Here is a 115,343-nt window from a genome sequence, read left to right on the forward strand (position 1 = left end):
TCTTCGCCTTCTGCTTGTTGTTGCGCAGCAGCCGGTCGGAGGAGAGCTCCACCGCGGCCGTGTACCCCAGCGGCGCGCCCGGCACGGAACGCTCCCGCTGGTCGTGCGCCACCGGCGAGGGCCACCCCGGCCCGGCGCCCGGGCCGCCCGCACCCGGGCCGGGACCGCTGCCCGGGCCGCTGCCGGTCCCGGAGCCCGACCCCGTACCGCATCCGCCGGGACCCGACCCCGTGCCCGAGCCCATGCCCTCGCCGGGGCCGATCACCTGAGCCGGGGGCCCGGCGCGACTACATTCCGCCCGCCACCCGCATGACCGTCCCCGTGGCGTACGAGGCGTCCGGGGACAGCAGCCACGAGACTGCTCCGGCGATCTCCTCGGGCCGTCCGGCCCGGCCCATCGGGATGGTGTCGGCGAGCTTCGCGGGGCGCTGCGGGTCCTCGTGGAACTCGGTCCAGATGATGCCCGGCGCCACGCAGTTGACGCGGATGCCGTCGGTCGCGACCTCCTTGGCGAGGCCCACGGTCATGGCGTCGACGGCCGCCTTCGTCGCCGCGTAGTGCACATACTGCCCGGGGCTGCCGAGGGTGGCGGCGGCCGAGGAGATGTTGACGATGGCCCCGGCCCCACGCCCGGCCATGTCGCGTATGGCGCGGCGGGCGCACAGCAGATAGCCGAGCACATTGACGTCGATGGCGCGGCGCATGCCCTGCGCGTCGGCGTCCGCGAGACGGCCGTTGGGGCCGCTGACCCCCGCGTTGTTGACGAGGCCGGTGACCGGGCCGAGTTCGGCGGCGGCGTCGAAGAGCCGGTCGACCGAGTCCTCGTCGGCCGTGTCGACGCGTACGACCAGAGCACGCCGGCCCGTCGCGCGGATCTGTTCGGCGACCTCTGCGGCGGCGGTGGCGTCGGTGCGGTAGCCGATGACGACGTCGTGGCCGTCGGCGGCCAGGCGGGCGCAGACCGCGGCGCCGATGCCTCGGCTGCCGCCGGTGACGACGGTGACGAACTGCTGGTCCAGCTGGTTCAAGGGAAACCTCCGGCGCCGGGCGGGTGATCGCTCCAAGACGATCGCTCCGAACGGAAGCGATCTTCCGTCATCCTAGGATTCGGCACCGCCAGCCCGTGGGGCACCCCGGAACCTCACGCCCTTTGGCGAGAACCCGTTGGATGCTGGCACTCTCGCCACTTTCTCCACTTCGCACGGACGGCATAGCGTTCGGCCGGGGCCCCCGGCCGGCGGCCTTCCACCCGTACGAAAGCGCGCGACCCGTGACGAAGTTCCTGCTCACCGTCCATATCCTGTTCGCGATCCTGGCCATCGGGCCGGTCGCGGTGGCCGCCAGCATGTTCCCGCCGACCGCCCGCCGCGCGCTGGCCGATCCCACGGACGCCCAGGCACTGGCGCCGGTGCGGCTGCTGCACCGGATCTGCCGGGTCTACGCGGCCGTGGGCGTCGCCGTGCCGGTGTTCGGGTTCGCCACGGCGAAGAACATGGGCATCCTCGGCGACACCTGGATCATCGTCTCGATCGTCCTGACCACGGTCGCGGCGGGCGCGCTGATAGCCCTCGTACTGCCGCGCCAGGACGCGATCCTGACGGAGCTGGAGGCGACGGCCACGGGCGGTCCGGAAACGGCCACCGATGTACGCCGGACCGTCCAACTGGCCATGTTCACCGGCGTGTTCAACCTCCTGTGGGCCGTGGTCACCGTCCTCATGATCCTCCGGCCGGGCTCCACCACGGGTGGGTGACGCCCGCGTTCCCGTACGGCAGGCTGGGAGCCGACTCACCCCCGGCAAGGAGGAAACAGTGGCTCTGATACCCGGCGACGGCGACGACGCGGAGGTCAGCCCCCACAACTGGGGCGCCGAACAGGCCCGGTTGTACGCGGAGTCCGGCGGGACGGAGGGCACCACCTTCGAGGGCGCGCCCTGTCTGCTCATGGACTACGTCGGCCGGCGCTCCGGCACCGTACTCCGCACCGTGCTGATCTACGGGCGCGACGGCGACGACTATCTGGTCGTGGGATCCAAGGGCGGATCTCCGACACATCCGCTCTGGTACCTCAACATCGTGGCCGAGCCGGACGTCAGGGTCCGGGTCGGCACCCAGCGGTTCGCGGCCCGCGCCGAGACGCTCTCCCCCGAGGAGAAGGCCCGGGTGTGGCCGCGGCTGGTGGCGTTGTACGCGCCCTACGAGGAGTACGACCGGCGGATCGAGCGCGACATTCCCGTGGTACGGCTGCGGCGCACCGACAACTGAGCGCCGTGCCCGGCGGTACGGCGCCGCGCCGTACCGCCGGAGCACTCACTCCCCGAGCGCGATGGCCTGCACCGGGCAGGCGCGGGCCGCCTCGCGGACCATGGGGTCGCCCCCGCCGTCCGCGCGGCCGGGCAGCAACTCGCTGAATCCGTCGTCGTCCTGGGTGAACACCTTCGGTGCCGTCAGGGCGCACTGGCCCGAACCGATGCAGACGTCCTTGTTGATGCTGATGTCCATCGAATCACTCTCCCACTCGGCTACCAGGAGACCGGGAGTTCCACCATTCCCTGGAGCGTGTCGCCGGGTTTGAACGGGATGCGGTCGGCGGGCGCCGCGAGGCGCAGATCCGGCAGCCGGGCGAAGAGGGTGCCCAGCGCGATCTCCATCTCGGCCCGCGCCAGGTTCTGCCCGAGGCACTGGTGGATACCGAACCCGAACCCCACGTGGTGGCGGGCCGAGCGGTGCCAGTCCAGGGTGTCAGGCTCCGGGTAGACCGAGGCGTCCCGGTTGATCACGGAGGTGGCGAGGATGACGCCCTCACCGGCCCGGATGGTCGTACCGGCCACCTCGATGTCCGCCCCGGCCACCCGGAGTATCCCGTCGGCGATGGAGAGGAACCGCATCAGCTCCTCGACCGCCGTCGGCATCAGCGACGGATCGGCCCGCAACTCCGCCAGCCGCTTGGGGTGTTCGAGGAGCGTGAAGGTGCCGAGCGAGAGCATGTTCGCGGTGGTCTCATGGCCCGCGACCAGCAGCAGGACGGCCATCCTGACCAGTTCCTCGCGGTCCATGCCGCCCGTGTTCAGCTGATCGTCGATGAGCTCGTCGAGCAGCCCGTCGCCGCGCTCGCGGACCTTTCGGTCGATCAACTCGCCCAGATACGCGTCCAGTCGCTCCCGGGCGTCGTCCGTGTCGGCCGCTTCCGGCCCGCGCAGCAGCCGCCGGGACTGCACCTCGAAGAAGTCGTGGTCGTCGTAGGGCACACCGAGCAGCGCGCAGATCACCATCGACGGCACCGGCAGCGCGAACGCGGTGACCAGGTCGGCGGGCGGGCCCTTGGCCACCATCGTGTCCAGCAGGTCGTCGACGGTCTGCTGGATCATCGGCCGCAGCGCCGCCGTACGTTTGAGGGTGAAGCCGGGGATGACCTTGCGGCGCTGGGTGTTGTGTTCGGGATCGTCGACCCCGAGGAGTTCGGTCCGGCGTCGGCGCAGCGCCGTGAACCGCTCCATGGGCAGCGGGAAGCCGGGGTCGAGGCGGTCGGAGGAGAGCCGGGGGTCGACGAGCAGCGCGCGTGCCTCGGCGTGGCCGGTCACGAACCACACCGACCGGCCGTCGAAGAGCGTCACGCGCCCGACCGGGCCCTCCTGGCGCGCCGGTTCGTACCCGGCGGGCGGGTGATAGGGGCAGGTGCGGTCCTGGGGGAAGGAGACAGATTCGGTCATGGGTGAACCTCGCAAGCGAAGAGTCCGTCTTGCCGATCTCCACTACATGCCCAAGGCAGCTAAGTAGTCTACGCAGAGTTCGGCCGAATCACCCGTGCGGGACGACAGGGTGGAAATCCACCCCATTCGGCTGCTTCGGAGCACATCGCGGTGAGAGGCTGGGGGCGACCATCGCGAGCGCGACCGGAACAAAGGGGGCCCCGAATGGCAGACACGACCCGGGAACTGGTGGAGAGCGTCACGGCGGAGCTCGCGCCGGACAAGGACGCCAACCGGCTGGTCCCGCTGATCGCCTCGGGCACGGCCACGCCGACCGCACTGGCCGCACTCGCCCTTGAGCAGCGCCACATCATCGCCTCCGACCTGCGCGCCTTCTCCTTCCTCGCCGACCGCGCGGCGGGCGCCGGGAACTCGGCGTGCGCGGAGTTCTTCGGCGCGCTGGCGACCGGCGAGACGCTGGCGCTCGACCGGCTCGGCGCATACGAGAGCGCCTGCGGGATCGACGCGGACGCCGTCGAGCGGTACGAGCCACTGCCCGGCTGCCAGGCCTACCCCGCGTACGTGGCATGGCTGGCACTGAACGCCGAGCCGCCGCTCGTGGCGCTCGCGCTCACCGCCAACTTCGCGGCGTGGGGCGGCTATTGCGCCACCGTGGCCGAGTCGCTGCGCTCCCGGTACGGCTTCTCGGACGAGGCGTGCGGCTTCTTCGACTTCTTCGCACAGCCCGCCCCCGACCTCGAACGCCAGGCACTCGCGGCCGTCGCCTCGGGGGTCCACAGCGAGGCCGACGTCGAGCTGGCCCGACGGTACGGCAGGCTGCTCCAGACGTACGAGTCGATGTTCTGGAACACGCTCGCCGAGCGCTGAACACCTGTCCGGTGGTACTAGTGCCACCCCCGATTCGGGTGCCTGCGGGATCGATCGCGCCCCCTCCCCCGCAGGAGGATCGATACGTTCGATCGACCCGACGGGGGAGTACACATGAGCAAGTTCAGGAACGCGGCGCGGTGGTCGCTGGCCGCCACGGCCGGGCTCCTCGTGGCGGCGACACTGCCGCTCGCCACGGCCAACGCCTCGACCGCGCGCACGTCCGGCACCGCCGCGCAGGTGCCCGACCGCTATCTGAAGCAGAAGCTGGACTGGACGTCCTGCGTGTCCGGCGCGCTGGAGTGCGCGGCCATGTCCGTGCCGCGCGACTGGCACCACGCGGACACCTCACCGGCGATCACCGTCGAGGTGTCCCGCCACCGCGCGACCGGCACCGGCGCGCGCAAGGGCGTCCTGATGATGGCCGCGGGCGGCCCGGGCGCCTCCGGCCTGAAGCGGCCCGCCGGCCTCGCCAGGGACGAGCCGACGCTGGCGGCCGCGTACGACATCGTCGGCTTCGACCAGCGCGGGGTCGGCGGCAACGGCAGCACACCGGTCGTCTGCTCGGACCAGGCCACGGTGGACTCGTTCTTCACCAGCGGCGACCTGCGCGACCGCTCGGACCAGGCGATCCGTCAGACCTTCGAGCGGGCCCGCGCGTTCGTACGGGACTGCCGGCGCACCTCGGGCGATCTGCTGCCGTACATCACCACCGACCAGGCCACCCGCGACATGGATCTCTACCGCGCGCTGCTGGGCGTCGACAAGATCTCGTACTACGGCCCGTCCTACGCCACCTTCCTCGGCGCGTACTACGCGACCGAGTTCCCCGGCCGGGTCGAGCGGATGGTCCTGGACAGCAACATCGACTTCAGCGGCGACTGGCAGTCGTTCCTCAAGGGGCAGCCGCTCAGCTTCCAGCGCCGCTACGAACAGGACTTCCTGCCGTGGCTGGCGAAGAACGACGCCACCTACCACCAGGGCCGCACCCCGGCCGAGGCCAAGGCGAGCTACGAGCGGCTGCGCAAGGCGCTGCACGACCACCCGCTCGACCTCGAAGGCACCCTGGTCACCCCCAACCACCTGGACGTGGCCACGACCGGCGCGATGTACAACGCCAAGGACAACTTCGCGGACTTCGCCACCGCGCTCGAAGTCCTGGAGCACCCCGACGCCGCGCCTGCGGCCGCCCGCAAGGCGATCGCGGAGCAGCTCCAGCACCCCATGAACGCCGGCTTCTTCGCCGACTTCTTCTCGGTGACCTGCGGCGACACCCCGTGGGACCGCAGCAGCCGCGACTGGATCCGCGACAGCGCCAAGGCCACGCGCGACTATCCGCTGGCGGGCGCCCGCGAGTTGACGTTCACCTCGATCTGCGCCGCCTGGCCGCACTCGCCGGCGCCGCACATCAAGGTCACGGGCAAGAACCTGCCGCCCGTCCTGATGCTCAACTCCACGCACGACCCGGCCACGTACTACGAGGCCGCGGTGCGGGCCCACCGCGCCCTGCCCACGTCCCGGCTGGTGACGGTCGTCGGGGGCGGTGACCACGGCCAGTACCGGAACCACAACGCGTGCGTGGACACGTTCGTCAACGACTACTTCCTCGACGACAAGATCCCAGCGACGGACACGACCTGCGCGGCCAACCCACTGCCGGTGCCGGGCAACTGACGGGGCGCACTCCTTCGGGAGCCTGGTGACCCGCTGGTACGTGAAGTTCGGCGGCGGCACCGCGACCGTCGCCCACTGGGCCTCGCTCGCGGGCCCCAACCATGGCACGCCGACCGCGTGGGCCTGCGCGCTGTGGTCCCAGGCCTGCCGCGACATGACACCGGGCTCGTACGTACAGAGGCGGCTGGCCGACGGCGACGAGACGCCGGGCTCCGTCCGGTACGCGACCTGGTGGTCGAACTGCGACGAGGTGATCAACCCGGAGAGAGGGCGTCTCACAGGGCGTACGCGACTTCCTCGCCCAGTAGCTCCCGGGCGTCGGCGGTGATCTCCGTCTCGCCTGCTCACCTGCCGGAATGCGCACCCGGTCCGGCATGGTTGTCCCCTAGCGGCCCGACGGGACGAGCCCGGCGGGCCGGTCGCGGAGGACGGGAACCACCCATGGGCGAGTTGATCCTGATACGGCACGGCGAGACGGCCTGGACCCTGACCGGGCAGCACACCAGCCACACCGACCTGCCCCTCACCGAGCACGGCGAGGCCCAGGCCCGGGCGGTGGCGCCACTGCTCACCGGGCGCCGGATCGGGCTCGTCCTGGTCAGCCCGGCGGCCCGGGCCCGGCGCACCGCCGAGCTCGCCGGGCTCACGGACCTGCGGGTGCGGCCCGATCTGAGCGAGTGGGACTACGGCGGCTACGAAGGCGTCACCACCCCGGAGATCCAGCGCACCCACCCCGACTGGAACCTCTGGACGGACGGCGTCGCCGCCGGGCCCGCCGCCCACCCGGGCGAACGGGCCGAGGAGGTCGGCGAGCGGGCCGACCGCGTCCTCGCCGAGGCACGGGCCGCGCTCACCTCCTGCGACGACGACGTCGTACTGGTCGCCCACTCCCACTTCCTGCGCGTGCTCACCGCCCGCTACCTGGGGCTGCCCGCCTCGGCCGGATCGCTGTTCCTGCTCGGCACCGGCGCCGTGTCCCGGCTGGGGACGGAGCACGACCGGCCGGTGATCACGGCCTGGAACACGACGCTTCCGGCGGATGTGCCCGTACGCGTCGGCTGAGCTCGGCTACTTCTTCCCCGCCCGCAGCGCGAGTTCCGCCAAGGCTTCGGGGGCACCCAATTGCCCTCGTACGCCCGGAAAGGCGTTGATGTCCACGATCAGCGGAGCGCCCTCGCCCGCGTCGATGATGTCCACGCCGTAGACGTCGAGGGCGAAGACCTCGCCGACCCGCAACGCCAGCTCCGCCCAGCCGGGCGGCAGCTCGGCGAGCGGCAGCGAGCGGGTCGGGCCGCGTCCGTCGGGCGAGAGTTCCGAGCGCCGCAGGGCCGCGAAGACCTGCTCGCCGATCACCCACAGCTTGTGGTCCCAGCCGCTGTTGGGCGTGAACTCCTGGACCACGACCGGTTCGTCCGCCCACTCGACGGCCAGCGCCTTCAGCTGTACGCGGTCGTCGGCGCGGGCCACCAGGTCATGGCGGCGGCTGTGGTGGCTCTTGACCACCACCGGACCCGCCACGTCCGGATCGTCGGCCAGCGCGGCCACCGAGGCGTACGCGCGGGTCGAGGCGAACGGCAGCCCGGCCCGCCCGGCCAGCTCCGCCATCGCGAGGCGGTCCTGGCACAGGGCGGTCGCGGCCGGGGAGTTGAGCACAGCCGCACCGCGCCCCGCCAGATCGCGGGCAAGCGCCAGCGCGCGGGGCGTGCGCGACTTGAGCAGGTACACATCCGCGAGCGGCCCGGGCACCTCGTCCACGGCCGCCGGGTCCACCGCCTCCACCTCGTGGTCGCGGCGGAGCAGCGCGGTGGCCGCCGCGAGCAGCGGATGACCGGGCTCGGGCGTGATCAGACCGATCCTCATCCGGCCGCTCCGGGCAGCTGCGAGGCCCTCATACCGACGCTCCCGGCTGCTCCGAGATCAGGGCGGACATCGGTGTGCCCGGTCCGCTCTGGCGGCCGTGGCGGGCCAGTTCCAGCACGGCGCGCGCGACCCGCGCCGCCGCGTCCGGGACCTGACGGAAGCTCGGGAAGTCGTTCACGTCGACCACCACCGGCCCGTCGGGACCGAGCAGCACATCGACGCCGTACAGATCCAGGCCGTACACCGCACCGACCTGCGAGACGGTCGCGGCCACTTCGGCGGGGAGCGCGACCTGCCGCTCGCGCACCGAGTGGTCGGGGTGGAGCGGCGAGCAGCGCTCGGTGGCGTAGAGCTCGCCGCCGACGCAGTACACCTTGAGATCCACGCCCGAGTTGGGCACATACGGCTGGGCCACGAGCATGCCCTGGTCGGCCAGTTCCGGCAGCATCGCCACCAGATGGTCCGGCGTCGGCACCAGGCACACCCCGCGTCCGGCACTCCCGTCGGCGGGCTTGACCACCAGCGGGTACTCCGACTCGGGTATCTCGGTGAGCAGTTCGGGGACGGCCGCCGCGTAGGTCGCCGGCATCGGCAGCCCCCGGGCGCGCCCGATCGCGGCCGCGAGGGCCTTGTCCCGTACGCCACGGATGGAGCGCGCGTCGTTGACGGTGGTCAGCCCGACCGAGGCGGCGGCCTCAAGCAGGGTGAGACCGGGACCGCCGGACACCGTCTTGAGCACCCAGGCGTCGTGGCTGCCCGCGTTCACCACCTCGGACATGCACAGCAGGGATCCGCCGGGACGCAGCACGTCCACGCGGTGACCCCAGGCGTCGAGTTGGCGGATCACCTCCACCGGCATGCCGTCGTGGCGGTAGTGCTCCTCCACCAGAAAGCAGAGCCTCATCGACCTTCCCCTGTAGCCCCCCGGACGTCCGCCAGTCTTTCTGTCCGGCGAGCTGTGACGACACAGGATGTCATGAACGCGAGCGAACCTCGTTCCCCGCCCCGAACGGGCCCCTGCGCAGCTCAGCGTGGCTGCCCGCCGAGAAGATCGCGGCCGGGGCTTGCCCCTCACACTAATGTGAGGGTTTCACCATGGCCGTATGACGACCGCACCACCGGCGCCCACCGCCGCGCCGCTCTCCGTCCGACCCGCCAAGTCGCCTCTGCCCGGGCTGCTCACGCTCTCCGCGACGGCGTTCACCGCCGTGCTGACCGAGCTGCTGCCCGCCGGTCTGCTGCCGCGCATGGGCGGCGGTCTGGGCGTCTCGGAGGGCCGGGTCGGCTTCCTGGTCACCTTGTACGCGGCCGCCTCGTTCCTGTCCGCGATACCGCTCACCGCCCTGCTGCGCGGACTGCCCCGCCGTACCGTCCTGGTCGGCGCGCTCACCGGCCTCGCGCTCGCCGACGCCGTCACCGCCGTCTCCTCCTCGTATGTCCTCACGTGCGCGGCCCGGCTGCTCGCCGGGGCCATGGGCGGCACGCTCTGGGCGATGCTCGCGGGGTACGGGGCCCGGCTGGTCCCCGCCGAACGCCGAGGGCGTGCCATCGCGATCGTGCTCGCGGGCATCACGGTCGCGCTCTCGCTGGGCGTTCCGGCAGGTACGGCGCTCGCGGGTGCGGTGGGGTGGCGCGCGAGCTTCGGGGGGCTCGCGGGCCTCGCCGTGCTCCTGACGGTCTGCGCGCTGCGATACGTGCCCGACTTCCCCGGGGAGCCGAGCGGCGGGCGGGTTCCGCTGCGCCGTATCGCCGCCCTGCCGGGCATCCGGACCGTCCTCTCAGTGACTCTGCTCCTGCTCCTGGGCCATCAGGCGATGTACACGTTCCTCGTCCCGTTCGCCGAGAACTGCGGCTTCGGACAGGCGAGTCTGGTCCTGTTCGTCTTCGGCGCGGCCACCGTCGCGGGCATCTGGCTGGCCGGTCTGCTGGTCGACCGCAGGCTGCGCACGACGCTGCTCGGGGCCCTGGCGCTGATCGCCGCCGTCATGGCCGCGCTCGGCACATTGGGGCATGTGCCAGGGGTTTTGCCGGTCGCGGCCGCCCTGTGGGGCGCGGCCTTCGGGGGTGCGCCGACCCTCATCCAGACGGCACTGGTCGATGTCTCGGGCCCCGAGCACGCGGACGTGGCCACCTCGCTCCAGGCGACCGTGTACAACGTCGGTATCGCCGCCGGTTCGCTGACCGGAGGGGTGGTCCTGGAGAACGCGGGGGCGGGCGCACTGCCCTGGACCGCGCTGCCTCTCGTCACCGGTGCCGCATGGGTGGTTTGGATCGCGCGCGGGCATGGTTTCCCTGTTCGGCGGCGGGTGCGCTGATCCCGCATGGTCGGCCTCCGGTATATGCCAGAAGCACCACCGTATCGAGTGTTGCCAAATCCCTTACGAGGCATCGCTCGCTGTGCAACAGTCGTTACCGGTCCATCCATTCAGACCTGGCACAGCCGCGCCTGTATCGGAGTACGTCATGCCGTCCCATCTGTTCGCGGACCGACCCAGCCCGCAACCTCCCGAGCGGGACACGGTCGACGCGCTGATCACGCAGACCCGTCGGCTGCGCGGCGGAGTCGACGCGGTGCGCCGGGACGCGCTCGTGGACGACGACGCCCACGGCCGGTGGCAGCGGGCGCTCTGCGATCTGGCGGTCCATCACCTCGACGACCTCGGCACCCACCTGGACCAGCTCAAGGAGGGGCTGCCCGAGGCCGGACCGGACGACGAGGACCAGGAAGAGGACGAGCAGCCCGGGTTCGAGGCCGACGCGCTCCTCCCCGGATCGCTGCTCAGCAGGGTCGGCAGCGCCGAGTGGAACCTCCTGACCGACGAAGTGAACTGGTCCGAGGAGCTCTTCCAGATATTCGGACGGACACCCGAGAGCGGAGCCATGTCCCTCGACGAACTCCCGTCGATGGTCTTCGCGGAGGACCAGGGGCTGCTCACCGCGATGGTGACGGACTGCCTGGTGGACGGGAAGCCGATCGACGGCGAGTTCCGCATCGTCCGGACCGACGGACGGGTGCGGACGCTGCACATGATGGGCGAGCCCGTGCTCGACACCGACGGCTGCACCGCGTCGATGTGGGCCGTCCTGCGCGATGTCAGCGAACTGCGCCGCAGCCAGCGCGCCGTACGGGAGTCGCGCGACTCGCTCCAGCGCCAGCGGCACATCGCGCAGACCGAGCACCGGCTCGCGGTCGAGCTCCAGGAGGCCGTGCTGCCGCCGTGGCGCGGCTCGTTGCGGCTCCCGCAGGGCAACCCGGCGGCGCTCGACATCGCCGCGCACTATCTGCCGGCCGCCACCAGCGCGCTGATCGGCGGCGACTGGTACGACGCGCTCGAACTGCCCGACGGCAGGTCGTTACTGACCGTCGGCGATCTCACGGGCCACGGCGTGACCGCGACCGGCGCCATGGCAATGCTGCTCGGCGCGCTGCGCGGCATGGCCGTCGCGGGCATCCGCCCCGGCGACCTGATGAGCCACCTCAACCAGCTGCTCGACCACTCCGTCCAGCCGGCGCTCGGCAGCGCGGTCTGCTGCCAGTACGACCCGGCCACCCGCGTCCTGTCCTGGGCGCAGGCAGGACACCCCGCCCCTGTGCTCTTCCGAGACGGGACGGGGCGCGCCCTGACGCCGCCTGATGGGGTGTTGCTCGGCGCGACGTCAGGTGCCGGGTACGGACAGGCCGAGGTGCAGCTCCGTCCCGGCGATCTGCTGGTCCTGCACACCGACGGACTGACCCGTCGGGGCACCTCGGACGAGTCGGGGTGCCGCAGGCTGTTGGAACTCGCCGGTCGCCTCGAAACCGTCCGCACCGCCCAGGACGGCGTACGGATGGTGGTCGAGGAGTTCGGCGAGACGGACCGCGAGGACGACGCGTGCGTGCTAGTGGCACGGATCGGTTCGTGAACGCCCGGCGGTCTTAGCGGATACAAGTCGCCCGTAGATGCAGCCAGTTGAACTGCCGTACTGGCGGTGTCTACGGAAAAAGGCGGATCGGAATCGACGGCGCGGGGCTCAGACCCCCATGGTCCTGCCCCGCCGGACCGGGCCCTTCGGCAGGGCCAGCTGGATCTCCTCGCGCAGGTCCTGGATCTTCTGGTACCCGGCGTACTGCCCGGTCAGCCGGTACATCTCGCGCAACCGGTCCCAGGTGCGGTGGGACGAGGTCTCCCCCATCGACACCAGGGCCAGCCGGGCGTAGCGGTCCGCCTGCTCCGGGTCGTCGGCGATGAAGCAGGCCGACGCGAGCGAGATGTAGTCGAAGATCTTGGAGCGCTGACGGCCGTTGACCCTCAGCTCCAGCGCCTGCTTGGCGTGGCGGGCGGCGATGCCGGCCACGCTGGGGTCGTGGTCGGCGAGCGTACGGAACGCCAGGGCCTGCATGCCGTGGAGGTCCGCCTCGTCGAACATCTGCATCCAACTGGGCGGTGGCACATCGCCCCTGTCCGAGACGAAGAGCTCCTCGGCCTCGCCGAGGGTGCGCCGCATCTGCTGGCCCTGCCCCATCGACGCCTGCGCCCAGGCCTCGATGGTGTGCAGCATCGCGTGCGTACGCGGCAGGGTCTCCTCGCCGGAACCGGACTTGGCGAGCTTCATCAGGTCCAACGCGTCGTCGGGACGGCCCAGATGGACCATCTGACGCGCCGCGCGGGAGAGCGCTTCGCCGGCGCGCGGGCGGTCGCCGCCCTCGCGGGCCGCGTGCGCGGCGATGACGAAGTACTTCTGGGCAGTGGGTTCGAGGCCGATGTCGTGGGACATCCAGCCGGCCAGTACGGCGAGGTTGGCGGCGACGCCCCACAGGCGCCGCTGGAGATGATCGGGGTGTCGGTAGGCGAGCATGCCGCCCACCTCGTTGAGCTGGCCGACCACCGCCTTGCGCTGGAGTCCGCCGCCCCGGGACGCGTCCCAGGCGCGGAAGACCTCGACCGAGCGCTCCAGCGCCGCGATCTCCTGCGATCCGATCGGGGCGGCCTCATAGCGGTCGTACCCGGCGGGATCGGCGTGCAGGGGATCGTCGAAGATGGGGGCGTCGGCCGAGAGTACGGGGTCGGTGTGCAGCCAGTCGTGCATGGCGCTGCTGAGTGCGGAGCCTGCGGCGAGCGCGGCGCCCGCGCCCACCAGACCGCGTCGGTTGAGCATGAGGTCCATTCCCGTGAATTCGGTGAGGACCGCCGCCGTCCGTTCGGGCGCCCACGGAAGGCCGTCGGGGTTCTGCTTGGGTCCGACGTCCCGCCGCTTTCCGGCGCGCCCTTGCCGGTCGAAACCGAGGTCCTCGATGGTCACGACACGGCCGAGTCGCTCGGTGAACAGAGCCGCCAGCACCCGCGGCACCGGATCGCGCGGGGACTCCCCCATGTCGATCCAACGCCGCACCCGCGAGGTGTCGGTGGCCAGTTGGGGGTGACCCATCGCGGCCGCCTGCCGGTTCACCAGTCTCGCGAGTTCGCCCTTGGACCAGCCGGCGAGGCCGAAGAGGTCGTTCAGGCGAGTGTTGGGTTGTCCGTTCACGTCAAGCCCCCAGGTTCTCGGCTGAGTTGACAGTAACCCCCTGTCAGATGCGGTGGGACTATTCGCCACGGTTCGCCAGGGCACGCCAGATGGTGTGCCACCCGCAGTCGGGTGTCAGGTAAGAAGGCGCCACCCCGCCCCGGCAGGCGGACCCCATTCCCCAGGGTGGGATCAGGGCCACCGGGCCGGGCTGGTGGCAGGCAACTTGTCGGCGCACGAAGGGATCTGTTCGCCCATGTACACAGCATCGTCCTCCGTGTCAGCCCCGCCCCGGCCGCACCGTCACCTGGTGGCGGGTGGCGGACCGTACCTCGACCCCTCCCACGCCGCACCGGCCGCGCTCGGCGCCGGCCGGGGCGTGCGCCGCCCCGGGGCGGGCGTCCAGCCGCCCAGCGGGAGGATCGACCTCTCCGGTCCCCAGGGCGCGCAGCTGCGGATGGCGATCGCCTCGGTGCACCGGATCTGCCCGGAGTTCAATCCGGTGCAGGTGCTGCGGCGCAGCGGCCGGTCCGTCCTGCTCGTCGGATCCACCGGGCGCGCCACGGCGGTCGCCAAGTGTCTGCTGGACCACTCGCCCGGCTGGGCGGAGCGGTTCAGGCACGAAATAGCGGCATACCGCGCGTTCGTCCGGCACCGCCCACCAGTGCGGGTGCCTCGTCTGATCGCCGCGGACCCGGACAACTGCACGCTGGTGATCGAGCGGATGCCAGGCCGTGCGGCGGCCCTCACCCGGCACCCGGTCGAGGCTCCGCCCCGTGCCGACGTGAGGGCCGCCCTCGGCGCCATCGGGCGGGTCAACGCCTGGCGGCCGCCGGTGGAGATGTTCACCCAGCCGCTGGAGTACGCCTCGCGTATCGCCCGCTACCACGAGCTCGGTCTCTTCACCGACCGTGATCTGAGCGATCTGCAGAAGCTGGTGCACGGTCTGGCCCACTCGGGCCGGCCGGTCGCCTGGCAGTTCTCGCACGGCGAGGCGCTGCTGACGAACGTCCTGCTCTCGCCGGCGGGTCCGGTGCTCGTCGACTGGGAGCACGCCGGCTGGTATCTGCCGGGGTACGACCTGGCGACGCTGTGGGCGGTGCTCGGGGACGCGCCGGTGGCCCGGCGGCAGATCAGCCAGGCGGCCCAGGCGTCCGGCCCGGCGGCGCGGGACGCGTTCCTGGTGAACCTGATGCTCGTACTGACGCGGGAAATCCGGACGTACGAGACGGCCGTGCAGCGCACCATGCGCGAGTCGGCGCCCTCGGGCGCGATGGCTCAGCAGCCCGGTGTGCCCTCGGCCGGGGAGCAGCAGCGGCTGCTGCTGCGCAGGCTGCACGACGACTGCGCCCTCGCGCGTCGGGCCGTGCGTGCGGCGGTCGGGACCCGCTGACCGCTGCTGTACGGGGGCCCGTCCCGTCACCTGCTCAGCGGGACGGGCCCCGGGGAAAAGGAGCGCGCTGCGCGCACGGTGCCGACACACCGTGGGCGCAGCGCGCTGCCGCGTCCGCGCTCAGCGCACCCGCACGACGTCCACGTCGTCGGCCTTCACCACGCCGATCCGGTGCCCGATCTGCACGGTCACATACTTGCTCCCGCCCGCGAAGTACGTGTGGTCGTACGGCAGGGACGAGTCGATGGTCGGCGCGTAGTAGTAGCCGGTGGGCGCCTCGCCGCCGCCCGGGTAGGACTGGCCCGCCTTGATCGTGTACGGGAGCGGGGTGCCGAGGTGCGGGGCGGTGAAGTCCGCCGGGTAGTCGGCCTTGTCGGGGTAGGCGACGCCATACACGGCGACCTCGGCCCGGCCCGCCTTCGGCCGCACGACATAGCCGGCGGTCGGGGTGGTCACCCGGGCGTGCTCGGGCGTCTCGAACCAGGCCTTCTGGCCGTACCACCAGATCGCGGTCCAGCCCGGTCTGCGCTCGGCGACGACCGCCTGCTGGGTGGCGCTGACCTTGCTGCCCCAGTCGTTGGCGCAGTTGGTGCCGGGCTGGCCGGGCGCGTGCAGGCCGGGGTCGGCGAACAGCGGGGCGGTGGCGGAGGGTTCGGTGTGCAGCGGGACGGCGCTGCTGCCCTGCACCGGCAGGTCGACGTTCTTCTCGCAGTCGCGGAACGCCTGTTGGTTGGCACTGAACTTCGGGCTGATGGTGACCAGTTGGCTGCTCGGCCGGGCCGTCGGATGGGTGGGCTCGCCGAGGACGGCCATGAAACGGTTCCAGTCCCAGTACGGGCCCGGGTCCCAGTGCATGTTCTTGGTGCCGGCGGCGGTGGTCGGCGGGACGTTCTCATGGCCGAGGATGTGCTGGCGGTCGAGCGGGATGTCGTACTTGGCGGCCAGATAGCGCACCAGGGCGGCCGTGGAGCGGTACATCGCGGGCGTGTACCACTTGGCGCCCTCCAGGGCGACGCCCTCCTGCTCGATGCCGATGGAGTGCGTGTTGACGTACCAGTTCCCGGCCTGCCAGGCGACGTCCTTGGTCTTCACCATCTGCGCCACGTGTCCGTCGGAGGAGCGCACGACGTAGTGGGCGGAGACGGATCTCTTGGGATCCTGGAAGATACGGATCGTTCCGGCGTAGTCCTCTTCCGTATCGTGCAGCACGATGTACTTGACGGCGTTGGTGGACGGCCGGTCGGCGATGTCGTAGTTCCCGTACGCCTGTTTGTTGGCCGGATCGCCGTTCTGCTGATAGGCGGCCGGGATCCAGTCGCACTTCAGGACGCGGGGGCACTCGGTCGTCGCCCGCTGCTGGGCGCCGGCCGGGGAGGCGGGGGCGAGCAGGGCGAGGCCGAAGGCCCCGGTGGCGGTCAGTGCGAGCGCGAGCCGGGGCCTCTGATGGAACGTCATGACAACCCTTCCTGCCGGGGGTTCACCTCTGGTGCGGTGCGCGCACACTGTGTGACCCCAGGTGAGGGCGCGTCAAGAGTACGCCCACACGGGTGGGTTGTGTCAGTGGATCAGACCAGTGGAGGGGCCGCCGACCTGCGGGTTCGGCCCTGCTGGAAGAGTCCTGCGGGGAGCGGCTTCAGCCCTGCTGGAAGAGCTCGGCGGGCAGCGGCTTCAAAAGCGCGTAGAGGTCGTCGGTGATCGGCCGGTCCCAGCTGGCGATGGTGACGAGCACATTGTCGCTGCGGTCGAACTGCACACAGGAGATACGGCTCTCGGAGAGCTTGAGGCGGCGCACGATCAGCAGGTTGTCGCCCTGCATCACCGGCATGTCCTCGGAACCGACGACCTCGATGGGCTCGTCGTTCTCCAGCGCCACCAGGAGCTGGGAGACCTCGAACGGCACCTGGCCGTCCTCCAGGTCCCGCGCCGGGGAGCCCTCCGGCAGGTTGCCGATGACCATGGAGGGACCGCGGCCGCCGAACAGGTCGTAGCGCAGGAAGACGCCCTGGCAGCTTCCGTCGGGGGCGGGCAGCAGCCCGGCACCGAGATTTCCGGGCCAGTCGCCCGGGTCCATGGCCAGGACATCGAAGTCCGGGCCCGCGGGAGTGGCGGAGCTGCGGCGGCGGAGGAACGACATGCCGCCAATGGTACGTGGCCGGGGCGCCGTGCCGGGCCCCGGCCCACGTGCGGCGGTTCAGTTGGCCGCCGCCCCCGGTTCCGGCCGGTTCTCGGTGTGCCGCAGGAGATCCGGCAACCCGGCGAGGTCCGTGCCGATCTTGCGGAAGACGCCGGAGAGCAGCAGCTCCACGGCCCGCTCCCGGATGCCCAGCTCCTCGGCGATCCGGCTGTTCGCCCAGCCCCGGGCCGCCCGGTCGGCGGCCGTCTTCTCCTGCGCGGTGAGCGAGTCCGTACCGACGGCGCGCAGCCTCAGTGGCCGCAGGCCCGACGCGGCCAGCTCGTCGCGCGCCCGGCCCGCCAAGCCGTCGGCACCGCAGAGCACCGCGCTCTCCATGCCCCGTACCAGCAGGTCGGCGGCGTCCTGGTGGAGACCCGCACGGGTGAGCGCCGTGCCGTGGTCGACCAGCGCGCAGGCCAGCTCGTACGCGGAGGGCGAGCGCTCCAGGTGGTGCACGGCCTCCGCGAGCAGCGACAGGCTCTGTGCGCCCGTGGTGACCTTGGCCGCGGAGTGCAGGGCCCGGCCGATGGCGCCCGCCGTGCCGAACCGGCGGGCTAGCTCCACTCCCTCCTCGGCCACCGCGAGCGCCTCCACCGGGTCCGTCTGCGCCAGTGACTCGGCGAGCAGCGGCCGCCAGGGGCACCAGGCGGGATTGCGCATGCTGCGTCGGTCCAGGCGGCGCCCGACCGCGCGCAGTCGCCGTTCGGCGTCACTGCGCAGGCCGCGGGCGAGCAGCAGCTCGGCGTAGACGGTCTCGGAGTCGGGGTAGACCACGGCGTTGGGCACGACCTGGCCGTAGTTGTACCGGTCGGAGAGCTCCTGCGCCTCGTCGATCCGGCCCCGGGCCAGCAGGATCTCGATGAGGATGCCGAGGGCGAACCACTGGGCCGGGATGCGCTGGCCCACCCGGTCGGCGATCCGCAGCCCGCCGTGTACCAGGTCCTCGGCCTCGGCGAGCCGCCCGCGCCGGAACCGGATGTACCCCAGCAGGGTGAGCCCGAACGAGAGGTGGGCGCCGCGCCAGCCCCGGCTCTCGCACTCCGCGATGCCCTTGGTGAACAGCTCGTCGGCGCGGCCGGGCTGGTCGCAGTACATGAAGGTGAGCGCGACCAGGACGGGGACCTCGAAGCCCCAGTTCTCGTCGGTCCAGGAAAGGCCCTCGCCCAGCGCCTCCTCCGCGTACGGCAGCGCGACGGCGGCGGGCTCGCCCCGGACCATCGCGTCCCAGGCCCGCAGCCCCAGGATGTAGCGCTCGGCCATGCCGCGGGTGGTGATGTGGTCGGCGAGCCGGGCCAGCCGCCGCGAGCGGGCGGCCGACTCCTCCTCGTCGGCCCGGAACGCGTTCCACATGAACCCCTCGGCCTGCATCCGCAGCCGGGTGCGGGCGCTGGTGGAGTTCCTGGCCTCATTGGCGACCACTTCGGCCGCCTCGCCCAACCGGTCGGTGTGCGCGAGCGCCTGGGCGAGCCGATAGGTGATCGCCTCGCGCAGGGCGGGGGCGAGCTCCGGTTCCTCAAGCGCCGCCTGGAGGTGGTTGACCGTGGTGGCGGGCTCGCTGAGCAGCGCCGAGCAGCCGAGCTCGAAGAGCACCTCGGCCCGGTCCTCCAGACCGGGCGGTTCCCGCAGGGCGCGGGCCAGACAGCGCTTGGCCGCCTCGGGTGCACCGGCGCGCATGCACTCGCGCGCGGCCGCCCGCAGCTGCTGCACGGCCCAGCGGTCGTTGTCCGGATGCATCTCCAGGAGATGCCGGGCGGCGACCGTGGGGCCGAGGCCCGCCTCGGTGACGGAGACGGCGGCCTGTCCGTGCATCGCCACCCGCATCGCGGGCGGAATGGCGCGGTAGACGGCGGTGCCGACCAGCGGGTGGAAGAAGTCCAGCCGGTCGGGATCGCCCTGGCGGGCGGCGAGGATACGGGTCTGGCGCAGCTTCTCGATCGCGTCGACCGACTCCTCGACGCCGAGGCCTGCGACGCTGCTCGCCATGTGCGGGTCGACCGAGGTGCCCAGGATGGCGACGGCCCAGGCCAGTCTGACCGGCGAGGGGCCGAGCCGCTCCAGGCGTTCGACGAGTCCGCTGCCGCGTGCCGAGGAGGCGAGTTCGCGCAGCTCGGCGGCGTTGGCGTAGTGCGGTTTGATGTCCCGCTCGCGGATCTTGGCGATCAGTTCGACCGCCTCGAACGGGTTGCCTCCGGTGAGCGCCCAGCACTCCCGGGAGAACAGGTCGTCGGCGCCGTTCTGCAGCACCTCGTGGACGAGGCGACTCACCCCGTGCGGGGAGAGCGGTGCCAGGTTGAGCGGCCGCGAGCCGTGCCGCTCGGCCAGCCTGCGGAACTCGCCCGCCTGCGCGGGCAGTTCCTCGGGCCGGTAGGCGACCACGATCAGGATCGGCAGATCGCCGGCCCGCAGCGCGAACGAGCTCAGCCAGGACAGCGACTCGTCGTCCGCCCAGTGCGCGTCGTCGACGATGAGCACGATGGGCGCGTGCTGGACGGCGAACCGGGTCACCAGCCAGTCGAGGCCGTCCCGGACGCCCTGCGGGTCGGGCGAGCCGCCGCTGCGGTCGGCGACCAGGCCGACGGCGGGCGCCACGATGTCGTACCAGGTGCCGAGTATCCGCCGGTGTTCCTCCTCCCCGGCGGCCGCGAGCACGGGCTGGACGAGCTGGCGCACGACGTGGAAGGCCACGCCCTGCTCCTGCTCGCCGCCCCGGGCCGTCAGCAAGGTGCAGCCCCGCACGGCGGCGTCTCTGCGCAACTCGGCGACCAGGGTGGTCTTGCCGAGACCCGCCGCCCCGGAGATCGCCAGCAGGCCGCCGGATGGAGCGGCCGCCTCCACGTCACCCCGCGTCCCGCACAAGTCGTCCAACATGCCGTGAATCAACAGGAGTTCATTGTCCCGCTCAAACAGTCGCCTGCGCGTACCACTGGTCCGCCGGCCTCTGGTGTCCGCCACAACCGTCCCCTTTTGGCAGTAGGGCCGAGCCTACGCTTTCGGACACGCACCGTGACACCGATGTGACCGTCTTGCAAAGTCGGCTTGACTAACTTTCTTGGATCTGCTCGGTGTTGACGCGCCCGCAGGGGGCGCACGGCAACGGTCCGCACGCGGCTTGTGGAGTGCCGGTCAGCGGCGCACTATGTGGTTTCCGGACAGCAGCTCCGCCCAAGGCTGCTCACACATCGGAGCGCAGGAGGCGGAGCGATGATGTCCCCAGGAACCCCGCGTCGGCCCGAGTCGCGCACCGGGCTGGTCGACATCCCCTTCCCCGCGCGATGCCATCCGCGCCACGCGGTGGCGCGTCAGCACACGCTCGACTGGCTTCACCAGTTCGGGATGCTTTCCGGCCAGCATGCGACGGACGAGTACGACGCGATGGGGCTCGAACGTCTGATGGCGTACTTCTATCCGGACGCCACGGATTCCGATCTCGCGCTGGCGACCGATCTCAATGCCTGGTTCTTCGTCTTCGACGACCAGTTCGACGGCCCGATCGGGCGGCAGCCCGACGCCGTCGCCCGGCAGATCGACACCATGCTGCGCACGATGACCGACCAGGGGCCGGCCCCGGGCGACCCCAGCAACCATCTCGCCGACACGCTCGCCCAGTTGTGGCGCCGCCTGAGCGAGGGCACCCCGCTGCTGTGGCAGGCGCGCTTCCGCGACCACTGGCGCGACTATCTGACGGCGTACCACTGGGAGGCCCTCAACCGCACCCGTACGGGACTGCCGTCGCTGCCCGGATTCCTGCGCGGGCGCCGCGACTCCATCGGCGTACAGCCCTGTCTGGACCTCGTCGAGCGCTGCGGCCGCTACACGCTGCCCGTGGAGCTGCACAGCGGCAGCCCGCTCGCCGAGATGCGGTGGATCACCGCCGATGTGGTGATCTTCGTGAACGACATCGTGTCCGTGGACAAGGAGCTGGCCGCCGGGGACGTCAACAACAGCGTCATCATCCTGCACAAGGGCTCCGGCCTCTCCGTGGAGCGCGCCGCCCGCGAGGTCGCCCGGCTCGCCAACTCCCGTGTGGCGCACTTCCAGACGCTGGCAGCCGAGCTGACGGCCGCGCTCGCGGGGTCGGGCGTCTCCGACCGGCTGCGCGCGCATGTCGACGACTACGTGCAGGGCATGCGGGCGCTGATGAGCGGCAATCTGGCCTGGTCGCGTACGACGGCGCGCTACAACGAGGCGGGCATCGAGGCCGCGACGCGGGGCCAGCGGCCGTGGGCCCATCTCTTCGAGGAGGCGGACGCGCTGGACGCCTGATCGGTCACGGGCGCTACGCCGGCACCCGGTGGCGCTGCTGGTGGCGGGCGACGCGGGCGCGGTTGCCGCAGGACGGCTTGCACCACTCCTGGCGCGGATGCTCCTTGAGGAAGTACCGCACACAGCGCGGGCCGTGGCAGGCCCGCAGCTTCTCGCGATCGGGCCCGGCCAGGAACTCGACGGCGGCCCGGGCGAGCCCGGCACACAGCACCGTGACCGCGTCCGGCACCGCGTCGGCGCGGCGCTCCAGGTACGGGTCGGCGCCCTCGGGCCACTCCAGCCGGGGCACGGTGGGCACGGCCGCGGCGGCGCGGTTCACCAGATCGAGGGCCGCCTCGACGGGCGGCAGCCGGTCGGCGTCGGCGGAGCTGGGCGGTCCGGGCCGTACCGCGTGGGCGAGCAGGGCGCGCACGGCGGCCCGCAGCGCGCGCACCGAGGCCAGGGCCGCGTCGTCCGCGACGAAGCCCTCGGCGCCGGGCGCGGCCGCGTGCTCGCGCGCCCAGCGGGTCAGCCCCTCGGCTCCGTCGAGGTCGTCGGCGACGCCCCCGTGTCCGTCGTGCCGGATCGTGAGGGCGAGGTCGAGGACGAGGGAGTGGTCGGCCATGTGTCTCATGGTAACCAGGACCACGATCGTCGGACACGGGCACACCGGGCACGGGGCATGGGCATGCCGGGCCGCACCCACGGATACGGGTGCGCCCGGCTTCTCCTGTCGCCGCCCGCCGCTCAGGTCAGGTCGAACTCGCCGTCCCGCGCGTTCAGTACGAAGGCGCGCCACTCGGCCGGGCTGAAGATCAGCGACGGACTGGTGGGGCTGCCGCCGTTGCGCATCGCGATGAACCCCTCGACGAAGGCGATCTGGACGTCTCCCATCCCCTGACTGCTCGACCTCCAGTCGGCGTTGCTGAGATCGAGCTCCGGCTTGTCCCAACCCACAAGGGTCTGCTGGGTGGTGCTCTCGGCCACGTCCCTGCTCCTCCCGGTTCCCTGTCGTCCGGGGCCAGACTAGCGATCGTGTCCGGTGACGGACAGGCCACGGAAGGAGTACCGCGCCGCGTCCACGTCGACGGCCGAACAGGGCCCCTGAGCCCGGCTAGCGATCCGGCCGCTCCGCCCCGACCAGCCACATGGCGAAGAACTGCGAACCGCCGCCATAAGCGTGTCCCAGCGCCTTGCGCGCCCCCTCGACCTGATGCTCCCCCGCCCGCCCCCGCACCTGGAGGGCCGCCTCGGCGAAGCGGATCATGCCGGAGGCCCCGATGGGGTTGGTGGAGAGGACCCCGCCGGAGGGGTTGACGGGCAGATCGCCGTCGAGCTCGGTGACCCCGGACTCGGTGAGCTTCCAGCCCTCCCCCTCCGCCGCGAACCCCAGGTTCTCCAGCCACATCGGCTCGTACCAGGAGAACGGCACATACATCTCGACGGCGTCGATCTCCCTTCGCGGGTCGGCGATCTGGGCCTGACGGTAGACATCGGCGGCGCAGTCCTTGCCCGCGCGCGGCGAGACGAAGTCCTTGCCGGCGAACATGGTCGGCTCGCTGCGCATCGCCCCGCCGTGCACCCAGGCGGGCGCATGCGGCGAACGGGCCGCACCCGTACGGTCGGTGAGGACCATCGCGCACGCCCCGTCCGACGACGGGCAGGTCTCCGAATACCGGATCGGGTCCCAGAGCATCGGCGATGCCTGGACCTTCTCCAGGGTGATGTCGTGCTCGTGCAGATGCGCGTACGGGTTCAGAAGCGCGTTGCGCCGGTCCTTGTAGGCGACAAGCGAGCCGACCGTGTCGGGCGCGCCGGTGCGCCGCATGTACGCACGGACGTGCGGCGCGAAGAAGCCGCCCGCCCCGGCGAGCAGCGGCTGCTGGAAGGGGACCGGCAGCGACAGGCCCCACATGGCGTTGGACTCGGACTGCTTCTCGAAGGCCAGGGTCAGGACCGTGCGGTGGACCCGCGCGGCCACCAGATTGGCGGCGACCAGCGCGGTGGAGCCGCCGACCGAGCCCGCGGTGTGCACCCGCAGCATCGGTTTGCCGACCGCACCGAGCGCGTCGGCGAGGTACAGCTCGGGCATCATCAGCCCCTCGAAGAAGTCGGGGGCCTTGCCGATGACGACGGCGTCGATGTCGCTCCACGTCAACTCGGCCTCTTCCAGGGCGCGTTGGGCGGCCTCCCGGACCAACCCAGCAATGGAGACGTCCCGGCGGGCGGCGACGTGCTTGGTCTGGCCGATCCCGACGACGGCCACGGGCTCCTTACCAACGACGCTCATGACGGTTCCCCCTCCAGGACGGCGACGAGGTTCTGCTGGAGGCACGGCCCGGAGGTGGCATGGGCCAGTGCCCGGTCGGACTCGCCCCGGTGGATCCGGGCGGCCGCCTCACCGATCCGTACGAGACCCGCGGCCATCACCGGGTTCGCCGCGAGCGCTCCCCCGGACGGGTTGACGCGTACGTCGGCGCCGAGCCGCAGCGCCTTGCGCAGCACGACTTCCTGGGAAGTGAAGGGTGCATGCAACTCAGCGGTGTCCACCGGCCGTTCGAAAGCTCCGGCGCGCTCGGCCGCGAGCCGGGTGGACGGCGAGTCGGTGAGGTCGCGCACCCCCAGGGAGTGCGCCTCGATGCGGTGGTCCATGCCCCGGATCCAGGCGGGCCGCGCGCACAGACCGCGTGCCACGTCCCCGGCGGCGAGGATCACGGCGGCGGCCCCGTCACCGACCGGCGGACAGTCGCCGGTACGCAGCGGATGCACGAGGTAGTCCCCCTGCGGACGCGAACCACGCACCTGGGCATGGGAGTTGGCGCCGGCGTCGGAGCGGCTACGGGCCGCGATCCCGGCCAAGGCGACCTCGTCCGTATCGCCCGCGTCGATCAGAGCTTGCGCCTGGAGGGCGGCGAGCGCGACCGAGTCGGGCCACAGGGGTGCGAGGTAGTACGGGTCGAGCTGCCGGGTCAGTACGTCGCGGACCTCGCCGGGCGAGGACTTCCCGTACGCGTAGACGAGCGCGGTGTCCGCCTCGCCGGTGAGGATCTTCACCCAGGCCTCGTAGAGCGCCCAGGCGCCGTCCATCTCGACATGCGACTCGGCGATCGGCGGCCAGGCGCCGACCCCGTCGAGCGCCATCGTGAACGAGAAGGCCCGGCCCGCGAGATAGTCCGAGGAGCCCGAGCAGGTGAACCCGATGTCGCTGGTCTTCAGGCCGGTCGCGTCCAGGACCTGGTGCAGCACCGGCATCAGCATCTCGACCTCGGAGAGCTCGTCCGTGCGGCGCCGGTGGTCGGTCTGCGCGAAGGCGACGACGGCGACGTCCCTGGCCGGATCCATCAGATCAGCTCCTTGTACGTGTCGTAGTCGGCGTCCGGCTCGCCCGTGGGCCGGTAGTGGTCGGGGTAGCGCCCGCCCTCGCTCCACACCGGCTCGACGCGCAGCCCCATCCGCACCTGGTCGTACGGGATGCCGCCGATCCGGCCGTGCAGCGCGAGGTCGGCGCCGTCGAGCGCGATGTGCGCGTACACGTACGGCACTTCAATGTCGAGATTCTTCGCCTTGATGTTGACGATGCAGTACGTGGTGACCGTGCCGGCCGGTCCCACCTCGACCCGCTCTTCGGTGGCGACGCCGCAGGTGGGGCAGGCGCCCCGGGGCGGCACGTACACCTTGCGGCACACGGGACACCGCTCACCGACCGCCCGCCGCTCGGCGAGCGCGTTGATGTACCCGGTCTGGGCGCGGCCGGGGCTGTAGGTGTAGTCGAGCCGGGCGGGGGCGACGATCTGGGTGACGGGATCGGTGAACTCACCGCTGTGCGGCGAGGGTTGGTCCACGGGTTCACTCTCGTACGGCACGAAGCAGGCGATGTCGGTGATCGCGCCACTGCGTTCCGGCGCCCAGCGCACCTTGACCCGCATCCCGCTCCGCACGGCGTCGGGTCCGGGCGCGTCCAGAACGTGCAGCAGCGCGGTGTCGGCCCCGTCGAGCCGGACCAGGACCCAGGCGAAGGGGGTGCCAAGGGGCTGGTCGCGGCGCGGCGACGGGTTCCAGGCCCAGGTGGAGACGGTCCCGGTATCGGCGACCTCGACGAGCTCGCGGATCTCCTCGGCGGTGACGGGGTCGTACTCGACGGGCGGGACGAGGGTCCGACCGTCACTGGTCTTCACTCCGAGAAGAACGCGCTCGCGCAGCCCGGTCAGAAAGGCGCTCTGAACCGGCCCGAGAGAGCGGGTAAAGGGAAACTCGACGACGAGCGGTGCTTTGAGGACTTCAGGCATCGAGGGCGTGCCTCCTTCGGAGGTCGGGCTTGCAAGGGCGGGGGGCACCTGACTGGCATCGACCCGGTGCACCCCCTAAGGGGCGCGGGGAACTGCGCGACAAGCCCCCACCGGCCCGCAGGTTCCAACCAGCCCATGCCGCGCGGCGGCAGCTACACGCGCCGATACACCGGCGCACGCTTCTCGGCGAAGGCGCGAGCGCCTTCCTTGGCATCCGCCGTGTCGAACACCGGCCAGCCGCGTTTCAGCTCGGCGGCGAGCCCATCCGTCTCGGTCATCTCCGCGCTCTCGTACACCGACGCCTTGACCGCCTCGACGGCGAGCGGGCCGCAGGCGTTGATCTGCTCGGCGATCTCCAGCGCCGTATCGAGCGCGCTGCCGTCGGGCACCACGCGGCCGACGAGCCCGATGTCCCGCGCCTCGGCCGCGCTGTACGGGCGCCCGGTGAGCAGCATCTCCAGCGCGTGTGTACGCGGAATCTGACGCTGGAGCCGTACGGTCGAGCCGCCGATCGGGAACAGGCCGCGTCGGACCTCAAAGAGCCCGAAGACCGCGCTCTCCCCGGCGACCCGGATGTCGGTTCCCTGAAGGATCTCCGTACCGCCCGCCACACAAGCACCCTCGACCGCCGCGATCACGGGTTTGCGCGGACGGTGATGGCGCAGCATCGCCTTCCAGTGCAGGTCGGGGTCGGCCTTGAGCCGGTCGCGGTACTGCTCGCCCTCCATCCCCCGCCCCGCGAGCGCCTTGAGGTCCATGCCCGCGCAGAACGCGCCGCCCGCGCCGGTGAGGACGATGGAGCGGACCGCGTCGTCGGCGTCGGCCTCCAGCCATCCGTCGTAGAGGCCGACCAGCATGGCGAGCGAGAGCGCGTTCTTGGCCTGCGGCCGGTTGAGGGTGAGTACGAGTGTGGCGCCTTCGCGGCGCACGGCGAGGTGTTCGGTGCCACCCATGGGCGTGCCTCCCGTCATCGGACTGGAACAGGTTGCAGGAGCCGGGGGCCCAGTACAAGAGTTTTCTGACAGTCAGTCAGATTCTTTCGCCGGGGACCCTTCCCAGTTGCGGTCGGCTCTGCTCTGATGACGGCCACACGGGATGACGCCGGGGTCAGGAGGAGCGGTGGAGTACAACCTTGCCGACCTGTTCGAGTCGGTCGTCGACGTGGTCCCCGACCGCGAGGCCCTGCTGTACGTCGACCACCCCGGCACGGGCGCGGAGCGCCGTGTGACCTATGCGCAGCTCGACGCGGCGGCCAACCGGATCGCCCACCATCTGCTCGACAGCGACATCCGCCCGGGCGAACATCTGGGGCTGCACCTCTACAACGGCGTCGAATACCTCCAGACGGTCCTCGGCTGCCTCAAGGCCCGAGTGGTGCCGGTCAACGTCAACTATCGCTATGTCGAAGAGGAGTTGGTCTACCTCTACCGCGACGCGGACCTGGCGGCACTGGTCTTCGACGCCGAGTTCACCGAGCGGGTCGCGGGCGCGCTGCCGCACACCGAGAAGCTGCGCCATCTCATACGGGTCGGACAGCCGCCCGAGGAAGCGCCCGCGCTCGACGCCGTACCGTTCGCCGAGGCCGAGGCCGCCGGTTCCGCCGAGCGCGGCTTCGCACCCAGATCGGCCGACGACCTCTTCATCATCTACACCGGCGGCACCACCGGCATGCCCAAGGGCGTGATGTGGCGCCAGGAGGATCTGTTCTTCTCCGGGTTGGGCGGCGGCGCCCCGACCGGCGAGCCCGTCGGGCGGCCGGAGGAGCTGGCGGAGCGGGTCGCGGCCGGCGGCGAGGGCATCACCTTCTTCCCCACTCCCCCGCTGATGCACGGCACCTCCACCCTCACCGCCTTCATCGGCTTCAACTTCGGTCAACGCGTGGTCATCCACCGTAAGTTCGTGCCCGAGGAAGTTCTGCGTACGATCGAAAAAGAGCGGGTCACCAGTGTCTCGCTGGTCGGCGACGCGATGCTGCGGCCGCTGATCGACGCGCTGAGCGGCCCCATGAAGGGCACCGACTGCTCGTCCGTGTTCAGCGTCTCCTCCTCCGGCGCGATCATGTCGGAGACGGTCCGCGCCCAGTTCAGCGCACTGGTCCCGAACGCGATGCTGCTCAACAACTTCGGCTCGTCCGAGTCCGGCTTCAACGGTACGGCGACCGACGACTCCGGCCCCGACAAGGGCTTCAGGCTGCGCGTCAACTCCCGTACGGCGGTGGTCGACCCGGCCACGTACGAGCCGGTGAAGCCCGGCGAGCCGGGCCGTATCGCCCAGCGCGGTCACGTACCGCTCGGCTACTACAACGACCCCGCCAAGACCGCCGACACGTTCTTCCAGAAGGACGGCGAGCGCTGGGTGCTGCTCGGCGACATGGCCACGGTCGACGAAGAGGGCATCGTCACGGTTCTCGGCCGGGGCTCGCAGTGCATCAACACGGGCGGCGAGAAGGTGTATCCGGAGGAGGTCGAGCAGGCGCTCAAGTCCCATCCGGATGTGTACGACGCGCTGGTCGCCGGGGTGCCGGACGCGAAGTGGGGCAACCATGTGGCGGCGGTGGTGCAGCTGCGCGAGGGCGCCGGGACGCCGTCCCTCGACGACATCCAGAGCCACTGCCGGACCCGGCTCGCGGGTTACAAGGTGCCGCGCCAGCTGGTGATCGCGCCCAGCATCCAGCGCTCGCCCAGCGGCAAGGCCGACTACCGCTGGGCCCGGGCGGTGGCGGCGGAGTCGGCGACGGGGTGACGGACGGCGGTGCCGGGTTGTCAGATGCCGAACTCCCGTATCTCCGCGAGGAATTCGTCCGGCCGCTCGGCGTGGACCGAGTGGCCAGCGTCGATCGTGACGAGCCGGGCACCGGGGATGCGGGCGGCCATCTCGGCTATCACCTTCTGGTCGATGTGACTGTCCGGGCCGCCCGCGACGAGCAGGGTCGGGGTGGTCAGGGTCGCGTAGCCCTCGTACCAGGCGGGATCGGGGTCGTTCAGCTGGGCGTTGATGTCGGCGATGATCGCCCAGTCGAAGGAGAGCTCTCCTTCCGGCCGCGCCACGAACCCGCGCCTCGGCACGATGGGGATCAGCGGCGGGCACTCCTCCAGGACCAGCCGCCCGATCAGCCCGGGCGCGTTCTCGGCGAGCAGCACGCAGGCGGCGGCCCCCATGGAGTGGCCCACCACATCGGCACCGGCCAGCCCCAGGGCTTCGATGAAGCCGCGCAGATCGTCGCGGAACCCCTCGAACGAGTAGCTGCCGGGCCAGTCGCTGAGGCCGTGGCCGCGCAGGTCGAGGGCGTACACGCGACGCGTCGCCGCGAGTGCTTCGGCGGTCCGGGTCCAGTCGGCGCCGGTGCCGCCACGGCCGTGCACGAGGACGACGGGCGGCGCGGACTCCTCGCCCCAGACGCGGTACGCGAGCCGGATCCCCGACGCGGTCCGCACGCTGCGGACGCCGTCGACGAGCTCGGTCCCGTCATCCGAAATCTCGTCCTGCGCGGTCTCGTCATGCGTCGTGAACTCAGGCATACCGAAGATCCTCACAGCCCGTGGTGATCTCGCCAAGGGATTTCGCCGAGAGCGCGCACGGCGACGCGCGAAGCGGGTTGTCCACAGGTCTTGACGGTCCGGCCGGATGGCTGGATTACTGATTCCGAGAGGATCGACCGAATGATCGGTCGTCCGATTCGTACGGAGTGATGACGGGAGCGGTCCATGGCGGCACCTCTGCTGGACGCGGCGGAACGGCTGAGCAGGCCGGAGCTCGAAGCCCTGCAGCTCGACCGGCTGCGGGCCTCGCTGCGCCATGCGTACGAGCATGTGGGCTTCTACCGGGAGGCGTTCGACAAGGCGGGGATACGGCCCGAGGACTGCCGCTCGCTCGCCGATCTGGCCCGCTTCCCCTTCACCGCCAAGGCGGATCTGCGCGACCACTACCCCTTCGGGATGTTCGCCGTCCCCGAGGAGCAGATCCGGCGCGTGCATGCCTCCAGCGGGACGACCGGCCGCCCGACCGTCGTCGGCTACACCGAGCGGGATCTGGACACCTGGGCCGACGTGGTGGCCCGCTCGATCCGCGCGGCGGGCGGCAGGCCGGGCCACAAGGTCCATATCGCGTACGGATACGGGCTGTTCACGGGCGGCCTGGGGGCGCATTACGGTGCCGAGCGGCTCGGCTGCACGGTGATCCCGGCGTCCGGCGGCATGACGGCCCGCCAGGTCCAGCTGATCCAGGACTTCCGCCCCGAGATCATCATGGTGACCCCGTCGTACATGCTGACGCTCCTCGACGAGTTCGAGCGCCAGGGCGTCGATCCCCGGACGACCTCGCTGAAGATCGGCACCTTCGGGGCCGAGCCGTGGACGGAGGAGATGCGCCGCGAGATCGAGGAGCGGTTCGCCATCGACGCGGTCGACATCTACGGCCTGTCCGAGGTCATCGGGCCCGGTGTGGCGCAGGAGTGCGTGGAGACCAAGGACGGGCTGCACATCTGGGAGGACCACTTCTACCCGGAGATCGTCGACCCGCTCACCGGCGAGGTGCTGCCCGAGGGCGAGCGGGGCGAGCTGGTCTTCACCTCGCTCACCAAGGAGGCCATGCCCGTGATCCGGTACCGGACGCGGGACCTGACCCGGCTGCTGCCCGGTACGGCGCGGGTGTTCCGGCGGATGGAGAAGGTGACCGGCCGCAGCGACGACCTGGTGATCCTGCGCGGGGTCAACCTCTTCCCCACCCAGATCGAGGAGATCGTGCTGCGCACACCCGGCGTCGCCCCGCACTTCCAGCTGCGGCTCACCCGGGAGGGCAGGCTCGACGCGCTCACCGTACGGGTGGAGGCGCGCGCGGACACGGCGCCCGAGCAGCGAGAGGCGGCCGCCGCCTCGATCGCCTCGGCGGTCAAGGACGGCATCGGAGTCTCGGTCGGGGTCGAGGTCGTCGACCCGGAGACGATCGAGCGGTCGGTGGGCAAGTTCAAGCGGATCGTGGATCTGCGGAACGGTCCGGCTACTCACGGCTGACGATCTTCCCCTGGGGCGGGCGGTGGTGCCGGTCGGCCTGTTGACAGGTGTGCGCCCGGGCTGAATGAGTGGCTGCGGTACGACGTATGTCATGAGCAACCACCAGTGTCACCCGCCCATTTGGGAGGAACGTTGGCTCTCCGCACGCGCACAGGAACACGTACACGTACACGCACACGTACGACGGCCCGGGTCAGACGGCTCGCGCTCGCCGGGATCGCCCTGTTCACCGTCGCCGCCTCGCTCTCCCCGGCGGCCGCCGCCGAGAACCGGGGCCGCGATCACCACCCCTCGGGCGGCGGCCTGTCCGCCGTCATCCGCTACACCGAGTACGGCATCCCGCACATCGTCGCCAAGGACTACGCGGACCTCGGCTTCGGCACCGGCTACGCCCAGGCGGCCGACCAGGTGTGCACCCTCGCGGACGGGTTCGTCACGGTCCGCGGGGAGCGGTCGCGGTGGTTCGGCGCGGACGGCGTGACCGACGGCTCGCTCTCCTCGGCCAGCAAGAACCTCTCAAGCGACCTGTATTTCAAGGGCGTCAGGGACTCACACGTCGTCGAGAAGCTGCTCGCGACCCGCGCGCCCGCCGGGCCGAGCGCGCAGTCGAAGGAGCTGATGCGCGGCTGGGCGGCGGGCTACAACGCCTGGCTGAAGCAGAACCGGATCACCGACCCGGCCTGCAAGGGTGCGCGCTGGGTCCGTCCGGTGACGATCACCGACGTGGCCGCGCACGGCTTCGCGATTTCTGTGCTCGGCGGGCAGGGGCGCGGCGTCGACGGCATCACGGCCGCGCAGCCACCGACCGCCGCCACGCCGACCACCGCCCCGGACCCGGCCGGCAGCGCCAAGGCGGCCAGTGAGCTGTTCGCCCAGGACCAGGCCGACATGGGCTCCAACGCGGTCGCGTTCAGCGGCGCCGCCACGGCGAACGGACGCGGGCTGCTCCTCGGCAACCCGCACTACCCCTGGCACGGCGGGCGCCGCTTCTGGCAGATGCAGCAGACCATCCCGGGCGAGCTGAACGTCTCGGGCGGGGCCCTGCTCGGCACCGCGACGGTGAGCATCGGCTTCAACGACAAGGTGGCCTGGAGCCACACCGTCGCGACCGGCGTCACGCTCAACCTCCACCAGCTGAGCCTCGACCCGGCGGACCCGACCGCGTATCTCGTCGACGGCAAGCCCGAGCACATGACCCGGCGTACGGTGACCGTTCCGGTGAAGGACGGCGCGACCGTCACGCGTACGCAGTGGTGGACCCGGTACGGCCCGATCGTCAGCAACCTCGGCCCCTCGCTGCCGCTTCCGTGGACCAGGACCACGGCGTTCGCGCTCAACGACCCCAACGCGCTGAATCTGCGCGCCGACACAGCTCTCGGCTTCGCGAAGGCGCGCAGCACCGCCGACATGTCCAAGGCGCTCGGCCGCACCCAGGACCTGCCGTGGGTGAACACGATCGCCGCCGACGCCTCGGGGCACTCCCTGTTCACCCAGTCCCAGGTCCTCCCGCGCATCACCGACAAGCTGGCCGCGCGCTGCTCGACCCCACTCGGCAAGGCGCTCTACCCGGCGTCGGGCGTCGCGGTCCTGGACGGCTCGCGCGGTGACTGCGCGCTCGGCTCAGACCCGGACGCCGTGCAGCCCGGGGTGTTCGGGCCCGCCAAGATGCCGGTGCTCAAGGACGCCGCGTACGCCGAGAACTCCAACGACAGCGCCTGGCTGACCAACACCGACCACCCGCTGACCGGCTACGAGCGCGTCTTCGGCACCATCGGCACGCCTCGCTCGCTGCGTACGCGCGGCGCCGTCGAGGACGTGTCGGCGATGGCGGCGAAGGGCGAGCTGACGGTCGCCGATCTCCAGCGGCAGGAGTTCGCCGACCGGGCGCCCGCCGGAAACCTGACGGCGGCCGACACGGCGAAGGCCTGCACGGCCCTGCCCGGCGGTACTGCAACGAACAGCAGCGGCACGGCAGTTGATGTCTCGTCGGCGTGCGCGGTGCTGGCCAAGTGGGACCGTACGGTCGACTCCACGAGCCGGGGAGCGCTGCTCTTCGACCGCTACTGGCGCAAGCTGACCGCGACCGTACCGGCGGCCGAGCTGTGGAAGGTACCGTTCTCCGCCGCCGATCCGGTCCGCACGCCCAACACGCTCAACACCGCATCACCGGGCGTCGCGCGCGCCCTGGCCGACGCCGTCACCGAGCTGCGCACGGCGGGCATCCCGCTGGACTCGGCCCTGGGCGAGCACCAGTACGTCGTACGGAACGGGAAGCGCATCCCGCTGTCCGGCGGCACGGAAGGGCTCGGCATCTGGAACAAGGTCGAAGGCATCTGGGACCCGACGGCCGGCTACACCGAGGTGGCCACCGGCTCCAGCCACATCCAGGCGGTCGGCTGGAACGGCAGCAGCTGCCCCATGGCCCGCACGCTCCTCACCTACTCCCAGTCCGAGAACCCCAACTCCCCGCACTACAGCGACCAGACGAAGCTCTACTCGGCCAAGCGCTGGGTGACGTCCCGCTTCTGCGAACGCGACATCCTCGCCTCGCCCGCACTGCGGGTGGTACGCGTGCACGAGCACCACTGACGAGAGGCGCGGCCCGCCGCCACACGGCGGGCCGCATCGCCCCGTCACACGGCTACATGCCCGAGCTTGTCGGGGTTGAGCACCGAGTAGATCCCGTGGATGCGGCCCTCGCGGACGTCGAGGGAGGTGAGCTGGGAGCGGTCGTCGAGGGTGGTGTACAGCGCGGGGGCGCCGTTGATGTGCAGGATGCGGGTCGCTTCGACCCCGTACTTCTTGAGCAGACCGGTGAGGAACGCGAGGACCTTGGCGCGGCCGAGGACCGGGCGCAGGGCGGCGCGGACCTTGCCGCCGCCGTCGTTCCAGGCGACGACGTCCTCGCTCAGCAGCTCGGTGAGCCCGGCGAGATCGCCGTTCTGGGCCGCCGCCAGGAAGCGGGTGAACAGCTTCTCGTGGTCCTCGTCGGCGGGCTTGAAGCGCTCGCGCCCGGCGGCCAGATGCTGTCCGGCCCGGCGGAACATCTGACGGCAGTTGGCGACGGTCACGCCGAGGATGTCGGCGATCTCCTCGTACGGCAGCTCGAACGCCTCGCGCAGCACGAACACGGCCCGCTCAGGCGGTGTCAGACGCTCCATCAGATGCACGGTGGCGAACGCGACCGTGTCGCGCAGCTCGGCCGTGTCCATCGGCCCGAGCGCGTCGGTGGCGACCGGCTCGGGCAGCCAGGGGCCGGTATACGCCTCACGGGTCACACGCGCCGAGCGCAGCTGGTCGAGGGCGAGCCGCGAGACCACTTTGATCAGGAACGCGCGCGGCTCCCGGATCTCCTCGTGATCGACGCCCCGCCAGCGCAGATAGGCGTCCTGGACGACGTCCTCCGCGTCCCACATGGAGCCGAGAAAACGATAGGCGAGCCCGAGCAGCAGCGGCCGGTACCGCTCGAACTCCGCGGCGGGATCCCCTGGCCGTTCCGGTGCCGCGTTCTCCTGGTGCGCGGGTCCTGCCATCGTGCGTGTCCTCTCCCCTGTACCGGCCACCGGCATCAGATCGCCGCGGCCGCCGGGCCATTCAACTCGACGGCGAAGCCGCTGCGCCAGGAGGTGTGACGCGGCCGCCAGTCCAGGCTGAGCTGGGCACGGGCGTTGTCGGCGCCGCGCAGCCGGGTCATGTACGACACGCCCCAGCTTCCGGCGACCAGCCGCGCGACGAAGGTGGGCAGGCGCTTGGGCGCGGGAGCGCCGAGCAGCCGGGCGACCTCGGGCACCCAGGTGCTCATCGGGGCCGGGTCGTCGTCGACGACGTTGAGGGCACCGGTCACGCTCCGGTCCAGGGCCGCGACCACAGCCGTGGCGGCGTCATGCGCGTGCGTGAAGGAGAAGACGGCCGGACCGCCGCCGACCAGCGGGAACCTGCCGTCCTTGATCTGACGCGTGAACTGCCCGTCGGTGTCGAACGCCGAACCCGGCCCGTAGAGGTGCCCGAAGCGCAGCACCAGACCGCCCGCGTCCCGGGTGCGCAGCTCCAACTCGCGCAGCGCGTCCAGCGAGCGCCGGAACTGCTTGGGCGGCGCCTGCCACAGCGGAGTGTCCTCGTTGGCGAGCCCGTCGCCGTCCGGGTCGTACGCGAAGGCGACGCTCTGCGAGACGATCCGCCGCACGCCCGCGTGCCGGGCCGCCTCGACGAGATTGCGGGTGCCCTCGGTGCGCAGCCGGTCGGTGAGGGCGAACTCCTTCGGCATCTTACGGGGGTTGAGCTCGGCCGGGATGGCCGTGAGGAGATGGACGACGGCGTCCGGGGCGGCTTCGCGCACCGCCCGGTCGAGGGCCGCGGCGTCGAGGGCGTCGGCGACGACCGCCTTCGCCCCCGCCCGCTCCAGGGCCGCGGCCCGCCCGGTCGAGCGGGACAGGCCGATGACGTCGTGGCCGACCGAGGAGAGCAGCGGCACGAGGGCACGCCCGATGACTCCGGTGGCTCCGGCGACGAGAACACGCATGGGGTTCCTCCTGATGTCCGTCCCCCGGGAACGGATTCGCTGCCCCGGGGGTGTGTCGGCATCAGGACGGGCGAGGCCCACCGCGCGTGACAGTCGCGCGATGTGACCTGGGCCACAGGCCGGAATGGCCCGTCACATCGCCCGCTCGTGCCCCTCCCAGTACGGCTCGCGCAGCCGTCGTTTGTAGAGCTTGCCGTTGGGGTCGCGCGGCATCGCGGCGATGAAGTCGACCGACCTCGGCCGCTTGAAGCCCGCGAGCCGCTGTTCGCAGTGGGCGAGTATCGCGGCGGCGAGCGCAGGGCCGGGCTCGTGGCCGGGGGCGGGTTCGACGACCGCCTTGACCTCCTCGCCCCAGTCCGGATGCGGGATGCCGAACACGGCGGCGTCGGCGACGGCCGGGTGCGTGAGGAGCTCGGCCTCGATCTCGGCAGGATAGACATTCACCCCGCCCGAGATGATCATGTCGATCTTGCGGTCGCGCAGGAAGAGATAGCCGTCCTCGTCGAGGTACCCCAGATCTCCCACGGTGAAGAAGTCGCCGATACGGTTCTTCCGCGTCTTGCTCTCGTCCTTGTGGTAGCTGAAGCCGCCGGTCGACATCTTCATATAGACGGTGCCGAGTTGACCTGCGGGCAGCCGCTCACCGTCGTCGTCGAAGACCGCCAACTCGCTGATGGGCCACGCCTTGCCCACCGTGCCCGGCTTCTTCAGCCAGTCCTCGGCCGTGGCGAAGGCACCACCGCCCTCGCTCGCCGCGTAGTACTCCTCCACGCAGCTCCCCCACCACTCGATCATCGCCCGCTTGACGTGATCGGGGCAGGGAGCCGCGCCATGGATGGCGTGCCGCAGCGAGCCCACGTCGTACCGCGCACGCACCTCGGCGGGCAGCGAAAGCAGCCGATGGAACTGGGTCGGCACCATATGGGTGTGCGTACAGCCGTACGTGTCGATCAGGCGCAGCATCTCCTCCGGCGTCCACTTGTCCATCAGGACGAGCGGATGGCCGACGTGCAGCGACGCGCCCGCGAACTGCAGAACGGCCGTGTGGTAGAGCGGCGAGCAGACCAGATGGACATTGCCGTCGAACGGCTTGATGCCGAAGATGCCCAGGAAGCCGCCGAGATACGACTCCTCGGGGAGCTTGCCGGAGAGCGGGCGCCGGATGCCGCGCGGGCGGCCGGTGGTGCCCGAGGTGTAGTTCATCACCCAGCCGAGCGTGCGGCCGTCGGGCACCGACGCGGGCTGTCCGTCCAGGAGTTGGGCGTACGGACGGAACCCGGCCACCTCGCCCACCGCATAGCGGTGGCTGCCCGGCAACTTCGCCTCGTCGGCCGCCGCGGTCGCCGCGTCCGCGAACCGCTCGTGCGCGATCAGCACCTTGGCGCCGGAGTCCGCGACGATCCACGCGATCTCGGGCCCGACCAGATGGTGGTTGACGGGGACGAGATAGAAACCGGCCTGGGACGCAGCCAGATACGCGGTGAAGAACTCGACCCCGTTGGGCAGCACGACGGCGAACGCGTCACCCTGTTCGAGCCCGGCCGCGCGCAGCCCGTGGACCAACTGATTGACGGCGGCGTGCAGTCGGCCCGCCGTCCAGCCGACCCCGTCCGGGGCCGTCAGCACGACACGGTCCGGGTCGGCGGCGGCCTGCGCCCAGAACCCGTTGGGCGGCTGCTGGTCGGCGGTCATGCCCCACCCCTTCCGGCGATGCGGTTGATACGGTCCACGGCCTGCTCGAAGCCCCGCGTCAGCTCGTCGAAGACCTCCTGGACACTGCGCTCGGAGTTCATCCGGCCAACAATCTGGCCGACCGGCGTGCCGAGCAGCGGTCCGACCTCGTACTTCTGGATACGGGACAGCGCCTCCGCGACCAGCAGTCCCTGCAACGGCATCGGCAGCGTGCCGGGTCCGCTCGGGTCGTCCCAGGCGTCGGTCCACTCGGTGCGCAGCTGGCGCGCGGGCTTGCCGGTCAGCGCGCGCGAGCGGACGGTGTCGCCGGAGCCCGCCGCGAGCAGCTTCTGAGTGAGCGCGCGAGAGTGCAGATCGGCCTCGGTGGTGGTGAGCCAGAGCGAGCCGAGCCAGACGCCCTGCGCGCCGAGCGCGAGCCCGGCGGCCGCCTGGGCACCGCTGCCGATGCCCCCGGCGGCGAGCACGGGCAACGGGCCGACGGCCTCGACGACTTCGGGCACAAGCACCATGGAGGCGATCTCACCGGTGTGGCCGCCGGCTTCGTAGCCCTGCGCGACGACGATGTCGATGCCCGCGTCGGCGTGGTGGCGGGCGTGCTTGGCGCTGCCCGCGAGGGCCGCGACCAGGACACCGGCGCCATGGGCCCGCTCGACGACGTCGGCGGGCGGCGACCCCAGCGCGTTGGCGAGCAGTTTGATCGGATACTCGAAGGCGACATCGAGCTGGTTACGGGCGACCTGCTCCATCCAGCCCGTGATGCGCCAGCCGGACGCCTCGCCCACGGCGAGCTCGGGCACCCCGTGCTTGGCCAGAGTCTCCCGGACGAACTGCCGGTGCCCTTCCGGGATCATGGCCTCGACATCGGCCTCGCTGACGCCCTCCACCTTGCGCGCGGGCATCACGACGTCGAGCCCGTAGGGCAGTCCGTCGGTGCGGTCCTGCATCCAGTCGAGATCGCGCGCGAGGTCGTCGGGCGCGGTGTAGCGGACCGCGCCGAGCACCCCGAACCCACCGGCCCGGGTGATCGCGGCGGCCACCGCGGGAAAGGGCGTGAAACCGAAGATGGCGTGCTCGACTCCCAGTCTCCTGCTCAGCTCCGTCTGCATGGGGCGCAGGATGCCGCAGCGGGGGTGCCGAGGGAAGAGATTTTCTGATGCTGCGTCAGATAATTTACGTGGGAGTGGGGATCCGAGGTTGACCGTGCGGCGTGGTGGCAGTCCGATGCGGTCCCGCGTCACCTAAGGGGCGCGGGGAACTGCGCGACAAGCCACGCACGGTCCGCAGTCCGAGATTCGCGCTTCCAGCGGCTTAGGGTGGCGGCCATGGTCCGGGACGACGACACGGGGATGGCGCTGCGGCACGGCACCGCCGCAGAGGCCGGACTGCTACCGGAGCGACTGGCCGAGCTGGTCACGGAGGCCGAAGGGTTCCTCGGGCCGACGCCGACGCACCCGACGCACCCCTGGTACGCAGGCGCGGTAGTACTCGCCGGCCGAGGCCGGACGGTCGCGCTGCACCACGCCCTCGGCACGGCGGTGCGCTACTCGGCGTACGACGAGAAGACGGACACGGGCGTCGAGCTCCCGCCCGGGCGGCGGATCGCGATGGCCGAGGACACCATCTTCGACCTCGCGTCGCTCACCAAACTGTTCACGGCACTGCTCGCGGTACGACGGATCGAGCGCGGCGAGCTGGCCCTTGAGGACGAAGTGTCCGCGTATCTCCCGGAGTTCGGGGCGGCCGGTAAGCAGGACATCACCGTACGACAGCTGCTGACGCACACCTCCGGGCTGCGCGCCTGGCTTCCGCTGTACGACGAGCCGACGTACGAGGGGAAGGTGCGGCGGCTGCTGAACGACGCGCCGATCAGCCCGCCGGGCACCGCGTACCTCTACTCCGACCTCAATATGCTCGCGCTACAGCTGCTCTTGGAACGGATCAGCGGTCACCGTTTGGACACCCTGCTCCACGACGAGATCACTGCTCCGCTTCGGATGCACCGCACTCGCTACAACCCGCCCGCCTCCTGGCGGCCCCGGATCGCGGCCACCGAGGACGCCCGCAAGCCGTGGTCGGGCCTGGACCTGGGTCTGGTGTGGGGCGAGGTGCACGACGAGAACGCGTACGCGCTCGGCGGGGTCGCCGGGCACGCCGGGATCTTCTCCTGCGCCTGGGACCTGGCGGTCCTGGCCCGTATGCTCCTCGACGGCGGCGCCCACGGCCGTACGAGAATCCTCGGCGCCGATGCCACCGCCCTGCTCTTCACCGACTTCAACACCGCCTTCCCCGGCCACGCCCACGGCCTCGGCTTCGAACTCGACCAGCGCTGGTACATGGGCGCGCTCACCTCGCCGCGCACGGCAGGCCACACGGGGTTCACCGGCACCAGCATGGTCCTGGACCCGACCACCGATACGTTTCTGATCGTGCTCGCCAACTCCGTTCATCCGGTGAGGAGTTGGCGCTCTGGGTCGGCGCCTCGTGTGGCGCTGGCCGACGCGCTGGCGCGCGCGATCGCGCAGTAGGCGCGCCCTACAACCCCAGCACCGCCATCGCCGCGTTGTGGCCCGGGATGCCGCTGACCCCGCCGCCCCGCACCGCGCCCGCACCGCACAGCAGCACATTGGCGTGGGCCGTCTCCACGCCCCACCGGCCGGTGGAAACCTCCGCGTACGGGAACGCGAGTGCGCGGTGGAAGATGTTGCCGCCGGGCAGCCGCAGGTCCCGTTCCAGGTCGAGCGGAGTCTTCGCCTCGATGCAGGGCCGCCCCTGGGCGTCCGTGGCCAGGCAGTCGGCGATGGGCTCGGCCAGATGCGCGTCGAGCTGGGCCAGCGTCGCGGCAAGCAGTTCCTCGCGCGTCTTGTCGTTGTCGTCGGCGAACAGCCGCGCGGGGGTGTGCAGCCCGAAGAGGGTCAGGGTCTGGTAGCCGCGCGCCGCGAGGTCCGGGCCGAGGATGGAGGGGTCCGTGAGCGAGTGGCAGTAGATCTCGGACGGCGGTGCGGCGGGCAGCTGCCCGGACAGAGCCTGGGCGTACGCGGCCGCCAACTCGCCGTATCCCTCGCCGATGTGGAAGGTCCCGGCGAACGCCTCGCGCGGGTCGACAGCGGTGTCCCGGAGCCGGGGCAACCGCGTGAGCAGCATGTTCACCTTGAGCTGGGCGCCCTCGGCGGGCGGCGGGGCCACGTCGCCGGTGAGGGCGGCCAGCGCTTGCGGCGAGGCGTTCACCAGGACGTGCCGGGCCGCGACCGTGCCCTCGTCCGTCCCCGTACGGAAGTCCACCTCGGCCGCACTTCCGTCCGTGCGCAGCGCGGTCGCCTCGTGACCGGTGACGATCTCCGCGCCCGCCGCCCGCGCGGCATCGGCGAGCGCGTCCGTGAACGCCCCCATCCCGCCGACCGGAACGTCCCAGTCACCGGTGCCGCCGCCGATCACGTGGTACAGGAAGCAGCGGTTCTGGGCGAGCGAGGGGTCGTGGGCGTCGGCGAAGGTGCCGATCAGGGCGTCGGTGAGCACGACTCCGCGTACGAGGTCGTCCGTGAACCGCTCCTCCACCGCGACCCCGATCGGCTCCTCGAACAGCGCCCGCCAGGCCGCATCGTCACCGACGCGCTCCCGCAGGGCGGCGGCTGTCGGCAGCGGCTCGGTCAGGGTCGGGAAGACCCGCTCGGCGACCCGCCGGGTCATCCCGTAGAACTCCTCCCAGGCCGCGTACTCGGCATCGGAGCCGGTCAGCCGCCGGAACGCAGCGCGGGTGCGCTCCTCGCCGCCGCCGACAAGCAGGCCGGTGGGACGGCCGTCGCGGACGACGGGTGTGTACGAGGAGACGTTCCGCTTGCGGACGGCGAACCGCAGCCCCAGCTCGTCCACGATCTTCTGCGGCAGCAGCGAGACCAGATACGAGTAGCGCGAGAGCCGGGCGTCGACGCCCTCGAACGGGCGGGTCGACACGGCCGCGCCGCCCGTGTGGTCGAGGCGTTCCAGGACCAGGACCGACTGTCCGGCGCGGGCGAGATAGGCGGCCGCCACGAGGCCGTTGTGGCCCCCGCCGACGATCACGGTGTCATAGACCTGCTGTGCGGGCATGGCCCTTCCTAGCACGGGGTGATCGGCGGGGACCAGGGTGCGATCCCGCACTACAGGGCTGTACGTGGCGATCGGCGGCGGCCGGGGCGCGCGGCCACGCACCACGGATGTCCGGCGGCCAGGGCACAGGCGCCCCCGCTACCCCCGCCCCCCACTCCGCCGCAGCGCCGCCACCCGGCGGTACAGCTCGACCGCCTCGGTCCCGCGTCCCAGCTGCTCCAGGCAGTGCGCTTCTTCGTTCCGGCTGGCCAGGGCGTCCGGGTGAGCCGCGCCCAGGACGCGCTCGCGGGCGTCGGCCACCTGGCGGTAGGCGGTCAGCGCCTCGCTCCAGCGCCCGAGCCAGCCGAGCCCGACGGCGATCTCGCGGCGGCTGACCAGCGTGTCGGGATGGTCGCGGCCAAGGACTCGCTCGCGTACGGCCGCGACCTCCCGGGACTCGGCCAGGGCCTCCTCCCAGCGGGCCAGCCGCCCCAGGTTGACGCCCAGACCGTGCCGGGCGCGCAGTGTCTCGGGGTCGTCGGGCCCGTCGACGCGAGTACGGTCGTCGACGAGCACCCGATACAGCTCAAGCGCTTCAGCGCTGCGCCCGAGCCGGCCCAGGCTGATGCCGATCTCGTACCGGGTGGCGAGGGTGTCGCGGTGGTCCGGGCCGAGCATGGCCGTACGCGCCGAGGCGACCTCGCGATAGGTCTGCAACGCCTCGATCCACCGCCCCAACTGGCCGAGCGTATACGCGACTTCGTTCCGGCTGACCAAGGTGTCCGGGTGGCCGGGCCCGAGCACCCGCGCCCGGTCCTGCGCCACCTCTCGGGCCATACGGTACGAGTCCTCCAGGCGCCCCAGACTGCCCAGGTTGAAGGCGAGGTTGTGACGGCAGCGCAGGGTGGCCGGATGATCGGGACCCATCACGCGCTCCCGGTCGGCGAGCACCGACGCGTACACCTGGTGCGCCTCGAAATGCCGGCCGAGGCGGCCCAGGACGTACGCGGTCTCCTGGCGGGCGTCGAGGGTCGCCGGGTGGTCGGGGCCGAGCGTGCGGGCCCGGGCCTCGGCGACCCGTCCGAACTCGCGCAGGGCGTCGGCCGAGCGCCCGGTCCTGCCGAGGGTGAACGCGACCTCGTACTGGCTGGCCAGGGTGTCGGGATGGTCGGGGCCGAGCGCGATTTCGCGTTCGGCGGCGACCGCGCGGTGCACCTCGCCCGCCTCCGCCCAGCGGCCGCGCCGGGCGAGGTCGAGGGCCGCGTCGTGGCGGTCGGTGAGCTTGGCCAGGAGCTCCGGCGGTGGCGGTGGCGGCCGGTCGGGCTCGGGCGGGGCGGGCGGAAGCGCGGTGGTCCACGCACCGGTGAGGCTGGCGTCGAGGTCGGGCGGGGCGGGGTCGGCGCTGCCGGTCGCCTTGTGGCCGGTGGTCATCCCGCGCGTCCAGGACGGCAGCCGGGGCGTACGCGTCGCTGGCGGCGCCTCCAGCGCGGCGGCGGCCCGGAACCGCCCATGCCCGGCGGCGAGCCGACGCGCCAACTCCCGTGCGTCGGCGGGCCGTTGACCGGGTTCCTTGGCCAGCAGATCGAGCACGATCCGCTCGAAGTACTCGGGCAGTTCGGCCCGCCGCCCGCGTGGCGGCTCGGGCGGGGTATCACGGTGCCCGACGAGAATCGCCCAGGCGTCGTCGAGATCGAACGGCGGTGCCCCGGTGGCCAGTTCGTACAGGACGCAGCCCAGCGAATAAAGATCGCTGCGATGGTCGACGGGCGCGCCGCCGATCTGCTCCGGCGACATGTAGTGCGGGGTCCCCATGGCGATACCGGTGCCGGTGAGCCGGGAGGTGAAGCCGATGTCGGCGCCGAGCCGGGCGATGCCGAAATCGAGGATCTTCACGGTGCCGTCGCCGAGTCGCATGACGTTGGCGGGCTTCAAGTCCCGGTGGACGATGCCCTGTTCATGGGTGTAGGCGAGGGCCGACGCCAGCTGCTCGGCGATGTCCACGACGTCCGCGACTGGCAGCGGATGCCCCTTGTTGTCCTCCAGGAGCTGGCTCAGATTGCGCCCGTCGAGCAGCTCCATGACGAGGTAGAGCCCGCCGTCGTACTCCCCGAAGTCATGGACGACGGTGACGCCGCGGTGCTGGAGCGCGGCCGCGACCCGCGCCTCGCGCCGGAACCGCTCGCGCAGCACCCTGGCGAACGACTGCTCGTGCTGCGGACCGAGCGGCTTGAGACACTTGACGGCGACGCGCCGCCCCAGCGACTCGTCGCGGGCCGCCCACACCTCGCCCATCCCGCCACGCCCGATCAGTTCGAGCAGCCGGTACCGGCCGTGGATCAGCCTGGTGTCCGCCATCGCGCGATGTCGCCCCCGTCACTCCGCTGCGCCCTCCCCGGCTCCGTCCAGTATGGCGGCCTGTCTGCGAAGTTTGTACGGTGAAGGGCGAGTTCCGGGCCCGAGTCGTTCGACGGCCCGCAGAATGTGCTTCGGCGGCAGCTGCCAGCGCAGCGTCGCGGGGATGCACCGCAACAACCGCCCGGCGAGGCGGAGTCGACGGCTGACCTGCGCGGCCTTGGGCGCGGGTCTGCCGTACAGCTCATGCGCGTACGCGGGCAGCGAGTCATAGGCGAGCCGGGCGATGGGCCGCCACAGCAGCGCGCGGACGGGTACGAGCAGAGGAGGGACGGGCGGCCGCGCAAGAAAGTCGTCCACGTCGCGCGCGTCGCCGGTGGCGGCAAGGTGCGGCCGTACGTCTTGGAAGTACGCATCGAGCTGGGCGATGGACAGCGGCACGCCGGCCGGTTCGAGCCCGATGAGCCGGGCGGCCTCGCGCTGTTCGTCGACATAACGATCGGCCTGCGCGTCACTGAGCGGGAACCCCGAGCGCCGCACGACGTCCAGATAGCTGGCGACCTCGGCGCAGTGCACCCAGAGCAGCAGCGCGGGATCATCGACCCGGAACCGCTCACCGGTAACGGGGTCGTCGGCTTTGAGGAACCCGTGAATGCGCCGAACCCGAGCGCTGGCCCGTTCCGCATCGGCCTTGGTCCCGTACGAGAGGGTGCCCACGAACCGCGCGGTACGCAGCAGCCGCCCCCAGGCGTCCTTGCGGAAGTCACTGTTCTGCATGACCCCACGGACGGCACGCGGATGCAGCGCCTGCAGATAGAGCGCCCGCACCCCGGCGACCCACATCATCGGATCCCCATGCATCTGCCAGGTCACGGACCGGGGCCCGAAGTACCCGGGATCCCCCTCGCCACCACCCATCGCCGGCCACCTCCTGTACGGCCAGTGTGACGACGATTAGTGCCACCCGTCGAGAGAGACGGGGCGCCCGCCCGTGAGGTATCGGTGGAGGGCACTGGCCGTAGTGTCCACAAAGGCTTCTGGGATGGCTTTGGTGTCGACCCAGCAGACCTGGGAGTGCTTGCGGGGTTCGCGGTTTTCGGGTTCGCCGGTCCATTCGTGAGTCGCGAAGACGACCGTAAGGAAGCCGTTGGGAGCCTCGACGCCCCGAGCGCCGTGAATGACGTGGGCGACCTTGAGGGACTCGGGCTTCACCGTGAGGCCGGTCTCCTCGTACAGCTCGCGGACGGCGGTCTCGGTGATGGGCTCGCCCGGCTCACTCTTGCCGACGGGGAGGTCCCACATTCCCTGCGCGAACTTGGCGTTCTCGCTGCGCTGGAGGAGGACGACGCGGTTGGTGGCCTTGTCGTGGACGATGACGGCGGCGACCAGCAGGCAATTCGAGCGCGGGGTGAGAACACGCAGTGGCCTCGGTCGGCTGAGCGTCGATGATTGTTCCCTCCCCGCGCGGGTCTGGGAACGTCAGGCGAGGGCCTCACGAGCGTGGCGGGCGAGATCCGCCGCCCCGGGAACTCTGCGGTTCTGGTAGACCGCCAGGGTGGGGCGGATCGACGTGATCGCCTTACGGGCGCGGTCGGAGGTCATGCCGTCCATGAGGCTTAGCGCCTGCGTCCAGGAGTCCACCGCTTCGTCGGCACGGGCCTGAGCGGCAAGGCTGTCACCGAGGTCGGCGTACGTGAGAACGTGCACGCGCTTGAACCTGATCGGGTCCCAGCGGGTGAGCGCGTCGCGGTGCTGCTGCTCCGTACCGGTGAAGTCTTTCATCTCGGTCAGTGCCTTGGCTGTGTGGCTGGCGACGGTACCTGCGGCTGGGCCACTCAAGAGGGAGAAGCTGGGCTGTGGGCCGTCCTCACGCAGGAGCGCGTCCTCCGCAGCAAGGAGAGCACGGCTGGCCGAAGCGTGCTCACCGACGGCCGCGCAGGCACGGGCATGCGTGATGTGGAGCAGCGCCTCGGTCTGTCCGTCGACATGGCCGACGCCACGGGCAAGGGCCCGTTCCACAAGGTCAACGCAGTGGTGAGGCTGCTTGAGTTTCAGGGCTTGGTGAGCCAAAGAGCGCATCATCCAGGCGGCATGACCATGCGGATCAGCCTCGCAGGCGAGCTGGTAGCCCACGTGATAGTAACTCTGGGCAGCGCCCTCCTGGCCCAGGTCGTGGTGTTTCCACCCGGCCAGGTAGGCGAGTTCGGCCACGGCGCCGAAGGCTGCCTGGCGTAACGCCTCCGAAGAGAAGCGTCCACGGAGCATCGGGGCCGCTGTGTCTGCGAGGTACGCGGTGACCGTGGTAAGGCCGTGTCCGCCACCGAGGCGCTCGTCAGCGGCGCTGAAAGCTGCCGTGATCTGTCGTACAACGTCGATGTCATCCGCTCCGACGAGGGAACGGCCAGTGCGGGCCCGGAGGACACGGGCGGTGGCTTCGTGATCGTGGAGTAGCGGCATCGCGACGCCGGCTGTGGTGAAGGCGGCAATGGCGAGGAAGCGACGCCGTTCGACGTCCGCGCGGGCGAGGCCCGTGACCGTCTCGACCGGGTCACCGTATGTGGCGGGCTCCACGTCGGGTGACTGGAGGCCGATCTCGGTCTGGGTGACGACGCGTCCCACTCGACGGGAGAGGGCCTCGGCGAGGTACTGCCCTGCTCGACCGGACGGGGTACGCGTGCCGTTCGCCCAGTGGGAGATGGCGGACTTGTTGGTCTGGAGTAATTCGCCGTTCTCTGCCGCGATCCGGCGTACGTCCTTGGCGAGTGCCTCGTACGTGCATCCAGCAGCGCGGATGGTCTCGCACAGGCCGGAGTTGGAGTCGTTCGACGCTGGCACGTTCCTCCGTCCCGGAGCTGTAAACCGCGTATACCGGTTGGCTTCGGTCACACCGTACCCACTCTGCGTAGCGGGCGGTTCACTTGTCGACAGCCGCCCACTCCTGAGTCCGCGGCCCCCAAGTTCCGTACGCCCACCGGGCTCGGGCATTCCTGTGCCTCGGCCCGGCCGATCAGAGACGGAGACACGGTGACCACCATCGACACCGCGACCATCACGGTCGAGCTGCCCGACGCCTTCGACCCGCGCTGGAGCCGCCTGCCCGGCATCCAGGTCGAGGGCTTACGCCTCACCATCGACCCCGCCGAATACTTCTTCCGCTTCGAGGCCAACACCTGGCTCGTCGCCGACTGGAAGCTCGTCAAGTCCCAGCTCCTGAACGTGGACGAGACGACCGAGAGCGCGGTCGAGCAACTCGCGCTCGACTTCATCAAGAAGCACGGCGAGTCCACGTCAGATGCCGCCCGCGTGCTGACGACGGCGTACGCGGTCTACTCGTACCTCTTCCGCGAGGAGCACTTAGTCGGCCTCGGCCTGCCGCAGATCACCGCCGACCACCTGCGGATGCTCCGCGAGGCCGCGACACTCATGGCGCTCAACAAGGTCGAACTGGATGGCCACATCTCCAACGTCGGCCCGTGCTGGTTCTTCCCGGCCGCCACCTCCGTCGTCTTCGACCTGGACGACGAGATGGGCGGGATGCTCGACGAGGTCTACCACGGCGGCTGGTTCAACGAGCCCCGCCGCATCGAGTCCATCAAGGCCCACGCCGCACTCGGCGGACGCCTCGTGCACGGCTGCCAGTCCGTGCCGGACCAGACCGGCGGTGTCGTCGCGCCCTACGGTGCCGCGATGGCCAACTTCCGTGACGAACTCACCCAGTTCAAGGCGGGCTGGATCGAGCAGGTCTACGCCCACCGCGTGATCGCCTCCGAGTAGCCCCCCCGTACGGCTTCGGGGCGGTCGGCCCGCTCGCCCGCCCCGAAGCCAACCAGCCCCTGGAGCACCCCATGGACCAGAACCTGCCCGCCGCCCTGCTGCACGACCTGTGCACCCTCGTGGACAAGCCCCTCCCCGTACGTGCCGAGATCCGGGTCTGGGGCATGTCCGGAGTCGAGCGCGTCACCTTCCCCGACGGCAAGACGGCCGTCTTCAAGTACGCCAAGCAGCCCTTCGACCGCGAGGCCCAGGCCCTGCGCGTGGCTCATCAGCGCGGGCTGCCGGTCCCTGAGCTCCACGCCACCGCCATGCAGGACAAGTGGCTCGGGATGCTCATGGACGACCTCGGCATCCCCGTACGGGACGCCGACGACCTCGACGGCGTCGCCGCCGCCGTGATGCTCCACGCCGCCCGCCCGGCCGGTGGCCTGCCCCTCCTCGACGGCGCAGGCCTCACGGCCTTGCCCGGCCGAGCCCTCGACCACCTCCAGCGGCTGCGCAAGACCGGTCGATGGACGGACTGCGACGACGTCGAGTCCGCTCTAGGGAAGATTTCCGCCGCGGCCGAGGCTCGGGTCCAAGGGACGACGCTCGCCCCGTTCGGCTGGGTCCACTCCGAGTTCCACCCCACGAGCATCCACATCGGGGAGAACGGCTTGCACCTCCTCGACTTCGCCCGCGCGTTCACGGGTCCCGGCCTGATCGACCTCGCCTCGTACCACGGCACCATCGACACACCGAGCCCCGTCCGGCTACGGGTGTTGCTGGAGCAGTACGTCACCGCAGGCGGCCACGAAGATGCCCTCGCCCCGAGGGATGGCCTCGCCGCCGAGGCGTGGGCACTGGGCTGGCACCGCATGTGGGCCGTCGAGTGGTTCATGGAGCAGGCCGTCCGCTGGATCGACGACCCCGCCGAGGACCCCGCGTACATCCCCGTCGTCCGCCGCCACCTGAACGACGTGGTCCAACTCCTGGAGGTCTAGGTGCTCACCCAGGTCTCCCCCTGGTACACCCACGCCGCCCAGCGCCTCGCCACCGCCCCGGCCCATGCTCTTATCCCTCCCTCGCGGATGGAGTGGAGCACCCACCATGGTCTGGGCCCCGGCGCGGAGATCCTCGGCCGGGACCTGCGCGGCAAGCGCGTTCTGGAGCTGGGCTGCGGCCCCGGCCACAACGTCGCTCACCTCGCCCAGCACCACCGGGCCCGCGTCACCGGCGTCGACCTGGTCGGCCTCCAGGTGCGGCGAGCACGCTCGCACTACGGCCACATCGCCGGTGCCACCTTCACCGCCGGCCACGCCCTGCACCACCTCCAGGCCACCGGTCAGACCTTCGACGCGATCTACTCGATCTTCGGCGCCGTCGGCCTGGTCGCCCCGGAGTTCCTGCTCGGCGCGATCTCCCGACGCCTGCTGCCCGGCGGCGTACTGGCCTTCTCCGTACCCCACCCGACACGGGCCGGAAGACATCCTTCGCCGGACGACCGTCCACGCGAGGACTACGTCACCATGCCCGACCGCACCCGACTGCCCATCGCGCGCTGGGAGTTCGACTCCCACCGCTGGGCCGCCCATCTCTCCAGAACCGGCCTGCGGATCACTTCTGCCCTCGACCTACGGCACCCGCGCCGCGATCCGTGGCCCACCACCCTCCTCATCACCGCCCGCAAACGCTGACCGACGGAGGCAACGATGCCCCTGCCCTACCTCCTGCTGGACATCGATGGCGTCCTCATACCGTTCCCGGCGGCCGACGGCAGCACCCCGCCCACACACGTCCGCCACACCGTTGTGCCCATGGGCCGCGACCCCGACGCCCCGGTGCCCGTCTGGCTCAACCCGGCCCACGGCCCTTTGCTCACCGGCTTCCCGGCCGGCGGACTCGTGACGCCCGTGTGGTGCACGAGCTGGCGCAAGGACGCGACCACCATCGTCGGGCCGCTCCTCGCACTCCCGAAGTTCCCGTACCTCGACCTGCCCCGTCCCCGGATCACCACGAGCCACCCCAACGGCTACCTATGGAAGCGTGATCACGTCGAGCAGTGGCTCGGTGATTCGGCGGTCGCCTGGATCGACGACGACTTCACCGACCTCGACCACGCCTGGGCCACCGAACGCACCGCCCGAGGCCACCCCACACTGCTCGTCCAGCCCGACCCATACGTCGGACTCCAGCCGACCCACCTCGTGAAGGTCCAGGAATGGGCCTTCCTTCAAGAGGTGGCAACGGGACCTCCGGAAGGGCGTAGCAAGGCCAGGTTGGCCAGTTGGGCTCCGCGAGGGCATTCCGGTGGGCGATCAAGTGCACCAACTCCACTTACCAACCAGTCGGCGCGCCGGAGTCCTCCAGGAGCTCCGCCACCGAGAACCGGGTGACGAACGACTGCCACGCGCCGTCGACGACGAGGAGGAACGCGTCGCCCTCCCGGAGGAGGCGACGGCGCTTGGGCCTTCTGGGGTGCTCGGGCGAGTGGTTCCGCGCCCGCCGTTCCAGCTCCGTGAGCGCCTCCGCACGAGATCCGGAGATGTGCGCCACCACGTACGCGTCCCTGTGCTTGTGCTCGCCGGTACCCACGGTCGTCTCGATGACCAGCCCCCACGTCGGCATGTTCCCCCGCCCCTTCGTGATCGCGTGAGCCCCTACCGTAGAGGCGCACCCGCTGTGCCCGGGATTCGCAGGGGATCCAACTGCCGCCGGGCGCAGGCTCCCTCGTGCGCGGCCGATGGACTTCAGGTCCTGATGCATCTCCGCTACTGATGATCCGTACGGTGATGCATCCAGAGCACCACGTCACAGACCCGCAGCACACTGACGGTCTCGGGGAGGTCTGCGGCCTGCCGTAAGGCCATCAGGTCGTGATGCAGCGCCCAGTTGTCGGCACGCAGCGCGGCATGCAGGTCGAGCCAGAAGGTCTTGGGCCGACCGAGGACGCATCGAACGACGTGATCGTAGACAGGCAGCAACCGCGGGCGCTTCCGGGCAAGGAGTTTGCCGGCCGTGACCCACCCGATTCCGCGCTGGCTCTTAAGAAGGCGCCAGGCATCGTGTGCCGGTGATCCATCAGCCAGGTCGGCAGTCTCGGCTTCGACCATGTCGATGTCGAAGCGAACTTCGCTCAGCAACTTGGACACCTGGACACCAAGGTGGCCTTCAAGGAGGTCAATGGCAGCCTGGACGGGAATCCTGACCGATAAGGTCTGCACTGCGATCAGGTCATCGGCGGTCACTGAATTCGCGACTGCCGGGCGGTCACCCCCGCCGACGAGGTGCTCGAACCGACTGCCCGTGAACGCCGTCGCTTCACGCGGCAGACCAGTGCCAAAATAAAGCTGAAGGTTCGAGACGGCCTGGTCAGAGTCGATGAGGCTGCTCAGCCGGTGAGCCAGAGACTGTGGGGCAGCTGTGGGCATGGGCGAAATCCGAGGCTGCTTCAATGCCGCAACCAGGCAGCGAAGGCTATCGACAAGGCCGACGTAGAACCGCTCATCCGGCACCGATCCCGGGTTCTTGCTCGCGTCGTAGAAGGCGACGTTGGTGAAGGTGGCGCAGGCGGAAGCGTTGAGGTTTTTGTAGAAGGCAAGCTTGCCGCGCCCAAACCCGACGAACAGCCAGAACACCCCAAGCGATGCAGTGTTCTGCAGCAAGGAGCGGGCGCCGTGAACAACCTGACCGGCGAGCCTGTCTGGGTGATCGACAAAAGCGGTGCGCGAGTGAAGACTTCACCCGAATGCAGCGGATCGGCGCTCACCACGACAACTACCCGGTCCACGTCGGCCGGAACGCGCACAAGGTCAGCCGTTACGGTCGAGCCGGCGATTGATACGCCGTCCTGGGCAGGGTGGTTGTAGAAGACCAAGTCGTCGCTCCGAACCCTGCCGTTCGGTCCGAGCATCAGTGCCGAGACGTCCGTAGCCAAGCCCTGAACTGACACCGCCAGCATCACCGGCGCTGCCGTGAGCTCGCTGTTCTCCCCTTTACGCAACGACGACGACTGCATCCTCGCCCCTCCGATCGCCGAGAGAGGAAACGGTAGCCCCCCGATTCCCGACCGTCCGGGCTTTGGACAGAATTCGCCCCCGGAGCCTCAAGCAGTCACTACCTCCCGACCCGGATCACGTACTTCCCAGGGGCGGATGAGCCTCACACGTGCTCCCGGAGCATCTGCTAGTGCCACACTGCACCCTCGGGGAAAGGGGTGGGGCATGGAGTTCGGTTCCGCATACCCGATCAGCCCGCCCTGCCGGGAACACAGCACTCAACATGGAGCGCGGGGTCGGCTCCTCAGAAGCACCTGCACACGACGATGCCCCCGTACATAGCCCGCTGCACGGGGGCATTCACGCTGTCGGCCCGACCTCCACGACTTATCCAGCTTCTGCGCCAGCAAAAACCTCGTCACACCCGCCTACCGCCGCACCCGCGGCATCCCCAACCCGATCCACGAGATGATCTCCCGCTGGATCTCGTTGTTGCCGCCGCCGAAGGTGAAGATCACGGCCGAGCGGTAGCCGCGTTCCAGGTCGCCGTGGAGTACCGCGCCCGCCGAGCCCTCCTTCAGGGGGCCCGCCGCGCCGACGACCTCCATCAGCCAGGCGTACGCGTCGCGGCGGGCCTCGGAGCCGTAGACCTTTACGGCGGAGGCGTCCTGGGGGGTGAGGGTGGAGTGCTGGACGGCGTTCACCATCTGCCAGTTGAGGAGTTTCATCGCGTCGAGCTTGGTGTGGGTGCGGGCCAGGCGGCCGCGGACCCAGCCGAGGTCGATGACGCGGCGGCCGTCGGCGAGCTTGGTGTCCATCGCCCAGCGCTGGACGTCATGCAGGGCGCGGATCGCCATGGTGCCGTGTGCGGCGAGCGTGACGCGCTCGTGGTTGAGCTGGTTGGTGATCAGCCGCCAGCCCTCGTTCTCCTCGCCGACCCGGCGCGAGGCGGGGACGCGGATGTTCTCGTAGTAGCTCGCGGTGGTGTCGTGCGAGGCGAGGGTGTTGATCACGATGCAGGAGTAGCCCGGGTCGGCGGTAGGCACGAGAAGCATCGTGATGCCCTTGTGCGGCGGTGCGTCGGGGTCGGTGCGCACGGCGAGCCAGACCCAGTCGGCGGTGTCGCCGTTCGTGGTCCAGATCTTCTGCCCGTTGACGACGTACTCGTCCCCGTCCCGTACCGCCCGGGTCTTGAGGGCGGCCAGGTCCGTCCCCGCGTCCGGCTCGCTGTAGCCGATCGCGAAGTCGATCTCGCCGGAGAGGATCCTCGGCAGGAAGTACGCCTTCTGCTCCGCCGTACCGAACCGCATCAGCGTCGGGCCGACCGTGTTCAGCGCCATCAGCGGCAGCGGGACCCCGGCCTGGGCGGCCTCGTCGAAGAAGATGAACTGCTCCATCGCGCCGAGCCCGCGCCCGCCGTACTCCTCCGGCCAGCCCACCCCCAGCCAGCCGTCCGCGCCCAGGCGGCGCACGGTCTCGCGGTAGAACCGCTTCTGGGCGGCCGGCTCGGCGGTGGGGGCACCTCCCATGCCTTTAGGGCTATGGGGGAGTGCGTACGCGTTGTCGGGCACCAGCTCGGCGAGGTAGGCGCGCAGCTCGGCTCGCAACCGCTGCTGCTCAGGCGTGTATTCGAGGTGCACGGCCCCTCCAGGCGTCTCGCTGTCCGTCCCCGTGTCCGTCGCGGTCCGCACCCACGGCGGCGAACGCCGGGACACGGAATGGAGGGCACAGTAGAACGTGTTGCAAGAATCTGGAAGGGTCGGCAGACGGGCAAAGCGCGGACCCCGGGGCTGCGCGCAGGCGGCAGCTCCCGGGGTCCGGGGCGGATCGGCGGCTCCCGGGATCCGGGTCAGGGCAGCAGCTTGTCCATGGCGGCGGGGTCCTCCGCCAGTCGGCGTTCGGCCCACTTCAGGTTCTTGGGCGTGATGTCGCGCCCGGACGCCAGCACCAGGTCCTCGGCGGTGACCTCACCGCCCGACCCGGTGTGCAACAGCGAATCGGGGGTGACCGCCTCCCGCTGGGGTGCGGAATCGGACTGAGCGTTCATGCCGCCTCCTTGTTCGTCCGGCTGGGCTCCATTCTGGTACCCGGTCACGCGGACCGCATCCGCCCCAGAGATGTCACCCGTTCGGCCCAGTCGTACGAGCCGGACGCGACCGTCCGCCACACGCGGCGGCGACAGGCTCTCAGGGGTGTCGGCGCCGCATGCGCTCGCCGACGACGCCGTTGTCGGACTCCCACCAAGGGCGTACGAGCTCGGGCTCGGCGGGGTCCTCGGCGGCCGGGGCCGTGGTGGCCACGGAGGCCGCGACGGCCGTGGGCGCCGCCTGCGCGGGTACCAGCTCCGCGTCCAGGCGCCGGTCGAGCGCGGCCGTCTCGGCCCGTTCGGCCCGGAACCACTGGACGAAGATCACCATCAGGAACGGCACCCCGACCAGCTCCGCCACCGTGATCATCGCGCCGCCGCCGAGCTGCTGGTCCGCGTGCAGGTCGGGCGCCCAGGCGGGGGCGTGCCGGGTGTACCAGCTGCCCGCGATGACCGAGCCGCTGGTCATCACGACGATGCCCGGCACCGCGTCGATCAGCCCGTCCAGGAAGACGAACGCCGCCCGCATGGGGTGCCCGCACCACTTCGGGAGCAACTCCTCCTTGGTGAGCAGCGGCAGGACGAAGAGGCTGCCCGCCAGCAAAAGCTGGAGGTACATCAGCTGGTGCAGAGCGCCGACGCGCAGCGCGGTCTCGAAGTACGGGGTGAAGTAGACGCACAGCTCGGACGCGAGCACCAGCGCCGAGCTGACCAGCGGAAACGCCAGGATGCGGGCCACTTTGCCGGTCATGGCGCGGCGGACGGGACCGGCGCTCCGCTCGGGGAGCGCCCGCAGGGCGAGCGAGAGCGGGTCGCCGAGCGCGAGGCCGAGCGGGGCGATCAGGTCGAGGAGGATGTTCTGCAGGGCGGCGGGCCAGAACAGGACCTCGTCGTAGACGGCCAGCGCCGACATCGTGGAGAACACGATCGTGCCGAGACCGAGGACCGCGAAGACGACGGTACGGGCCACCGACCACTGCTCGCCCCTGCGGCGCAGCCGGAGCACGCCCCAGCCGTACAGCGCGCCGAGCACGACGACGAGCACGAGCGCGGGCAGGTCGAGCTGCCAGTGCGAGGGGAAGTTTCCCCAGGTCAGCTGCGGTAGCTCGGTCACCGCGACGGACTGCGACGGCGACCGTCCGGCGACGGCTTCGATCAGTTGTTGCGTTCCGGACATTCCGGCCCGGCCTCCTCACCGGCCCGCAGGGCTGACGCGGACCGCGTTCACCGTAGTCCCCGCCCGGGGGCCGCCCGCCGCGGGGTTGCCATGAACCACCCGACTGCCCGGTAAATCGGGTATGCGCGACACGCCGGAGGCGGGAACCGGGGGCCGTCCCCGCCGCGTTCTCCCCACAGCACGGCGCGACGGCGGATCGCGGCGGCGGGGCGTGAACGGGTGGTGTCGATGAGCGAGTTGGTTCCCGGAGGCAATCGGCCGCTCCCGGACGGCATGCTGACGATCGGTGTCCCGGGGCCCTTCGACCTGTCCGTACTGATCACCGACGACACCGGAAAGGTCGGCGGCGACGCCGACTTCGTCTTCTACAACCAGCCGTCGGCGCCGGGCACCCGGCTCACCGACGACGTCATCACGGTCGACCCGCGCCGCCTTCGGGCCGGGGCGAGCCGGATCACCGTGGTCGTCAGCCCGGCCGACCCGGACACCCCGCTCGGCCGGCTCCCCGTGCCGAGCCTGCGCCTGAGCGGTCCCGGCGGCGAGGTCCTGGCCCGGTTCACCCCGCCGAAGCCCGAGCGGGAGACGGTGCTGCTGCTCGCCGAGATCTACCGGCGCGGCACCGGCTGGAAGGTCCGTGCGCTGGGACAGGGGTACGCGGACGGGCTCGCCGGGGTCGCCCGGGACTTCGGGGTCGACGTGACCGACGAGGACCCGGCATCTCCCCCGTCCTCCGCCCACGCCCCCACGGTCCAGATGCCGACGGCTCCGATGGCCTCGGTCCCGGCCGCCCGACGCCCGGGGCCGGACGGAAGCGGCGCAAGCCACGGCTTCGGCGCACTGGTCAACGCCGAGCGGGCCCGGGCCGGGGCCCCGCCGGTGACGATCGACGCACGTCTCGTCTCGGCCGCCGAGGCGCACGCCGCGACCATGGCCGCCCAGGGCCGCCTCAGTGTGGAGAGCCCGGACGGCGTGTCCGTCTTCCAGCGGGTGACCACCCAGGGGTACGCGTATCTGACCGTCGCCGAACATCTGGTCTCCGGGCCACGCAACCCGGCCGACTTCCTGACGTACTGCCTCAAGGACCCCCACACCCGCCGCCCGCTGCGCGACGCCGCCTTCACCGACGCGGGGATCGCGAGCGCCACCGACCGGCGTACGGGCGATGTCTACTGGACCGCGCTCTGGGCGAGGCCGCTGAGCGCGGACGGGCTGCGGCGGACGGTGTCGGAGGTGGTCGCGCTGACCAACGGCCATCGCGCCACGGCCGGATTGCGGCCCCTGGCCGACGACACCCGGCTCGCCTCGGCGGCCCAGGCGTACAGCACGGACATGGCCGAGCGCGGCTTCTACTCGCACACCTCGCCCGAGGGGCTTGAGCCATGGGACCGGGCGCGGGCAGCCGGGGCCGCGCACCGGGGCATCGGCGAGAACATCGCGTGCGGGCAGCGCACGGCGGCCGAGGTGGTGGAGGGCTGGATGAACAGCCCCGGCCACCGGGCGAACATCCTCAAGCCCGACTTCACCCACATAGGCGTGGGCTTCGCGGGCGGGGGCCGCGCGGGCACGTACTGGACCCAGCTGTTCGGCCTGGTCTGACACGGCAGGGGCCGACTGCCGCGGCCCGAGGAGCAGAGCCGCGGTACCGAAGGCTGCCGCCACGGCCCCCGGCCCCGAGGGCCGCAGCCCGGGCAACGGCCGCCGAGGCCGGAAGCCCCCAAGCCCCCGATCCGAAACCGCCGCCTCAGCCCTGCAGCTCCCGCCCCAGCCCCGCCGCGTCCACCAGCAGCACGGGCCGGTCCAGCGTGCCGAGGAGGCTCACGAAGCTGGACTCCAGGAACCCCGCCAGCTCGTCGCGCGCGTCCGGCTCCTCCAGCGGCCAGCTGGTGACCGCCTCCTCCGCGAACGCCATCCACGCGCGCGAGGCGATGTCGAGCCGGGGCGAGGGGGGCAGGCCTATGCGCCGCTGCGCGTCGATCACATGGCGGGCCACGGCTTCGCGCGTCTCCCACAGGATGTCGGCGACCGCCGGATGGCTGCCGGACGCGCCCCTCACCAGGGCGACGTACACCTGGCGGTGCTCCCGTACGTAGGCGACGAAGCCGTCGATGAACGACCGCAGCCAGGCGACGGGTGGCAGGGCCGGGTCCGGCTCGACGGCCTCGATGAACCGCGCGCACTCCTTCGCCACCACCGCGCGGTAGAAGTCGCGCTTGGAGTCGAAGTAGTGGAAGAGCAGGCCCCGGGAGATCCCGGCGCGGCGGGCCACCTCGTCCGTGGACAGCTCGTCGAGCGAGCGGTCGGCGAGCATCTCCAGTCCGATCTCGACCAGCTGGGTCCTGCGTTGGTCGGGGGTCAGGCGGGTGATGCGCTTTCCGGACATGCCCGCAGTGTACGAGCGGTCCGCGCCACTGCGCGCCACCCCGGCCAAGCCGACCGATGAGCCTGTTGACAATTGCTCAACAGGAGTCGTACAACGGTCGTACAGATTTGTTGAGCATCGCTTAACAAGGCTCACGGCTCACAGCGCTTTCCCGAGGAGACCGCCATGCGCATGATGCGCGCCGCCCGCTTCCGTCCCGCCTCCGGCACGCTCGCCGTCGAGGAGGTGCCGGTTCCCCGGCCCGGCCCCGGCGAGGCGCTGGTGAAGGTCGCCGCCTGCGGGATCTGCCACTCCGACCTGAGCCTCCTGAACGGCGTCTTCCGCACCGAGCTCCCGGTCATCACCCCAGGCCACGAGGCCTCCGGCACCATCGACGAACTGGGCGCGCCGACCCCCGGCTGGGAGCGCGGCGACCGGGTCGTGCTGCACGCGGGGCGCGCCTGCGGCAGTTGCATCGCGTGCGTCTCGGGCGCGGCACCCGACGACTGCGAGCGCGTGCAGATCATGGCGTTCGACTACGACGGCGCCTGGGCGGAGTACGTGGTGGTGCCGGTCGCCGCGCTGGTGAGGGTGCCCGACTCGATCCCGCTGGAGCAGGCCGCCGTCCTGGCCGACGCCGTGTCCACGCCGTACGCGGCGGTCGTCGACACCGCCTCGGTCCGCCCGGCCGAGAGCGTCGGCGTATGGGGGCTCGGCGGCATCGGTACACACGCGCTCCAGGCGGCCCGACTGGCCGGGGCCGCGCCCGTCATCGGCCTCGATCCGCTGCCTGCGGCCCGCGAGCGCGCCCTGGAACTGGGCGCGGACCACGCCGTGGACCCGACCGCCGAGGACGCGCTCGACCGTATCGCCGAGCTCACCGGCGGCCGTGGCCTGCGGGTCGCGATCGACGCGGTGGGCCGGGCGAGCACCATCGCCCAGGCCAATCGGGCGCTGGGGCACCGCGGCCGGCTCGTCCTGGTCGGCATGTCGATGGACACGGTCGAGCTCGGCCCGCTGGCCGCGTTCACCCGCGACCGGCACGCCGTCACCGGCCACCTCGGCTACCGCAAGGAGCACATCCAGCAGCTCGTCGACCTGGTGGCGGCGGGCCGCCTCGACATCGGCCGGTCGGTCAGCGCGCAACTGCCGCTCGCGGAGATCGCCGAGGGGGTGCGCCGCCTGGCGGAGAAGGACGGCAACCCGATCCGGATCGTCATCCGCCCCTGACAACCGCCGAAGTCAGCCACACCTCCTCCATCGAAGTCATCACGCCACAACCCCCGCCCCTCCAGGCTCGAAACCGGCCAGCTTTCGCGCGTGAGCGCGGACACACATTGACCGCATCTGCAACAAACTCTTCACAGAATCGACAAATTCTGTGAAGGATCTGCGCTTTCGGAGGGCCGGGGGGCGGCGGACAGCAAGATCATCTTTGTTCAACATTGCACTTCGAATCTGGACATGTCCGTATTGCGGCCAACCACTTGGGCGGCACTTTGCCGTTTCGTTGCCGGGCTGTAGGCATGGGTCAGCACGCCCCCGACGGACCTCCCGGCCATGACCAAGCCGGACGAAGGCCCGTCAGCGAGGCGTCAACCGCGTTGACAGGGCCGCGAATTCGCCATGCGGGCCCCCAGTCGCGCGGGACCACCATCGAGCAACTGTTGAACCACTGGGGGTTACCCATGTCCCAACTCACCCGCCGCAGCGCACTGGGCATCACCGCGACCGCGGTCGCCGGCCTCGGCCTGGCCGGCACCGCCTACGCCGCGACGTCGAGCGCCCCGGCACACGGTGCCGTACCCACTGCGGGCGATGAACACACCGGCCACATGGGCGGCATGGACCACTCGGGCCACGGCGCGCCCGCGCCGTTCGACGAGGTCTACCAAGGCCGTCGTATACAGGGCGCGCCCACGATGGGCGGCGAGCACGCCCACCACGGGGGCTACTCCGTCCAGATAGACGGCAAGGAACTGCATGTGATGCGGAACGGCGACGGCACCTGGATCAGTGTCGTCAACCACTACGAGACGTTCACGACGCCGCTCGCCGTGGCCCGCGCCGCCGTGGTGGAGCTCCAGGGCGCCACGCTCGTCCCGCTCGCCTGACCTTCCGTACCGCCCCGCACGGCACCACTATCTGGAGCATTTCCATGACCGTACGCAAGAACCAGGCGACGCTCACCGCCGACGAGAAGAAGCGCTTCGTCAATGCGATCCTGACGCTGAAGCGCAACGGCAAGTACGACGCCTTCGTCACCACGCACAACGCCTTCATCATGAGCGACGGCGACGACACGGACCGCGTGGGCCACCGCTCGCCGTCCTTCCTCCCGTGGCACCGCAGATTCCTCATAGAGTTCGAGCAGGCCCTCCAGTCGGTGGACTCGTCCGTCACGCTGCCGTACTGGGACTGGACGGCCGACCGCACCCCCGCCTCCTCGCTCTGGGCCGCGGACTTCCTCGGCGGCACCGGCCGCAGCCGCGACGGCCAGGTGATGGACGGGCCGTTCGCCTCCGCCGGCGGCCAGTGGACCATCAACGTCCGCGTGGACGGCCGCACCTACCTGCGCCGCGCGCTCGGCGCGGGCGTCCCGCAGCTGCCCACCAAGGCCGAGGTCGACAGCGTCCTCGCCATGTCGACGTATGACGAGGCCCCCTGGAACAGCCAGTCCACCGGCGGCTTCCGCAACCACCTGGAGGGCTGGCGCGGGGTCAACCTCCACAACCGCGTGCACGTCTGGGTCGGCGGCCAGATGGGCACCGGCGTCTCCCCCAACGACCCGGTCTTCTGGCTGCACCACGCGTTCATCGACCGACTCTGGGCGCAGTGGCAGGAGCGTCACCCCGACTCGCCCTACCTCCCGGCCGCCGGGACGCCGAACGTGGTGGACCTGCGCGAGACCATGCGCCCGTGGAACAACGTCACGCCGGCGGACATGCTGGACCACAAGAAGTTCTACACGTTCGACGCGGCCTGACGCGCGCGTGAGTGGCCCCGCCGGGCATCCGCCCGGCGGGGTCACGCCCGTCCGCGCCGGGCCCGCGCCTCGTAAGCTCACCGGCATGGACGTACATGAGTCAGTGCTCGAACTCGTCGGCGGCACACCGATGGTGCGGCTGCGCACGCCGGAGGGCTCGGCCGCGCTCTACGCCAAGCTCGAATACCTGAGCGCGGGCGGCAGTGTGAAGGACCGCATCGGTCTGCACATGATCGAGCAGGCGGAGCGGGACGGGCTGCTGCGCCCGGGCGCCACCGTCGTGGAGGCGACCTCCGGCAACACCGGGGCCGGGCTCGCCATGGTGGCCGCGGCCAAGGGCTACCGGGCCGTCCTCGTCGTGCCCGACAAGACGAGCGCGGAGAAGATCGCCACGCTGCGCGGGTTCGGCGCCGAGGTGGTCGTGCGGCCGGGCGGGCTGCCGGCGGAGGATCCGGGGAACGTGTTCAACACGGCGGCCCGGATCGCCGAGCAGACGCCGGGCAGCTGGCTCGCCGGGCAGTACGACAACCCGGCCAACCCCGGGGCGCACTACGCGACGACCGGGCCGGAGATCTGGCGCCAGACGGACGGGCGGATCACGCATCTGGTGTCGTGCGTCGGCACCGGCGGCACCATCAGCGGCACCGGCCGCTACCTCAAGGACGTCAGCGGCGGCGCGGTGAAGGTCGTCGGCGCGGACCCGGCGGCCTCCGTCTACTCGGGCGGCGACGGACGGCCGTACTTCGTCGAGGCGACCGGGCATGTGTGCCATCCGGAGACGATCGAGGACGTCTGGCCCGAGTCCTACGACCAGGACGTCGTCGACGAGCTGGTCCCCGTCGGCGACCGCGACGCACTGCTGACGCTTCGTCAACTCGCCCGGGAACAGGGTCTGATGGTCGGCGGCTCGGCCGGTCTGGCGGTCGCGGCCGCACAGCGGGTGGCGGCCGGGCTCGGCCCCGAGTCGCTGGTCGTGGTGATCCTGCCGGACTCCGGGCGGCAGTACCTCTCGAAGTACTTCAACGACGCGTGGCTGCTGCGGCTCGGGTTCCTGGACGGCGAGGACGACGCGGCGCGGGCCGGGGACGCGGTGCCCGACTCGCTGCGGGACGCTCCTCTCCCTTATGTGAACCGGCTCAGCACGGTGGCCGAGGCGCTGACCGTGCTGCGGGCGCGGCGCGATCTCGGGCTGCCGCCGGTGCTTCCGGCCGGTCCGTGCCCGGTGGGCCCCGACCGCCGGCCGACGGCGCCCGAGCTCGCGGGATCCGTTTCCCTCGACATGCTGGCGGCGGCGGTCGAGCAGGGGGAGGTGGCGCCGGACGCGCTGGTACGCGATCACCTCGCCGCACCGCTGCCGCACTTCGGCGCGGGTGAGCGGGCCGACGCGGTCCTCGCCGAGTGGGAGCAACGGGACGACGAGGTGGCGGTGGTGCTGTACGACGGCCACGGCATCGGACTGATCACGCGGGACGACGTACGCAAGCTGCTCTGAGGAGCAGGGTGCCGTCGAGAAACAAGTGTCGTTGAAATAGGGCATCCACCTGCAAGGATCAAGAGCGTTCCGAAGAGGGCAAGGTCACAGCCCTGCCCCCTCCTGCACCTTTGCGCCACTGCCCTAGCATCGGACCATGACGGTCCTGCCTGACGACGGGCTTTCCCTGGCCGCCGAGTTCCCTGATGCAACCCATGAGCAGTGGCAGCGCCTCGTGGAGGGCGTGCTGCGCAAATCGGGTAAAGATGTCTCGGGCGCGGCTGCCGAGGAAGCGCTGTCCACCCCCGTGGAGCACGGGCTCACCACCCGGCCCCTGTACACCGCGCGAGACTCCGCGCCCGATGCCGGATATCCGGGCTTCGCCCCGTTTGTCCGGGGAAGCCGGGCCGAGGGCAACGCGGCGGACGGCTGGGGCGTACGACAGCGCCACACCGATCCGGATCCCGCCGCGGCCAACGCCGCCGTGCTCGCGGACCTGGAGAACGGAGTGACCTCGCTCTGGCTGGCCGTAGGCCGGGGCGGCGTTCCGGTCTCCGGGCTCGCCCGGGTACTCGACGGCGTCTACCTCGACCTCGCGCCCGTCGTTCTCGACGCGGGCGCCGAATTCGAGGCGGCCGCACAGGAGTTGCTGCATCTGTACGCCGAGCGGGGCGTCCCCGCCGAGGCGGCGCGCGGCAACCTCGGCGCCGACCCGCTGGGCCACGAGGCCCGTACCGGCGAGGCGATCGAGGCGGCACCCGCCGTGGCACTCGCCCGCCTCTGCGGCGAGCGGTACCCCGGGCTTCGGGCGTTGACCGTGGACGCGCTGCCGTACCACGAGGCGGGCGGCTCGGCCGCGCAGGAACTCGGCGCGTCACTGGCCACCGGTGTCGCCTATTTGCGTGAGCTCACGTCGGCGGGCCTGTCCGTCGAGGAGGCGTGCGCGCAGCTGGAGTTCCGTTACGCGGCCACCGCCGACCAGTTCCTGACCATCGCCAAGCTGCGCGCCGCGCGGCGGCTGTGGGCGCGCGTCGCCGAGGCGAGTGGGGCTCCCGCCGCGGGCGCCCAGCGCCAGCACGCCGTCACCTCGCCGGTGATGATGACCCGCCGCGACCCGTGGGTGAACATGCTGCGCACCACGGTGGCCTGTCTGGGCGCCGGGGTCGGCGGCGCGGACGCCGTCACCGTGCTGCCCTTCGACCACTCGCTCGGCCTGCCCGACGGTTTCGCACGGCGCATCGCCCGCAACACCTCGACGATCCTCCTGGAGGAGTCGCAGCTGGCCCGGGTGATCGACCCGGCGGGCGGCTCCTGGTACGTGGAGCGCCTGACCGCCGAACTCGCCGACAGTGCCTGGGAGTTCTTCCGTACGATCGAGCGCGCGGGCGGCCTGGCGGCGGCCCTGCGCTCCGGTCTGATCGGCGACGAGCTCGCCGCGACCTGGGCCGAGCGGAGCAAGAAGCTGGCGCGCCGACGCGAACCGGTCACCGGCGTCAGCGAGTTCCCGCATCTCGCCGAGCGTCCCGTCGAGCGCGCCCCGGCCCCCGCCGAGCCGTCGGGCGGACTGCCGAAGGTGCGCCGCGACGAGGCGTACGAGGAACTGCGCGCCCGCTCGGACGCGCACCTCGCCGAGACCGGCACCCGCCCCCGGGTGTTCCTCGCCGCGCTCGGCCCGGCCGCCGCCCACACCGGGCGCGCGACCTTCGCCGCGAACCTGTTCCAGGCCGGTGGCGTCGAGCCGGTCCACGACCCGGTGTCGGTGGACGCGACCACGGCCGGGGAGGCGTTCGCCGCGAGCGGCGCCGCCGTGGCCTGTGTGGTCTCCTCCGACGCGCTGTACGAGGAGCAGGCCGAGGCGGTCGCCAAGGCCCTCAAGTCGGCGGGCGCCAAACATGTGTTCCTGGCCGGGCGCGGTGAGTACGCGGGCGTCGACGAGTACGTCTTCGCCGGCTGCGACGCGGTGGCCGTGCTCACCTCCGCCCTCGACCGCCTGGGAGTGGCGTCATGACGATCCCCGACTTCTCGGAGCTGCCGCTGGCGTCGGACGCCGGCGCCGACGGCTCCGACGACCAGTGGCGCACCGCCGTGAAGGAGTCCACCGGCAAGGCCGACGGCGATCTGCTGTGGGAGACCCCGGAGGGCATCGCGGTCAAGCCGCTGTACACCGCGCGGGACCTGGAGGGCCTGGACTTCCTCGGTACGTACCCGGGCGTGGCGCCGTATCTGCGGGGCCCCTACCCGACGATGTACGTCAACCAGCCCTGGACGATCCGGCAGTACGCGGGCTTCTCGACCGCCGAGGAGTCCAACGCCTTCTACCGGCGCAACCTCGCCGCCGGGCAGAAGGGTCTGTCGGTCGCCTTCGACCTGCCGACCCACCGCGGCTACGACAGCGACCACCCGCGCGTCACCGGTGACGTCGGCATGGCGGGTGTCGCCATCGACTCCATCTACGACATGCGCCAGCTGTTCGACGGGATTCCGCTGGACAAGATGACGGTGTCGATGACGATGAACGGGGCCGTGCTGCCCGTTCTCGCGCTCTACATCGTGGCCGCCGAGGAGCAGGGCGTACCGCCCGAGAAGCTGGCCGGGACCATTCAGAACGACATTCTCAAAGAGTTCATGGTCCGCAACACCTACATCTATCCGCCCAAGCCCTCGATGCGGATCATCTCCGACATCTTCGCGTACACCTCGCAGAAGATGCCGCGCTACAACTCGATCTCCATCTCGGGCTATCACATCCAGGAAGCGGGTGCGACGGCCGATCTGGAGCTGGCGTACACGCTCGCGGACGGGGTGGAGTATCTGCGGGCCGGGCAGGAGGCGGGCCTCGACGTCGACGCGTTCGCGCCCCGGCTCTCCTTCTTCTGGGCGATCGGCATGAACTTCTTCATGGAGATCGCGAAGATGCGGGCGGCCCGGCTGCTGTGGGCCCGCCTGGTCAAGCAGTTCGACCCGAAGAACACCAAGTCCCTTTCGCTGCGCACCCATTCGCAGACCTCGGGCTGGTCGCTGACCGCGCAGGACGTGTTCAACAACGTCACGCGTACGTGTGTGGAGGCGATGGCCGCGACGCAGGGCCACACCCAGTCGCTGCACACCAACGCCCTTGACGAGGCGCTGGCGCTGCCGACCGACTTCTCGGCGCGGATCGCGCGCAACACCCAGCTGCTCATCCAGCAGGAGTCGGGCACCACGCGGTCCATCGACCCGTGGGGCGGCAGCGCGTACGTCGAGAAGCTGACGTACGACCTGGCGCGGCGCGCCTGGCAGCACATCCAGGAGGTCGAGGCGGCCGGCGGCATGGCGCAGGCCATCGACGCGGGCATCCCGAAGCTGCGCGTCGAGGAGGCGGCCGCCCGCACCCAGGCGCGCATCGACTCGGGGCGCCAGCCGGTGATCGGCGTCAACAAGTACCGGGTCGAGACCGACGAGCAGATCGACGTCCTCAAGGTCGACAACTCCTCGGTGCGCGCCCAGCAGATCGCCAAGCTGCGGCGGCTGCGCGAGGAGCGCGACGAGGCGGCCTGCCAGGCCGCGCTGCACGCGCTCACCGCGTCCGCCGAGCGCGGCCCGGGCCAGGGCCTGGAGGGCAACCTGCTGGCGCTCGCGGTCGACGCGGCCCGGGCGAAGGCCACCGTCGGGGAGATCTCGGACGCCCTGGAGAAGGTGTACGGCCGCCACGCGGGCCAGATCCGTACGATCTCCGGCGTCTATCGCAACGAGGCAGGAGCGTCCCCTTCGGTGGACCGCACACGCGCGCTGGTGGATCGTTTCGACGAGGCGGAAGGCCGACGTCCGCGCATCCTCGTCGCCAAGATGGGCCAGGACGGCCACGACCGGGGACAGAAGGTGATCGCCACCGCCTTCGCCGACCTCGGCTTCGACGTCGACGTCGGCCCGCTGTTCCAGACGCCGGGCGAGGTGGCCCGGCAGGCGGTCGAGGCGGATGTGCACATCGTGGGTGTGTCGTCGCTCGCCGCCGGTCACCTGACCCTCGTACCGGCGCTCCGCGAGGAGCTGGCCGCCGAGGGCCGGGAGGACATCATGATCGTGGTGGGCGGTGTCATTCCGCCGCAGGACGTCCCGACCCTCCTGGAGATGGGCGCCGCTGCGGTGTTCCCGCCGGGGACGGTCATCCCGGACGCGGCGTACGACCTGGTGACGCGGCTCGGCGCGGCGCTGGGCCACGACGAGCTGTAGCCGCCCGTGCGCATCGATCTCGACAGCTACGTCAAGGGTGTGCTCGACGGGAAGCGGGCGTTCATCGCGCGCGCCATCACCCTCGTCGAGTCCACCCGGCCCGACCACCGCGCGCTCGCCCAGCAACTGCTCACCGAGCTGCTGCCGCACACGGGCGCCGCGCGGCGGATCGGCATCAGCGGTGTGCCGGGCGTGGGCAAGTCCACCTTCATCGACGCGTTCGGCACCATGCTGACGGGGCTCGGCCACCGGGTGGCGGTGCTCGCCGTCGACCCGTCGTCGACCCGTACCGGCGGCTCCATCCTCGGCGACAAGACGCGGATGGAGCGGCTGGCGGTGGATCCGGCGGCGTTCGTACGGCCCTCGCCCAGCGCGGGCACGCTCGGTGGGGTCGCCAAGGCGACGCGCGAGTCCATGGTCGTGATGGAGGCGGCGGGTTACGACGTCGTCCTGGTGGAGACCGTCGGCGTCGGCCAGTCCGAGACGACGGTGGCCAACATGGTCGACTCGTTCCTGCTGCTGACGCTGGCGCGCACGGGCGACCAGCTCCAGGGCATCAAGAAGGGCGTCCTGGAGCTCGCCGATGTGATCGCCGTGAACAAGGCGGACGGGCCGCACGAGCGCGACGCGAAGTCGGCGGCGCGTGAACTGGCCGGTGCGCTGCGGCTGATGCACCCGGCGGATGCCGCGTGGACGCCGCCGGTGCTCAGTTGCAGCGCGCGCGAGTCCCTTGGGCTGGACACCGTCTGGGAGCGGCTCGACCAGCACCGTACGCTGCTCGACTCCACGGGCCGCCTTGCCGCCAAGCGTCGTGACCAGCAGATCGACTGGACGTGGTCGATGGTCCATGACGAGCTGTTGGGTCGGCTGCGGGCCCATCCTGGCGTACGGTCGCTGGCTCCTGCGCTTGAACAGCGGGTTCGGGACGGGGAGTTGACTGCGACGCTCGCCGCAGAGCGGATTCTTAGCGCGTTTCAGGGGGAGCGCCAGGTGTAGTGAGGGATTCGACTGCGGACCGTGGGTGGCTGGTCGCGCAGTTCCCCGCGCCCCTTGTAGGTGGCCCGGACCGAAAGGGTCCGGGCCACCTACTCATTCACACCGTCGCGACCGCCAGTGCCGAACCCTCCGCGTCACGCAGGCGCTCGATGAGGGCGGCTCGGGCTCGGGCCACTCGGGAGCGGACTGTGCCGACCGGGCAGTTGCTGACGTTGGCCGCGTCCGCGTAGGGCAGCCCCAGCAGCTGGGTCAGGACGAACGCCTCGCGACGCTCCTCCGGCAGCGCGGCCAGCAGGTCGGCGAGCGCGACCCCGTCGTCGAAGCCGGGCAGGCCCCGGGGTTGGGCGCGCTCGGCGGCGGACTGCCAGTCGTCGGTGTCCGACACGCGGGGCCGGGCGGCCGCGTACCGGAGGTTGTCGATCACCGCGCGGCGGGCGATCGAGAGCAGCCAGGTGCGGGCGGAGGAGCGGCCCTCGAAGCGGTGCAGGCTGCCGAGCGCCCGCAGGAAGGTGTCCTGGGTGAGGTCGTCGGCGGCCTGCGGATCGGCGCCGAGGTAGGTGACATAGCGGCGTACGTCACGGTGCAGCGCACGCACGAAGTGCTCGACGGCTTCGGGGTCGCCGCCGCGGGCGGCAAGCGCCCAGGCCGTTATCGCCTGGTCCGTCGACTCGTCGCGCGGGCGGCGCGGGGCAGAAGTGATCACCTGATGTCCTTCTGGAATCCGGGTCCGGACCGGCGCGAAGAGGTGGCGCGGGTCCGGTGAAGGGGTACGGCGGCACACGGGCGTGCGGCCGATGCCCGGGGCACCGGGAGGACAACTCCCAAGGCGCCACGGGGAACCGGCTGTCGTCAGACGACAGCGGTCCCGACGGGCGGACCCCTTGAGGTGATCGCGTGTACGAGGAAGAGCCGGCGCGGCACCCGGGCCGTACGGTCCCGGCGGGCGCGCGGGCGCGGGCGGCTCGGGGGCACCGCGCGGAGCAGGGCCATCCGCAGCGGGGCGAAGATCCATCCTGCGAAGGCCCGCAGGATGCGGAAGGCGGCCCGCTCGCCGTACGCGAGCCACAGTCCGCAGAGCAGCGCGGCGAGCAGGTGGGCGGCGAACATGCCGGTGGAGGACATCCCCGCCATGTCATGCCCCATGGAACCCATGTGTCCCATGGCTTCGGCGTGCCGGCCCGGCGACATGTCCATCGGCATGGTCATCGGCATGCCCGAATGCCCCATCGGCATGGACATGGACGCCATCGACGGCCCCGCCGCCTCCTGCGCCACCGAGAACAGCTCGTGCAGCACCGCCTGTGTCGCGACCGCGACCGCCACGACCTGGCCGAAGCCGCGCTCGCGGCCCGCCAGGCACCACGCCGTACCGCCGGTCGCGACCGTCGCGCAGCCCAGCGCCCACCAGGGCACCGGGGCGCCGGACATGAGGGCGTGCCCGAAGGCCGTGAGCAGCACGCAGAGGGCCGCGAACATCGCGGCCCGCACGGTGCGGCAACAGTCTCCGGCAGTCATGGCGCGCTCATCCTCGCATCCGCCCTCCGCGCCGCGACGGCGGGTGCGTATACGAATCCGGCGTTTCCCCCCGGCACCTCCTGTGATCCAGCACACATCAACGCGTCGGAACCCGGCGGGAGTTCGGGCCGACTCCTGGGAGAGCTCGGGAGATCGCCCGGTGCGACGGACGGGAGCGGAGGGGCGCCGGTGGCAGTGGACCGGAGCGAGGAGAGCGGTCGGCCAGCGGACACGGAGAGCAGTCGGCCGACTGGCGCGGTGACGGCGCTGCTGACGTGCGCGATGGCGTTCTCGATGCTGCAACTGTTCCTGCTCGGGGCGCTGGGTCCGCGTATCACCGCCGCTCTCGATGTCTCGCCGACCGTCCTCGGGCTGACCACGACCATCGGGTTCGGCGCCGCCGCGCTGCTCTCCCCGCTGGGCGGCCGGGTGGTGGACGCGGTGGGTCCGCGCCGCTGTCTGGTGGCGCTGCTCGTGGTGTCGGCGGTGGCTCTCGCCCTGATCGGTGCGGCGCCGGGGGCCGGGTTCCTGCTGGTGGCGGTCGCGCTGGGCGGGCTTCCGCAGGCGCTCGCCAACCCCGCCACCAACAAGGCGATCCTGGCCGCCGTGGCGCCCGCGCGACGCGGCTCGGTGACCGGGATGAAGCAGTCGGGCGTCCAACTGGGCGCCTTCGCCGCCGGGTTGCCGCTCGCCGCGCTGGCCGGGCTCACCGGGTGGCGCGGCGCGGTCTGGACTGCGGCGGGCGCAGCGCTCGTGGCGGCGGCCTGGGCAGCACGCGTGCTGCCTGCCGATCCCCCGCCGAAGCCCGCCGCCGCGATCCGGCTGCCGCAGGGCGCGATCGCCTGGCTGACCGCGTTCTCGCTGCTGCTCGGCTGCGGCATAGCCTCGGTGAACACCTATCTCGCGCTGTACGGTTCACGGCGCCTCGGCCTCGGTCCCACGGCCGCCGCCGCGCTGGTCGCGGTCCTCGGCGTCGCCGGGATCGCGGGCCGGGTGGGCTGGTCGAAGGTGGCCGGACGGCCCGACCGGGCGGTGTGGCTGCCGGGCGCCCTCGCGGCGGGCGCGGTCGGCGCGGCCCTGCTCCTCGCCGCCTCGGCGTACGCGCACCCCCTGGCGTGGCTCGCGGCGATCGCCGTCGGCGTGTTCGCGGTCTCCGCCAACGCGGTCTCGATGGTCCTCGTCATGCAGCGCGCCGAACCTGGCCGCGCCGGACAGGACTCGGCGCTGGTCTCGGCCGGATTCTTCGCCGGATTCGCAGTCGGCCCACCCCTGTTCGGCCTGCTGGCGTCGGCCGGACGCTACGGCCCCGGCTGGCTGCTCGTCGCGGCCGAGTTCGCCGGGGCGGGCGCGGTGGCCCTGGTGTGGGCGGTACGCGAGCGCGGTACGGCCGTACGGACGCGGGCTGCGGTGGTACGCGGATGAGCGCCCCGGGCTGGGCTTTGCCAGCACTGGACGCGCTCCTCGACCGGGTCACCGCCACCGAGGCCCAGGTCGGCGAACGCTTCCCGTTGTACGCCGACCCCGGTACCGGGACCTGGACGACGACGGGGCGCGGTTCGTGGACCGGCGGGTTCTGGGCGGGACTGCTGTGGCTGCGGGCCCGGCGTACGGGTGCGGCTCGGGATCGCGCCGCCGCCCAGGCGTGTACGGCCCGGCTCGCCCGCTGGGTGGACGCGGACACCGCCACGCGCGGACTGATCCTCTGGTACGGCACGGCGCTCGCGGACGACGAAGGCTCCGCCGCGCTGCAACGCCGGGCGGCGCGGGCCTGCCTCGACGCCTTCGACCCGGAGCGGGGCATGGTGCCCTGGGGCGCGGCCTTCGGCGGCCCCCGCCTGGCCGTCCGCACCGACGGCGTACCCGGCATGGTTCCGCTGCTCGCCACGGTCGACAAGGCCGCTGCCGAGTCCCATCTGCGACGCCATCTGAAGCTGTGCCCCCCGCTGAGATGGTCCCGAGGCCGGGCGTGGCTGCTGCTCGGGATCGCGGAGGGGGCGCGCCACCTTGAAATTGCTGAACTACCGCCTGCCGTCGACCAGTTGACCACTTCGCGGCTCGTCCCGTCGGCCGACGACGAGCACCCCGACGGTCCGCTCGACACCTCCGCCGCCGCCATCACCGCCCTCGCCCTCCTCCAGCTCGGCCGGACGCAGCACGCGGTCGACATACTGGACGAGCTCGTCCGCGTCCACCTCACCGCCGACGGACGTCTCCTTGACGGGTGTTACGACCTCGACGAGGGAACCGCCGTCCGGCATGAGCTGATCTGGGGGACGTTCTTCCTGGCGTACGCGCTGGCGACGCTGACCAGCGGATAGCAGGCGCTCGTCAGCTCACCCCTCGCCGCGCAGCACCCTCCGCGCCACCGACGCGATGTGCAGCTCGTCCGGGCCGTCGAGGATGCGGGCCGCGCGGCCGGTGCGGAGCAGGGCGGGCAGGGGTGTGTCGGGGCCGAGTCCGGCGGCGCCGTACACCTGGATGGCCGCGTCCGCGACCTGCTGGAGCGTCCGGGCGGCCGCGACCTTCGCGAGGCCCACCTCCACATGGGCGTCGAGCCCGGCGTCCACGCGCGCGACCGCCTCGTACACCAGCGGCCGGGTGGTCCGCAGCGCCAACAGGGCTTCGAACACATGGAGTTGGACGAGCTGGAGGTCGCCGAGACGACCGCGTGAACGCGTCCGGGTCGCCGCCCGCTCGCGCAGCAGGTCGAACGCGCGCTGTGCCTGGCCGAGCCAGCGCAGACAGCGCAGGGTCCGGCCCAGTTGCAGCCGCTCGCCCGCGACGGCGAGCGCCCTGCCGCGTGCGCCGACCAGGTGATCGGGGCCGACCACGACCTCGTCCAGTTCGATCTCCCACTGTCCGCCCGTGCCGAGCACGGGCAGTTCGCGCACCACGCGGAAGCCGGGCGCGTCGGTCGGGACGAGGAGCAGGGACAGCCCCTCGCGGTCGCCCGGTTCGCCGTCGGTGCGGGCGAGGACGGTCACCAGGTCGGCGTCGGCGGCTCCGCTGGTGAACCACTTGCGGCCGCTGATACGCCAGTTGCCGTCGGCGTCCTCGCGCGCGTGGGTGGCGGTCAGGGACGGGTCGGTGCCCGGGGTCTCCGGCTCGGTCATCGCGTAGCAGGCCCGCAGCTCTCCGGCGGTGAGCCGTGCGGCGTGCTCCATTCCGACGCCAGGAGCGCCATGCCGCGCGAGCATCAGCGCGTCGAGCAGGGACGCGGAACCGAGGGCCGCCGGGCCGTGGTCGCTGGCGCCCTCCGCCTCGGCGACATGCGCGTACGACCGCAGGGGCAGCCCCTGTCCGCCGAGTTCGACGGGGTGCGGCAGCGCCCACAAGCCGTGCGCCCGCGCCTCCTTCTGGAGCGCGCGCAGCGCGACGCGCGCCTCCCGGCCGCCCGCGTCGAGCAGCGCCTCCTGCGGCTGCACCCGCTCCCGTACGAACGCGGCGACCCGGTCCCGCAACTCCAGCACATCGTGCGGACATTCGGGGCCGCCGCGCAGCCGTTCCGCTCGCTCGTCCACCAGTTTCCTCCAGCTTCCGGGAACCCCCTCGAACGGCGGTCCGACTGCTTCCTTCGTGGAACTGGTCGGGGGCGAGCGCCCCCGGGTTCCCGTAGCGCACAAGGTCACCCACGAGGTCAGAGAAAGAGGAGAGGCATGGCAGCGACAACAGCCGGCCCTGCCGACGCGGCGAGATCGGCCGCCCGGCGGACCGCCGGGCCGCTCGACGGGCTGCGCCTGAGCACATCCGGACCGGACGGACCGGCCGACGCACTCGTCGCGGAACACCTGCGGCTGCTCGGCGCGGAGACCATCGGGCCCTCGGACGGAGGACTCACGCTCTCCGGCGCCGAGTTCACCGACCTCACCGCACACACCGCATGGGGCTCGGACACACTGGTCGACGAGGTCACCGTGCAGGCCGCCACCGGTGTGATGGCCGTGCACGGCCGCCGCGACGGCGTCCCGCGCGGACTCGCCGCCGACTACGTGACCACCGCCACCGGGCTCCTCACCGTGCAGGGGCTCCTCGCCGGGCTGCTCGCGCAGGCGCGGGGCGCCGCGGTGAGCCGGGTGGAGGTCGGCGCCGAGCGGGCCGCGCTGCTGACCGTCTCCCAGTACCTGGCCGCCGCCGGAGCCGAGGAGGGCGAGGCGGCCGAACTCGCCCCGGGCGGACCGCCGTTCACCTCCCGCGACGGCGTCGTCTTCGAGCTGGAGACCCTGGACCCGGGCGCGTGGGCCGCGTTCTGGCGCGCGCTCGAAGCACCCGAAGAAGCGATACGGCGGGGCTGGCGACCCTTCCAGTTCCGTTACGCGACCGCCTGCGCGCCCTTCCCGCAGGCCCTGCACGACACGGTGCGGGCGAACGGCTGGGAGCACGTGCGGCAGGCGGCGTCGGCCTCCGGCGCCGAGGTGTGCCGCCTCCACTCGCTCGCCGAACGGGTCGCCGAGCAGAACGGGGCCGCGCCCTGGACGCTGGCCTCGTACGAGGCCGCGTACCGCACGACCACGGCCGCCACCACCGGCCGTCCGCTCGCCGGGTTCACCGTCCTGGAGGCCGGACGCCGCGTCCAGGCGCCGCTCGCCGCACATCTGCTCGGGCTGCTCGGGGCCGACGTCGTACGGATCGAGCCGCCGGGCGGCGACCCGTTGCGCGGAATGCCGCCCACCTGCGACGGAGTCTCGGCGCGCTGGCTGGCGCTGAACCGGGGCAAGCGGGCGGTCGAGCTCGACATCAAGTCCACAGCCGGGCGTCGGGATCTGCTCGACCTGGCGGCCGGATCGGACGTCTTCCTGCACAACTGGGCGCCGGGCAAGGCCGCGCAGCTCGGGCTCGACCGGCCGCAGCTGGCCGCCGCGAACCCCGCACTCGTCTACGCGTACACCAGCGGCTGGGTGGACCGGCTGCCGGGCGCACCGATGGGCACCGACTTCATGGTCCAGGCGCGTACCGGGGTCGGCGAGGCCGTCAGGCCCGCCGACGAGCCGCCCGCGCCCTCCCTGATGACCCTGCTCGACGTACTGGGCGGGCTGCTCGGTACGGAGGCGATCCTGGCGGGACTGCTGCTGCGGGAACGTTCCGGCAATGGCGTACGCGTCGACTCGTCCCTGCTCGGAGCCGCCGACATCCTCACCGCGCCCGCCCGCGAACGCATCGGATGCGGCCAGGAGCCGCGCCGCCCCGCCGGGTTCCGCCGCCCACTGCCGACGGCGGACGGCTGGGTCGCGCCCAGCGATGTGTGCGCCGCGGCGGCTTCGGCGTACGACCTGTGCGAACTGTCCACGCCGGACGCGCTGGAGCTGCTGCACGGCCACGGTCTGAGCGCCGCCGCCGTCACCACCGATCTCGCCGCACTCCCCCGCGACCCCCGGTTCACCGGGTCCATCAGCCGCGACCCGCACGGCGCGCCCGCCGTCCGCGACCCCTGGAGCTTCCTGTGACCGTCGTCCTGCGCGATCTGCTCCCCGCCCGGCTGCGCCGCTCCTGGGCCGTCGACGGCACCTGCCCCGACCTCGACCTCTACAGCCTCTACCGAGCCCGCCAGATAGCCGATCCGCACCGCACGGCGGTCATCGACGCCAAGGGGAAACTCTGTTACACGGCCCTTGAACGCAAGGCCCGATGTCTGGCCGCCGGGCTCGCGGGGCTCGGCATCGGCGCGGGCGACGTGGTCGGCGTCCAGCTGCCCAGCGGCCGCAACGCCGTGATCGCCGACATCGCCCTGGCCGCCCTCGGCGCCGTCTCCCTGCCGTTCCCGGTCGGGCGGGGCGGACGCGAGGCGGTGTCGCTGCTGGCGCGATCGGAGGCGGTCGCGGTCATCGCGGCCACCGAACACCGGGGCAGCCGACACGCCGCCGACCTGCTCGCCCTGTCCGGCGAACTCCCGTTGCTGCGTACGGTAGTGGCGGCTGGGCCGGGAATTGTGCCCCAAGGAGCCGTCACGCTGGCGGAGTTGACCCGCACGGACCCGCACGCCTTCCTCCCAGCCCGACCCAACCCCGATTCCGCCGCCCGGATCCTGGTGTCGTCGGGTTCGGAGTCCGAACCCAAGATGGTGGCGTACTCGCACAACGCGCTGGCGGGCGGGCGCGGCAACTTCCTCGGCTCGCTGCTGCCGGACGGGCGCCCGCCGCGCTGTCTGTTCCTGGTGCCGCTCGCCTCGGCGTTCGGCAGCAGCGGTACGGCGGTGACCCTCGCCCGGCACGGCGGCACGCTCATCGTGCTCGACCACTTCACGCCGGAGGCCGCCGTCGACGCGCTCGTCGCCCACGAGCCGACGCATGTCCTCGGCGTTCCGACGATGATCCGCATGATGCTCGACCGGCTCGCCGACACCGGCGCCCCGCGCTTCACCCCGCCCACCGCCGTGATCGTCGGCGGCTCCCCGCTCGACGAGACCACCGCCGCCGAGGCCCGCCGCGTCTTCGGCTGCCCGGTGGTCAACCTCTACGGCTCGGCCGACGGCGTCAACTGCCATACGTCACTGGACAGTTCGGCCGTACGAGCCGACGGTCCCGGGGTACTCGCGGGCCGCCCGGACCCCCGCGTGGCCGACATCCGCATCGCGGTACCGGGCACGCGCGACCTGGAGGAGGCACCCCAGGGAACGGTCGGCGAGATCGTCGCCCGGGGCCCGATGTCCCCGCTCTGCTACGTCGCGGCCCCGGACCTGGACGCCCGCTACCGCACCCCCGACGGCTGGGTCCGCACGGGCGACCTCGGCCGCCTTGAGGACGACGGCACGCTACGGGTCGTCGGCCGACTCAAGGATGTGGTGATCCGGGGCGGCGCCAACATCAGCCCCGCCGAGGTGGAACTGGAACTCGCCACCCACCCCCTGATACGGGACGTGGTGTGCGTCGGCGTCCCCGACCCCCTGATGGGCGAACGGCTCGCGGTGTGCGTGGTGGGCCGCGAGGGCCCGGACCTGACACTGGACCAGCTGTCCGCACACCTGGACGCGAGGGGCCTGGAACGCCGCAAGCACCCCGAACGGCTCCTGCTCGTAACGGAGTTCCCCCTCACCCCGGCGGGCAAGCCGGACCGGGCGAGGCTGAGGGGGTGGTGCACGAGGGAACCGGAACCGGCGGTGTGAGAACGGGGGCGGGGTGTGGACTGGTTGCCAGATCCACACCCCGCTCATACCTGGGGTCCCGAGCGTCTAAGGGGCGCGGGGAACTGCGCGATCAGCCCCTACGGTCCGCAGCCGAATAACCGCTCAGCCAACCATGGCCTGCTTAACATCGGCTGCGGCCTTCCGGTACACACCCAGCAAGTCCATATCCTTGTCGGGATAGTTGACGATCTCGATCTGCTTGGCGCCCGAGTCGGGCAACACCTTCCCCGTGGACATGTGCGCGTTGTCCAGAACCAGCGCGGGCTTCTTCTTCGACAGCCCCGCGAGCTGCTGCGCGGTCACGGCCTCCGGCCCGTACGTACCAACAACATCCGCGCCAGCAAGCTTCGCCGACCACGTCGAGAACACCTGCGCCACAACGACGGGCGCCTTCCCCCCGGGCCACGCGCTCTTGACGTCCTGCTTGAGCTTCGCGTACTCCGCATCGAACGACGTCTTCCACTGCGCGGCGGCGGGCTGGGTACCGAACAGCTTGCCCAGGCGCACCACTTCGGCCACTGCCTTGTCCGCGTCATTGTCGAGGTTCACCTCGACGAGCTTCGCCTTCGACCCCGCCGCGTCCTTGATCTTCGAGGCGTACGGCTCGAACGGCGCGTACAGCACGAAGTCGGCCCCGGCCACGGCCGCGAGGTCGGACGGCTTGGGGTCGTAGTCGGGCGCGTGGTGCACCGACTGGGGGACGATCACCTTGACGTCCTTGATGCCCGCCGCCTTGGCGAAGGCACCCTCCCAGGCGGTGGTGGCGACTACCACCGGCGTACCGCTGCCGCCGCCGTTCCCGGACGAGGAGTCGTCCTTCTTGTCGCTGCCGCACGCGGTCGCGGTGAGGACGAGCCCGGCACTCACGCTCAGTGCCAGGAGGGAAGGGATACGGACGCGGCGGTACTGCGCCATGAGCTGATTCTCCGTTCGGGGATGAGATGGACGGCGAGGACCACGGCCCCGGCCGTCAGGACAAGCACGGGGCCGGGCGGCAGGTCGAGCCGGAGCGCGACGAGGAACCCCGTCGCGTTGACCGTCAGACCGATGCCCACCGCCCAGGCGGTGATCGAGGTGAGGGAGGCGCCGAGGCGCCGGGCCGCGAGCGCGGGCAGCAGGGTCAGCGCGTCGACGAGCAGGGCGCCGGTGAGCTTGATGGCCCCGGCGACCGCGACGGCGACCAGGACCAGGAGCAGCAGGGTCAGCCGGTCGACGCGCACACCCGCGCTGAGGGCGAGTTCACGGTCGTACAGCAGGAGCGCGAGGTCGCGGCGCCGCCACCAGAACAGGGCCGGTACGGCGGCGGCCAGCGCGCCAAGGAGCCACAGGTCCGCGCTGCCCACCGACAGGATCGACCCCCACAGCAGCGCGAACGCGCCGGACGCGTTGACCCCGGAGATCGACAGGACCAGCAGCGCGGCCGCGATCGCGAGGCTCATCAACAGCCCCATCGCGCCCGACAGGCCATCCGGGGTACGGGCGAGCGGCGCGACCCCGGCGCCCGCGAGCGCGCACGCGACCAGCGCGCACAGCATCGGGTCGAGCCCGGTCAGCAGGCCGACCGCGATGCCGAGCAGGGCCACGTGCATCATCGCGAACCGTACGGGCATGATGTCGAGCCCGACGATCACGACCCCGACCACCGGAAGCCCGACGGCCGCCAACAGCAGCGCGGCGCCCGCCCGTTGGACCGGTACGAGCTGGAGGAGTTCACCGAGATCGGCGGCGGCCAGGTTCACGCGACCTCCCGCAGACAGCCCGCGGCCATTTCGAGGACGCGCTCGCAACGGTCGGCGAGCGCGCGGTCATGGGTGACGACGATCAGGGTGACCGGCAGGGACAGCAGGACGTCCGCCGCCTCCTCCTGACCGGCGAAGTCCAGCGCGGCGGTGGGCTCGTCGGCGAGGAGCACCCCGGCCCCGGCGGCGACGCACCCGACCGCGCGGGCCAGATACATCCGCTGGAGCTGACCGCCGGAGAGGGTGTGCAGCGGACGGTCCACCATCGGCCCGACGCCCAGCTTCGCGGCCGCCTCGGCGGCCTCGGCGGGCGCACCACTGCTGGCCAGCAACTCCCGTGCAAGCAGCGGGAACCGGCCGGTGGCGGGCTTCTGCGGAATCCAGGCGCAGACCCGGCGCCGCGAGGCCCACTCGGCGGCGGTACGGGCGCCCTGCCCGCCGACCAGGATCGTCCCGCCCGCCTGCCGATGCAGCCCGAGCACGGCCCGTACGAGCGTGGTCTTCCCGGACCCGTTCGTGCCGGTGAGCGCCACACGCTCACCGGCGGCGACATCGAGATCCACAGCCCGCACGGCCTCGACCCGACCGTGCCGGCACGCGACACCACGCATCCGCACATCCAGACCGTCCATCCCACCTCCTAGTTCACGACAAGGAGTCGGGAGGAAGGGTCAGGTAGTTCCCGACGGAGTGGGCAGCCCCCAAAGGGGCGCGGGGAACTGCGCGACCAGCCCCTACGGTCCGCAGCCAAATATCCGCGCTTACCGCCGCGCGCTAGCGCCCCGCATCCGCCAGCAACTTCAACGCAAGCTTCTGAAGCTCGCCCCCCGCTTTCTCCGGCGACCCCGTGTCGTACGGCGGCTGGGGGTCGTATTCGATGGCGAGCTGCATCGCCTGGGCGATCCGGTCGTCGGACAGCCGGGCGGCGAGATGGAGCCCCATGTCGATGCCCGCGGACACCCCGGCGGCCGTGATGATCTTGCCGCTCTCGACGAACCGCCCAGGGGTGTCGATCGCGCCGAGATCCTTGAGGGAGGGCCGCGCGGCCCAGTACGTGGTGGCGGGCACGCCCCGCAGCAGTCCGGCGGCGCCGAGGATCAGGGATCCGGTGCACACCGATGTGGTCCACAGGGTGTGCCGGTGGACGCGGCGGATCCATTCGTGCACCGCGCTGTCCTTCATCATCGCGACCGCGCCCGGCTCACCGCCGCCGGGGATGAGCAGCACCTCGGCGCGGTCGACATCGCGCAGCGAGCGTTCCGCCACGAGCGACAGCTCGCCCGTGTCGGTGAGGACCGGTCCGGCCTCCTTGGCCACCATGGTGACCCGCACATCGGGCACCCGGCAGAGCACTTCGTACGGGCCGATCGCATCCAGCGCCGTGAAGCCGTCGTAAAGCAGAATGGCGACCCGGATCTGGCGGCGCTCGGCCGCGCGGGTCTCACGGCGCTCGGCCGCGTGGGCCGGACCGCCCATCCCGACGGTGACCGCGACCGAGGCGCCCACGCCTCCCGCCACGGCGGTCCGCAGGACCTGACGACGGCTGTGCCCGTGCTCGACGCTCATCCCTCAACACCCCTTACTGCCAAGGTCGTTGCCGCCTGGTGGCGGCGTACCTCAGCAGTCGGCCCGGGGGCCGGGGTGGTTCCCGCTTCTGATGTCCGGAGTTCTCAGAGCGGTCTGTGGCCGTGCGGCAGGAGCCGTCCCATCGCGCGACGGGCCGCGGGGACCAGGCCGTGCGCGACGGCCGGGGCCGCGCCCGCCGTGACGACGGCGCGCGGCCCGGGGACCGCCGAGCCGTACCACTCGCACGGGGCCCCCGGATGCCGCTGCCGCGCGTCGCCATGGGCCTTCAGCGCCACACTGACCAGACTGAGCAGTAGTTCGACGTCGGCGTCGCAGTCGAGGAGGACCGTGAGCCAGGCGGATCCGGGTGTCACCCGGATCGCGCTGCTGCGCCGCAGCTCCGGCAGCAGCCGTTCTATCGCCGTATGGGTGAGGTGCAGATCAGCGGCATAGTCCGAGTGGAAGTGCACCACCTCGTACTCCGTCGTGCGGAAGGCTTGCCCAACGGCGCACCGGGGCGGGCCACTTACCAGATTCGGCCATGTCTCCAACTGAGCCATGGCGCGATGGGCCGCGGTCATAACCCCATCCTCGCGCACGATTCACCCGCAGGACACCCCCCTCAACCTTCTCGTACGCCGCTTGACCATTCCGTGGCCGTACGAGAAGAAGCGCCGTCTAGTCCAGCTGGACCGGACCGTCGCCCTTTCCGGCCTGCGGGTCGTCCTTCCCCGTCTGCCCCCGGGTCCCTTCCGCCGCGCCCTTACCGGCCGTACCGGGGTAACCGGGCAGCTCAAGGTAGGCACCGGCCCTGCCGGGGCCGTCGCCCTTGTCCTGGCTCTGGCCGGAACCGCTCAGGTTCTGCCGGACCGAGTCGAGGATCGTCAGGCCCTGGCCGACCAGGCCCGCCGCGATCTCGCCGAGTCCGTCGGCGCCGTTCAGTACGTTGACGTTGGCGCCCGCGAGGCCGCCGGCGGCCTCCTTCACGATCTGCGGCAGCTGGTCGATGAGCATCCGGTCGAGCGCGACGCGGTCGTACGAGGCGGCCGCCGCGGCCTGGATCTTCATCCGCTCGGCCTCGGCCACGGCCAGCACCCGGATCCGTTCGGCCTCGGCCTCGGCGGGCTTGACGATCTCGGCCACCAGCTGCTGCTGGCGCAGTTTCGCCTGGCGAAGGGCCAGTTCGGTCTGGGCGGCGAGGACTTCCTGCTGGGCGTGGGCCTGCGCGAGCGGACCGGCCTGGGCGGCCTTGGCCTGGGCGCGGTCGACCTCGGCCGAGTACTCGGCCTTGACGACGGCGGTCTGGCGGGCGTACTCGGCCTGGTTGCGCGCGGCCTCCTGCTCGGCCTCCGTGGAGGCCTGGGTGGCCTGTGCCTGAGCGATCTGGGCCTGGCGCTGGATGGCCGCCTTGTGCGGGGCCGACATCGCGTCGATGTATCCGGTGTCGCCGTCGTCGATGGACTGGATCTGGAGCGAGTCCACGATCAGTCCGATCTTGGCCATCTCGGCCTTCGAGGTGTCCAGGACCTCGGCGGCCAGCTTCTGGCGCTCCGTCACGATCTCCTCGACGGTCATCGAGCCGATGATCGCCCGCAGATGACCGGCGAAGATCCGGCCGGTGAGGACCGACATCTGCTCCTGGTCGGAGAGGAAGCGCTGGCCCGCGTTGACGATGCTCTCGGTGTCGTTGCCGACCTTGAAGGCGATCACGGCCCGCACGCTCAGCGCGATGCCCTGCCGCGTCACGCAGGTCTCGGTGACCTCGGACTCGCACATGGCGAGGGTGAGGAACCGGGTCTTGCGGAAGACGGGGAGCACGAACTTGCCGTGGCCGGTCACCACCCGGAACGGCGCACCTCCCAGGCCCCGCCTGCCGCCCGAGATCAGCATCGCCTCGTCCGGGGCGGGAACGCGGTAACCGAACATCCTTGTCTCCCTCTTGTCGTCTGCTCTGTGACGTACGTGGTGTGCGGGCACAGCCGGTACGCGGTGCGGTGGAACTGCCGGTGTCAGTCGGGCTCGATGCCCAGTTCCTGGAGCGGGTCGGCCCATTCGATGACGTCGACCTGACGTATACCGCGCGAATCCACGACAAGGACCTTCGCGCCGCGCGGCAGGGGCTCCTCGGACCAGGCGAGGAAGGTCTCGGAGCCGCCCCTGACGCGTACCAGGACCTCGCCGGGGCCCGCGGGGCCGCGCGTGTCGACGAGCACTTCCCCCACGCAGCCGATCACGGCGTCGTCCTGCTCCATCGCCCGGACCTCCTCCCATCGTCTGGATCCGGACGTGCGACCGATCCGGACTTCTGACCATAGCTCCCCGACCGCGTACAACCCATCCTCGGGGACCTGACGGACTCTGACGTTCAGATGCCAGAGCTCCTACACAAGTGGCAAGTAATTTGCGAAATCTGACACAACTCTGAAACCAGAGTGGCTTGTTCGGCCAGAGCGCCACCAGGAGACTGAGGGGCAAGATCTACCGCGTCGCGCCGGGCCCCACCCCGGAAGGGCGCCGACCACCCACGCACTACCCCGAGGCCGAGCTTCATGAACGAGGTGGGGCTGTTCCCCGGGACTGCCGGCCAGGCGGCGACGAGCCGACCCACTCGTCGGGCCGCGTGGCGGGCCGGCGGCCGCTGCGGACCTCTCCGCACGCCGCCCGCACGAATATCGCCAGGGCGCCGCGGGGGCGTCCTCAGCATGTCTCGCTGGGAGAGTCTTTGATGATCACACGCAGGAACGCGATGAAGGCCGGTGTCGCGCTCACCGGCGCCGTGGGGGGCGCGGGGCTGCTGATGCCGGCCTTGAGCAGCGCGGCGCAGGCCGACGGTCAGACCACGACCGACATAGACCCCACCACCATCCCCAAGTTCGCCCAGGCGATGCCCGTTCCCGAGGTCACCAAGCCGGACCGGATATCGGGGACGACCGCGTACTACAGCTTTGAGATGCAGGAAGTCCAGACGGAGATCATTCCGGGCAAGCAGACGACCGTCCGCACCTTCGACGGCTACTTCCCCGGCCCCTGGATCAAGGCCTGCTCGGGCCACCGCGTGGTCGTCACCCAGAGCAACAGCCTTCCTACCCCGGCCTCCATCCACCTCCACGGCGGCCACGTCCCGGAGTCCAGCGACGGCACGCCGATGGACCTCATCCAGCCGGGCGACGAGAAGACGTACACGTACCCGAACAACCAGCCCAACGCGAACCTGTGGTTCCACGACCACGCGCACCACATCGAGTCGGAGAACGTCTTCCGCGGGCTCACCGGGTTCTACACGCTGATGGACCTGCCGGAGAAGGCGCTGGGGCTGCCGTCGGGCGCGTACGACATCCCGATCGCGATCCGTGACGCCCGGTTCGACGACAACGGGCAGCTCCTGTACGTGATGAACGACTTCCGCAACCGGAACGTCATCCTCGCCAACGGCAAGGCGTGGCCGTACTTCGACGTCGCCGCGCGCAAATACCGCTTCCGGCTGTACAACACCTCCAACATGCGGTTCTTCACCCTCAAGCTGTCGGACGGCTCCACCGTCCAGCAGATCGGGACCGACGGTGGCCTCCTGGAGGCGCCGCTGACGACCGACACGATCTCGCTCACCTCGGGCGAGCGCGCGGACATCGTCATCGACTTCTCGAAGTACGCCGAGGGCACCACCATCATCCTCACCAACACCGAGAACGCCCCTCCCGGCAGCCCCGCCTCGCAGGTCATGCAGTTCCGGGTGACCAAGAAGGCCGCGGACTACAGCCGCGTCCCGAGCCGTCTGCGCACGCTGCCCGAGCTGAAGACGGCCACCGTCAACCGCAACGTGGTGCTGCGCGTCGACGAGACGTCCCCCGACGGCCTCGGCTACATCGACGACAAGATCTACGACGACAAGCGCGTCGACAACACCATCCAGTACGGCGACACGGAGATCTGGACGGTCTCCAACGTCAACCAGCGGGTGCCGCACAACTTCCACATCCACCTGGTGCAGTTCCGGGTCCTGGAGCGCAACGGTGTGCCGGTGACGTCCGGGCCCGAGTTCGGGCTCAAGGACACGGTCCGGCTGATGCCGGGCGAGAAGGTGAAGGTGCAGGCGACCTTCACCGGCTACCGCGGCAAGTACGTCTACCACTGCCACATGTTCGACCACGCGTCGATGGGCATGATGGCGACGATGGAAGTCGTCTGACGCCCCGACCCCGCCACGACGGGGGCGCGCCGGACTTCCCGGTGACGCCCCCGCTCGCCCCGTGAACGGCCGCCCCGCGGCCCCGCCCCCTCCTGCCTCCTGCGCCCCCGCCAGGCGGCCCCGAGGGTACCCATGGCAGTGGGCCGCGGCGCGGTCAGGACGGCGGGCGGGCCCGGATGCCCGGTGCCCGCCCGCCGTCCGCCCAACGACCTCACGTACGTGCGGTGTCAGCCGTACTCCCCGTAATGCGGGCGGCGGTTGTCCTGGGCGTCCCGGTAGAGCCGGAAGAAGCGGTCGCCGTAGACGGGGCTGTAGGTGATCTGGTTGTAGCGGGGGTCGGACTCGGGCACGTCCGGGCCGCCGCCGTGGAAGCCGCCGACGTTCCCGATGATCTGGCCCGTCCCCGCGTCCCAGTCGATGTCGGAGAACCACGGGCCGCCGGAGACGCCGCCCCACATCCCCGCGCACGCCACCCGCATCTGCCGGTAGCCCGAGAGCCGCCCCGACCGGGCCGGGCACCGCACCGGCAGGTCCTCCGGGTTGCGGCCCACCCGGGGGTAGCCCACCATCGTCACGTCCTGCGCGTAACCGGGGGTACGCACCAGCTTGTTGGCGCCCACCACGTCCTGGATGTTGCGGCCGCCGGGCCCCGGCGCGAGCCGCGCGAAGGCGTAGTCGAGGTCGGAGACGGCCGCCTTGGTGTTGCGGACGTACTTGTTGTCCACATACCAGTCGGTGACCCGGTAGAACTCGTACGGCTGGTCCTCCAGGTCCGCCTCCGGGCTGTACTGCGGTACGAAGACGGCCCGGCCGCCCGCGCAGTGACCGGCCGTCAGGACGAGGTTGCGCCCGCCGCTCTCCACGACGCTCGCCGAGCACTTGTGCGCGCGCATCTCGCCGTTCGTCGGGTCCGGGCCGCTGGTGGTGAACAGGACGCCGACGGAGGCGAGCCCGGGGATGTGCTCGGCGGTCGGGATGCCGGGCACGGCCGCCGGGGGCCCGGGCAGACCGGTCGCGGGAGCGCCCCCGGGCCGGGCGGGGTCGGTGGCGGTGGCGATCCGCCCGGGCGTCCAGAAGCCGAGCGCGTCCGCGTCCGACCAGTCGCCGTCGCCGGGGGCCCGGTGGTGCGGCCCGGTGGGCGGGTCCGCCGCGTGGGCGGCACCTCCGGCCAGCAGGAGCGCACCGGACGCGGCCAGGGCGAGACCGAGCCGCGTCCGGGAAGTCCTCCTCCGCGGCGCCCGCCGCGACTCCGTACCGTCGTGGAAGATCATGCGGACATCGTGCACGAGCGGTCCGCCGATGTACGGGCGACTCGTGCGACTCCCCCGGCGTGCTCCCCGTACGGATCACATCGCGGTGAGGGCGAACGCCAGCAGCGCGGTGGAGGTGAAGTCGTCGGCCGGTTCCACCGTCTGCCACGCGCCGACGTGGTCGAGGTAGCGGGCGCCCTTGCCGTCGAAGCGCTTGAAGGTGTCGGTGCCCGACTCGCAGGGGCGCATGGTGTCGAAGGAGTTGTGCTCGCCGAGTTTGGCCGCCGCGTTGGGGCCGTTGACCACTGCCCCACGCAGGATTTTTCCCTCGCCGGTGAGGCTGCCCGCCAGGTTGGCCACCTGGTGCTCGGGGCAGTGCGGGAAGACCTCGCCGGTGCCGATCATGAAGCTGGCGCCCCAGGCGTTGGCGCCGAGCGCCCAGCCGCGCTGGCCGGCCGCGAAGGCGTCGTAGCGGTGGTCACCGGTCGCCTGCGCGTACAGCCGGGCGGTGGCGGCGAGGCCGAAGGTGTGCGGGACGGCGTCGAAGTCGGTGTAGACCGCGCCCGCCCGGAACGGGTCCTTGGCCGCGCGCTTCTCACCCTCAGTCAGCTGGCGCCGCAGATCGCCGACGGCCTCGTCGGAGGGTGCGAGGCGTACGAGGTCGGCGTGGGCCAGCGCGCTGACATCGGCGACCCCGAGCGTCCCGCGTGCGTCCGAGGCGATGTACTTCCGCGCCCAGTCCCCGGCCTCCCGCTGCCACTTGCCCGCCCGATCGTCGTCCAACTGCCGTGCGGCGAGGGCGAGTTCCACCGCACCGAACTCCATGTCGTCCTGCCAGGAGTCCTCCGGGTAGAAGCTGTGCGGGAACGTGGTGACCAGCTCTCCGCTGTGCTCGGTGTCGGCCTGCCCGTAGACCGCCGCCGCCTTCTCCAGCCACTGCCGGGCCCGCTCGGGATCGCTCTTGGCGTCCGTCTGCGCGGCGAGCGCAAAGGCTGCCGCGACCCGGCCCGCGAGGTTGGGGCTGATCGGCTCGCCGGGCTCGTTCGCCCGGAACACCGGCCGGTGCTTCAGTACGTAGTCGGGGTCGCCCTCGGAAGCCTTCAGCGCGTCGTCCGCTTCCGGCAGCCGCCATACGTCGTGGTCGCTGCGGAAGTCCTTGCTGCCCGCGCCGATGCCGACCTGGGCGTAGAGGGTGCCGGTACGGCCGTCCCACATCCTGTCGAGCCACGCCAGACCGTGCCGCGCCTCGTCGGCGACGCCGGGCGTATCGGGCAACGCCCGCTGCGCGAGCAGCAGTTGGGCCGTGGAGTACGACGCGGTGTGGGTGAACTTGAGGAAGTCCCCCGCGTCGAACCACCCGCCCGACACATCGACGGGCCCGCCGACCCGCCGCAGCGGCTCCGTCAGCTCCGTGCCGTCGCCGTTGTAGCGGGGTGTGGCGTAGACGGTCGCCTGACGGTCATTCAGGTGGGCGGGTTTACGGTTCAGCTCGCCGCCCGGTACGACGTCCGCGCCGTCCCGCTGGGCCTGGAAGAAGCGGACGTTGTCGGCCGCCAGGTTCTTCATCAGCTCCTTCGCGGGGGCTATGCGGAAGCGCGGCGAGGTGGCGCTGGCCGAGCCGGTGAGCCGCAGCCGGTAGGTGCCGGGTGCGGTGAGCGCGGAGAGATCGAGGGTGCGTACGGAGTCGTACGTCTTGTTCCAACTGCCGGTACGGGGGCCGGGCGCGCCACCGAGTACCGTACGGCCGGACTCGTCCAGCACTTCGAAGCGCGCGTCCGCGAGGGCGTCGTCGCGGCCCAGTACGAACGCCTCCTTGTGCTCGCCCGTGACGTAACCGCCCTGGTCGACGCGGATCTCGGCGGCGGGCGTCGGGGCTCCCGCCGAGGGCAGTGCGTACCAGACCACTCCGGCGCCGAGCGCGACGGCGAGGGTCAGGGACAGGGCGCGGGCGCGCGGGCCGGGGATTCTCGAAACCATGGGGTCAGCTTGCCGTGCGGATCATGAGGGGAGGATGAGGGGCGCTCCGCTGGGAGGGCGGATATTCGGCTGCGGATCGTGCTTGGCTGGTCGCGCAGTTCCCCGCGCCCCTAAATGCCGCATCGCACTTCACACGGCCGGCCAGATCACCGCTCTCGTTCCGGAGCGCCGATCCGCAGCTCGGCCAGCGCCCCGCCGCCTGGTGCGGGCGCCAGCGCGACCGTGCCGCCGTGCAGGTCCGCGACCCAGCGGACGATCGCCAGGCCGATGCCGTTGCCGCCCGTGCCCGATGTGGCCTCGAAGCCCGGGCCGTGGTCGCGGACCGCGACGCCGCCCGGGTGGACGCGTACCTCGACCGGGGTCGCGCCGCCGTGTCGAAGCGCGTTCTCGACGAGGTTGCGCACGGCCTGCTCAAGGAGGTCGGGGTCGCCCTCGACCACCACGGACTCGGCCGTCACCGCGATGTCCGCACCCGGCCAGACCTGACCCACCTCGTCCACCACCTGCTCCACCAACTGGTCGAGCCGGAGCGGGGTCAGCTCCACCTCTTGCGCGCCCGCCTCCACCCGCGCCCGCGTCAGCAGCCCGCCCACCAGGCGGCCCATCCGGTCGACCAACCGCGCCGACTCCGTCGCGCTGCCCGCCTCCAAGGTCACCCGGAGTGTGGCGAGCGGGGTGCGCAGTTCGTGCGCGGCCTCGGCGAGGAACTGCTCCTGCTGGTCCAGTGCCCGAAGCGCCTCCCGCATGCTGCGGCCGGACAGCAGATGCCCGACGAGGGCGGCGGCCAGCACAAGTCCCGTACCACCGAGGGCGAGCCAGCGGACCAGCGTCTCGTGGTCGCGTTCGCCGGGGCCCGGGTCGGCGGCGGCCAGGACGGCGGCGCCGATGCTGTCCTCGTCCCAGACCGGCGAGGCGGCCCAGCGCAGGGTGCGGCCGTCCCGGGAGGTCTCGGTCGCGTACACCGTCTCCTGCTGCTCGAGGACCTTGCGCCACAGCCCGTCGAGGCGGCCCGCGTCGGGCAGCTGCGCCGGGCCGGGGCGCGACCAGCGGACTGCGGGCACCTTGGACGCCTTGGACCCGCTCAGTACCGCGAGAGCGCCGGGTTCGCGGGCGAGCGTGTCCTCGGCGAGGGGTTCGAGGTGGAGTGTGCCGTTGTCCATCCAGACGGCGCGGGCGAGGCCGTCGGCGCGGCGGGCGATCTCCTTGTCGAGGCCGTCGGCACGGGAGCGGCCGTCGATGGACGAGGCGACGAAGGCCAGCACGACCAGACACACGGCCGTAGTCACGGCGAACAGAGCGGTGAGGCGCCGGCGCAGCCGGACGAGCCGGGCCAGGGCCGGACGCGTCCTCGTGGACCGCGCGCTCACTCCGTACCGTTGCCGTCGATCCGGTAGCCGACCCCGCGCACCGTGCCGATCAGCTCGTCGGAGCCCAGCTTGCGGCGCAGCTGCCCGATGACGACGTCGACCACGTTCGACATCGGGTCACTCATCTCGTCCCAGCAGCTCTCGATCAGCTCGCTGCGGCTGACGACCTCGCCCGCCCGCAGCATCAGCGCCTCCAGTACCGCGAACTCCTTGGCCGTGAGCGTGAGCAGCACCCCGGCGCGCCGCACCCGGCGGCGCGGCAGGTCCAACTCCAGGTCGGCGACCCGCAGTTCGGGAAGCCGGGCGGGCTGCGCCCGTCGGCACAGGCTGCGTACGCGCGCGGTGAGTTCGGCGAACGCGAACGGCTTGACGAGGTAGTCGTCCGCCCCGTGCTCGAACCCGGCGACCCGGTCGTCGACGGTGCCGAGCGCGGTGAGCAGCAGCACGGGCAGCGTGGATCCGGCGCGGCGCCGCTTTCGTACGAGGTCGAGCGCGTCGCCGTCGGGCAGCCCCCGGTCCGCCACGAGGCAGTCGTACGTGTTCACGTCGAGCTTGAGCTCGGCCTCGTCGAGCCGCACGGCGAGATCGACGGCGAACCCGGCCGCCCGCAGCCCCTCCACGACGACCGGGCCGAGCTCAGGGTCGTCCTCCACCACCAGCACGCGCATGAGACGGGAGCTTACGTGGGGGCTCCGGTCGCGAGCGTCCAGGGCGTGGAGGCGGCCGTCGTCGCTGCCTACGTGGACGATGCCGTCGGCAACACTCGCCGTACCCGGACGGCCCCGACACGGTCCGGGCCGCGCGCGAGCCGGGGTCGGTAAGGTCCCGGTCAGCAGCCGCCCGGCTGCGCTTCTCCCCCGGAGGCACGCATGAAGATGCTGATCAACGTGGCCGAGACAGTCGTGGCGGACGCGCTGCGCGGGATGGCGGCCGCCCATCCGGAACTCACCGTCGACGTGGAGAACCGCGTGATCGTGCGCCGGGACGCGCCGATGGCCGGGAAGGTCGCGCTGGTGTCGGGGGGCGGGTCGGGGCACGAGCCGCTGCACGGCGGGTTCGTGGGGCCCGGGATGCTCGCCGCCGCCTGCCCCGGCGAGGTGTTCACCTCGCCCGTGCCGGACCAGATGGTGCGCGCCGCGGCCGCCGTGGACAGCGGGGCCGGGGTGCTGTTCGTCGTCAAGAACTACACCGGTGACGTGCTCAACTTCGAGATGGCCGCCGAACTCGCCGAGGACGAGGGCGTACAGGTCGCCAAGGTGCTGGTCAACGACGACGTCGCGGTCACCGACAGCCTGTACACCGCCGGGCGGCGCGGGACCGGGGCGACCCTGTTCGTGGAGAAGATCGCGGGCGCCCTGGCCGAGGAGGGCGCGCCGCTGGAGCGGGTGGAGGCGATCGCCCGCCGGGTGAACGAGGGCTCGCGCAGCTTCGGCGTCGCCCTCGGCGCCTGCACCACCCCGGCCAAGGGGAGCCCGACCTTCGAACTGCCGCCCGGTGAGCTGGAGTTGGGTGTCGGCATCCATGGCGAGCCGGGGCGTGAGCGGCGGCCCATGATGACCTCGCGGGAGATCGCCGACTTCGCGGTGGACGCCGTCCTGGAGGACCTGAAGCCGTCGAGTCCCGTCCTGCTGCTCGTCAACGGCATGGGGGCGACACCGCTGCTCGAACTGTACGGGTTCAACGCCGAGGTGCACCGGGTGCTGGCCGAGCGCCGCGTCCCCGTCGCCCGCACGCTCGTGGGCAACTACGTCACCTCGCTCGACATGGCGGGCTGCTCGGTGACGCTCTGTCAGGCCGACGAGGAGCTGCTGCGCCTGTGGGACGCGCCGGTCAACACGCCCGCGCTGCGGTGGGGTTGCTGAACCCGACGCCCACGACACCCTGATGATTCCCGAAGGAGGACTTGTGCTCGACACCGCGTTCTTCCGCCGCTGGATGACCGCGACGGCCGCCGCCGTCGACCGGGAGGCGGACCGGCTGACCGAACTGGACTCGGCCATCGGCGACGCCGACCACGGCAGCAACCTGCGGCGCGGCTTCACTGCCGTGGCCGCCGTGCTGGACAAGGACAACCCGGACACCCCCGGGGGCGTACTCACCCTCGCCGGGCGCGAGTTGATCTCCACCGTCGGCGGCGCCTCCGGACCGTTGTACGGGACGCTCCTGCGCCGCACCGGCAAGGCGCTCGGCGACGCGGCCGAGGTCGACCGGGCGCAGCTCGCCGAGGCGCTGGGCGCGGGTGTGGCTGCGGTGGCCCAGCTCGGCGGGGCGGCGGCCGGGGACAAGACGATGCTGGACGCGCTGCTGCCCGCCGTCGACGCGCTCGGCGAGTCCTTCGCGGCCGCGAGCACGGCTGCCGAGGCCGGAGCGCTCGCGACCGTACCGCTGCAAGCGCGCAAGGGGCGGGCCAGCTATCTCGGCGAGCGGTCCATCGGCCACCAGGACCCGGGCGCGACCTCGTCGGCCCTGCTCATCGCCGCGCTCGTGGAGGCTGCCGGATGAGCGGGGACGGGAAGCTCGTCGGGGTCGTACTCGTCTCGCACAGCGCGGCGGTCGCGGCGGCCGTGGCCGAGCTTGCGACGGGGCTCGCGGGCGGCGGTACGACCGCCCCGGTCGCCCCTGCGGGCGGCACCCCCGACGGCGGCCTCGGCACCAGTTCCGAGCTGATCGCGCAGGCGGCGGCCGCCGTGGACAGCGGCGCGGGCGTCGCGGTCCTGGTCGACCTCGGCAGCGCGGTGCTCACCGTGAAGGCGCTGCTCGCCGAGGGCGACGAGCTGCCGGAGGGGACACGGCTGATCGACGCGCCGTTCGTCGAGGGCGCGGTGGCCGCCGTGGTCACCGCCTCGGCCGGGGCGGACCTGGACGCGGTGGAGGCGGCGGCGTCGGAGGCGTACGGCTACCGGAAGGTCTGATACCGGCGCGCTGACCTGGATGGGCCCGGCGGGACTCCCCCGCCGGGCCCATCCACGTATCCCCACAACAGCCGGGCCCGATGTGACCCAGACCCTTTATGCAACTTGTTGCACAAGCGGGCCCCGTGCTCTACAACTGGAGCTGACGACACCGCCGTATCCGGAGGCCCCCCGATGAGCGACTACCCCCACCTGCTGCGCCCCCTCGACCTCGGCTTCACCACCCTGCCCAACCGGGTGCTGATGGGGTCCATGCACATCGGGCTCGAAGAGGCCGAGAACGGGTTCGAGCGGATGGCGGCCTTCTACGCCGAGCGGGCGCGCGGCGGGGTCGGGCTCATGGTCACCGGCGGCATCGCGCCCAACGACGCGGGCCGCCCGTACGAGGGCGGCGCCAAGATCACCACCGAGGCGGAGGCCGCGCAGCGCCGCACCGTCACCGACGCCGTGCACGCGGCGGGCGGGCGGATCGCGATGCAGATCCTGCACTTCGGGCGGTACGCCTACCACCAGGACCTGGTCGCGCCGAGCGCGCTCCAGGCGCCGATCAGCCCGTTCGTGCCGCACGCCCTGACCGAGGACGAGGTCGAGCAGACCGTCGAGGACTTCGTGCGCGCCGCCGAGCTCGCCAAGTCCGCCGGGTACGACGGCGTCGAGATCATGGGGTCCGAGGGCTATCTGATCAACGAGTTCGTGGCGGGCGCGGTGAACCAGCGCACCGACAGCTGGGGCGGCTCGTACGAGAACCGGATGCGCTTCCCGGTCGAGATCGTCCGCCGTACGCGCGAGCGCGTCGGCGCCGACTTCATCATCATCTACCGGCTCTCCATGCTGGACCTGGTGCCCGGCGGCTCCACGCTCGACGAGGTGATCACGCTCGCCCGCGCCATCGAGGCGGCCGGGGCGACGCTCATCAACACCGGCATCGGCTGGCACGAGGCGCGCATCCCCACCATCGCGACCTCGGTGCCTCGCGGCGCGTACACCTGGGTGACCAAGAAGCTGATGGGGTCGGTCTCGATCCCGCTCATCACCAGCAACCGCATCAACACCCCCGAAGTGGCCGAGCAGTTGCTCGCCGAGGGACGCGCGGACATGGTGTCGATGGCGCGGCCGTTCCTCGCCGACCCCGAGTTCGTCGCCAAGGCGCGGGCGGGGCGGTCCGAGACCATCAACACCTGCATCGGCTGCAACCAGGCCTGCCTCGACCACACCTTCAGCGGGAAGATCACCTCCTGCCTGGTGAACCCGCGCGCCTGCAACGAGACCGAGCTGGTGCTCTCGCCCACCCGGCGCCGCAAGAACCTGGCCGTGGTCGGCGCGGGCCCGGCCGGGCTCGCCTTCGCGGTCTCGGCGGCCGAGCGCGGCCACGCGGTCACGCTCTTCGACGCGGCCGCCGAGGTCGGCGGCCAGCTGAACATCGCCAAGCGGGTCCCGGGCAAGGAGGAGTTCGAGGAGACGCTGCGGTACTACCGCACCATGCTCGAACTGCACGGTGTGGACGTCCGGTTGAACACCTCCGTCTCGGCCGCCGACCTCGCGGACGGCCCGTACGACGAGGTCGTCGTCGCCACCGGTGTCACCCCCCGCACCCCGGAGATCCCCGGCCGCGACCACCCGAGCGTCGTCACCTACCTCGACGTACTGCGCGACGGGGCGCCGGTGGGCGAGCGGGTGGCGATCGTCGGCGCGGGTGGCATCGGCTTCGACGTCGCCGAGTACCTCACCGACGGCGGCGACGCGGCGAGCCTGGACGCCGAGACGTACTTCCGGCAGTGGGGCGTCGACACCACGTACGGCGAGCGCGGCGGGCTGCGCGCGCCCGAGCGGCCCAAGCCGCCGCGCGCGGTCCACCTCCTCCAGCGCAAGACCTCCAAGGTCGGCGCGGGCCTGGGCAAGACCACGGGCTGGATCCACCGCACCGAGCTGAAGCACCGGGGCGTGACCATGGTGCCGGGCGTGAGCTACGACCTGGTCGACGACGCCGGGCTGCACATCACCGTCGACGGCACCTCCTCCGTACTGCCGGTGGACACCGTCGTCCTGTGCGCCGGCCAGGAGCCGCGCCGCGACCTGTACGAGGAGCTGACGGCGGCCGGGGTCACCGCGCATCTGATCGGCGGCGCGGACGTGGCCGCCGAGCTGGACGCCAAGCGCGCCATCGACCAGGGCACCAGGCTGGCGGCGGCCCTCTGACCGGCGCCGCCCGCGGCGAACCTAGGATGCGGTCATGTCCCTCCCGCACGCGATCCTGACCGCTCTGCTCGAAAAGCCCTCGTCGGGGCTTGAGCTGACGCGCCGCTTCGACAAGTCGTTCGGCTTCTTCTGGTCCGCGACGCACCAGCAGATCTATCGTGAGCTGGGCAAGCTGGAGGCGTCCGGGTTCATCCGCGCGCTGGCGTCGCAGGCGCCGGCGCGCGGACAGAAGAAGGAGTACGAGGTCCTGCCCGCGGGCCGTGCGGAGCTCGCCGCATGGGCGAGTGCCGGGCAGGAACCCCGCCCGATGCGCGACCCGCTGCTGCTGCGGATGCGGGCGGCGGCGGTCGTCGGCACGGACGGGCTCGACGCCGAGCTGCGCCGCCATCTGGCCCTGCACGAGCGCCAGTTGGAGATGTACGAGGGGATCGAGCGGCGGGATTTCCCGCCGGAGCGGGACAGCGAGCAGGACCGGCTGCGGCATCTGGTGCTGCGCGGCGGCATCGAGCTGGAGACGTTCTGGATCCGCTGGCTGACCCAGGCGCTGGACACGGTGGCCGAGCCAGAGTGAGCGGGTCCGGAGTGAGCGGGTCCGCACACTGGCGTTGTATTATGCAACTAGCCAGTGAGAGGACCCGCCGTGCCCAGTCGAGACCAGTCGGTCGCCACCATCCAGCGCGAGATGACCGCGTTCGCCCGCCGCGCCCGGGCCGCCGCCGCGCGGATGCACCCTGAGCTCTCGCTGGTCTCGTTCACGCTGCTCTCGCACCTTGAGGACCAGCAGGGGTGCCGGGCGACGGATCTCGCCGCGTACTACATGCTCGACAAGTCGACGATCAGTCGGCAGATCGCGGCGCTTGAGCGGTTGTCGTTCATCGAGCGCCGCACCGATCCTGCCGATCATCGCATCCAGCTGCTGCATCTCACCCCTGCGGGGACGGCGAAGCTCGCCGAAGCAGCGGAGCTGCGGAAGCAGGCGTTCACCGAGCGCCTGGCGGAGTGGGACGCGGGGGATCTCGAACAGTTCGCGGAGTATTTGCTGCGGTACAACAGCACTGCGGCTAGCTGGAGTTGAGCGTTCAGCTGCGGACCGTGCTTGGCTGGTCGCGCAGTTCCCCGCGCCCCTTAGGTAACGGCAACAGTCAGGCGCAGCCCCGACCTACCGCCCTCCCCCCGGCGTGACCAAGCCCGACTCGTACGCCAGCACCACCGCCTGGGCCCGGCTCGCCAGGTCCAGTTTGCTCATCGCTCGGTTGAGGTGGGTCTTGACCGTCGCCTCGCTGATGAAGAGCTGGTCGGAGATCTCCTGGTTCGACAGGCCGCGTGCGGTGAGTTTGAGGACCTCCGTCTCGCGGGCCGTGAGCGCCGCGAGGTCCGACGACACCTGCGGGGTCTGCTCGACCGGGCGCGCGAACGCCTCCACGAGCCGGCGCGTCACGCTCGGCGCGAAGAGCGTGTCGCCGCCGCCCACCGCCGCCACCGCGTTCAGCAGCCGCTCCGGCCCCGAGTCCTTGAGCAGGAACCCCGAGGCACCGGCCCGCAGCGCGGAGTACACGTACTCGTCGAGGTCGAACGTGGTGAGGATGAGGATGCGCGGCGGCGGGTCGGGGGCCTCGGCGAGGATGCGCTCGGTGGCGGTGATGCCGCTCATGCCGGGCATGCGGATGTCCATGAGGATCACATCGGGCCGGGTCGCCGCCGCCTGGGCCACGGCCTCCGCCCCGTCGCTGGCCTCTCCGACGACGTCGACGCCCGCCGCCCGTAGCAGGGCGACCAGACCGGCCCGTACGAGGAACTGGTCGTCGACCACGAGTGCCCTGGTCATGGCAACGCGTCTTCCCCCTGTGTCATGCGGTCCCGGTCAGGCGGTCGGCTGAGCCGAGGTCGGCAGGAGCAGACGGACCGCGAAGCCTCCCTCGCTTCTCGGGCCGGTGCTGATCGTGCCGCCGTAGAGCTTGGCCCGCTCCCGCATCCCGATCAACCCATGTCCACCACCCGATCGATTTCTGACCGGATTCGCTCCCGTAGTGTCGTTCACGACGGCGAGAGCGACATGGTTCCGCTCGTAACAGAGTTCCACCGTCGTCCGTGCGCCGGGCGCGTGTTTCAGGACATTGGTGAGTGCCTCCTGCGCCACCCGGTAGGCGCACAGGTCCACGCCGGGCGCGAGCGGGCGGGCCTCGCCCTGGACGCGCAGCTCGACCGGCAGTCCGCCGGCCCGTAGCCGCTCCACCATGTCGGAGAGGCGGGACAGGCCCGGCATCGGAGCCGACGGTTCTCCGTCGACGTCCTCCGCGCGCAGGAGGTGCAGCATCCGCCGCAGCTCCTCCAGCGCCTCCTGGCTGGTCGCGGAGATGGTGCCGAGCGCCCCGCGCGCGGTGGGCGGATCGGACTCGAAGACGAAGCGCGCGAGCCCCGACTGCACGGATATCACCGACATGTGGTGGGCGATGATGTCGTGCAACTCCCGGGCGATACGCCCGCGTTCCTCGGCCACTTCGCGCTTGGCCCGGGCCTCCTGCTCCTTCGCCAACTGCTCGGCGAGCTTGGTGGAGCGGCGGGCCACCCGGCCGAACCGCCACAGCACGGCGGGCACGGCGAGCGCCTGCACGACGACCGAGGGCATCGCGTCGCTGCCGGTGCGGATCCCGGCGAACACCCACACCACCGCCAAGACCGCCATGCAGGAGAGGGAGATGCGGGCGGGCCGGGTCGCGGCCACCGTGTACCCCGCGATCAATGCCCCGTAGGAGCCCACGACCGGCCAGTTCCCCAGGGAGATGTAGAGCGTCCACATCGCGATGACGAACGCGCAGACACCCACCGGCGCTCCGGAGCGGAACGCGCACGCCATGTTGATGATCACGGCGAGGGCGTATCCGAGCACGTCGAGCGGCTGCTGCCCCTGCCGGGCCGCCTCCTGGCCCAGGAGCACGGCGACACACGTCTGTGCCAGCGCGATGAACACATCGGCGGTGACTGGGCGGATCCGCATTGCCGCAGCCTAATTGCAGGTCAGACGCGCGGCGTCAACCAATGGCGGTGCACGCTCTACCGCAGGGGTTGTAGACGGACCCACTCCTTCCGGCGCGGTCCGGCACCGCGGTCCGAAACCCGTTTGTCAGCCGGGTCCCGCGATGTTGAAGTGTGCGGATGGACAACGACAAGGTGCTGGCCCTGTTCGACCAGCAGATGCGCGAGGGCGCTCGGCCCGAGAGCCCCGCGGCCCGGGTCGAGCGGGTGGGCGGCGTGGTGCGGCACTTCGGCCCCGACCCGACCTGGAACGGGGTGATCTGGTCGGACCTCGACGAGGCCGGCGCCGAGCGTGAAATCGCCGCGCAGGTGCGGCACTTCACGGAGCTCGGCCGCGAGTTCGAGTGGAAGCTGTACGCCCACGACACCCCCGGCGACCTCGGCGAACGGCTCATGGCGGCCGGGTTCGTGCCGGAGCCCACCGAGGCCCTGATGGTCGCCGAGAGCGCGGCGCAGGCCGGCGAGGTGGCGCTGGCCGAGGGCATCGAGCTGGTGCCGGTGACCGACGAGGCCGGGATCGACCTGATGGCGGCCGTGCACGAGCAGGCGTTCGGCACCGACTCCTCGCGGCTCGCCCGGAGTATGAAGCTCCAGCTCGCCGAGGCGCCCGACACCCTGGTCGCGGTGCTCGCGACGGCGCACGGCGTGCCGGTCTCCGCCGCCCGGATGGAGCTGATCCCGGGCACGCAGTTCGCCGGGCTCTGGGGCGGTGGCACCGCCGAGGCCTGGCGCGGCAAGGGCATCTACCGCGCGTTGGTCTCCTATCGCGCCCGTATCGCCGCCGAGCGCGGCTACCGCTACCTCCAGGTCGACGCCTCCGACGACAGCCGCCCGATCCTGCACCGCCTGGGCTTCGCGCAGTTGAGCACGACCACGCCGTACCTCTACGAGCTGCCGTAGGCCGTACGCGGAGTCCTCAGCGGGCGTAGACGGCGACGAAGTCGCGGGTGGCCTGGTTGTAGTAGCGCTCCGGCGGGTTCTCGAAGTCGAGGATGTTGGTGGGCACCGGGCTGTCCGGGGTACGGCTGCCGTCGTAGCTCATGAAGGACGGCCAGGCGCGGTTCATGTCGAGCGGCATGGCCCGCACCGCGCCCGCGCGCTCCATGAGTTCGGCGAGCGTACGCGCCGACAGGGCCTGGCCGACGACCATGATGACGTCGCCCTCCGCCGTGACCCCGACCCCGGAGCGGGCCACGTACATCTTGCTCTGGTCGGTGGCGCCCCACTTGGAGTCGTTGTCGATGTCCGGGACGACCGAGCCGCCGTCGACCATCAGCTCCAGGCACTGCCGCACCCCGACGACGTCGGGTGTCATCCGCATGTCCCGGCCCCACACGCCGATCCGGATCGAGCCGTCGCGGTAGAACACCTCGGAGGCGGCGCCGTCGCGGAGCTGCCCGGCGGTTCTGCCGTCGAGGTAGAAGCCGCCCCGGGAGCCGCCGTCGGTGACCTTGAAGCCGCCGTTCCAGGACGCCACCAGGCCCGCGCGCTCCCCCTTGGGGATGTTCGGCGGTACGGAGAAGGAACCGCCCGGCTCGCGCAGTCCGGGGTGCAGCTGGAAGCGGGCGTCCTTGGCGCTGACCCACGCGACGGCCGCCTCGTACGAGGTGTGGGCGGAGTCGGGACGTACATACGTGCCCTGCACGATCGGGCGGCCGTGGGCCTCCACCAGCGGACGCCACACGCCCTCGCCGGGCAGCGCCGGGGCGACCAGCGGACGCATCGGGGCGCGCAACGGCAGTCCGCTCCGCGCGGCGGGCGGCGGGAGCGCGGCCGCCTTGCGCATCCGGGCCAGCGACTCCTGCGGCAGCGTGCCGCCGACCTTCGGCGGGTCCAGTTCGTACTGGAGGTTCTCCAGCTTGTCGACGACGAAGCCCAGCCGGTGTTCGCGTGCCCAGCCCGCGAGGCGGGCCGCCGTGCTGTCATCACCCGGATAGGTCAGCGCGTCCGACACCGACCAGCCCACCGTCCCGGCGCCCAGCAGACAGACCACCAGGGTGGACCGGACGGCTATCCGGCGTCGGCGCAGCTGGGGCGGGGTCAGATCCCTGCGGCGCTTCCACGGCAGCAGACGGCGACGGGCCACGGCGCTCCCTCTCCGAGGCGTGTCTCGGAACGACGCCCAACGGACTTCGGACGGATTCCGGAAAGACACGCGCCCTGAATGCGTAGATATCGGGCTCTTGTCTGCTATAACCCGATCGCCCGGAACCTAATCACCGGCCACACTGGTCGCCATGGCCGGGAAACGCAGCGCGGGACTCCTCTGCTATCGCCGTACCGACCTCGGTGTCGAGGTGCTGATCGGGCACATGGGCGGCCCGTTCTGGGCCGGGCGGGACGCCTCGGCCTGGTCGATCCCGAAGGGTGAGTACGAGCCGGAGGAGGCGCCGGAAGCGGCCGCCCTGCGCGAGTTCGAGGAGGAGCTGGGCCTGCCGGCCCCCGAGGGCACGCCGGTGCCGCTAGGGGAGTCCCGGCAGGCCAGCGGCAAGGTGGTGACCGTCTGGGCGGTCGAGGCCGACGTCGATCTCACCGCCGTCGTGCCCGGCACCTTCACGATGGAGTGGCCACGGGGCTCCGGCACGATGCAGGAGTTCCCGGAGATCGACCGCTTCGCCTGGCTCGCGCCCGACGCGGCGTCACAGAAGCTGGTGGCGGGCCAGCGGGTGTTACTCGACCGGCTGGCGGCGCATCTCGCGGAATCCGGGGACCGCCCGGGAACATGACCGCGCCGGTGTCCGGATCCCGGATCACCGGCGCGGTCGCCACGGGGTGCGTGTCTCAGTGCTCTCCGGTACGGCGCCTGCGCGCGGCCCACACGATGCCGCCGCCCGCGAGCAGTACGGCACCGCCCATGCCGGCGACGAGCGGGGTCGAGCTCGACGAACCGGTCTCGGCCAGGTTGGCGCTCGGCTGAGGCGCCGGGGCCGCAGCCGAGGACGTGGCGGGGCCGGGGGCGGGCTTGCCGGGCTTCGCCGAGGGGGTCGGGGTCGGCTTGGCCGGCGGGGACGGCTTGGTCGACGGCTTGGTGGGCGGAGGGGTGTCGCACACCGGCGCGGTCTTGGTCTCGTCCCGCGAGTACTGGTCCCCGTCGCCCGCCTTCACGACGAGCCGCAGGGTCAACTGCTTCTTGTGGTCGGGGAGTTGCAGCTTCTTGTGGAACTCGCCCTTGAACTGCTCGGTGGACAGCAGGTCCTTGCCGTCCGCCGTGATGGTCACCGTGTTGACGGCCTGGTCGGAGTACCTGGTCAGGTCCACGGTGACCTGGGTGCAGGTCACCTGCCACACCGGGGTGTGCGCCTGAGCGGGCACCGCGGTCAGGCCGACGCCGACGAGACCCGCGGCGGCTGCCCCTATGAGCGCTCCACGGCGACGCCCCGTTCCTCTGTTGACGGTCACGAAATCCTCCACTGGTACCGCACCGCCGGATTGACGGTGCGCGCACACTACCGCTCCCGCCCCATGCCCGACCGGCTGTCCCGCACATCACTGGCGTCACCTGTCCTGTTCCGGATGGCACAGCCGTGCTATACACGCGCCACCGCCGTCACGCACACCGCCCCGGGGGACTCATGAGACGAACTACCTTGCTGCGCAGAGCAGTTGGACCACTCGCGATCACGTCCGCGCTCACCCTCGCCCTGCCGATCACGGGCGCCTCAGCCGCCGGAAACACGACCGGATCCATACGTTCCGCTGCGGCCGGATCCGTACGCTCCGCCACGGACCTGCCACCTCTGCCGCAACCCAACTCCCATGGGCTGACCCTGAAGAGCTGGACACTCGTCGCCGGGTACGGGGACCGGATGGCCGACGCGACCTTCACCACCGCCGCCGTGTTCACCCCGCGCGGCGGCACCCCGTGGATCAATCCGGTGCAAGTCCCGGTCAAGGTCAGGATCTACCTCCCCGCCGGGTACCGCGGCGATCCGGCCAGGCCGTACCCCGTGCTGTATCTGCTGCACGGCGGCGGCGCCGACTTCCAGCAGTGGTCGCAGTCGGACTCGGGCAACCTGGCCGCCACGCTGGCCGGTTCGGCGTTCGACGGGATCGTGGTGATGCCGGAGGGCGGCCGGGCGGGCTGGTACAGCGACTGGGCCGGGGCCACCGACGGCCACTTCGCCCCGCAGTGGGAGACATTCCACATCGAGCAGCTGCTGCCGTGGATCGACGCCAACTTCCCTACGGTGAGGGAACGTTCCGGCCGCGCCATCGCCGGTGTCTCCATGGGCGGTTACGGAGCACTGCGCTACGGCGGGCGCCATCCTGAGCTGTTCTCGGCGGTCGGCGCGTTCTCGGCGGGCACCGACCTCTACCAGGCCGGTGCCCAGAAGATCATCGCCGATTCGATGTGGCAGGTGGGCGCCTCGATCGGCTGGACCGGACTGCTCAACCCCTGGTACCGCGTCGGCGGCGACACCCTCCACCGCATGGAGACGGTGTTCGGCCCCCAGAGCGGCTGGGCCGCCGTCACACCCGTGAGTCTCGCGCTCCACGACGCGTACAACGGATACGCCGGGAAACTCGCCTTATACGCGGGCGGGGCGAACGGGACCGGTGAAACCGATATCTACGGCTGGAACCACACGCTGCACGAGAACCTCGACAGCCGCGGCGCCCAGCACCGTTTCTGCACCGGACCCGGTGAACACAGCTATCGGTACTGGACGGAAGACCTCAAGGACTTCGTCTCGCTCGTCTACGGAACACCTTTCGCACAGTGCCCCAATGGCTGGGGATCGCCCACTCCCTAATCGGCCGTCATAAGCCGGACTTTCAGGCGCTCATAGCCTCGCCATTGGGTCATATCGCGCCTTTTTGCGGGGAATTGAATTCTCTTCAAAAATCCCCGGAATGAGGCTCCGCCCGCGCGCAGGCCAGTGCCCGCAAGCAGGCGGGGAGCAGAATGACCGCTTCCATTTCACTCCCGTATTGCGTGAAGGAACGGTTTCAGGCCGGTCGGGTCCGCGCCCCGTCAATTGGCGTCTTGTGAACCCCCGTCGGGCGAGCAGACGATCGGTCCTCGTTCCCGTGCGGCGGCCGCCCGGCGCGGTCGCCCACTTGTCTTCGAGGAGGGTCCTATGAGCGTTCCCGTCAACAACCGGCAGAGTCTCGGCACGGACGCGGCACGGCAGCTCGCCACCGCCACCAAGACCACACCGCAGATGCGCGGCATCACCCCGCGCTATCTGCTGCGCGCCCTCCCGTGGATCGATCTGGAATCCGGTGTCTACCGGGTCAACCGCCGCCGGACCTTCGAGCTCGGCGACGACCGGATCGAGACCTACGCCGACAACGACGGCACCAACCGTGTCGTCCCCGGCGACTTACGCGAGCTGCCCTTCCTGGGCGACGCCGACGACGCGCTCCTGACCGAACTCGCGGGCGCGTTCACCGAGGTCACCTTCGAGTCGGGACAGGTGCTCGCGCAGAGCGGCGACCCGGCCGACCGACTGTGGGTGATCGTGCGCGGCCGCGCCGAGAAGCGTCTGACCGGCCGCTACGGCCAGGACGAACTGCTCGAAGTGGTCGGCGACGGGCAGTTCTTCGACCTGGCGTCCTGGACCAAGTCCGAGCCCATGCCGTACCGCGTGCAGGCGCTCACCCCGGGCGTGGCGCTGGTCGCCGAACGCAGCGCGCTCGCCGCCCTCACCGACCGGGACGCGGGGGTCCGGGCCGCGATGGAGGACTACGCCGCCGGGAACCACATGCCGCCGGGCGGCGAAGTGCCGGTGGATCTCTCCTCCGGCCATGTCGGCGAGCCGGATCTGCCCGCCACGTTCGTCGACTACGAGGACGAGCCGCGCGAGTACCACATGACGCTGGCGCAGACCGTGCTGAAGGTCCACAGCCGCGTCGCCGATCTCTACAACGGCCCCATCGACCAGACGCGCGCCCAGCACAACCTCACCATCCAGGCGCTGCGCGAGCGCCAGGAGAACCTGCTCCTGAACCACCCCGAGTTCGGTCTGTTCAACAACGTCTCCGCAGGTCAGCGCGTGCAGTCCCGCACCGGCTCGCCCACGCCCGACGACCTGGACGAGCTGCTGACCCGGGTGTGGAAGCAGCCCGCGTACTTCCTCGCGCACCCCCGGGCGATCGCCGCGTTCGGCCGCGAATGTACCCGGCGGGGGGTGCCCCCGGTCACGGACACGCGGTTCGGCAGCCCGCTGATCACCTGGCGCGGGGTGCCGCTGCTGCCGTCCGACAAGGTCAAGTTCAGCAACGGCGGCAACGGCCACGGCACCACCGAGATCTTGCTGATGCGGATGGGCGAGGCCGAGCAGGGCGTGGTCGGTCTGCGTCCCTCGCACGTCGCGGACGAGGCCGAACCGGGCCTGTCCGTACGGAACATGGGCGTCGACCAGAAGGGCATCACCTCGTATCTGATGACCGCCTACTTCAACACGGCCGTGCTGGTGGAGGACGCCATCGCCGTGCTGCAGAACGTCGAGGTCGGCAACTACCATGACTACTCCTGACGTTGTGCGACCCGAGGCCGCGGGCCTCGGGATGCCGCGCCTGGACACGGCGCGGCCGGAGGCCACGGGCCTCGACATGGCAGGTCCCGGCGCGGCCCGCCCGGAAGCCGCGGGCCTCGGGATGCCGCCCGTGGACACCGCCCGCCCGGAAGCCACCGGGCTCGGGACGCCGTCCCTGGAGACCGCCCGCCCGGAGGCCACGGGTCTCGACATGGCGGGTCCCGGAGCTCGCCCCGACATGGCGCAACGCCCCGCCATGCCGGGTGTGTTCTCGCCCGAGGCGGCCCGCGCGGACGTGCCGATCCTGCACCGCACGGTCAACGGCCATCCGCTGGTGTGGCTGGACAACGGGGCGACCACGCAGAAGCCCCGCCAGGTGATCGAGGCGCTCGGCGCGTACTACGGCGCCGCCAACTCCAACATCCACCGGGGCGCGCACACCATGGCGCGCGAGGCCACCGAGATGTACGAGGCGGGGCGCGCGGCGGTCGCGTCGTTCCTGGGGGCCCCGGCACCCGAGAGCATCGTGTTCGTGCGGGGCACCACCGAGGCCATCAACCTGGTCGCCCAGACGTGGGGCCGGGACAACCTCGGGCCCGGCGACGACATCCTCGTACCGGTCCTGGAGCACCACTCCAACATCGTCCCCTGGCAGCTGATCGCCAAGGAGACCCGGGCGCGGGTGGTTCCCATCCCGCTGACGCCCGAGGGGGAGATCGACCAGTCCGCGTACGCCGATCTGCTCTCCTCACGCACCCAGCTGGTCGCCCTCAGCCATGCCTCCAACGTCCTGGGGACCGTCCCGCCGGTCAAGGAGATGACCGCGCTGGCCCATCGGTACGGGGCGAAGGTGCTGGTGGACGGGGCACAGGCGGTCGCCCACTTCCCGGTGGACGTGACTGATCTGGACGCGGACTTCTACGCGTTCTCGGGGCACAAGCTGTTCGCCCCGACCGGCATCGGCGCCCTCTACGCCAAGCCGGAGATCCTGGAGTCGATGCGGCCCTATCAGGGCGGCGGCAACATGATCGACTCGGTGGACTTCGGTCAGACGACGTTCGCACCGGTACCGCACCGCCTGGAGGCCGGCACCGGCAACATCGGCGGTGTGGTGGGGCTCCTCGCCGCGCTGAACTGGCTGAGCGGCTTCGACCGCAACGCCGTCGCCGCGTACGAGGAAGGGTTGATGGCCTACGCCCAGCAGGCGCTGGCCATGGTGCCCGGTCTGGAGCTGGTGGGCGCCGCGCCCGAGCGGATCGCGGTGCTGACGTTCACGCTCGCGGGCCAGGATCCGGGCACCATCGCCGACTGGCTGGACCGCGACGGGATCGCGATCCGCGCGGGCCACCACTGCGCGCAGCCCGCGCTCGCGCACTACGGCCTCGAATCGGCCGCACGCGCGTCGCTCGCGCTCTACAACACCTCGCAGGAGGTGGACCAACTGGTGGCGTCGCTGCGGCAGTTGCAGCAGGCGGCCTGACCGGTCGACGGCTGACGGGTGGTGGACGATCGGTCTCGTCCACCACCCGTCAGCCGATGTCGGCGCGCTGGGGCCCGCGATGCGGATGCTGCGGCGGGACCGTGGGGATCTCGGCCCGGGGCGCGCTCAGGGCGTCGACACGGCGGCGCAGGATCTGGTTCTCCACATAGAGATCGGCGAGCACGCGGACCTTGGACCGCACCGCCCACGGGTCGACCGGCTTCACCAGAAAGTCCGCGACGCCCAGGCGGTACGCGCGGGCCGCGAGGTCGTCGTCGCGGCCGATCCCTGTCACCAGGATGACCGGAAGAGAACGGGTGTGATCGAGCCGCTTAAGGTATTCGACCACTTCGAGGCCGTCCATGTGCGGCATCAGCACATCGAGCAGGATCACGGCGACACCGCCGCGCAGCACGGTCTTCAGGGCCTCGTCGCCGTTGCGCGCGCAGATCACCGGTCGGCCGACGGGACGTAACACACTCTCCATCGCGAAGAGGTTGTCCTCGCGGTCGTCCACCACAAGGATCTTCCACGTACTGTCCACGCCCCAACCACACTCCCCTGCAGCCGGACTTTCACAGTAGTGCGACCGGAGGCGGAGCGGCAGGAGGCCAGGGGTACCTGCCAACGGCATCTGCACCCCCGCCCGATGGCCCCCGGGGGCCTGTCGGCGGTCGTCTACGGGCGTCCGCCAGCGCAAACGGAAGCTCCGGGCGCGGTCCTTCGTATTCCGGGGCCCGATCCGTTCGAATTAATTAGGCCGGTTGTCACTCCCCATTTTGGCTCTTCTGCGCTCCCGGTGGACCGGCGCGGCCGACCCGCCCCGCATAGCGTGGGGGCATGGACAAGGCCCCGAAGGCCGCGGGCGCGTCGGCGCGCGTGGACGATCCCGCGTTTCCCGCGCACCGGGCGCCGCGCTGCCGCAGCCTCGACGAGCTCGACGCCCAGGTGATCCACTGCCGGGCCTGCCCGAGGCTGGTGGCCTGGCGCGAGGAGGTCGCCGCCACCAAGCGCGCGGCGTTCCGGGACTGGGAGTACTGGGGGCGGCCGGTACCTGGCTTCGGCCCGCCGGACGCGGCCGTCGCGGTCGTGGGCCTGGCCCCGGCCGCGCACGGCGGCAACCGGACCGGCCGGATGTTCACCGGGGACGCGTCCGGCGACAGCCTCTTCGCCGCGCTGCACGCCGTGGGCCTCGCCTCGCAGGCCGAGTCGATCGATGCCGACGACGGGCTCACGCTGCGCGGCGTACGGCTCGCGGCGCCCGTGCACTGCGCGCCGCCGGACAACAAGCCGACCCCCGAGGAGCGCGACACCTGCCGCCCGTGGCTGGCGGCCGAACTGGAGCTGCTGAGCCCGACGTTGCGTACGGTCGTGGTGCTCGGCGCGTTCGGCTGGCAGGCGCTGTTCCCGGTGCTGAGCGCGGCGGGCTGGGAGGTCCCGCGCCCCCGGCCGAAGTTCGGGCACGCGGTGCGGGTGACGCTGCCCGGCACGGACGAGGGCCGCAACACCCTGAACGTACTGGGCTGTTACCACCCGAGCCGGCACAACACCAACACGGGACGGCTGACGTTCCCGATGCTCGTCGACGTGTTCCGGGAGGCGGCGCGGCTGTCGGACCTGTGACGTCTCTGGCTGCCCTTTTTGGTTGAACATCGACCGGAATTCTGACGCTAAGTGACCGTTTCCGGGCCGGATTTCCCCGTCGGATCGCATCCCGCACCGTGCGGGTGTGTCATGGAAGGGTTGGGCAAAAGGGGCGGGAGCGACGAAAGGAGCCGGTATGGGTACCGGACGGATACGTCGAGCGGCCGCCACGACCCTGCTGTCGTGCGGCCTGGCGATAGGCGGTCTCGCCACCACGGCAGCGGCCGCCCCGGCGCACGACGGGGGCGACGGTCACGACCGCGATCACGGCACCCAGTGGGCATGGAGCGCCAGCGGCTGGGTGTGGAGCAACCAGGACAACGGCAGGAGCTGGGACAACCACGACGGCGGACAGGACTGGGGTGGCCACGACCACGGTGGCGACGGACGCCATGACGACGGACGCCACGATGATCGTCGGCATGACGACGGCCGTCGCGATGACGGCCGACATGACGACGGACGCGTGTTCGGCACGGTGACCTCCCGTATCGAGCTGAACGTCCGCGACAACCCGAGCCTGAACGCCGACGTCGGCGTCGCCCTCAGCCCGGGCAGCACGGACCGGATCGCGTGCAAGACACATGGTTCGAATGTCAACGGAACCTCCACCTGGTACTGGCTGACCGGCGCCCAGGGCTGGGCCACGGCGGCGTTCTTCCAGGCCAACGGGGACGTACCGAACTGCTGAGCGCCCCCTTTGCGGGGACACAGGGCCCGGAGGCGACTCCGGGCCCTGTCGCGCGCCGCCCCTTCATTGCCGTCACGTGAACAGCGGACGCGGTCGGGAATAGCGACACCGGATTCGACCTTGGAGCTGCTGAGAGCGAGGAGACGGCAGATGCCCAAGGCGTACGCGTACACCCGGAACGGTGGGCCCGAGACGGAGGCCTTCATCGAGCGGGACCGGCCCGAGCCCGGCCCCGGCCAGCTGCTGGTCGCGGTCCGCGCGGCCGGGGTGAACCCGGTCGACTGGAAGCTGCGCAACGGTTTCCGCAGGCCAGGGGCGCCGGAAACGCCGCTGCCCGCCGTGTTCGGCAGTGAGATAGCCGGTGAGGTCGTGGCGCTGGGGCCGGATGTCACGGGCTTCGCGGTCGGGGACGCCGTCTTCGGCAACCCGGTCGGCGGCGGTTACGCGGAGTACGCACTGCTGCCCGCGTCCATAGCCGCGCACAAGCCCGAGGCGCTGTCCTTCGCCGATGCGGCGACGCTGCCGGTGGCCGCCGCGACAGCCTACGACGGGCTGCGCCAGCTGGCGCTGCCGGCCGGGGCGACGGTGCTGATCACGGGCGTCGGCGGCGGTGTGGGCGTGGCCGCGGCCCAGATCGCCCGCGCCTTCGGGCTGCGGGTCGTGGGCACGGCGAGCGAGGGCAAGAAGGACTTCGTGGAGGCGCTGGGCGCGATCCACGTCCCCTCGGCCGGTGGCGCTCTCGCCGACCGCATCCGGGCAGCGGCTCCCGGCGGCGCTGTGGACGCGGTCTTCGACCTGGTCGGCGGCGAGGTGCTGGCGGAGGTGGCCGAGCTCGTCGAGGACCGTACGAAGCTGATCACGGCCGCCGACCCGCCGGCGGCGCTCAAGCTCGGCGGCTCGCCGGTCCAGCGCGCGCGCACCTCGGAGGTCCTGGACGAGGTGGCGAAGCTCGTGCTCAGCGGGGCGCTGCGGCCCCACGTCACGGCCGCCTTCCCGCTCCAGCGCGCGGCCGACGCACTGCGGACGGTCGAGGAAGGCCACGCGCGCGGCAAGGTCGTGATCGAGGTGGGCCAGTGAACGAGTTCACCCCGCACCCCCTCGACAACCCCGCGCGCTCCTCGCTGACCGGGCCGCACGCGCACTTCGCCGAGCGCTTCGGGCGGGTGCTGCGGTATCCGCCCGAGGTGACGCCGTGGCTGGCGATCTCGGATGAGCCCGGCCCCGAGGACTGGGCCGATCTGGCCGCGCTGGCCGGGCCCGGCGGGGAGGTTCCGCTGCTGGGAATGACCCATCAGCCGCCGCCCGGCTGGGAGTTGACGTTCGAGGCGGACGGCGTCCAGCTCGTCGACGACGGGGTGCCCGCCGCGCCCTTCGAGGAGGCGGTCGTGCTCGGCACGGCCGATGTGCCCGAGATGCTGGAGCTGGTGGAGCGGACGCAGCCGGGCCCGTTCCTGCCGCGCACCATCGAGCTCGGCACCTATCTCGGCGTCCGCAGGGACGGCGCCCTGGTCGCGATGGCCGGGGAGCGGCTGCACCCGCCGGGCTGGACGGAGATCAGCGCGGTCTGCACCGATGACGCGTACCGCGGCCAGGGCCTGGGCACCAAGCTCGTCCTCGCGGTCGCCGCGAACATCCGGTCCCGGGGCGAGCGCCCCTTCCTGCACACCGGCGCGCGCAACACCACCGCGATCCGGCTGTACGAGTCGCTCGGGTTCCGGCTGCGCCGCACCACCCGGTTCATGTCGGCCCGGGTTCCGGAGAACGTACTGGCAACCACGACCGGGCTAGTTCACTCGATCGAGTGATGAAACGGTCGTGTGAATTGTTTCTGCAACTTCTGGGCTCCGCCGAACCCTTAGCGTGCTCCTTGGCCTCCCCAGCCCCCGGTCGCCATATCGCCACGTATGAGGGGGGAATGACGTGCGCTCCGACGAACACATCGACAAAGGTGTACGGGACATCCTGCCTACGCCCAGAGGCCGTATCGGACAACCGCTGATGCGTGTGCGCACCCTGCGCGGGGTCACCGTCGCCGAGCTGCGCGGCGAGATCGACATCCACGCGGTGCAGACGCTCCAGCCGCGCCTGGACGTCCTCACGTCGAGCGATCGGCCCGCGCTCGCGGTCGACCTGTCCCGCATCGAGTTCCTGGACTGCTCGGGCCTGGCGCTGCTGGTGCGCAGCCGTCGCCGGGCCGCCGAGCGCGGCGGTTTATGGGCGCTGGCCTGCGACCATCCGCTCACCCTGCGGATCCTGCGGATCACCTCCCTGCTGAGCACCCTGGGGCCTGCTCCCACGCTGGAGCAGGCCCTGGAGTCGTTCAGCCCCGCGAAGCGGACCGTGTCCACCGCAGAGTGACGAGCTCGAACGGTCGCAGGCTCAACTCGACCGACCCATCGGCCAGTTCGGGCTGATCACCCTCGCCCAGCGGCCGCTCCAGCAGGTCGGTCGCGACCACCGCGTCCGCCGCGAAGCCCGCGGTGAGCCTGGCGCGGGCCCGGCCGCCATGTGATTCGTAGAGGCGGACGACCACATCACCGCTCGCGTCGTCCGCCAGCTTCACCGCGCTGACGACCACCGCGTCGTTGTCGACGGACACCAGCGGCGCCACCTCGCCCCCGCCCGCGACCCGCCGCTCCGGCAGATTGACGCGATAGCCCTCGCGCACCGCGTCCCCGATCGTGGCGCCCGGCACGAGCGCGTGCCGGAAGCGGTGGACGCCCTGGTCGGTCTCCGGGTCGGGGAAGCGTGGGGCGCGCAGCAGCGAGACCCGGACCGTGGTGGTCGTGCCCCGGTCCCCCGCCTCGCGGACCGTACGGGTCACGTCGTGCCCGTACGTCGAGTCGTTGACCAGTGCCACACCCCAGCCGGGCTCCTCCAGATGCACGAACCGGTGGTTGCACGCCTCGAACTTGGCCGCCTCCCAACTGGTGTTGGTGTGGGTGGGCCGGTGGAAGTGGCCGAACTGGGTCTCCGAGGCGTAGCGCTCGGCGTGGATGTCCAGCGGGAACGCGGCCTTGAGGAACTTCTCCGTCTCGTGCCAGTCGACCTCGGTGTCGATGTCGAGCCGCTTGGCGTCCGGGGCGAGGCCGAGCAGCTGGGTGACCTTGGAGTCGCCGAAGGTGCGCACGATCCGGACGGCGGCCACGCCCGCGTCCTCCACCGCGACGAGCTGATCGACGGCCGTCAGATCGGTCACCGTATTGCGGTAGAACGCGTCCACGTCCCACGCGTCCCACATGTTCGGGAAGTCCGGGTGGATCTGGAGCAGATTCGCGGCCTGGCCGGGCGCGACCGTCTCGCGCGCGGCGGCGATGTCGTACGCGGAGACCACCAGGCCACGGCCGTCGATCTCCACCCGCAGCAGCCCGTCGTCGAGCACGAAGCCGCCGCCCTCGCGCGGAGCCGCCCGGCTCACTCCCGTGCGGACGGGCTCGGCCGCCGCGCCCGCCGCCACCGAGGCGCGCACGTGCGGCGCGGAGTTGAAGACGAGCGTGCGGCCGGGCGCGGGCTCTCCGGCGAGCACCCGCTGCGATCCGTCGATGATCGTGTTCAGCTCCTCGGCGACCGCCGCGTACGTCCGCTCCGCCTCGCGGTGCACCCAGGCGATGGAGGAGCCGGGCAGGATGTCGTGGAACTGGTGGAGGAGGACCGTCTTCCAGATGCGGTCCAACTGCTCGTACGGATAAGGGAATCCGGCCCGCACGGCCGCCGTCGCGGCCCACAGCTCGGCCTCGCGCAGCAGGTGCTCGCTGCGCCGGTTGCCCTGCTTGGTCTTCGCCTGGCTGGTCAGCGTCGCGCGGTGCAGCTCCAGATAGAGCTCGCCGACCCACACCGGCGCGTTCGGATACTCCGCCTGCGCCTTGGCGAAGAACTCGGCCGGGCTCTCCCATTCAACGGTCGCCGAGCCGTCCAGGTTCCGCAGCCGGGCCGCCTTCGCGACCATCTCCCGGGTGGTGCCGCCGCCCCCGTCGCCCCAGCCGGTCGGCGCCAGCGAGTGCCGGGCGGCGCCCTTGTCCTTGAAGTTCCGGGCCGCGTGGGCGATCTCGCTGCCCTTCATCGAGCAGTTGTAGGTGTCGACGGGCGGGAAGTGCGTGAAGATCCGGGTGCCGTCGATGCCCTCCCACTGGAAGGTGTGGTGCGGGAACTTGTTCGTCTGCGACCAGGAGATCTTCTGGGTGAGCAGCCACTTGGCGCCCGCCGCCTTGATGATCTGCGGCAGCCCGGCCGCGAACCCGAAGGTGTCCGGCAGCCACGCCTCGTCGTTCTCGATGCCGAACTCGTCCAGGAAGAACCGCTTGCCGTGGACGAACTGCCGCGCCATCGCCTCCGAGCCCGGCATGTTGGTGTCCGACTCCACCCACATCCCACCGGCGGGAACGAACCGCCCCTCGGAGACGGCCTTCTTCACGCGCGCGTAGACCTCGGGCCGGTGTTCCTTGATCCAGGCGAACTGCTGCGCCTGCGACATGGTGAAGACGAAGTCCGGCTCGTCCTCCAGGAGCGCGGTCATGTTCGACGTCGTACGGGCCACCTTGCGCACGGTCTCGCGCAGCGGCCACAGCCACGCCGAGTCGATGTGGGCGTGGCCGACCGCGCTGATGCGGTGGGCGGTCGGGCCTGCGGGCACGGCGAGGACATCGGCGAGCTCGGCGCGGGCCGCGTCCGCGCTCGCGTTGACGTCCTGGAGGTCCACCACGTCCAGCGCGCGGCCGACGGCCCGCAGGATGTCCCAGCGCCGGGCGCCCTCGACGGGCAGCTCGTGCATCAGCTCGCCGAGCACTTCCAGGTCGAGGACGAGCTGCCAGACGCTCTCGTCGAAGACGGCGAGGTCCATCCTGGCCAGCCGGTACTGCGGCTCGCTGCCCGCCGTCTCCTTGTCGCCGAGCGCGGTCGGCACGAAGGGGTGGTAGTCGAGGATGACCGGGTTGGACGCGGCCTCGATGTGCAGCCGCACCTCCTCGCCGCCCGCGACCGGAGCACCGATACGCACCCACTGGTTGCGCGGGTTGAGGCCCTTCACCGGGGTGCCGTCCGGCCGGTAGACCAAGCCCTCGCACTGGAAGCCGGGCATGTTCTCGTCGAAGCCTAGGTCGAGGATCGCCTCCACGGTCCTCCCGGCCCACTCCTGCGGAACGGTCCCGGTCACCCGGAACCAGCTGGTCCCCCAGGGCGCGCCCCACGCGTCCCCGACCGCGATCGGTTCGGGGACGCCGGCCAGCCCCTCGGCGACCGGCACGGGCTCGCCCGGCGCATGCCAGACCGCCACCTGGAGCGGTACGGATTCGGGATACACGGCGGGGCGGATGCGCTCGTCGAGGACACGCTTGAGGCGGGCTTCGACCAGATTGCGGTCGTCATGCATGAGGGTCTGCTCCGTTGGGTCGAGGGTCGAGCGGGGTGCAGATGCGGATGCGAGGGAGTGCTGACTGCCGGTGCTACCAGGGATGGACGACGGAGACGGGTGCGGACGCCGTGTAGAGCTCGCCGACGGCCCGTATCTCGAACCGGGCCGACCGCTCCGCTCCTTGCGGTGTCACACCGGGAACGAAGAAGGCGGTGCCGCACGTTCCCCCTACGAAGCGGCGACTTTTGTCGGGCAGGACGCGATGCAGCTCGTAGTGGCGCACGGCTGCGGGCGCACGGTCCCACGCGAAGCGCAGCGAGGTGCCCGCGGCTCCGGTCGCGGAATCGGTGATGCGCGCTCGGGCGGGCGCGGCCGGCGGCGTGGCGGCGCCGTCGCGCACGGCGAGCGCTCCGAGCCGCCACTTCACGCTGCCCTGCGCGGTCAGCCGCACACCGAGTGAACGGGCCGTTCCGGAGAGGGAGTTGAGGCGCAGGGTCGAGGTGGTCCAGCCGCTCCTGCCCGCGTGCAGGGTGCCCGCCGGGAGGTAGGTGTACGGGACGGGATCGCCCGGCCGGGCGGGCTGGCGCAGGGCGATCGCGAGCTCGACCTTGACCGTGCCCTCGTCGGCCCGGTGGGTGAGCTCGACGACCGTGGACTTCGACAGGGACAGCCGGGTCGCGTACAGCTCGACGGTGGCCGGGGCGTCGAAGTCGCCGTCGACCAGGAGGCTGGATCCGCCGCGCCAGGCGTCGGCGAAGTCGAAGGCGACGGCGGGCCGCCGACCGCCGGTGCGCACGACCCAGCGCCGACCGGGAAGGCGGTCCTGGAGGCCGAGATGGTTCCACTCGGCGGTCGAGGTGACCCGGCCGCCCTCGTACCAGCGCAGCCCGTGCCCGGTGTTGAAAGAGGTGGCGAACGGCAGCCGGTCGACCGTGGCCCGGTCGGCCACCACCGTCGCGGGGGCGCGCCAGCCGTCCGTGTCGGGCTGCGACGGATCGAGTGAACGCCCGGTCCAGAACCGGTCGTCGGCCGCGTGGAACTGCGCCGGGGTGCGGCCCGCGGGCAGCTGGTTGCGGGTCCACTCGGGCCGGTAGAGGCCATACGACACGATGTGCGAGCGGTCCCTGGGGACGATGGCGTCCCAGTCCACCGAGGTGTTCCACCCGTTGGCCTCGACGTCGACGCCCGCCCACAGCTCGTAACGACTGCGACCGAGCCGTCCCGCGAGGTCGCCCGAGGACGCGAGTGTGGCGCGCGACCAGCGGAAGTCCACGAACATCGAGTCGGCGCTCGCGAAGAACTCCTTGTTCTCGTCGTCCAGTTGCCCCTGCCAGCCGACATCGCCACCGGTCGTCATCGCGTCGTACCAGGTGACCCGCAGCCCGGCCGCCTTCGCGTGCGCCGTGAGATCCCGTACGAACGCGAGCATGTCGGCGCCGAGCGCCGCGTCGCCGCCGTCGGTCTCGGCGTTGAGGAACCACCCGTCGAAGCCGTACGCGACGGCGACCTCGACCAGCTTGGCGGCCAGCGGAAACCGCCCCAGCGAGTCGCGCCGCACCAGATCGCGGGTCCATCGCAGCTCACCGCCCCAGGCGGTCGGCGGCAGAAAGACCGTACCGAGAACGGGCACACCGTTGCGGTGAGCGGCGTCCACGATCGGCGCGTTGGGCGCCAGGATCAGCCCCTCCCCCGCCGAACCGCCCCAGAAGACCAGCTCATCGAGGTACGCCCAGTGAGTGAGCGCGTAGTAATCAGCGGTGGCCGCACCCTGCGACGGGTTGCCCGCCGTGTGGTCGAAGGACACCAACGACTGGATACGGGCCTGGCCACGGCGGGCGGTCCGGTTCACCGGGACGGGGGTGAACCGCGCGGCGAGCGGCACGGAGGCACGGTTGAAGGCAAGGTCCCTGTCGTCCTCGACCCGCCACTCTTTCAGGCTCCGCCAGGTGATGCCAGGCCCGGGCGAACCGGAGGGGAGGGAGTCGGGATACCAGTAGGAGGCGTAGGGCTGAAGGTCGGTGGGCGCAGCGCGGGCGGCGGAGGCGGGAAGGACGACGGCGGCGGCCGTCCCCGCCCCGGCGAGAACGACGGCCCGACGGGTTGGGTGCTGCTTCATGGCGATCTCCGTTTCGGCTCGACCTATCGAAGTGGGGCAACGAACCAGGGGCGCGGGGAACTGCGCGACCAGCCACGCACGATCCGCAGACGAACATCCGAACCCGCCGAGCGCTTCAGCTCACCGCCTCGGGGAAAACGACCTCCCCAATCCCCCGAGACGCCAAGTACGACTCGTCCTCCACGCGACCAGCGAGAACAACAGCAGGCCGCACCCCATCGGCCACAAGCCGAGCGAACGCCTCAAAAACGGACCCCCCGGGCGCACACACAGACCGCCGAGGCGCACCAACCTCGTCCCCCACGTCAACAACAAGCGCGGTCGTACGGGGCGCGGGCGCATGCACCCGCCCCCGCCACTCCCCAGCGAGCCGCGCCACCACCGACCCCGCCGGTTTGACCGCCCCGCCACTGGTCAACAGCCCCAGGCTGTACTCCAGTTCAGGAAAATCCGCGAGCGACCGGTCCACGTCATGGGAGCACCACCATGTGACGCCCCACAGATCCGCGCAGTCCAGCGCGTTCACCACGGTCGCCTCGGTGAACGCGGCCGCGTGCTCGGCCGGGATCAGCGGCGCGGGCGCGCCTACCTCCTGGAGCCACACCGGCCGACGCGGGTCGTCGGCCCACGCCTTCGACAGCTCGACGAGATACGCGGCGTGGTGCTCGGTCGCGACACCCGTACGGCCGTGCGCCTGGGCGGTGCCGTTGAACACCCACGAGTGCACGGCGGTCATCGCACCGAGCCGTGCCGCGTGCGCGGGGGTGAACGGCTGGTCGTCCTGGTACCAGGACGCGTCGTACTCGGCGTGCACATGGGGCCGACCGGGCGCGCCCTCCTCGCACGCCCCGAGCAGCCGCCGCAGCCACGCCTCGGCCTGGCCGGAGGTGATGCGGTCGGGGTCGGGGTGCGGCCCGGCAGCGAACTGGTTGACCTCGTTCCCCAGCGTCATCCCGATGAAGTTGGGCCGGTCGGCGAGCGCGGCGGCGAGCGTACGCAGATACGCGGCCTGCCCCTCGATCACCTCGGGGTCGGTGAAGAGGTTGCGCCGGTGCCAGGTCTGCGTCCACGCGGGCAGGAAGTCGAAGCTCGACAGATGGCCCTGGATCCCGTCGACGTTGACGTCGAGGCCGCGCTCGGCCGCCGCGTCCGCGAGCGCGACCAGCTGCTCGACCGCGCGCGGCCGGATCAGCGTGCGGTTGGGCTGGAAGTAGGGCCACACCGGGAAGACCCGGATGTGGTCGAGGCCGAGCGCCGCGATCGCGTCGAGGTCGGCGCGGACCGCGTCGAGGTCGAAGTCGAGCCAGTGGTGGAACCACCCCTGGCCGGGCGTGTAGTTGGCGCCGAAGCGCACGGCAGAAGGCATGCGGTTCCGTTCTGTGGGCGTGCGGTGGGACGTGGCGCGGGGGTGCTCAGCCCTTGACGGCGCCCTCGCCGACACCGCGGAAGAAGTAACGCTGCAGGGCGGCGAAGAGCACGATGAGCGGGGCCACCGCGATGACGGTGCCCGCCGCGACGAGCCGTTCGTCGTTGGCGAAGGTGCCGTGCAGATAGTTCAGACCGATGGTCAGGGTGAAGCGGTCGGGGTCGCTGAGGACGATGAGCGGCCACAGGAAGTCGTCCCAGGCGCCCATGAAGGCGAAGATGGCGACCACGGCGAGGGTGCCCTTGACCGCGGGCAGCGCGATCAGCAGATACCGCTGCCAGGCGTTGGCGCCGTCGACGTACGCCGCCTCCTCCACCTCGTACGGCAGGTTGAGGAAGGCGTTGCGCATCAGCAGGACGTTCATGGCGCCGATGGAGCCCGGCAGCAGCACCGCGATCAGGGTGTTGTTGAGGCCGAGGTCCCGCATGGTGGTGAACTGGGCGATGATGATGCCCTCCACGGGGACCAGCATCGCCAGGATGAAGGCGAGGGTGGCCGCGCGGCGGCCCCGGAAGCGCATCCTCGCCAGCGCGTATCCGGCGAGCGAGGCGCCGACGCAGTTGGTGACCACGTTGGCCGAGGCGACCTTCAGCGAGTTCAGCGCATAGTCCCAGACGGGGATGGTGTCGGCCACGCGCGCGTAGTTGTGGAGAGTGGGCTGCTGGGGCAGGAACCTCGGCGGGGAGCTGAAGATGTCCTCGTGCGGACCCTTGAGCGAGGTGGACAGCTGCCACAGGAACGGGCCCACGGTGAGCGCGAGGACCGCGAGGAGCAGGACGTAACGCACTACGAGCTGCCAGACGGGGATCCGCCGTCCCTCGGCGTCGGTGACACCCCTGCGCGGCGCCCTGGTCCGGGTCCCGGTGTCGGTAGAAGTGCTCACGCCCCCTCCTTCCGGTCCGCGCGCAGCACGAGCAGCATCAGGACGACGGTGACGACGAA

At 71.4% G+C, this 115,343-nt stretch carries 99 protein-coding genes and 5 pseudogenes (1 of these 104 running past the window's edge); 47 read left to right on the top strand and 57 right to left on the bottom strand.

Features of this window, described 5'->3' with window-relative positions:
• Positions 1-287: 287 nt before the first annotated feature.
• The gene (locus tag BG418_RS22840; protein WP_188275948.1) at positions 288-1,019 is read right to left on the bottom strand and encodes an SDR family NAD(P)-dependent oxidoreductase; all 732 of its coding nucleotides are present in this window, start codon (positions 1,017-1,019) and stop codon (positions 288-290) included.
• Between the two features lie 251 nt (positions 1,020-1,270).
• On the opposite strand from BG418_RS22840, the gene BG418_RS22845 reads away from it, so the two are divergent.
• Together BG418_RS22845 and BG418_RS22850 are read left to right on the top strand one after the other, a co-directional pair.
• The gene (locus tag BG418_RS22845; RefSeq protein ID WP_188275838.1) at positions 1,271-1,753 is read left to right on the top strand and encodes a DUF2269 family protein; all 483 of its coding nucleotides are present in this window, start codon (positions 1,271-1,273) and stop codon (positions 1,751-1,753) included.
• Between the two features lie 67 nt (positions 1,754-1,820).
• A complete protein-coding gene (locus BG418_RS22850; protein ID WP_398999962.1) occupies positions 1,821-2,264 on the top strand; it encodes a nitroreductase family deazaflavin-dependent oxidoreductase in 444 nt (147 codons plus the stop codon).
• Positions 2,265-2,309: 45 nt separating this feature from the next.
• On the opposite strand, the gene BG418_RS22855 is transcribed toward BG418_RS22850, so the two are convergent.
• Together BG418_RS22855 and BG418_RS22860 are read right to left on the bottom strand one after the other, a co-directional pair.
• On the bottom strand, positions 2,310-2,501 hold the full coding sequence (locus BG418_RS22855) for a ferredoxin (RefSeq protein WP_188275839.1): 192 nt from the start codon (positions 2,499-2,501) through the stop codon (positions 2,310-2,312).
• 20 nt (positions 2,502-2,521) lie between these two features.
• Positions 2,522-3,709 carry a cytochrome P450 gene (locus tag BG418_RS22860; protein WP_188275840.1) on the bottom strand — a complete coding sequence of 396 codons (1,188 nt, stop codon included), beginning with the start codon at positions 3,707-3,709 and terminating at the stop codon, positions 2,522-2,524.
• A 204-nt stretch (positions 3,710-3,913) separates the two neighbouring features.
• On the opposite strand from BG418_RS22860, the gene BG418_RS22865 reads away from it, so the two are divergent.
• The 4 genes from BG418_RS22865 (at position 3,914) to BG418_RS22880 (ending at position 7,312) form a co-directional block, all read left to right on the top strand.
• Positions 3,914-4,576: a transcriptional regulator gene (locus BG418_RS22865; protein ID WP_188275841.1), complete on the top strand. Its 663-nt coding sequence runs from the start codon at positions 3,914-3,916 to the stop codon at positions 4,574-4,576.
• 114 nt (positions 4,577-4,690) lie between these two features.
• A complete protein-coding gene (locus tag BG418_RS22870) occupies positions 4,691-6,250 on the top strand; it encodes an alpha/beta hydrolase (protein WP_188275842.1) in 1,560 nt (519 codons plus the stop codon).
• Between the two features lie 25 nt (positions 6,251-6,275).
• Positions 6,276-6,578: a hypothetical protein gene (locus BG418_RS22875; RefSeq protein ID WP_223185306.1), complete on the top strand. Its 303-nt coding sequence runs from the start codon at positions 6,276-6,278 to the stop codon at positions 6,576-6,578.
• Between the two features lie 113 nt (positions 6,579-6,691).
• On the top strand, positions 6,692-7,312 hold the full coding sequence (locus tag BG418_RS22880; RefSeq protein ID WP_188275843.1) for a histidine phosphatase family protein: 621 nt from the start codon (positions 6,692-6,694) through the stop codon (positions 7,310-7,312).
• Between the two features lie 6 nt (positions 7,313-7,318).
• Here the strand turns inward: BG418_RS22880 and BG418_RS22885 are convergent, their stop codons facing one another.
• On the bottom strand, positions 7,319-8,110 hold the full coding sequence (locus BG418_RS22885) for a RimK family alpha-L-glutamate ligase (protein WP_188275844.1): 792 nt from the start codon (positions 8,108-8,110) through the stop codon (positions 7,319-7,321).
• Between the two features lie 28 nt (positions 8,111-8,138).
• Positions 8,139-9,014, bottom strand: a complete 876-nt coding sequence (locus tag BG418_RS22890; protein ID WP_188275845.1) for a RimK family alpha-L-glutamate ligase — start codon at positions 9,012-9,014, stop codon at positions 8,139-8,141.
• A 199-nt stretch (positions 9,015-9,213) separates the two neighbouring features.
• Here BG418_RS22890 and BG418_RS22895 point away from each other — a divergent pair, with 199 nt between their 5' ends.
• Together BG418_RS22895 and BG418_RS22900 are read left to right on the top strand one after the other, a co-directional pair.
• Positions 9,214-10,425, top strand: a complete 1,212-nt coding sequence (locus tag BG418_RS22895) for an MFS transporter (RefSeq protein ID WP_188275846.1) — start codon at positions 9,214-9,216, stop codon at positions 10,423-10,425.
• A gap of 148 nt (positions 10,426-10,573) precedes the next feature.
• Entirely contained in the window at positions 10,574-12,013 is a 1,440-nt protein-coding gene (locus tag BG418_RS22900) for a PP2C family protein-serine/threonine phosphatase (protein ID WP_188275847.1), read from the top strand.
• Between the two features lie 108 nt (positions 12,014-12,121).
• On the opposite strand, the gene BG418_RS22905 is transcribed toward BG418_RS22900, so the two are convergent.
• Positions 12,122-13,615, bottom strand: coding sequence for a hypothetical protein (locus tag BG418_RS22905; protein ID WP_188275848.1), 1,494 nt, complete (start codon positions 13,613-13,615; stop codon positions 12,122-12,124).
• Positions 13,616-13,850: 235 nt separating this feature from the next.
• Here BG418_RS22905 and BG418_RS22910 point away from each other — a divergent pair, with 235 nt between their 5' ends.
• Positions 13,851-14,987 carry an aminoglycoside phosphotransferase family protein gene (locus BG418_RS22910; protein ID WP_188275849.1) on the top strand — a complete coding sequence of 379 codons (1,137 nt, stop codon included), beginning with the start codon at positions 13,851-13,853 and terminating at the stop codon, positions 14,985-14,987.
• 120 nt (positions 14,988-15,107) lie between these two features.
• Here BG418_RS22910 and BG418_RS22915 read toward each other — a convergent pair whose 3' ends face one another.
• The 3 genes from BG418_RS22915 to BG418_RS22925 all read right to left on the bottom strand — a co-directional run bounded on the left by BG418_RS22915 (position 15,108) and on the right by BG418_RS22925 (position 20,028).
• Positions 15,108-16,442 carry an N-acetylmuramoyl-L-alanine amidase gene (locus BG418_RS22915; RefSeq protein ID WP_188275850.1) on the bottom strand — a complete coding sequence of 445 codons (1,335 nt, stop codon included), beginning with the start codon at positions 16,440-16,442 and terminating at the stop codon, positions 15,108-15,110.
• Positions 16,443-16,620: 178 nt separating this feature from the next.
• Complete coding sequence (locus BG418_RS22920) at positions 16,621-17,121, bottom strand: hypothetical protein (RefSeq protein WP_188275851.1); 501 nt, start codon at positions 17,119-17,121, stop codon at positions 16,621-16,623.
• 57 nt (positions 17,122-17,178) lie between these two features.
• Positions 17,179-20,028, bottom strand: a complete 2,850-nt coding sequence (locus tag BG418_RS22925; protein WP_188275852.1) for an AAA family ATPase — start codon at positions 20,026-20,028, stop codon at positions 17,179-17,181.
• Between the two features lie 333 nt (positions 20,029-20,361).
• On the opposite strand from BG418_RS22925, the gene BG418_RS22930 reads away from it, so the two are divergent.
• A complete protein-coding gene (locus BG418_RS22930; protein ID WP_188275853.1) occupies positions 20,362-21,423 on the top strand; it encodes an isoafricanol synthase in 1,062 nt (353 codons plus the stop codon).
• 13 nt (positions 21,424-21,436) lie between these two features.
• Here BG418_RS22930 and BG418_RS22935 read toward each other — a convergent pair whose 3' ends face one another.
• The 6 genes from BG418_RS22935 to BG418_RS22960 form a co-directional block, all read right to left on the bottom strand.
• The gene (locus tag BG418_RS22935; RefSeq protein WP_188275854.1) at positions 21,437-22,027 is read right to left on the bottom strand and encodes an ABATE domain-containing protein; all 591 of its coding nucleotides are present in this window, start codon (positions 22,025-22,027) and stop codon (positions 21,437-21,439) included.
• Between the two features lie 122 nt (positions 22,028-22,149).
• Positions 22,150-22,389 carry a DUF397 domain-containing protein gene (locus BG418_RS22940; RefSeq protein ID WP_188275855.1) on the bottom strand — a complete coding sequence of 80 codons (240 nt, stop codon included), beginning with the start codon at positions 22,387-22,389 and terminating at the stop codon, positions 22,150-22,152.
• 127 nt (positions 22,390-22,516) lie between these two features.
• A complete protein-coding gene (locus tag BG418_RS22945) occupies positions 22,517-23,692 on the bottom strand; it encodes a thiolase domain-containing protein (protein ID WP_188275856.1) in 1,176 nt (391 codons plus the stop codon).
• Positions 23,689-24,744: a thiolase domain-containing protein gene (locus BG418_RS22950; protein ID WP_188275857.1), complete on the bottom strand. Its 1,056-nt coding sequence runs from the start codon at positions 24,742-24,744 to the stop codon at positions 23,689-23,691. Before BG418_RS22950 ends, BG418_RS22945 begins: the two co-directional genes overlap by 4 nt.
• Positions 24,744-25,688, bottom strand: a complete 945-nt coding sequence (locus BG418_RS22955) for a Zn-ribbon domain-containing OB-fold protein (protein WP_188275858.1) — start codon at positions 25,686-25,688, stop codon at positions 24,744-24,746. Before BG418_RS22955 ends, BG418_RS22950 begins: the two co-directional genes overlap by 1 nt.
• Before the next feature lie 152 nt (positions 25,689-25,840).
• A complete protein-coding gene (locus BG418_RS22960; protein WP_188275859.1) occupies positions 25,841-26,641 on the bottom strand; it encodes a crotonase/enoyl-CoA hydratase family protein in 801 nt (266 codons plus the stop codon).
• A gap of 166 nt (positions 26,642-26,807) precedes the next feature.
• Between BG418_RS22960 and BG418_RS22965 the strand changes: the two genes are divergently transcribed.
• The gene (locus tag BG418_RS22965) at positions 26,808-28,430 is read left to right on the top strand and encodes an acyl-CoA synthetase (RefSeq protein WP_188275860.1); all 1,623 of its coding nucleotides are present in this window, start codon (positions 26,808-26,810) and stop codon (positions 28,428-28,430) included.
• Positions 28,431-28,450: 20 nt separating this feature from the next.
• Here BG418_RS22965 and BG418_RS22970 read toward each other — a convergent pair.
• Positions 28,451-29,131: pseudogene (locus tag BG418_RS22970) on the bottom strand (alpha/beta fold hydrolase); the annotation flags it as partial.
• 261 nt (positions 29,132-29,392) lie between these two features.
• Between BG418_RS22970 and paaK the strand changes: the two are divergent.
• Both paaK and BG418_RS22980 read left to right on the top strand, forming a co-directional pair.
• Positions 29,393-30,697 (top strand): phenylacetate--CoA ligase PaaK, encoded by a 1,305-nt coding sequence (paaK, locus tag BG418_RS22975; RefSeq protein ID WP_188275862.1) that lies wholly within the window; start codon positions 29,393-29,395, stop codon positions 30,695-30,697.
• 216 nt (positions 30,698-30,913) lie between these two features.
• Positions 30,914-33,286: a penicillin acylase family protein gene (locus BG418_RS22980; RefSeq protein ID WP_398999965.1), complete on the top strand. Its 2,373-nt coding sequence runs from the start codon at positions 30,914-30,916 to the stop codon at positions 33,284-33,286.
• A 44-nt stretch (positions 33,287-33,330) separates the two neighbouring features.
• Here the strand turns inward: BG418_RS22980 and BG418_RS22985 are convergent, their stop codons facing one another.
• The 4 genes from BG418_RS22985 to BG418_RS23000 all read right to left on the bottom strand — a co-directional run bounded on the left by BG418_RS22985 (position 33,331) and on the right by BG418_RS23000 (position 38,014).
• Positions 33,331-34,230: an RNA polymerase sigma-70 factor gene (locus BG418_RS22985; protein ID WP_188275864.1), complete on the bottom strand. Its 900-nt coding sequence runs from the start codon at positions 34,228-34,230 to the stop codon at positions 33,331-33,333.
• A 35-nt stretch (positions 34,231-34,265) separates the two neighbouring features.
• Entirely contained in the window at positions 34,266-35,216 is a 951-nt protein-coding gene (locus tag BG418_RS22990) for an NAD(P)-dependent oxidoreductase (protein WP_188275865.1), read from the bottom strand.
• Positions 35,217-35,348: 132 nt separating this feature from the next.
• The gene (locus tag BG418_RS22995) at positions 35,349-36,908 is read right to left on the bottom strand and encodes an acyl-CoA synthetase (protein ID WP_188275866.1); all 1,560 of its coding nucleotides are present in this window, start codon (positions 36,906-36,908) and stop codon (positions 35,349-35,351) included.
• Positions 36,905-38,014 carry a nitronate monooxygenase family protein gene (locus BG418_RS23000; protein WP_188275867.1) on the bottom strand — a complete coding sequence of 370 codons (1,110 nt, stop codon included), beginning with the start codon at positions 38,012-38,014 and terminating at the stop codon, positions 36,905-36,907. The genes BG418_RS22995 and BG418_RS23000 overlap by 4 nt, the downstream gene beginning before the upstream one ends.
• 246 nt (positions 38,015-38,260) lie before the next feature.
• Between BG418_RS23000 and BG418_RS23005 the strand changes: the two are divergent.
• Positions 38,261-39,424, top strand: a pseudogene (locus BG418_RS23005) (serine hydrolase domain-containing protein); the annotation flags it as partial.
• 16 nt (positions 39,425-39,440) lie between these two features.
• On the opposite strand, the gene BG418_RS23010 reads toward BG418_RS23005, so the two are convergent.
• From BG418_RS23010 to BG418_RS23030, 5 genes are all read right to left on the bottom strand, one after another.
• Entirely contained in the window at positions 39,441-40,991 is a 1,551-nt protein-coding gene (locus tag BG418_RS23010) for an NAD(P)/FAD-dependent oxidoreductase (protein ID WP_188275869.1), read from the bottom strand.
• 138 nt (positions 40,992-41,129) lie between these two features.
• Complete coding sequence (locus tag BG418_RS23015) at positions 41,130-43,325, bottom strand: serine/threonine-protein kinase (protein WP_188275870.1); 2,196 nt, start codon at positions 43,323-43,325, stop codon at positions 41,130-41,132.
• 18 nt (positions 43,326-43,343) lie between these two features.
• Complete coding sequence (locus BG418_RS23020) at positions 43,344-44,168, bottom strand: oxygenase MpaB family protein (protein WP_262928608.1); 825 nt, start codon at positions 44,166-44,168, stop codon at positions 43,344-43,346.
• Between the two features lie 108 nt (positions 44,169-44,276).
• On the bottom strand, positions 44,277-44,744 hold the full coding sequence (locus BG418_RS23025) for an NUDIX domain-containing protein (RefSeq protein ID WP_188275950.1): 468 nt from the start codon (positions 44,742-44,744) through the stop codon (positions 44,277-44,279).
• A gap of 57 nt (positions 44,745-44,801) precedes the next feature.
• Entirely contained in the window at positions 44,802-46,157 is a 1,356-nt protein-coding gene (locus tag BG418_RS23030; RefSeq protein ID WP_188275951.1) for a tetratricopeptide repeat protein, read from the bottom strand.
• Between the two features lie 189 nt (positions 46,158-46,346).
• Between BG418_RS23030 and BG418_RS23035 the strand changes: the two genes are divergently transcribed.
• The 4 genes and pseudogenes from BG418_RS23035 to BG418_RS23050 all read left to right on the top strand — a co-directional run.
• A complete protein-coding gene (locus tag BG418_RS23035) occupies positions 46,347-47,096 on the top strand; it encodes a hypothetical protein (RefSeq protein WP_188275872.1) in 750 nt (249 codons plus the stop codon).
• Positions 47,097-47,167: 71 nt separating this feature from the next.
• Complete coding sequence (locus BG418_RS23040; RefSeq protein WP_188275873.1) at positions 47,168-48,079, top strand: phosphotransferase; 912 nt, start codon at positions 47,168-47,170, stop codon at positions 48,077-48,079.
• Positions 48,080-48,772 carry a bifunctional 2-polyprenyl-6-hydroxyphenol methylase/3-demethylubiquinol 3-O-methyltransferase UbiG gene (locus BG418_RS23045; protein WP_188275874.1) on the top strand — a complete coding sequence of 231 codons (693 nt, stop codon included), beginning with the start codon at positions 48,080-48,082 and terminating at the stop codon, positions 48,770-48,772.
• A 15-nt stretch (positions 48,773-48,787) separates the two neighbouring features.
• Positions 48,788-49,303: pseudogene (locus BG418_RS23050) on the top strand (HAD domain-containing protein); the annotation flags it as partial.
• A gap of 109 nt (positions 49,304-49,412) precedes the next feature.
• On the opposite strand, the gene BG418_RS23055 reads toward BG418_RS23050, so the two are convergent.
• From BG418_RS23055 to BG418_RS23080, 6 genes and pseudogenes are all read right to left on the bottom strand, one after another.
• The gene (locus tag BG418_RS23055) at positions 49,413-49,703 is read right to left on the bottom strand and encodes a hypothetical protein (protein ID WP_223185308.1); all 291 of its coding nucleotides are present in this window, start codon (positions 49,701-49,703) and stop codon (positions 49,413-49,415) included.
• 143 nt (positions 49,704-49,846) lie between these two features.
• Positions 49,847-50,740 carry a DUF6308 family protein gene (locus BG418_RS23060; protein ID WP_223185309.1) on the bottom strand — a complete coding sequence of 298 codons (894 nt, stop codon included), beginning with the start codon at positions 50,738-50,740 and terminating at the stop codon, positions 49,847-49,849.
• Between the two features lie 104 nt (positions 50,741-50,844).
• Positions 50,845-51,093: pseudogene (locus BG418_RS40585) on the bottom strand (TerD family protein); the annotation flags it as partial.
• 408 nt (positions 51,094-51,501) lie between these two features.
• Complete coding sequence (locus BG418_RS23070; protein WP_188275877.1) at positions 51,502-52,713, bottom strand: acyl-CoA dehydrogenase family protein; 1,212 nt, start codon at positions 52,711-52,713, stop codon at positions 51,502-51,504.
• Between the two features lie 209 nt (positions 52,714-52,922).
• A complete protein-coding gene (locus BG418_RS23075; protein ID WP_188275878.1) occupies positions 52,923-53,120 on the bottom strand; it encodes a hypothetical protein in 198 nt (65 codons plus the stop codon).
• Positions 53,121-53,259: 139 nt separating this feature from the next.
• Positions 53,260-54,336, bottom strand: coding sequence for a cytochrome c oxidase assembly protein (locus tag BG418_RS23080; RefSeq protein ID WP_188275879.1), 1,077 nt, complete (start codon positions 54,334-54,336; stop codon positions 53,260-53,262).
• A gap of 228 nt (positions 54,337-54,564) precedes the next feature.
• Between BG418_RS23080 and BG418_RS23085 the strand changes: the two genes are divergently transcribed.
• Positions 54,565-55,932, top strand: a complete 1,368-nt coding sequence (locus BG418_RS23085; RefSeq protein WP_188275880.1) for a CAP domain-containing protein — start codon at positions 54,565-54,567, stop codon at positions 55,930-55,932.
• Between the two features lie 145 nt (positions 55,933-56,077).
• Here BG418_RS23085 and BG418_RS23090 read toward each other — a convergent pair whose 3' ends face one another.
• Positions 56,078-56,716 (bottom strand): TetR/AcrR family transcriptional regulator, encoded by a 639-nt coding sequence (locus tag BG418_RS23090; RefSeq protein WP_188275881.1) that lies wholly within the window; start codon positions 56,714-56,716, stop codon positions 56,078-56,080.
• A 165-nt stretch (positions 56,717-56,881) separates the two neighbouring features.
• Here BG418_RS23090 and BG418_RS23095 point away from each other — a divergent pair, with 165 nt between their 5' ends.
• From BG418_RS23095 to meaB, 7 genes are all read left to right on the top strand, one after another.
• A complete protein-coding gene (locus BG418_RS23095) occupies positions 56,882-57,925 on the top strand; it encodes a zinc-binding dehydrogenase (RefSeq protein ID WP_223185310.1) in 1,044 nt (347 codons plus the stop codon).
• 458 nt (positions 57,926-58,383) lie between these two features.
• Positions 58,384-58,809 carry an apotyrosinase chaperone MelC1 gene (locus BG418_RS23100; protein WP_188275882.1) on the top strand — a complete coding sequence of 142 codons (426 nt, stop codon included), beginning with the start codon at positions 58,384-58,386 and terminating at the stop codon, positions 58,807-58,809.
• A gap of 44 nt (positions 58,810-58,853) precedes the next feature.
• The gene (locus BG418_RS23105; RefSeq protein WP_188275883.1) at positions 58,854-59,681 is read left to right on the top strand and encodes a tyrosinase MelC2; all 828 of its coding nucleotides are present in this window, start codon (positions 58,854-58,856) and stop codon (positions 59,679-59,681) included.
• 85 nt (positions 59,682-59,766) lie between these two features.
• Positions 59,767-61,173 (top strand): pyridoxal-phosphate dependent enzyme, encoded by a 1,407-nt coding sequence (locus tag BG418_RS23110; RefSeq protein WP_188275884.1) that lies wholly within the window; start codon positions 59,767-59,769, stop codon positions 61,171-61,173.
• Positions 61,174-61,309: 136 nt separating this feature from the next.
• Positions 61,310-63,160: a methylmalonyl-CoA mutase small subunit gene (gene mutA, locus BG418_RS23115; protein WP_188275885.1), complete on the top strand. Its 1,851-nt coding sequence runs from the start codon at positions 61,310-61,312 to the stop codon at positions 63,158-63,160.
• Complete coding sequence (scpA, locus tag BG418_RS23120; RefSeq protein ID WP_188275886.1) at positions 63,157-65,361, top strand: methylmalonyl-CoA mutase; 2,205 nt, start codon at positions 63,157-63,159, stop codon at positions 65,359-65,361. Before mutA ends, scpA begins: the two co-directional genes overlap by 4 nt.
• A gap of 6 nt (positions 65,362-65,367) precedes the next feature.
• Positions 65,368-66,357 (top strand): methylmalonyl Co-A mutase-associated GTPase MeaB, encoded by a 990-nt coding sequence (gene meaB / locus BG418_RS23125; RefSeq protein ID WP_188275887.1) that lies wholly within the window; start codon positions 65,368-65,370, stop codon positions 66,355-66,357.
• A gap of 97 nt (positions 66,358-66,454) precedes the next feature.
• Here meaB and BG418_RS23130 read toward each other — a convergent pair whose 3' ends face one another.
• Positions 66,455-67,060, bottom strand: coding sequence for a sigma-70 family RNA polymerase sigma factor (locus BG418_RS23130; RefSeq protein WP_398999916.1), 606 nt, complete (start codon positions 67,058-67,060; stop codon positions 66,455-66,457).
• A 146-nt stretch (positions 67,061-67,206) separates the two neighbouring features.
• On the bottom strand, positions 67,207-67,872 hold the full coding sequence (locus BG418_RS23135; RefSeq protein ID WP_188275888.1) for a hypothetical protein: 666 nt from the start codon (positions 67,870-67,872) through the stop codon (positions 67,207-67,209).
• A 282-nt stretch (positions 67,873-68,154) separates the two neighbouring features.
• On the opposite strand from BG418_RS23135, the gene BG418_RS23140 reads away from it, so the two are divergent.
• Entirely contained in the window at positions 68,155-69,294 is a 1,140-nt protein-coding gene (locus tag BG418_RS23140) for an MFS transporter (protein WP_188275954.1), read from the top strand.
• Complete coding sequence (locus BG418_RS23145; RefSeq protein WP_188275889.1) at positions 69,291-70,190, top strand: sugar ABC transporter permease; 900 nt, start codon at positions 69,291-69,293, stop codon at positions 70,188-70,190. The genes BG418_RS23140 and BG418_RS23145 overlap by 4 nt, the downstream gene beginning before the upstream one ends.
• A gap of 15 nt (positions 70,191-70,205) precedes the next feature.
• On the opposite strand, the gene BG418_RS23150 is transcribed toward BG418_RS23145, so the two are convergent.
• On the bottom strand, positions 70,206-71,393 hold the full coding sequence (locus BG418_RS23150; protein WP_317453731.1) for an acyl-CoA dehydrogenase family protein: 1,188 nt from the start codon (positions 71,391-71,393) through the stop codon (positions 70,206-70,208).
• Positions 71,394-71,528: 135 nt separating this feature from the next.
• On the opposite strand from BG418_RS23150, the gene BG418_RS23155 reads away from it, so the two are divergent.
• Together BG418_RS23155 and BG418_RS23160 are read left to right on the top strand one after the other, a co-directional pair.
• Positions 71,529-73,313, top strand: a complete 1,785-nt coding sequence (locus tag BG418_RS23155; protein WP_188275890.1) for a CoA transferase — start codon at positions 71,529-71,531, stop codon at positions 73,311-73,313.
• Positions 73,310-74,968, top strand: a complete 1,659-nt coding sequence (locus tag BG418_RS23160; RefSeq protein ID WP_188275891.1) for a class I adenylate-forming enzyme family protein — start codon at positions 73,310-73,312, stop codon at positions 74,966-74,968. Before BG418_RS23155 ends, BG418_RS23160 begins: the two co-directional genes overlap by 4 nt.
• A gap of 123 nt (positions 74,969-75,091) precedes the next feature.
• Here BG418_RS23160 and BG418_RS23165 read toward each other — a convergent pair whose 3' ends face one another.
• From BG418_RS23165 to BG418_RS23195, 7 genes are all read right to left on the bottom strand, one after another.
• Positions 75,092-75,904: an ABC transporter substrate-binding protein gene (locus BG418_RS23165; RefSeq protein ID WP_188275892.1), complete on the bottom strand. Its 813-nt coding sequence runs from the start codon at positions 75,902-75,904 to the stop codon at positions 75,092-75,094.
• The gene (locus BG418_RS23170; protein ID WP_188275893.1) at positions 75,859-76,728 is read right to left on the bottom strand and encodes a metal ABC transporter permease; all 870 of its coding nucleotides are present in this window, start codon (positions 76,726-76,728) and stop codon (positions 75,859-75,861) included. Before BG418_RS23170 ends, BG418_RS23165 begins: the two co-directional genes overlap by 46 nt.
• Positions 76,725-77,360, bottom strand: a complete 636-nt coding sequence (locus BG418_RS23175) for an ATP-binding cassette domain-containing protein (protein WP_188275894.1) — start codon at positions 77,358-77,360, stop codon at positions 76,725-76,727. Before BG418_RS23175 ends, BG418_RS23170 begins: the two co-directional genes overlap by 4 nt.
• 142 nt (positions 77,361-77,502) lie before the next feature.
• Positions 77,503-78,294 carry a DJ-1/PfpI family protein gene (locus tag BG418_RS23180; RefSeq protein WP_188275895.1) on the bottom strand — a complete coding sequence of 264 codons (792 nt, stop codon included), beginning with the start codon at positions 78,292-78,294 and terminating at the stop codon, positions 77,503-77,505.
• Between the two features lie 104 nt (positions 78,295-78,398).
• Positions 78,399-78,875 (bottom strand): luciferase family protein, encoded by a 477-nt coding sequence (locus BG418_RS23185; RefSeq protein ID WP_188275896.1) that lies wholly within the window; start codon positions 78,873-78,875, stop codon positions 78,399-78,401.
• A 97-nt stretch (positions 78,876-78,972) separates the two neighbouring features.
• Positions 78,973-80,220 carry a flotillin family protein gene (locus BG418_RS23190; RefSeq protein ID WP_223185311.1) on the bottom strand — a complete coding sequence of 416 codons (1,248 nt, stop codon included), beginning with the start codon at positions 80,218-80,220 and terminating at the stop codon, positions 78,973-78,975.
• A gap of 83 nt (positions 80,221-80,303) precedes the next feature.
• Entirely contained in the window at positions 80,304-80,546 is a 243-nt protein-coding gene (locus BG418_RS23195; protein ID WP_188275897.1) for a hypothetical protein, read from the bottom strand.
• A 473-nt stretch (positions 80,547-81,019) separates the two neighbouring features.
• On the opposite strand from BG418_RS23195, the gene BG418_RS23200 reads away from it, so the two are divergent.
• Complete coding sequence (locus BG418_RS23200; RefSeq protein ID WP_188275898.1) at positions 81,020-82,480, top strand: multicopper oxidase family protein; 1,461 nt, start codon at positions 81,020-81,022, stop codon at positions 82,478-82,480.
• Positions 82,481-82,707: 227 nt separating this feature from the next.
• Here BG418_RS23200 and BG418_RS40060 read toward each other — a convergent pair whose 3' ends face one another.
• The 5 genes and pseudogenes from BG418_RS40060 to BG418_RS41235 all read right to left on the bottom strand — a co-directional run.
• Entirely contained in the window at positions 82,708-83,751 is a 1,044-nt protein-coding gene (locus tag BG418_RS40060) for a serine protease (protein ID WP_223185312.1), read from the bottom strand.
• Positions 83,752-83,826: 75 nt separating this feature from the next.
• Positions 83,827-85,707, bottom strand: a complete 1,881-nt coding sequence (locus BG418_RS23210) for a glycoside hydrolase family 9 protein (protein ID WP_188275899.1) — start codon at positions 85,705-85,707, stop codon at positions 83,827-83,829.
• A 146-nt stretch (positions 85,708-85,853) separates the two neighbouring features.
• The gene (locus BG418_RS23215) at positions 85,854-87,074 is read right to left on the bottom strand and encodes a HAMP domain-containing sensor histidine kinase (protein ID WP_317453732.1); all 1,221 of its coding nucleotides are present in this window, start codon (positions 87,072-87,074) and stop codon (positions 85,854-85,856) included.
• Positions 87,071-87,742, bottom strand: a complete 672-nt coding sequence (locus BG418_RS23220; protein WP_223185325.1) for a response regulator transcription factor — start codon at positions 87,740-87,742, stop codon at positions 87,071-87,073. Before BG418_RS23220 ends, BG418_RS23215 begins: the two co-directional genes overlap by 4 nt.
• A 39-nt stretch (positions 87,743-87,781) precedes the next feature.
• Positions 87,782-88,012, bottom strand: a pseudogene (locus BG418_RS41235) (PQQ-binding-like beta-propeller repeat protein); the annotation flags it as partial.
• Here BG418_RS41235 and dhaK point away from each other — a divergent pair.
• From dhaK to BG418_RS23250, 6 genes are all read left to right on the top strand, one after another.
• Positions 87,944-88,936: a dihydroxyacetone kinase subunit DhaK gene (dhaK, locus tag BG418_RS23225; RefSeq protein ID WP_188275901.1), complete on the top strand. Its 993-nt coding sequence runs from the start codon at positions 87,944-87,946 to the stop codon at positions 88,934-88,936. The pseudogene BG418_RS41235 and the gene dhaK sit on opposite strands and share 69 nt — an antisense overlap.
• A 43-nt stretch (positions 88,937-88,979) precedes the next feature.
• A complete protein-coding gene (dhaL, locus tag BG418_RS23230) occupies positions 88,980-89,576 on the top strand; it encodes a dihydroxyacetone kinase subunit DhaL (protein ID WP_188275902.1) in 597 nt (198 codons plus the stop codon).
• Positions 89,573-89,986 (top strand): PTS-dependent dihydroxyacetone kinase phosphotransferase subunit DhaM, encoded by a 414-nt coding sequence (locus tag BG418_RS23235; protein WP_188275903.1) that lies wholly within the window; start codon positions 89,573-89,575, stop codon positions 89,984-89,986. The genes dhaL and BG418_RS23235 overlap by 4 nt, the downstream gene beginning before the upstream one ends.
• A 174-nt stretch (positions 89,987-90,160) precedes the next feature.
• The gene (locus BG418_RS23240) at positions 90,161-92,182 is read left to right on the top strand and encodes an NADPH-dependent 2,4-dienoyl-CoA reductase (protein WP_188275904.1); all 2,022 of its coding nucleotides are present in this window, start codon (positions 90,161-90,163) and stop codon (positions 92,180-92,182) included.
• 34 nt (positions 92,183-92,216) lie between these two features.
• Positions 92,217-92,753 carry a PadR family transcriptional regulator gene (locus BG418_RS23245; RefSeq protein ID WP_188275905.1) on the top strand — a complete coding sequence of 179 codons (537 nt, stop codon included), beginning with the start codon at positions 92,217-92,219 and terminating at the stop codon, positions 92,751-92,753.
• A 69-nt stretch (positions 92,754-92,822) separates the two neighbouring features.
• Positions 92,823-93,257, top strand: a complete 435-nt coding sequence (locus BG418_RS23250; protein WP_317453733.1) for a MarR family winged helix-turn-helix transcriptional regulator — start codon at positions 92,823-92,825, stop codon at positions 93,255-93,257.
• A gap of 84 nt (positions 93,258-93,341) precedes the next feature.
• On the opposite strand, the gene BG418_RS23255 is transcribed toward BG418_RS23250, so the two are convergent.
• Positions 93,342-94,007, bottom strand: a complete 666-nt coding sequence (locus tag BG418_RS23255; RefSeq protein ID WP_188275906.1) for a response regulator transcription factor — start codon at positions 94,005-94,007, stop codon at positions 93,342-93,344.
• Positions 94,008-94,043: 36 nt separating this feature from the next.
• Positions 94,044-95,177: a sensor histidine kinase gene (locus BG418_RS23260; protein WP_188275907.1), complete on the bottom strand. Its 1,134-nt coding sequence runs from the start codon at positions 95,175-95,177 to the stop codon at positions 94,044-94,046.
• Between the two features lie 158 nt (positions 95,178-95,335).
• Between BG418_RS23260 and BG418_RS23265 the strand changes: the two genes are divergently transcribed.
• Positions 95,336-96,115, top strand: coding sequence for a GNAT family N-acetyltransferase (locus BG418_RS23265; RefSeq protein ID WP_188275908.1), 780 nt, complete (start codon positions 95,336-95,338; stop codon positions 96,113-96,115).
• 16 nt (positions 96,116-96,131) lie between these two features.
• Here the strand turns inward: BG418_RS23265 and BG418_RS23270 are convergent, their stop codons facing one another.
• Positions 96,132-97,301 (bottom strand): phosphodiester glycosidase family protein, encoded by a 1,170-nt coding sequence (locus BG418_RS23270; protein ID WP_188275909.1) that lies wholly within the window; start codon positions 97,299-97,301, stop codon positions 96,132-96,134.
• 151 nt (positions 97,302-97,452) lie between these two features.
• Here BG418_RS23270 and BG418_RS23275 point away from each other — a divergent pair, with 151 nt between their 5' ends.
• Complete coding sequence (locus tag BG418_RS23275) at positions 97,453-97,941, top strand: NUDIX domain-containing protein (protein WP_188275910.1); 489 nt, start codon at positions 97,453-97,455, stop codon at positions 97,939-97,941.
• Between the two features lie 55 nt (positions 97,942-97,996).
• On the opposite strand, the gene BG418_RS23280 is transcribed toward BG418_RS23275, so the two are convergent.
• Positions 97,997-98,614, bottom strand: a complete 618-nt coding sequence (locus BG418_RS23280; RefSeq protein WP_188275911.1) for an LAETG motif-containing sortase-dependent surface protein — start codon at positions 98,612-98,614, stop codon at positions 97,997-97,999.
• A gap of 173 nt (positions 98,615-98,787) precedes the next feature.
• Between BG418_RS23280 and BG418_RS23285 the strand changes: the two genes are divergently transcribed.
• From BG418_RS23285 to BG418_RS23295, 3 genes are all read left to right on the top strand, one after another.
• Complete coding sequence (locus tag BG418_RS23285; RefSeq protein ID WP_188275912.1) at positions 98,788-99,969, top strand: alpha/beta hydrolase family protein; 1,182 nt, start codon at positions 98,788-98,790, stop codon at positions 99,967-99,969.
• Between the two features lie 327 nt (positions 99,970-100,296).
• Positions 100,297-101,697 carry a family 2B encapsulin nanocompartment shell protein gene (locus BG418_RS23290; protein WP_188275913.1) on the top strand — a complete coding sequence of 467 codons (1,401 nt, stop codon included), beginning with the start codon at positions 100,297-100,299 and terminating at the stop codon, positions 101,695-101,697.
• Positions 101,684-103,177, top strand: a complete 1,494-nt coding sequence (locus BG418_RS23295) for a cysteine desulfurase (protein WP_223185313.1) — start codon at positions 101,684-101,686, stop codon at positions 103,175-103,177. Before BG418_RS23290 ends, BG418_RS23295 begins: the two co-directional genes overlap by 14 nt.
• A gap of 49 nt (positions 103,178-103,226) precedes the next feature.
• Here BG418_RS23295 and BG418_RS23300 read toward each other — a convergent pair whose 3' ends face one another.
• Complete coding sequence (locus BG418_RS23300; RefSeq protein WP_317453734.1) at positions 103,227-103,721, bottom strand: response regulator; 495 nt, start codon at positions 103,719-103,721, stop codon at positions 103,227-103,229.
• A 296-nt stretch (positions 103,722-104,017) separates the two neighbouring features.
• Between BG418_RS23300 and BG418_RS23305 the strand changes: the two genes are divergently transcribed.
• From BG418_RS23305 to BG418_RS23325, 5 genes are all read left to right on the top strand, one after another.
• Positions 104,018-104,800 carry a uracil-DNA glycosylase gene (locus BG418_RS23305; RefSeq protein WP_188275915.1) on the top strand — a complete coding sequence of 261 codons (783 nt, stop codon included), beginning with the start codon at positions 104,018-104,020 and terminating at the stop codon, positions 104,798-104,800.
• Positions 104,801-104,957: 157 nt separating this feature from the next.
• Positions 104,958-105,512, top strand: coding sequence for a hypothetical protein (locus tag BG418_RS23310; RefSeq protein WP_188275916.1), 555 nt, complete (start codon positions 104,958-104,960; stop codon positions 105,510-105,512).
• Between the two features lie 150 nt (positions 105,513-105,662).
• Positions 105,663-106,589 (top strand): NADP-dependent oxidoreductase, encoded by a 927-nt coding sequence (locus BG418_RS23315; protein WP_188275917.1) that lies wholly within the window; start codon positions 105,663-105,665, stop codon positions 106,587-106,589.
• Positions 106,586-107,317, top strand: coding sequence for a GNAT family N-acetyltransferase (locus tag BG418_RS23320; RefSeq protein WP_188275918.1), 732 nt, complete (start codon positions 106,586-106,588; stop codon positions 107,315-107,317). The genes BG418_RS23315 and BG418_RS23320 overlap by 4 nt, the downstream gene beginning before the upstream one ends.
• Positions 107,318-107,432: 115 nt before the next feature.
• Positions 107,433-107,870: an STAS domain-containing protein gene (locus tag BG418_RS23325; protein WP_317453735.1), complete on the top strand. Its 438-nt coding sequence runs from the start codon at positions 107,433-107,435 to the stop codon at positions 107,868-107,870.
• Here BG418_RS23325 and BG418_RS23330 read toward each other — a convergent pair.
• The 5 genes from BG418_RS23330 to BG418_RS23350 form a co-directional block, all read right to left on the bottom strand.
• Complete coding sequence (locus tag BG418_RS23330; protein WP_188275919.1) at positions 107,833-110,877, bottom strand: glycoside hydrolase family 38 C-terminal domain-containing protein; 3,045 nt, start codon at positions 110,875-110,877, stop codon at positions 107,833-107,835. The genes BG418_RS23325 and BG418_RS23330 overlap by 38 nt on opposite strands.
• Positions 110,878-110,950: 73 nt before the next feature.
• Entirely contained in the window at positions 110,951-112,975 is a 2,025-nt protein-coding gene (locus BG418_RS23335; protein ID WP_188275920.1) for an endo-beta-N-acetylglucosaminidase, read from the bottom strand.
• A gap of 115 nt (positions 112,976-113,090) precedes the next feature.
• Positions 113,091-114,341 carry a glycosyl hydrolase gene (locus BG418_RS23340; RefSeq protein ID WP_188275921.1) on the bottom strand — a complete coding sequence of 417 codons (1,251 nt, stop codon included), beginning with the start codon at positions 114,339-114,341 and terminating at the stop codon, positions 113,091-113,093.
• A gap of 46 nt (positions 114,342-114,387) precedes the next feature.
• The gene (locus BG418_RS23345) at positions 114,388-115,284 is read right to left on the bottom strand and encodes a carbohydrate ABC transporter permease (protein ID WP_188275922.1); all 897 of its coding nucleotides are present in this window, start codon (positions 115,282-115,284) and stop codon (positions 114,388-114,390) included.
• Positions 115,281-115,343 carry the final stretch of a carbohydrate ABC transporter permease gene (locus BG418_RS23350; RefSeq protein ID WP_188275923.1) on the bottom strand. The gene runs 909 nt beyond the window's last position, so the window shows 63 of its 972 coding nt (coding positions 910-972); its start codon lies beyond the right edge, outside the window; it ends in the stop codon at positions 115,281-115,283. Before BG418_RS23350 ends, BG418_RS23345 begins: the two co-directional genes overlap by 4 nt.

The organism is Streptomyces sp. CBMA152, from assembly GCF_014596475.1.
Classification (GTDB): domain Bacteria; phylum Actinomycetota; class Actinomycetes; order Streptomycetales; family Streptomycetaceae; genus Streptomyces.

Coding starts and splice junctions, on each gene's coding strand:
- BG418_RS22855 (WP_188275839.1), bottom strand. CDS start 2,501: ATGGACATCAGCATCAACAAGGACGTCTGCATCGGTTCGGGCCAGTGC.
- BG418_RS22860 (WP_188275840.1), bottom strand. CDS start 3,709: ATGACCGAATCTGTCTCCTTCCCCCAGGACCGCACCTGCCCCTATCAC.
- BG418_RS22865 (WP_188275841.1), top strand. CDS start 3,914: ATGGCAGACACGACCCGGGAACTGGTGGAGAGCGTCACGGCGGAGCTC.
- BG418_RS22870 (WP_188275842.1), top strand. CDS start 4,691: ATGAGCAAGTTCAGGAACGCGGCGCGGTGGTCGCTGGCCGCCACGGCC.
- BG418_RS22880 (WP_188275843.1), top strand. CDS start 6,692: ATGGGCGAGTTGATCCTGATACGGCACGGCGAGACGGCCTGGACCCTG.
- BG418_RS22885 (WP_188275844.1), bottom strand. CDS start 8,110: ATGAGGATCGGTCTGATCACGCCCGAGCCCGGTCATCCGCTGCTCGCG.
- BG418_RS22890 (WP_188275845.1), bottom strand. CDS start 9,014: ATGAGGCTCTGCTTTCTGGTGGAGGAGCACTACCGCCACGACGGCATG.
- BG418_RS22895 (WP_188275846.1), top strand. CDS start 9,214: ATGACGACCGCACCACCGGCGCCCACCGCCGCGCCGCTCTCCGTCCGA.
- BG418_RS22900 (WP_188275847.1), top strand. CDS start 10,574: ATGCCGTCCCATCTGTTCGCGGACCGACCCAGCCCGCAACCTCCCGAG.
- BG418_RS22910 (WP_188275849.1), top strand. CDS start 13,851: ATGTACACAGCATCGTCCTCCGTGTCAGCCCCGCCCCGGCCGCACCGT.
- BG418_RS22915 (WP_188275850.1), bottom strand. CDS start 16,442: ATGACGTTCCATCAGAGGCCCCGGCTCGCGCTCGCACTGACCGCCACC.
- BG418_RS22920 (WP_188275851.1), bottom strand. CDS start 17,121: ATGTCGTTCCTCCGCCGCCGCAGCTCCGCCACTCCCGCGGGCCCGGAC.
- BG418_RS22925 (WP_188275852.1), bottom strand. CDS start 20,028: ATGTTGGACGACTTGTGCGGGACGCGGGGTGACGTGGAGGCGGCCGCT.
- BG418_RS22930 (WP_188275853.1), top strand. CDS start 20,362: ATGATGTCCCCAGGAACCCCGCGTCGGCCCGAGTCGCGCACCGGGCTG.
- BG418_RS22935 (WP_188275854.1), bottom strand. CDS start 22,027: ATGGCCGACCACTCCCTCGTCCTCGACCTCGCCCTCACGATCCGGCAC.
- BG418_RS22945 (WP_188275856.1), bottom strand. CDS start 23,692: ATGAGCGTCGTTGGTAAGGAGCCCGTGGCCGTCGTCGGGATCGGCCAG.
- BG418_RS22950 (WP_188275857.1), bottom strand. CDS start 24,744: ATGGATCCGGCCAGGGACGTCGCCGTCGTCGCCTTCGCGCAGACCGAC.
- BG418_RS22955 (WP_188275858.1), bottom strand. CDS start 25,688: ATGCCTGAAGTCCTCAAAGCACCGCTCGTCGTCGAGTTTCCCTTTACC.
- BG418_RS22960 (WP_188275859.1), bottom strand. CDS start 26,641: ATGGGTGGCACCGAACACCTCGCCGTGCGCCGCGAAGGCGCCACACTC.
- paaK (WP_188275862.1), top strand. CDS start 29,393: ATGGCGGCACCTCTGCTGGACGCGGCGGAACGGCTGAGCAGGCCGGAG.
- BG418_RS22985 (WP_188275864.1), bottom strand. CDS start 34,230: ATGGCAGGACCCGCGCACCAGGAGAACGCGGCACCGGAACGGCCAGGG.
- BG418_RS22990 (WP_188275865.1), bottom strand. CDS start 35,216: ATGCGTGTTCTCGTCGCCGGAGCCACCGGAGTCATCGGGCGTGCCCTC.
- BG418_RS22995 (WP_188275866.1), bottom strand. CDS start 36,908: ATGACCGCCGACCAGCAGCCGCCCAACGGGTTCTGGGCGCAGGCCGCC.
- BG418_RS23000 (WP_188275867.1), bottom strand. CDS start 38,014: ATGCAGACGGAGCTGAGCAGGAGACTGGGAGTCGAGCACGCCATCTTC.
- BG418_RS23010 (WP_188275869.1), bottom strand. CDS start 40,991: ATGCCCGCACAGCAGGTCTATGACACCGTGATCGTCGGCGGGGGCCAC.
- BG418_RS23015 (WP_188275870.1), bottom strand. CDS start 43,325: ATGGCGGACACCAGGCTGATCCACGGCCGGTACCGGCTGCTCGAACTG.
- BG418_RS23020 (WP_262928608.1), bottom strand. CDS start 44,168: ATGATGTGGGTCGCCGGGGTGCGGGCGCTCTATCTGCAGGCGCTGCAT.
- BG418_RS23040 (WP_188275873.1), top strand. CDS start 47,168: ATGGACCAGAACCTGCCCGCCGCCCTGCTGCACGACCTGTGCACCCTC.
- BG418_RS23055 (WP_223185308.1), bottom strand. CDS start 49,703: ATGCCGACGTGGGGGCTGGTCATCGAGACGACCGTGGGTACCGGCGAG.
- BG418_RS23075 (WP_188275878.1), bottom strand. CDS start 53,120: ATGAACGCTCAGTCCGATTCCGCACCCCAGCGGGAGGCGGTCACCCCC.
- BG418_RS23080 (WP_188275879.1), bottom strand. CDS start 54,336: ATGTCCGGAACGCAACAACTGATCGAAGCCGTCGCCGGACGGTCGCCG.
- BG418_RS23085 (WP_188275880.1), top strand. CDS start 54,565: ATGAGCGAGTTGGTTCCCGGAGGCAATCGGCCGCTCCCGGACGGCATG.
- BG418_RS23090 (WP_188275881.1), bottom strand. CDS start 56,716: ATGTCCGGAAAGCGCATCACCCGCCTGACCCCCGACCAACGCAGGACC.
- BG418_RS23095 (WP_223185310.1), top strand. CDS start 56,882: ATGCGCATGATGCGCGCCGCCCGCTTCCGTCCCGCCTCCGGCACGCTC.
- BG418_RS23100 (WP_188275882.1), top strand. CDS start 58,384: ATGTCCCAACTCACCCGCCGCAGCGCACTGGGCATCACCGCGACCGCG.
- BG418_RS23105 (WP_188275883.1), top strand. CDS start 58,854: ATGACCGTACGCAAGAACCAGGCGACGCTCACCGCCGACGAGAAGAAG.
- BG418_RS23110 (WP_188275884.1), top strand. CDS start 59,767: ATGGACGTACATGAGTCAGTGCTCGAACTCGTCGGCGGCACACCGATG.
- mutA (WP_188275885.1), top strand. CDS start 61,310: ATGACGGTCCTGCCTGACGACGGGCTTTCCCTGGCCGCCGAGTTCCCT.
- scpA (WP_188275886.1), top strand. CDS start 63,157: ATGACGATCCCCGACTTCTCGGAGCTGCCGCTGGCGTCGGACGCCGGC.
- BG418_RS23135 (WP_188275888.1), bottom strand. CDS start 67,872: ATGACTGCCGGAGACTGTTGCCGCACCGTGCGGGCCGCGATGTTCGCG.
- BG418_RS23140 (WP_188275954.1), top strand. CDS start 68,155: ATGGCGTTCTCGATGCTGCAACTGTTCCTGCTCGGGGCGCTGGGTCCG.
- BG418_RS23145 (WP_188275889.1), top strand. CDS start 69,291: ATGAGCGCCCCGGGCTGGGCTTTGCCAGCACTGGACGCGCTCCTCGAC.
- BG418_RS23155 (WP_188275890.1), top strand. CDS start 71,529: ATGGCAGCGACAACAGCCGGCCCTGCCGACGCGGCGAGATCGGCCGCC.
- BG418_RS23165 (WP_188275892.1), bottom strand. CDS start 75,904: ATGGCGCAGTACCGCCGCGTCCGTATCCCTTCCCTCCTGGCACTGAGC.
- BG418_RS23175 (WP_188275894.1), bottom strand. CDS start 77,360: ATGGACGGTCTGGATGTGCGGATGCGTGGTGTCGCGTGCCGGCACGGT.
- BG418_RS23180 (WP_188275895.1), bottom strand. CDS start 78,294: ATGAGCGTCGAGCACGGGCACAGCCGTCGTCAGGTCCTGCGGACCGCC.
- BG418_RS23185 (WP_188275896.1), bottom strand. CDS start 78,875: ATGACCGCGGCCCATCGCGCCATGGCTCAGTTGGAGACATGGCCGAAT.
- BG418_RS23190 (WP_223185311.1), bottom strand. CDS start 80,220: ATGTTCGGTTACCGCGTTCCCGCCCCGGACGAGGCGATGCTGATCTCG.
- BG418_RS23195 (WP_188275897.1), bottom strand. CDS start 80,546: ATGGAGCAGGACGACGCCGTGATCGGCTGCGTGGGGGAAGTGCTCGTC.
- BG418_RS23200 (WP_188275898.1), top strand. CDS start 81,020: ATGATCACACGCAGGAACGCGATGAAGGCCGGTGTCGCGCTCACCGGC.
- BG418_RS40060 (WP_223185312.1), bottom strand. CDS start 83,751: ATGATCTTCCACGACGGTACGGAGTCGCGGCGGGCGCCGCGGAGGAGG.
- BG418_RS23210 (WP_188275899.1), bottom strand. CDS start 85,707: ATGGTTTCGAGAATCCCCGGCCCGCGCGCCCGCGCCCTGTCCCTGACC.
- BG418_RS23220 (WP_223185325.1), bottom strand. CDS start 87,742: ATGCGCGTGCTGGTGGTGGAGGACGACCCTGAGCTCGGCCCGGTCGTC.
- dhaK (WP_188275901.1), top strand. CDS start 87,944: ATGAAGATGCTGATCAACGTGGCCGAGACAGTCGTGGCGGACGCGCTG.
- BG418_RS23235 (WP_188275903.1), top strand. CDS start 89,573: ATGAGCGGGGACGGGAAGCTCGTCGGGGTCGTACTCGTCTCGCACAGC.
- BG418_RS23240 (WP_188275904.1), top strand. CDS start 90,161: ATGAGCGACTACCCCCACCTGCTGCGCCCCCTCGACCTCGGCTTCACC.
- BG418_RS23245 (WP_188275905.1), top strand. CDS start 92,217: ATGTCCCTCCCGCACGCGATCCTGACCGCTCTGCTCGAAAAGCCCTCG.
- BG418_RS23255 (WP_188275906.1), bottom strand. CDS start 94,007: ATGACCAGGGCACTCGTGGTCGACGACCAGTTCCTCGTACGGGCCGGT.
- BG418_RS23260 (WP_188275907.1), bottom strand. CDS start 95,177: ATGCGGATCCGCCCAGTCACCGCCGATGTGTTCATCGCGCTGGCACAG.
- BG418_RS23265 (WP_188275908.1), top strand. CDS start 95,336: ATGGACAACGACAAGGTGCTGGCCCTGTTCGACCAGCAGATGCGCGAG.
- BG418_RS23275 (WP_188275910.1), top strand. CDS start 97,453: ATGGCCGGGAAACGCAGCGCGGGACTCCTCTGCTATCGCCGTACCGAC.
- BG418_RS23285 (WP_188275912.1), top strand. CDS start 98,788: ATGAGACGAACTACCTTGCTGCGCAGAGCAGTTGGACCACTCGCGATC.
- BG418_RS23290 (WP_188275913.1), top strand. CDS start 100,297: ATGAGCGTTCCCGTCAACAACCGGCAGAGTCTCGGCACGGACGCGGCA.
- BG418_RS23295 (WP_223185313.1), top strand. CDS start 101,684: ATGACTACTCCTGACGTTGTGCGACCCGAGGCCGCGGGCCTCGGGATG.
- BG418_RS23305 (WP_188275915.1), top strand. CDS start 104,018: ATGGACAAGGCCCCGAAGGCCGCGGGCGCGTCGGCGCGCGTGGACGAT.
- BG418_RS23310 (WP_188275916.1), top strand. CDS start 104,958: ATGGGTACCGGACGGATACGTCGAGCGGCCGCCACGACCCTGCTGTCG.
- BG418_RS23315 (WP_188275917.1), top strand. CDS start 105,663: ATGCCCAAGGCGTACGCGTACACCCGGAACGGTGGGCCCGAGACGGAG.
- BG418_RS23330 (WP_188275919.1), bottom strand. CDS start 110,877: ATGCATGACGACCGCAATCTGGTCGAAGCCCGCCTCAAGCGTGTCCTC.
- BG418_RS23335 (WP_188275920.1), bottom strand. CDS start 112,975: ATGAAGCAGCACCCAACCCGTCGGGCCGTCGTTCTCGCCGGGGCGGGG.
- BG418_RS23340 (WP_188275921.1), bottom strand. CDS start 114,341: ATGCCTTCTGCCGTGCGCTTCGGCGCCAACTACACGCCCGGCCAGGGG.